The organism is Mycobacterium asiaticum (assembly GCF_001668675.1).
GTDB lineage: Bacteria > Actinomycetota > Actinomycetes > Mycobacteriales > Mycobacteriaceae > Mycobacterium > Mycobacterium asiaticum_D.
This window is the reverse complement of the sequence record NZ_LZKQ01000071.1, coordinates 1-109,761: the sequence shown is the minus strand read 5'-3', so window position 1 is coordinate 109,761 and position 109,761 is coordinate 1. Positions and strand designations below refer to the sequence as shown.

The window sequence follows — 109,761 nt, the reverse complement described above, 5'->3', positions numbered from 1 at the left end:
TTCTCGGTGGCGCAACCCCGGACCGTCGCCGTCGTGGGGGTGCCGAGCAGGTACGCCCCGACGTCGTAGGCGCCGACGCCGAAGAATCCCAGCGACACCAGCACGCCACAGGTTGCGACGAACCGGGCCGCCAGGCTGCGTACCCGGGCCAGCGGTTTACCGCCACGCTCGGGGACGCTCTGACCCATCAGCAAATGTTGTCATTCGCGCGCCACGTCAGCGAATCGACAACGGCGCCCCAGCGTCGCGTCCCGACGATTCCGCCAGCTCAATCGCCGCGGGCAGCAGCTCGCCGAGTTGACGCGGGTACACCTGCTCGCCGGCGGCGATCAGCTCGGCGATGTCGTCCGGAGTACACCAGCGGGCGCCGTGGATGTAGGTGTGCTCCAGCTCGGTGCGACCGGTCGCCGTCGGCTCGAACCGCCGGGTGCGGTGCACCAGGTAGAACTCTTCGCTGTCGATCGTCGACCCGTTGAACTCGAAGACCTCGTCGCGCCGCCAGATCGGCCCCACCAGCTCGGCCGGCGCGACCTGCAGGCCGGTCTCCTCCGCCAGTTCGCGGGCGGCGGCTTCGGCCAATCGCTCCCCCGGCCGCACCTCGCCGCCCACGGTGAACCACCACCGGGGCGCATCGGCGATCGCCGGATCCGAACCGCACAGCAGCAGCACCGCGCCCTGGTCGTCGAGCAGCACCACCCGCGCCGACGTGCGATGGTTGAGCTCGGTGTCGGTGTGGCGCTGGGCGTGCGGCCGCTCGGCGATCTCGAAATACGTCGGCAGCGGCGCCCTTCCGCCCAACCGGAACAACCGCACCATCCGCCGCTCGGCCAATACCAGGGTGTCGCGCACCGCATCGTTGTGGAATCGGCGGGCCAGCAGCACCCGGGCCTCCGCGTCGGCCAACTCCGCTACCAAAGCCGCGGGCACCGACGCCGGGTCGACCCTCGCCAGGGCCGCCGAAAGCTCGTTCTCCGCCGTCTCGCGAGCGTTGCGCGGCGCGCGCTCGGCCGCGTCGGCCAACGCCGCCAGCCGCTTGCCCTCCGGTGAGCCGCCGTAGGCGTCGATTGCCACGGCCCGAGCCACCACCGCTCGCCGGGCCAGCGCTGCGTCCAGCGCCTGCCAGGACAGGTCGTAGCGCACGTTGAGCCGGTCCAGTCGATTGGCCCGCTGATAGCCCCACGCGCCGAAGACCACCAGCAGCACGACCAGCAGGATGGTTGCGGCAACCAGCCACTCCATCAGCTGGCCACCTGCACCTTCACGCCCGATCCGGCGACCGTCTCGTAGACCCGCATGATCTGGCTGGCCACTACCGACCAGTCGTAGCGGCGCACCGCCTCGGTGCCCGCCGCCACGTACCGCTGCCGCAGCGCGTCATCCTGCAGCACCTCGATCAGCGCATCGGCCAACGCAGCACCGTCTTCCACCGGCACCAGCCGCCCCACCTCACCGTCCTGCAGCACCCGCCGGAACGCGTCCAGATCGCTGGCCACCACCGCGGTGCAGGCCGCCATCGCCTCCACCAGGACGATGCCGAAACTCTCACCACCGGTGTTCGGCGCGCAGTAGACGTCGGCGCTGCGCATCGCCGCCGCCTTGCCGGCGTCGTCGACCTGACCCAGAAACCGCAGATTGTCGACAAATCCGCTTGCCTGAGTACGCAATTCGTCCTCGTCGCCGCGGCCGACGATGAGCAGCTGCACCTCGGGGAACCGCTCGACTACCGCAGGCATCGCTTCGAGCAGGGTCGTCATCCCCTTGCGCGGCTCGTCGTAGCGCCCCAGGAACAGCACCGTCTTGCCCGGCCGCGGATATCCGTCCAACGGCGCGGCCGACGCGAAGGAGTCGACGTCGACGCCATTAGGGATCTCCACCGCATCCGAGCCCAGCGACTCCATCTGCCAGCGGCGGGCCAGGTCGGACACGGCGATCCGCCCGACGATCTTTTCGAACCGGGGCCGCAACATGCCGCCCAGCACCGACAGGGCCACCGACTTGGTGGCCGAAGTGTGAAACGTCGCCACGATCGGGCCCTCGGCGATGTTCAGTGCCAGCAGTGACAGACTCGGCGCGCTGGGCTCGTGCACGTGCAGCACATCGAACTCGCCTTCGGCCAGCCACTTCTTGACCGCACGGTACGAAGCAGGGCCGAACCGCACCCGGGCCACCGACCCGTTGTAGGGAATGGGGATGGCCTTCCCCGCCGAGACGACGTAGTCGGGCAGTTCGGTGTCCTCGCCGACCGGCGCCAGGACGCTGACATGATGCCCCCGGTCCCGCATCACCTCGGCCAGTTGCAGGACGTGCGACTGCACCCCGCCCGGCACATCGAACGAGTAGGGGCAGACCATCCCGATCCGCATCAGGCTTCCTTCAACCACGCCTGCCGCTCGTCCGAGAGATCGGCCAGCCACTGCGGCTGCATCATGTGCCAGTCTTCGGGGTTGGCGGCGATGTTGGTCTCGAACTCACGGGCCAGCGCCTGTGTGATCGCCTTGACGTCGCCGCTGCTGCAGTCCAGAGGTTCCTGCATGTTGCACTCCCAGCCGTCACCCTCGAACCAGCAATGCGACGGCAGCAGTTGCGCCCCCGTGGCGATCGCCAGCTTGGCCGGCCCGGCCGGCATCCGGGTGGTTTCGCCGAAGAACTCGACCTCGACGCCGGTGCGGGTGAGGTCGCGCTCGGCCATCAATGCCACGATCTGGTTGGCCCGCAACCGGTCGCACAGCACCTCGAACGGGGATCGGTCGCCGCCGGAATGCGGAATCACCTCGAAACCCAAGCCTTCGCGGTACTCGATGAACCGGCGGTACAACGATTCCGGTTTGAGCCGCTCGGCGACGGTGGCGAAGGTGCCGTAGGTCTGCGAGAGCCAGACCCCGTTCATGTCCCAGTTGCCGCTGTGCGGCAGCGCCAGCACCACGCCGCGGCCCGCGGCAAGCGCAGCGTTCAGGTTGTCCTGTCCCCCGGTGCAGCTGTCCAACCGGCGGGTCAGTTCGGCCAGATCCATGGTCGGCAGCCGGAACGCCTCCCGCCAGTAGCGGGCGTAGGACGCCAGGGACGCGCGCATCAGCGAATCCGGCACCTGCGCGGGCCGCACCCCGATCACCCGCGCGAGATTCTTGCGCAGTTGCTCCGGCCCACCGCGGCGCGCGGCGTAGCGGGCCCCGGCGTCGAAGGCGTTGCGCGCGGCGAACTCCGGCAGCGCCCGCACGGCCATCCAGCCCGCCGCATACGCCCAACCGGTCGCGGTGCCGGTCAGCATTTCGCGGGGGCGTCCGGGCATTTTCAGTCCCACCGACGGAGGTATCACTGCTCGCCCTTTCGTGGCAGCGGGATGCGGTCAACGGCCCCGGGTGAGGTCCGCACCGCGTACAGGCGTTGCGCGCAGGTGATCACGCTGAGTACGGCCAACAACCACATCGCGATCGGCAGTGCCGGTGGCCAGGCGACGAACGGGAAATCCGACACCCCGGCGCCGACAAGCACGATGATCAGCCGCTCGGGACGCTCGATGAAGCCGCCGTCACCGCGCAACCCGCTGGCTTCGGCCCGGGCCTTGATATACGAGATGACCTGCGAGGTCACCAGACAGATCAGGGTGGCCACGGTCAGCAGCCTGTCGTGCAGGTGGAACGCGATCCACCACAACAGCCCGCAGAACACCGCGCCGTCGCTGATCCGGTCACAGGTCGCGTCCAGGACCGCGCCGAACCGGGTACCGCCGCCGCGTTCCCGGGCCATCGCACCGTCGAGCATGTCGAACAACGTGAAGAACCAGACCACGCACCCGCCGGCAAACAGCTTGCCCATCGGGAAGAGGATCAACGCCCCGGCCACCGTCGCGGTGGTGCCGATGAGCGTGGCGGCATCCGGCGTCAACCCGATCCGCAGGGCCGCCCGGGCGACCGGGTCGGTGATCTTGGCGAAGAACGCCCGCGACAGGAACGGCAACTTGCTCATGAACTCATCCGTCTCATGACTGCCTGGCCCATTCGTCCGCAAGCAGGCGGCGGGTCTCGCGCAGCAACTGCGGTATCACCTTGGATCCGCCGACGATGGTGATGAAGTTGGCGTCCCCACCCCATCGGGGCACGACGTGCACGTGCAGGTGCTCGGCCAGCGAACCGCCCGCCGAATGGCCCAGATTGATGCCGACATTGAAGCCGTGCGGACGCGACACCTTCTTGATCACCCGAATCGCCTTCTGGGTGAAGGCCATCACCTCGGCGCTCTCGGCCTCGGTCAGGTCCTCGAGTTCGGACACCCGCCGATAAGGCACCACCATCAGGTGACCCGGGTTGTACGGGTACAGATTCAGCACGGCGTAGACGAGTTCGCCGCGGGCCACCACCAGTCCGTCCTCGTCCGACATCTGCGGGATGTCGGTGAACGGTTCGGCCCGGGCGGCGTCGTTGCGCTTCATCGGCGCCTCAGCCAGGTAGTTCATCCGGTACGGCGTCCACAGCCGCTGCAGGTGGTCGCGCTCGCCGACGCCGCGGTCCAGGATGGTGTCTTCCTGCTCACTCACCGTCCGGTACCTTCACCAATTCGGCTGTGGGCGTAGCATTTTCGCGTCTGGTCAGCCAGTCGACGATGGCCGTCACGGCGGCGTCGCGCGGCACACCGTTGATCTGGGTGCGGTCGCCGAACCGGAAGCTGACGGCGCCGGCCTGCACGTCGCGGTCGCCCGCGAGCAGCATGAACGGCACCCGCTGATTGGTGTGGTTGACGATCTTCTTGGCCATCCGGTCGTCGCTAGTGTCCACCTCCACCCGCACACCATGCGACCTCAATTGTGCGGCAACATCTTCCAGGTAGGGGATGTGCTCGTCGGCAACGGGGATGCCGACCGCCTGCACCGGCGCCAGCCACGCCGGGAACGCCCCCGCGTAGTGCTCGGTGAGAATGCCGAAGAACCGCTCGATCGAGCCGAACAACGCGCGGTGGATCAACACCGGGCGCTGGCGGGTCCCATCGGAGGCAGTGTATTCCAGCTCGAAGCGCTCCGGCATGTTGAAGTCGACCTGCAGCGTGGACATCTGCCAGCTGCGACCCAGCGCGTCCTTCACCTGCACCGAGATCTTCGGGCCATAGAACGCCGCACCGCCCGGGTCCGGCACCAGCTGCAGCCCGGAAGCCTCGCCGACCTCGCGCAGGATCTCGGTGGCCTCCTCCCACACCTCGTCGGAGCCGACGTATTTCTCCGGGTCCTTGGTGGACAGCTCCAGGTAGTAGTCGTCGAGGCCGTAATCAGCGAGCAGGTCGAGCACGAACCGCAGCACCGAGCTGAGCTCGTCGCGCATCTGTTCGCGGGTGCAGTAGATGTGCGCGTCGTCCTGCGTCATGCCCCGCACCCGGGTCAACCCGTGGATCACCCCGGACTTCTCGTAGCGGTAGACGCTGCCGAATTCAAAGAGCCGCAACGGCAGTTCGCGATACGACCGTCCCCGCGCCCGGTAGATAAGGTGGTGCATCGGGCAGTTCATCGGCTTGAGGTAGTAGTCCTGCCCCGGCTTGCGCACCGTGCCGTCCGCGTTGAACTCCGCGTCAAGGTGCATCGGGGGGTACATGCCGTCGGCGTACCACTCGAGGTGCCCCGAGGTGACGTAGAGCTGCTCCTTGGTGATGTGCGGGGTGTTGACGAACTCGTACCCGGCCTGCTCGTGCTTACGCCGGGAGTACTCCTCCAGCTCACGGCGGATGATGCCGCCCTTGGGGTGGAAAACCGCCAGGCCGGAACCAATTTCGTCGGGGAAGCTGAACAGGTCCAGCTCCACGCCGAGCTTGCGGTGGTCGCGGCGTTGCGCCTCGGCGATCAGCTCGAGGTGGCGGTCGAGGGCTTCCTGCGACTCCCACGCGGTGCCATAGATGCGTTGCAGGCTGGCGTTGTTCTGGTCGCCCCGCCAGTAGGCGGCCGAGCTGCGGGTCAGCTTGAACGCCGGAATGTGTTTGGTGGTGGGGATGTGCGGCCCCCGGCACAGGTCGCCCCACACCCGTTCGCGGGTGCGGGGGTTGAGGTTGTCGTAGGCGGTCAGCTCGTCCCCGCCGACCTCCATGACGTCGGGGTCACCAGATTTGTCGTCGACGAGTTCGAGCTTGAACGGCTCGTCGGCGAGCTCTTTGCGCGCCTCGTCCTTGGACTCATAGACCCGCCGGTCGAACAGCTGCCCTTCCTTGACGATCTGGCGCATCCGCTTTTCCAGCGCCTCGAGGTTCTCGGGCGTGAACGGCTCGCTGACGTCGAAGTCGTAGTAGAAGCCGTCGGTGATGGGGGGCCCGATGCCGAGCTTGGCCTCCGGAAACAGATCCTGGACCGCCTGGGCCAGCACGTGCGCCGTCGAGTGCCGGATGACGCTGCGGCCTTCGTCGGTGTTGGCGGCCACCGGGATCACCTCGACGTCGGTGTCGGGCACCCAGCTCAGGTCGCGCAGCTTCCCCTCGGCGTCGCGCACCACCACGATCGCGTCCGGCGACCCGCGCCTCGGCAACCCCGCCTCCCCGACCGCGGCCGCGGCGGTAGTCCCGGCGGGCACCCGAATGGGGGCGGCCGGAACGGGCTGTGCGGGGGCGCTCATCGGGTTGGTCTCCAATACTTTTTGGTGGCGGGGCTTACACACCGATCGGTGGACAATGCTATCGGGGTCGTGCGTCAGGGCTGCCCCGGCTTGAGCCGCACAAACAACGCGTCGGCTTCGGTCAGCACGGTGTCGCCGTCGGTAAGCCGGCCGGACACGAAGATCTTGCGGCCCTCCACGCTGTCGATCCCCGAGGAGAACTGCAACTCCTTTTCGATCGGCACGATGTTGCGGTAGTTGATTTTCAGGTAGGCGGTGCGCTGACGGCGGCTGCCGGTGAGCCAGGCCGCGGTCAGCCCGAGAACCGAGTCGAACAGCAGGCCGAGCGCGCCGCCGTGCACGGCGCCGTTGCGGCCGAGGTGGAATCGCGCGAACCGGGCCCAGCCCTCGATCCGCCCATCCTCGGTTTTCCTGGCATCCATCGGAACGCTCAGGATGTTGCCCCGGACCGGTAGATCCATCCGGCGGCCCGACGGCGAGTGCCATTCGTCGGCGTCGAACGGCGCCAGCAGCGCCGAGAGCTTCTCCAGCCGGTCGGCGGCTTCGCTGATCACCGCGTCCGGCGCATCGATCGCCCGCGCGTGATCCTGCAGCCTGCGCACCGCCTCGATGAAGCGGCCGTAATCCGGCCCGCCCTTACTGGTCGGCTCGGGCGGGTTGAACCCGCCGCCGGGGTGTTGCTGATGGTCGACTGCCACCAGAACACCGTATTGCTAGCCGCTTTGCGCAGCACCGGCAGCCGACAGCGCCTCGAATTCCTCGTCGGTGAGGTCGATGTCGGCAGCGGCCACGTTCTCCTCCAAGTGGGCCACCTGGGACGTGCCAGGAATCGGCAGGACAACCGGCGAGCGCTTCAGCAACCACGCCAGCGCCAGTTGCGACGGCGTCGCGTGGTGGGCCGAGGCGATGTCCTTGAGCGGACCGTCCGGTGCCGCCAGCGGGCCGGACGCCAGCGGGAACCACGGGATGAACCCGATGCCTTGGGCGGTCGCGGCCTCCAGCAGGTCCTCGGCCGTGCGGGTCTGCAGGTTGTACATGTTCTGCACCGACACGATCGGGGCGAGCTTGCGTGCCGCCTCGAGTTGGTCGACGTCGATCTCGGACAGACCGATGTGGCGGATCTTGCCTTCGCCCTGCAGCGCGGTCAGTTCGCCCAGTTGATCCTCCAGCGGGAAGTTCCGGTCGATGCGGTGCAGCTGAAACAGGTCGATGGTCTCGACGCCCAGCCGCCGCAAACTCAGCTCGCATTCCTGGCGCAGGTAGCTCGGATTGCCCAGCGGGATCCAGATGTCGGGGCCGGTGCGCAGCAGCCCGGCCTTGGTGGCGATCACCAGGCCGGTGTACGGGTGCAGCGCCTCGTGGATGATCTCCTCGGAGATGTAGGGACCGTAAGAGTCGGCCGTGTCGATGAAGTTCACGCCGAGTTCCACCGCGCGTCGCAGCACCCGCACACATTCGTCGCGATCGGCCGGTGGGCCCCACACCCCCTTCCCGGTCAGCCGCATCGCACCGAAACCGAGCCGGTTGATGGAGAGGTCGCCACCCAGTGCAAAAGTTCCCGAATTTTCCGCTGCCATGTCCCAAACCGTACGCGTGGCAAGCTGGCTGTGTGGACCTGAATGCGCTCGCCGACCAGCAGCTGACCTATCCGGAAGTGGGCGCCACGGCCGCCGCGCAGTTGCCACCGGGCTACAGCCACCTCAGTGCGTCGGCGCAGATCGGCACCGGCCGGGATCGCTTCGAACAGGCCGCCGACGCCGTGATGCACTGGGGCATGCAGCGCGGAGCCGGCCTGGGCGTGCAGGCCAGCTCCGACACCGTGACGGTTTCTGCGGTGGTGGTCGTCAAGACACTGGGTTTGCTGCGCGCGCCGTGCCGGGTGGTGTACGTGGTCGACGAGCCCGACGCGCGTGGCTTCGCCTACGGGACCCTGCCGGGCCACCCGGCCACCGGCGAGGAGCGGTTCGCCGTGCGGTACGAACCCGCGACCGATGCGGTGTACGCCGACGTGTCGTCGTTCTCGCGGCCGGCGACCTGGTGGAGCAAGCTCGGTGGCCCGTTTGTGGTGGTGGCCCAGCGCCTGATCGCCCGCCGCTACCTGCGTGGGATCTGACTGACGACGGTCCCGGTGTGGACGCCCTGCGCCAGCCTGCCCAGCGCGAGCGCGCCTACCAACAGCCCGAAGTCGCGTAACGCGACGTCGTAGAAGCCCGGCCCGGTGACCAGGTTGACGATGATCCCGGCCAGCCAGGCGGCAACAACCCAGGCGCCCCAGCGCGGCGCGACCGCGACCAGAATGCCGGCGACGATCTCGATCACCCCGACCAGATACATGGCCTGGTCCGCGTTACCGGGGATCAGCCCGTCGATCCAGCCGGCGAGATACATGTTCCAGTGATGCGGATGGGTGAGCACATTGAAGAACTTGTCCAGACCGAAGACGATCGGCGCGACCGTGAACACCGTGCGCAGCAGCAGGAACGCGGAGTACGCGGGATCGTGCAATCGGGTGGCCAGGCCGGAGGCCTGCCGGGTGTCGTGGGTAGCGCTCATGGGACGCCTCCTATTGTTTCTAACGGATAATATTTCTAACGTTAGAACTCCAAGGTTGTAGCGTCAACAATTTTCTCCGTTAGAATTGGACGTCATGGGACTGCAGCGGGACGCCGCCGGGATCGGAGCCCTCGCGGACCCGGTGCGCCATCAGCTCTATCAGTTCGTGTGCGCACAATCGACGCCGGTGAGCCGCGATCAGGCCGCCGACGCGGTCGGCATCGCCCTTCATCAGGCAAAATTCCACCTCGACCGGCTCACCGATGAGGGCCTACTGGACAGCGACTATGCGCGCACCAGCGGACGGTCCGGCCCGGGCGCCGGCCGCACCTCCAAGCTGTATCGACGGGCCGAGCGGGAAATCGCGGTCAGCCTCCCGCAACGGGAGTACGAGCTGGCCGGTCGTCTGATGGCGGCGGCGATCAGCCGCGCGACCCGGTCCGGTGAACCCGTCGTCGAAGTGCTCAACGAACTCGCCCATGCCTGCGGTCGCAGCATCGGTGCCGCCACGGAAGAGCCCGCCACCGCAACCGACGCGTTCGAGGCGGCCTTGCACATGTTGCGCAAGTACGGCTACGAACCCCGGGGAGCCGACGGCGAAGTGGAACTCGCCAACTGCCCGTTCCATGCGCTGGCCCAGGAGCAGACGGAACTGGCCTGCGGCATGAATCTCGCGCTGATCAGCGGGCTGGCCGAGGCGCTGAGCCCGTACGGGCCGGACGTGCGGCTGGATCCGCGGCCGATGCGCTGCTGCGTGGTGCTCAGGTGTGGGCCCACCGGGCCAGCAACCTCTGCGCGCCCGAACACATCTCCTCGATGACCTCGCCGACGGTGGCCGCGTCGCGGACCATGCCGACGCCCTGACCCGCGTCGACCGGCGCGCCGGCCACCTCGCGGGTCAGCACGCGCGACGGGAAGCGTTCCGGCCACGGCAGACCCGCGGCGATGTCGAAATCCCTCGTCACCCGGGTGTCGGTGCCGGCGGCGTCGATCAGGGCCCGACGGTTCGTCTCGCCGCTCAGCGCTTCCGGACATGCGGCCAGACGGGTGCCCACCCAGGCGCCGGCGGCGCCGGCGGCCAGCACCGCGGCCAGGCTCCGGGCGGAGGCGACGCCACCGCCGGCCAGCACCGGCACCGACACCGCGTCCAGCACCGCGTCCAGCAACGGCAGGGTCGCGAGCCGCACCTCGCCGTGGCCGCCCCCTTCGGCACCGCGCGCCACCACGATGTCGATGCCGGCATCGGCCGCCCGTCGCGCCCCGTCGGCGTCGTAAACCTGTGTGACAGTGGTGATTCCGGCCTCGTGCGCGTGCCGTACCCAGGTCCAGTCGGTGCCGAAGCTGACCGACAACAGCGACGGCGCCGCGGCCAGCGCGTCGTCCAGCAGTCCGGCCTGGCGCCGCATCACCCAATCCACCAGGCCGATACCGAACCGGCCGCTCACCTGTTGCAGTTCGGCGGCCAACGACTCCCGGGTGGCGGTGCTGCCCATGCCGATCATGCCCAGCCCGCCGGCGGCGCTGACCGCCGCGGCCAGCCGGCCACCCGCTACCCCGCCCATCGGCGCGTTGACGATCGGCACCCGCAGGCCGAAGTCCCGCGACCAGGGCGTGGAAAGCACGCTAGTGCGAAGCGCCGGGCTGAGATTTCAGCACGGTCAGCATCACCACCGAGTCCTCGACGGCGTGCAGGGCGTGGCGCACCGGCGGGATGGCGACGTAGTCGCCGGTCTTGCCGTCCCAGGCATCGTCACCCGCGGTCAGACGCACATGTCCCTGCAGCACCTGCAGGGTGGCCTCACCAGGGCTTTCGTGTTCGGACAGGTCGTGATCGGCCAGCAGGGCCAGCACGGTCTGGCGCAACTCGTGGGTATGGCCGCCGTGGACGGTGTGGGCGGCCCGGCCGCTGTGGGACTTGCGCGCCTCGGCCAACTTCTCGGATGCCAGCTCGGTCAGCGAAATCGATTCCATCGGTGAATCCTTGTCGTCGTCAGCCCTGGAGTTGTAAGAGCAGTATCCCCGCCACCACGAGCGCAACGACCTTGACCGTCTCCAACGCGACGTAGACGTAGTGGGCATGGGAACGGGGGCCATCCGAGCCCGCCAGCACCTGATCGGATCGCTTGGTCAGGCGCGGGCGCACGGCGACCAGTTGGACCGCCAGCATCGCGACGGCCACCGCCAGCGCGACGATGATCCGCATCGGCGTCGGTCCGGCCAGCGCGATCGCCCCGATGACGAGCGCGAAAACGACTTCCACGGTGTTGAGGGCGCGGAATACCAGGCGGCCGATGCCCAGCCCGATCGGCAGCGTCACGTTGGGCGCGCGGAATTTGAGCGGCGCTTCGAGGAACGAGATGGCCAGCACCATGCCGAGCCAGACGAAGGTGACGGCGACCTCGATGGAGCGCCCGACGCTCACGGCGCGGTTGCCACCGGCGCAATGTGCGCCAGACACAGGTCCGGTTCGACGAACGCTTCCAGCCGTTCGACCGTCACCGGGGCATCCCACTTCTCCAATGCCCCGCGCATGAGGCCCAGGTGGATGGGGCACACCACGCCCGGCTGCTTCTCGGCCATCTCCAGAAATGGGCAGTGCCGCAGACCGAGCTGCCGCCCGCCACCCGATGCCCGCAGCTCGGGTTCGAAGCCAATCTCGTCGAGCACGCCGGCCAGCCGGTCGATGGACTCGTCCACCCCGCTCACCGGGCCCGGAAACTCCAGACGCTCACCCCAGGCCCGCCCGGTTGCGATCGCCCGAGCGGCCGGATCCGGTTCGGCCGCGAGGCCACCGGCGAGGATTTCGGCCAGCAACTGATAGTGGCGGGTGCCGCCGCGGTCCATCTGCGGCACCGCCCGGAACATCAGCGGCGGACGGCCCGGGCCCCGCCGATGCGGCTGCACGCGCTCGACCAGGCCGTCGCCGATGAGGCTTTCGAGGTGGAACCGCACCGTGTTGGGATGCACGTCGAGCTGCTGCGCGATCGCCACGATGCTGAGCGGCACCTGCGATGCCCGTAGTACTCGCAGCACTGCGCGCCGTCGGCCGGGCTGCTCCTGGTCTGACGCCGTCATGTCACCCCTCATTGAACGAGCGGACGGGCCTTATTTTACACAAGCGTCATTGTAACAACTACCGCGGGCCGCGGGGTCGAGGCGGACTCTTGACGACTGCCGGACCGCCTGCACACACTCCTGACGATCAGCGCTAGTCCGGACGATAACCTTACGCGGTGGTCAATAAGTTTGGGAAGGTGCTGTGATGGCCGGCAACGAGCAACCCCTGCCCCTGTCCCATCGTGACGACGAGCATGTTCAGGGCCACTGGCTACTGGCCCGACTGGGCAAACGAGTGCTGCGGCCCGGCGGTGTCGAGCTAACTCGCACCTTGCTGGCTCGCGCCGGCGTCAACGGCGCCGACGTCCTGGAACTCGCTCCCGGCCTGGGCCGCACGGCCGCCGAGATCATCGCGCGCAATCCGCGCTCCTATGTCGGCGCCGAAGCGGACCCTGATGCCGCGAATCTGGTGCGCGGTGTGGTCGCCGGCCAGTCGTCGCCCGCGCACACCGAGGTGAAGGTGGCCGATGCGGCCGACACCGGTCTGCCCGAGGCCAGCGCCGACGTCGTCATCGGCGAGGCGATGTTGACCATGCAGGGCGACACGGCCAAGCATGCGATCGTCGCGGAGGCGGCGCGGGTACTGCGTCCGCAAGGGCGTTACGCCATCCACGAGTTGGCGCTGACGCCTGATGACCTTCCCGAAGAAGTGACCACCGATGTGCGGCAATCCCTGGCCCGCGCCATCAAGGTCAACGCGCGACCACTGACCATCGCGGAGTGGTCACAATTGTTGTCCGGGCACGGACTGGTCGTCGAGCATGTCGCCACCGCGCCGATGGCCCTGCTGCAGCCCCGCCGGATGCTCGCCGACGAAGGACTGGTCGGTGCGCTGCGGTTCGCCAGGAATGTGCTGACGCAGCCCGACGCGCGTAAGCGAGTGTTGATGATGCGCAGCACTTTTCGCCGCCATCGCGACCGGCTCACCGCGGTGGCGATCATCGCTCGCAAGCCCTGATCAGGACGTCAGCAGACCCGACTGCACCACGGACTCGAAGATGAACCGCTGGACCGGCCTGGACCGGATGAAGCCGGCGTGGCCGCCGCGGTACCAGATGATCTGCGGTTTGCCCCAGTGCTCCCAGAGTCGGGTCACCTGTTCGCGCGGGTGCACCACCTGGTCGGCGATCCCGGCATAGACGAACCGGCCCCGCATCGGCACTTGGGGCCGCAGCGACAGGGGCGACAGCATCCGCCCGATGGGCTCGGCCAACGCCACCGTCTCCCGACGGGGGTCGCCGCGGCGCAGGCCGGAATGCCGGCCCAGCAGGTCAACCAGGTTCGCCGCGGGGACGCCGAGAATCGCGCAGGTCAAGCCACTTTCGAGGCTCGCGACCAACGCGGCGATATAGCCGCCCAGCGACATGCCGTTCACCCCGATCGCCGAGTCCGGTTCCTGCGCCCGGATCCAGGACAGCAACCGCCGGATGTCCCACACCGCCTGGGCGGTCGCGTGGACGTCGTCAAGGATGTCCTCGCCGGGGAACACCGCGCCCTTGGGTAGGTCGCGCGCTCGCGGGCCGTGCATGGGCAGCACGGGCAACACCACGTTCAGGCCCAGCTCTTCGTGCAACCTCCAAGCCCGGAAGATCCTGAGATCGATTGCGGCTCTGCCCATTTCGGTGCCGTGCACGCAGATCAGCCAAGGTCTCGGCTCAGCGTGCCGCAGCACCAGGGCGTGCGCCGTGCGCATTGCGGTATACCCGAGCCACCGCTCGGCACCGGGTTCGTCCGGATGCGGGCGGTACCCACTTTCGAAGGTCAGCCGCTGATAGGTCCGGCGCAGTCCGTTGACGTAGCGGATCTTCACCTCCGACAGCGGCGGCGGTGGCGCGAAGAAGGCTTCGGGATCATCCAGCCATCCCTTGTCGCCGTAGAAATTCAGCGCCGCGACCACCTCGTCGTTGATGCGCCCAAACACCTGGGGCTCACTGATCGGCCGGCGCATCAACAGGCCGGCCAGCACGACCTCATCTCGAAAAGCCTGTGCCGCCAACGCCAGTGTGGGCCGCGCGATCGGCAGCTCATCGGTGTGATCGTCGCGGTAGTCGCGCCAGGACCGGGCGAAATAGCGGCCAGTGCGCGCGAATGGCCGCACCGTACTGCTCACCGTGCCGACCACGGGGGCCGGAAGGACCCGGCGAGCCGTCCGCCGCCGTCGCCGCTCGCCGTCTTTGGCGGGTGCTGTCATGTGTTCGACGCTAACACCCTGCAAGACCGGGTTTCGGGTGTGTGCGGGTCGATCCTCATCACTTTCATACGCGCACTATCGCCAGGCTCACACCCCGTCGAGCAACCGCTGCGCATCACGCACGCTGGCGTCGATCAGGTGGTCGACCGCGCCCAAGAAAGTCGGCGACGGTGGGCGACCAGCCAATTCGGCAATCACGCGTTGTTCCCCCAGCACGTCGGCCGCGTCGAGGTTTCGCCGCATGTTCGCCGCGTCCACCTCCAGCCCGGCCAGCAATTCGGTGCACTGCGAGCCCGCCACGACGGCGCGCCGCGCCAGGCTGCGCAAGGTGTCCCATTCGGCATGCCATGCGCCATCGGGTCGTTCGTCGTCAGCCAGCGCGGCGGCGGTGTGGAGCGTGGCCGCCAGCGGAGGTGCCGTGATGGCCGCCCGCCGGATCAGGACCGACAGCACCGGGTTGCGCTTGTGGGGCATCGAGGATGACCCACCACGCTGCCCGCTGACCGGTTCGCGAAGTTCGGCGATCTCCGGGCGGGTCAGGATCAGCACGTCGGCGGCGATGCGGCCCCAGCAATCACTGCATCCGACCAACGCGTCGGCCGCCGCGGTGATCGGTGTCCGGGTGGTGTGCCACGGCCGGCGATGGTCGAGCCCCAAAGTTGTTGCCGCACCTTGGGTCAGCCGTGCGGCCACCGCCGCCGGCTCGGTCCCGTCAGGGCGCAGCGTCGCCAATTCGACGGTGGCCGACCAGGTCCCGACGGCGCCGCCGAACTGGGCGGGGATGCTCAGCGCCGCCAGCCGCCGATAAGCGTCGGCCACACCGTCGAGCCAGCGCGCGGCTTTGGCGCCGAACGTCGTGGGCGCCGCGTGTTGGGTCAGGGTGCGGGCCACCATCGGTGTGCCACGATGCTGGACGGCCAACTGCGAGAGATCCGAGATCTGCTCAGCAAGTTGGGTTTTCAATTGTTTGACGACATCCTGCAATGCCAGCATCAAGCCGGTGTCCACGACGTCCTGGCTGGTCAGTCCCCGATGAATCCAGGGCGCAACGCCCGGCGCCGCACGCTGCCGCAACAACGCGACCAGCGCGATGACGGGATTGCCGCCGTCTTCGGCGGCGGCGGCCAGCATGTCGCAGTCGCGTGCGTCCACGAAGTGGTGCAGCGCGGTGTCGGACTGGTCGACCTGCGCCAGCCCAGCATCGGCCAGAGCCGCGAGCCACGCCGATTCCACCGCCACCATCGAAGTCAGCAGCGCCCGGTCCGTCATCAGCGCGCCGGCTCGCTGGTCGCCCGGCCAGAGCAGATTCGTCATCGGCGACGGTCCCGGTAGTCGAGGAAGACGGTCTCGTTCGGGCCCTGCAGGTGAATGTCGAAGCGGTAACTCGTCCGGCCGGAATCGCTTTCGGCGATGCACAGCAGGGTGTCGCGCCGGCCGGGGTCGAGCCCCGACAGCAACGGATCCGCAGCGATGTCACCGCCCGGTAGGTAGGCGCGGGTGAACAGGCCGTGCAGCAGCCCGCGCGCGAAAATGCTTACCGCGAAATACGGTGGTCGTGCCGGGTTCGTGGCCCCCGGAGGCACCGTGTTGAAGCTGTAATGCCCATCGATGTCCGTCGCCGCCCTCCCCCAGCCGGTGAAGGAATGGCCGTCGCGGCGCAGCGATCCCGGGGCACGTGATAGTCGGCCCGCGGCGTCGGGTTGCCAGATTTCCACCAGCGCATCCGGGACCGTGACACCGGCGCCGTCGTAGACGGCTCCGTGCAACTCGACCGCGCCCGGGACATCGGAGCCGACCAGTGCGCTGTCGCCAGGAAACGGCAAACCCAGGCCGAAGAACGGCCCCACCGTTTGCGCTGGCGTGCAAGCCAATTCAGGACTGGGCATCGCCGGTTTCCGTCCAGGTCCGTGCCGGGCCCGCCAGCACAATGTCCCACCGGTAACCGGTGGCAAACTCCGGCTCGGTGACCTCGTGGTCATAAGTGGCAATAAGTCTTTGGCGCGCAACGGGATCGACGATCGAGTTGAAGATCGGGTCCAAGCCGAACAGCGGGTCGCCGGGAAAGTACATCTGGGTCACCAGCCGTTGGGTGAACGCGGTACCGAACAACGAGAAGTGAATGTGTGCGGGGCGCCAGGCGTTGCGATGATTGCGCCACGGGTAGGAGCCCGGCTTGATGGTGGTGAATCGGTAGCACCCGTCGGGCGCGGTCAGGCACCTGCCCGCGCCGACGAAGTTCGGGTCGAGCGGGGCCGGGTGCTGATCGCGGTGGTGGTGGTAACGGCCGCTGGCGTTGGCCTGCCAGATCTCGACCAATTGACCGGCCACCGGCCGGCCCGATCCGTCGGCGACCCGGCCGGTCACGATGATCCGCTCGCCGATCGGCTCGCCCGGGTGTCCGGCGGTCAGATCGGCGTCCAGCGGGTCGACGTCCTGCTCGCCGAAACAGGGTGCCGAGAGTTCGAGCTCGTCTGGGTCGACGATGATCCGCGGGTTCTTCGGGTGGCGCAACGCACTGCTGCGGTAGGGCGGGTAATCCAGCAGCGGTTGGGTCGGTGCCCCCTGGCCTGAATAGTCCGCGGCAATCGCGTCGATTTCGGCCGTGATCTCGCCTTGCGACGCGATGCGCTGCGGTGCGACCTCCACGAACCGTGAGGCTACTCGTGCCATCGCGAACCCGCGCCTAACCTGGACGGCATGCCCAGCGACTACGTGTACGACCAGGGCTTCGCCGAGGAACGCAGCCGGTTGAGCGCCATGGAAAGTCTGTGGGATCCGGGCACTCAGGCGCTGCTCACCGAACTCGGCCTCGGGCATCCCGCTGACCCGCAAAACGCTTGGCGCTGCATGGAAGTGGGTGCCGGCGGCGGCTCGCTGGTGGAATGGATGGCGGGCAGCGGCGCCTCGGTGGTCGCGGTGGACATCGATACCCGCTTCATCGATTCCCTGGCGAGCGACTCCATCGAGGTCCGCCAGATGGACATCCGGACCGACCAGCTCGGCCAGGGTGAGTTCGACCTGATCCACGCCCGTCTGGTCCTCGAGCACCTAGCCGATCGCCGCGAGATCCTGCAAAGACTGGCCGCGGCCCTTCGTCCCGGCGGCTGGATGGTCATCGAGGACTTCGACTGGACGGCGTTCGGCTTCGAGGGTCTCGACCCGCAGCTGGACCGGGTGACCGGGGCGGTGTTGTCGTTCATGCAGCAGGCGGGTTTCGAACCGCACTATGGCCGCCGGGTCGTCGCCGACATGGCCGCCGCCGGGTTGCGTGACGTGCGCGGTGAGGGTCGCGCTCGCGTGATCGACTCGCACGCGAAGGGATTCGACTTCTTCCGGCTCTCGTTCGAAAGCCTGCGCGGCGCCGTCGTGGACGCCGGGCTGATCTCACGTGCGGAGGCCGACGCGACGGCCGCACGCTTCGGCGAGGACATCCGCGTCTACACGCCGGTCATGATGGCCGGAATCGGCCGCCGCTGACGCGGCTAGATCGCCTTCAGCAGCGACGTCTTGCCCCGGGTGCGCAACCGGTGCAGGCTCGAAGCGCGCAGCTGCTCGATCCGGGCCGCCATCTTTTCGCCAAGCTCTTCCAGTTCGGCGTCGGACAGCTGGACCGGTGGCGGGGCAGGAATCATGTCTCGCTCTTCTTCGTCGGCGTGGGCCTCGAGCACCGTCTTGAAGGTGTTCCACTCGTCCTCGTAGCCGGGGGCGCTTTGCGGCGTGCGCAACAGCACGCCGAGTTGGTCGACCACCTGGCGATGCTCGGCATGCGCGATCGCGATCAATTCGCTCGCGGCCGCGAGCGCCGGGTAATACAGGTCGTCCTCGATGCGGAAGTGGATGTCGAGCTCCAGCAGCATCTCGTCGAAGAGCTCGTGCCGCTCCTGGCTGTTCACCGGCGCCTCGCTGACCTTGCGGCCGAGCCCCTTGAGTACCACGTGATGCTCTTTGAGCACGTCGTAGGCGTTCATCTGACTACTTCCTCTCCACGCACTTCGATCACTCCGTCCACCAACCGGGCCTCATAACGCGGCAGCGGACTCGCCGAGGGACCGCGCAGCACCTCACCGTTCTCCAGCGCGAATCGTGAACCGTGCCAGGGACATACGATTCGGCCGCGATCCACCCAGCCGTCAGCCATCGGCGCCGCCAGGTGCGGACAGAACTCGCCGAACGCCGAAACCTCACCGGGACCGCTCTGGCAGACCACCAGCCCCACGCCGTCCACTTCCACCCGAACCGGCTTGCCGTTCAGCTCGCTCGCGGGCAGCACGGGCGTCCACCCTTGGGTCCTTAACCGTTCGCCGGACCGGTCGACGCCGACAGCGGAGCCGAATACCAGAGCGCCGCCCAGGTAGCTGCCTGCGGCGGTGATGGCATAGCCGATAGCGCTCAGAGCCACTCCCCGACCCCGGCGCCCGCGGCGGCGCTCGCGCCAGGACTGCACGTAGAGCAGCGTGGCGGCGGAATTGACCGCACCATGCACCATTCCGACCCGGCGGTCCTGCCGGTGGGTGTGCTGCCAGTCGGATACTCCGGTGACGGCCGAGCCGAGGCTGGCCGCAATCCCCACGCCCAGGGCGTAAGTGGCGAGCCGAGCGGTGTCCCGAGTGCCAGGTGGCCGCGCCGGCAGCATGTTCAGCGCATCGAGGGCCACCGTCGTGCCGAGCGCTCCGCTGGCCATCGACGCCAGCGGCGGATGCACGGGGTGTCCCAGCCAGACGCCGTTGAGCGCATTCATCACGCGGTCACGTCCCCCGCCCAGCCCGTTGAGCAGCAGTGTAAGGACATGTTCGAGCCGATAGCTGGGCCGATCCAGCCACTCTTGACGTCCGATGGCGGCCACCAATCGCGGCCCTAACCTCTGCATCTCGACCTTCCGTGAGGCGTTATGCGTCTCCAAGACCATGCGTCCCCTCTTTGGATCTACGCGGCGAACGGCCGGCCGGTTCACCACCGCAAAGCCAGAATTCCCGCTCCGTGCCTGGGTTTGAATGCGGACCGCCTGTGAATTGGCTATCGGGCTGCTGTACGGCGCCATGCTGGCTTCTCTGCTGAACAGAGATATCCTCTGTAAAGCAGACATGGCCGAGTTGATTGTGGGGTCGCCGCTTGACCAGCCCGATTTTCGACGATGTCCGTCGCGGCATGATCCCGGCGCACATCTACAACGACAGCGAGTTGTTCGCCCTGGAGAAGGAACGCCTGTTCAGCCGGGCGTGGATGTTCGTGGCGCACGAGTCGGAGATCCCGGAGGAAGGCGACTACGTGGTGCGGCGGGTGCTCGACGACTCGTTCATCGTCACCCGCGGCTCGGATGGCGTGGTGCGGGCCTTATTCAATATGTGCCTGCACCGCGGGATGCAGGTGTGCCGCGCCGAGATGGGCAACGCCTCCAATTTCCGTTGCCCCTACCACGGTTGGACCTATCGCAACGACGGCCGGCTCACCGGTCTGCCGTTCCACCGCGAAGCGTACGGAGGCGACGAGGGCTTCGTGAAAGGCCAGAGTCTGCTGCCCGCACCGAATCTGGCGACCTACAACGGCCTGATCTTTGTCAACCTGGACCCGCACGCACCGCCGCTGCTGGACTTCCTCGGGGACTTCGCCTTTTATCTGGACTTCTACACCAAACAGAGCGCCGCCGGCGTCGAAGTGCGCGGACCTCAACGGTGGCGGATCAAGGCGAACTGGAAGATCGGCGCCGAGAACTTCGCCGGCGACATGTACCACACGCCGCACACTCACGCGTCCATCGTCGAGATCGGTCTGTTCCGGGAACCAAAGGCGCAGAAGCGCAAAGACGGAGCAACCTACTGGGCCCAGCGGGGCGGCGGGACCACCTACAAGCTGCCACCGGGCGATTTCGACGAGCGCATGCGGTATGTGGGATACCCCGACGCGATGATCGGCCGGATCAAAGAGGCGTGGTCGCCCCGTCAGCAGCGGGTGGTCGCCGAGGACGGCTTTATGTTCTCCGCTGCCACCTGCTTTCCCAATCTCAGCTTTGTGCACAACTGGCCCAAACTGCCCGGCGGCGATCAGGTGCTGCCGTTCATCTCGATCCGCCAGTGGCAGCCGATCAGCGAGAACGAAACCGAGGTCTGCTCATGGTTCGCCGTCGACGCAGCCGCCCCCGAGCAGTTCAAGAAGGACTCCTATAAGGCGTATCTCATGTGCTTCGGATCCACCGGCATGTTCGAACAGGACGACGTGGAGAACTGGGTGTCACTGACCACCACCGCCGGAGGGTCGATGGCGCGGCGGCTGCTGCTGAACAGCCGGATGGGACTCCTCGCCGACGACCGCCCGGTGATCGAGGCACTGCCGGCAGAGTCGTTCCACGGTCCAGGGCGCGCCCAGGTGGGCTACAACGAGTACAACCAGCGCGAACTGCTCAAACTGTGGGCCGACCAGCTGGAGTCCGTATGAGAAAGGCATTGCCGTTCAACGACACTCGCCATCTGCAGGCCCACCAGTTCCTGGTGGACGAGGCTTATCTGCTGGACGGGCAGCGGTATGAGGAGTGGCTGGAGACGATGACCGATGACATCCGGTATGTCATGCCGGTGCGGGTGACGACCGCCCGTGGCGCCGGCTTCACCGTGTCCCCCGGGATGGATCACTTCGACGAGGACAAGTACTCGCTGACACAACGGGTGGCGCGGATGGGCACCGAGCACGTCTGGGCCGAGGATCCGCCGTCACGGCTGCGGCACTTCATCACCAATGTGCGGACCTTCGAAGCCGACGACGCGGGGCACCTGCTCGTGGAGTCGGCCGAACTGCTGTTCCGCAGCCGCGGCGACGTCAACGAGAGCGCCTTGCTGTCCTGCGGACGCGAGGATGTGCTGCGCTGGGACGAGCCCGGTCACGCATGGAAGCTGGCCCGCCGCACCATCTTTGCCGACGAGTCGGTGTTACGGATGCAGAACCTGGCGGTGTTCCTGTGAACCCGGTCGGTGAGCCGATCAACCTGGCGAATGAATTCACCGAGGTCGTGGTGCAGCGGGTGGACACCCGCAACGGGTCGCGGCTGCTGATAAGTGCACCGAAGTCCGGGCAGTGGATCAGCTTGGACCCGCTGGAGGTAGAGGCGCTCACCTGGCAGAACGCCCGTACGCTGACGGCCATGGTGGGAAATACCGGAGCCCCGCTGCTGCCCGATGAGGACCGACCGGCGCCATGACCGGTTGGCTGGACGGCAAGCGGGCGCTGGTGGTGGGCGGCGGATCCGGGATCGGCCGGGCCGTTGTGGACGCGTTCGGCGCCGAAGGCGCGACAATCGCTGTCTTGGAACGTGACCGGGCAAAGTGCGAACGGCTGCGTGACGAACTCCCGGCCGTTGCGGTGGTCGAAGGCGACGCCACCACTCGGGCGGCCAACGACCGTGCGGTTGCGGCGGCGGTGGAGTCCTTCGGCGGCCTGGACACCCTGGTGAACTGCGTCGGCGTATTCGACTTCTACAAGGGGATCGACGACATCGGCGCCGACGACCTTTCGGCGGCGTTCGACGAGATGTTCCGCACCAACGTGCTCAGCCACCTGCAGTCGGTGAAGGCTGCGCTAACAGCGCTGCGCGCCGCGTCGGTCTCCTCGATCGTGCTGACCGAGTCCACATCCGCGTACTACCCCGGCCGGGGCGGGGTGCTGTACGTGCCCTCGAAGTTCGCGGTGCGGGGCCTGGTGACGGCACTGGCGCATGACCTCGCCCCGCTGATCCGGGTCAATGGAGTGGCGCCGGGCGGGACGCTGCACACGGATCTACGCGGGCTGGCGAGTCTGGGACTCGACGATGTCCGACTCGACGACTCCCCCGACCGGGCAACCGATTTGGCCGCCCGCACCCCGTTGAACGTCGCGCTCTCCGGCGCCGACCACGCGTGGAGCTATGTGTTCCTGGCTTCTGACCGGTCGCGCGGAATCACCGGCGAGACCATCCATCCGGATGGCGGATTCCGGCTGGGCGCACCGAAATGAGCTTTGACGCGGAGCGCACTCTGGTGGCGCAGGCCTGCCGCGTCGCCGCGGCCCGCGGTCTGGTCGACGGCATCCTCGGCCACCTGAGTCTGCGCGTCGACGACGATCACCTGCTCATCCGCTGCCGCAGCGACACCGACACGGGTGTGGCATACACCCGAGCCAGTGACATCCGGCTGATCGACTTCGACGGAAATGCCGGTGCCGCAGGCGAACTCGACGGTTACCGGGTGCCCAACGAGTTGCCCATCCATGTCGAGACGCTGCGCGCCCAGCCGCGGCATCGTGCCGTCGCCCACCTGCATCCCCCGGACGTCGTCGCAGCCGACCTGGCCGGCATCGTGATCCGGCCCATCTACGGCGCCTACGACATACCCGGCGCGTGGCTGGCCCGCGCCGGTGTGCCGGTATACCCACGCGCCGTGCTGATCCGGAACGCGCAGCTGGGCAGGGAGATGGTGGCGGCGATGGGTAACGCGCAGGTGATCATCTGTCGCGGACACGGGATCACCAGCGCCGCCGCCACGGTCGAGCAGGCGGTGCTACAGGCGATCAGCCTCAACGAGTTGGCCCGGATGTCGTTGCGGGTACGCACGGCCGGCGGCACCTTGCACAATATCGACGACGATGACTGGGCCGAGCTGCCGGACCTGGGAGCTGGGTTCAACGTGGCCGCAGCGTGGCGGCATGAGGTCGCCCGGTTGGGTGATCAGCCCAACTGATCGCCGATCTCCTTGGCCGCCTCGACGAGTGTGGCGGCCACCGACGAATACTTCGAAGTCGGCAATCGGTGCTGCGGCGCAGACGCGTTCAGCGCGAGCCGCAGTCCCGGAGCGCGAGTGGGTATGGCCACCGCGACCGACGCGACGCCCTCTTCGCTCTCTTCGCGGTTGGTGGCGTAGCCGCGCTCGCGGACCCGGATCAGTTCCGAGGAGAGCCGGGCGCGGCTCACGATCGAACGTGCCGTGATGGCTTCCAACTCGTCAGGAATGACTTGGCGCAGTTCGCTTTCCGATAGCTGTGCGAGCAACGCCTTGCCCGTCGACGTGCAGTGTGCCGGCATCGTGCGACCCAACCGGGAACCTACCCGGACGGCCTTCGGCCCTTCGATCGCCGCGACGAAGCGAACGTTGGCTCCATCCAGCATGCCGACATGGATTGTCTCACCGAGGGTTTCGGCGAGCCCACGCATGACCGGCAGCGCCGCGCCCTGGATGTCCAGGCGCCCGAAGATCGCGAACGCCACACTGGTCAGGGCCGGGCCGGGCAGGTACGCCTTGGATTCCGGGTCCTGGCGGACGAAGCCACGGTAGGCCAGCATGGCCAGCAGCCGGTGCGCAGTCGACGACGCCACACCGAGATATCGGGTCGCCTCGCTCAACCGGATCTGCGGCTGCTCACCTAACAGCAGAAGCAGTTTCAGCGCGTTGTCGACCGACTCGATCGGGTACTGCGGCACCTCTTTCGGCACCTGTTGAGCGTATCGCTCGGCCGGCCCGCGTCGGCAATTGTTACGGGCGTCGAACGTTCTCGGCGAAAACGCCGTACGGAGCCGCAAATACCGATACGGTTCGTACGCGTCGCGTTGCTCAGCGGTCGGGGACATTGTGGCTGGTAGGCAGCGCGGCGCGCCATTCTGCCCGGCGTCGGGACGCTAGCAAGCCGCCACTTACGCTCTGGCCCGCCGGTAATCGGCCTTGGCCAACGGCGCGGGCGACCGCCCTGACACCGAGCGTACGAAAGCTGCTCGACAACCGGTCCTACCTAACGGCTGTAGTTGCCGTTGCTGCCGGTCCACGCGCAACCTCGGTCGCGGCCGCTTACCCGTGCCAATCCTCGAACCTTCATCGGCGAGAAATTACTGACGTCGAGGTTAAAATTCCGGACCCCTATGGCCGTCGAACGAATTCTGACGTAACTCACCTGTAGCTGAGCAGCGCATATTTCTTGCAAATATATTGACGCACCAGCAAATTAGTTCTATTGACGCACCAGCAAATTATTTCCGGACTAACGCATTGGAGCTAGTGCTCCATAGGAATGGGGGAACGGGTATGCGCCTATCGGCAGAAATTATCGTTGAAACGCCAATACAACTTTGCGAATACCTATACGGTTTCGTACGCGTCGCGTTGCTCAGCGGTCGGGAACTCGTGGTCGGTAGGCAGCGCGGCGCGCCATTGGCGTTGGGCTGGTGGCTTCTGCGAGAGGAACGACCCAATGAGTTTTTTCACGCTGCCGCCGGAAATCAATTCGCTGCGGATGTTCCTCGGCGCGGGTTCCGCACCGATGTTAGAAGCTGCGGCGGCATGGTCAGGCCTGGCCGATGAGTTGGCTACGGCAGCGGAAGCGTTTGAGTCGGTTACCTCCGGCCTGGCCGGTCAAGCGTGGCAGGGCCAAGCCGCCGCGGCGATGTCGGCCGCGGCAGGTCCGTATGCGGCGTGGCTCAGCGCTGCCTCCACCCGCGCTATTGGGGCAGCCAGTCAAGCTACCGCGGTTGCCAGTGCATTCGACGCGGCACGCGCGGCAACAATCCACCCGCTCGCCGTCGCCGCGAACCGGAACGCGTTCGTGCAATTGGTGATGTCGAACCTGTTTGGGCAGAATGCGCCGGCGATTGCGGCCGCCGAATCTCTCTACGAAGAATTCTGGGCCGCCGATGTCGCGGCACTCGTTGGGTATCACGGCGGAGCGTCCCTGGCCGCTGCGGCGCTGTCTCCGTGGCAAGAAGCGCTCGGAGGACTCAGTAACTTGAACACCAGCATCGGCAATACCGGTGCCTGGAATCTAGGGATCGGCAATACCGGCGATAACAACTTCGGCAGCGGAAACACCGGCAAGGCGAACTTGGGAAGCGGAAACCTCGGTAACGGCAATCTGGGTAGCGGCAATGGCGGCAATGCCAATCTAGGCAGCGGAAATACCGGTAATGCCAATGTGGGCAGCGGAAACTGGGGCAGCACCAATTTCGGCAATGGCAACTTCGGCAATATGAACCTGGGCGGCGGCAACCAGGGCAACGGCAATTTCGGCTCCGGGAACATCGGCGACGGGAACCGAGGCGGCGGGAACGTTGGATCTACCAATTTTGGCAGCGGCAACGTGGGTTCGTTCAACCTGGGCAGCGGCAACATCGGCGATTCGAACGTCGGCTTGGGGAATAGAGGCAGCTACAACTTCGGCTTCGGCAACAACGGAAACAACAACATCGGTTTCGGCCTGACGGGCGACAACCAGGTAGGTATCGGCGTTTTGAACTCCGGCATCGGCAATCTTGGTTTCGGCAATTCCGGCAACAACAACCTCGGCTTCTTCAACTCCGGTGACAACAACATCGGCTTTTTCAACTCGGGCGACGGCAACTGGGGCTTGAGTAACTCGGGTAGCACCAACACCGGGTTCTGGAACGCGGGCGGGGTGAACACAGGATTCGGCAACGGTGGCAATAGCAACTTCGGGTTCGACAACGCCGGCTATGGCAACATGGGTGCCGGCAACGCGTTCTACTACAACGTCGGCTTCGGCAATGCGGGATCTGGGAACACCGGCTTCTTCAACTCTGCGGATTATGGGACCAACACCGGTGCGTTCAACTCAGGCTACTGGAACACGGGCTTGTTCAGCTCCGGCAACACCAATACCGGCCTGTTCGATTCCGGCAGTTTGAACACCGGGTTCGGCAGCTCGGAAACACCGGTGGGCGTGGTGAATTCGGGTTTCGGGAATGTCGGCACCAACCTGTCCGGTTTTTACAATTTGGGCAGTGATTCGTCAGGCTTTGAGAACAGGACTGCCGACGCCTACGGGTACACCTCGGGTTGGCATAACTCCGACGGCAGGGGCAATGTCGGCTTCTATAACTCAGGATTCGGCCTCGCCGGGTTCAACAACACCGGCCTCTACAACACCGGCATCAACAACTCCGGCAGCTACAGCTCGGGCGTGAACAACTCCGGCAGCGGCAGCTCCGGTGGCTCCAACACCGGCGACAACCAGTCCGGGTTCTTCAACTAGCCGGCGTCACTTGGGCTTTGGCCCAACGGTAGTCGGCCTTGCCGGACGGCGACCGCTGCACCTTGGGACAGAAGATCACCTCTTTCGGCAGTTTGTACCGTGCGATGTGACGCGCCGCCTCGGCGATGATGCCGGCGCTGTCGGCCGTCGCACCCTCCGCCAGCTGGACCAGTGCGACCACTTCGTTCCCCCACCGCGCACTCGGCCGGCCGGTCACCACCACGTCGTACACCGCGGGGTGTTCGTGGATGGCGGCCTCCACCTCTTCGGCGAAGATCTTCTCGCCGCCGGAGTTGATGGTCACCGAGTCGCGGCCCAGCAGTTCGATCTGGCCGTCGGCGTGCCAGCGCGCCCGATCACCCGGTACCGAGTGCCGGATCCCGTCGATGACGGGAAAGGTGCGCGCCGTCTTGGCCGCGTCGCCGAGGTACCCCAGCGGGATGTGGCCCTGCTGGGCGAGCCAACCGATCTCGTCGTCCCCGGGGGCCAGGATCCGGGTCAGGTCCTCGCTGACCACCACCGCGCCCGGGTTCGGCGCGAATCGACCCGACGCGTTCTGCAGCCTGCTGGAGACCTGTCCCATCTGGTTTCCCGACTCCGACGAGCCGCCCGCGTCCAGGATCGTCACGTGCGGCAGCAGCTCGACGAAACGCTGCTTGAGCGGCGCACTGAGCGCGGCCCCGCCGGTCACGACGATGAACAGCCCGGACAGGTCGTAGTCCCCGGCTTCGAGTTCTTCGACCAGCGGCCGTCCGAACGCGTCCCCGACAAACGACAGTGAGATGACGCGCTCCCGGCTGGCCAGCGCCCAGGTCTCGGCGGGATCGAAATGGGTGGTGGTCGGCGCCATTACGAACGGCCGCCCGCCGCACAGGTTGATGAAGGCCGCCCACTGCGCCGCGCCGTGCATCAACGGCGCGGCCGTCATCGACCCCGGTCCCTCCGGCCGCGACCGCTCGACGATGTCGTCCAGGCTCGTCACCACGTCACCGCCGAACGGCGGTCGGCCGCCCATCGCGTTCATGTAGATGTCGTGCTGGCGCCACAACACCGCCTTGGGCATGCCGGTGGTGCCGCCCGTGTAGAGCATGTAGAGGTCGTCGGGCGAGGGCACGACGTCCAGCGGTTCAGCGGACGTGGAGGCCAGCAGCTCCTCGTAGCGCACCGCTCCGGGCAGCGGCTCGTTTCCGGACTCGTCGTCGACGTGGATCAACCGGACCTCGCGCGGCACCCTGGCCAGCGCCTCGGCCAGCGTCGGCGCGAACCGCGCCTGATAGACCAAAGCGTCCGCGCTCGCGTTGTCGATCAGATAGACCAGCTCGTCGGCGACGTAGCGGTAGTTGACGTTGAACGGGGCGACCCGGGCTTTGTAGGCACCGATCATCGCCTCGAGGAATTCGTTGCAGTTGGCCAGGTACAAGCCGAGGTGACTCTGGCCGGACTCGTGCGGCGCCAACTCGGCGCGCTCCCGCCGGGCACCGTAGCCCCAGTCGTGCAGCGCCCGGGCAAAGCGGCGGGCTCGTTCGTCGAGCTGGGCGAAGGTGAACCGGCGCTCACCGAAGACGATGGCGTCGCGGTCGGGGTTGGCGGCGGCCACCGCCGAGAAAACCTGGGCAAGGTTGAATTCCACTGGCTCTCCTGTCGCTCGACAGTCTCGACAGTATCGATGACGGTATAGAGCCGGATCCGGACGCATATGTAGGACGCGTCAGGCATCCTTTAACGCATGGATGTGGAGGCCCTGCTGCAGACAATCCCGCCGCTAGCGGTGTATCTGGTGGTTGGCGGCATCGTCGGGCTGGAAAGCCTGGGCATTCCGCTGCCGGGCGAGATCGTGTTGGTCAGCGCGGCGTTGATGTCATCGCACCACGAGCTGGCGGTGAACCCGGTCGGCGTCGGGGCGGCTGCGGTGCTCGGCGCGGTGATAGGCGATTCGATCGGCTACTCGATCGGCCGGCGGTTCGGGATGCCGTTGTTCGATCGGCTCGGCCGGCGGTTCCCGAAGCACTTCGGGCCCGGACACGTCGCGCTCGCCGAACGCACCTTCAACCGGTGGGGTGTGCGGGCGGTGTTCTTCGGACGGTTCATCGCGCTGCTGCGGATCTTCGCCGGGCCGCTGGCCGGCGCGCTGAAGATGCCCTATCCCCGCTTCCTGGTGGCCAACGTGTGCGGCGGCATCTGCTGGGCCGGGGGGACGACGGCACTGGTCTATTTCGCCGGCGTGGCCGCCGAGCGCTGGCTGTCCAGGTTCTCCTGGGTGGCGCTGGTCATCGCGATCATTTGCGGGGTCACCGCCGCGATACTGCTGCGCGAACGCACGTCGCGCGCCATCGCCGAACTCGAGGAAGAGCACGCCCGCAAGTCCGACACCACCGCGGCGTGATCTAGCCAGCCGCCACGCCCAGCTTGTGGGTGTCCTCGGGACGATGCTGCTCGATGAGCCCGCGGGCCATCGCTTGCGCCCGCAGGGCCGCGTCGGTTTCGCCGACCGCCGCCATGATGATGGCCCCCTTCATCAGGATGTGCCAGGACATGGCGAACGCCTCGACGTCGATCAGGCCCGCTGCCACGGCGCGCTCGCGAACGATCTGGCGGACGTTGGCTATGTGCGCGATGCTGGCCCGGCCGACCGGGTGATCGACACCCAGCTCCAGCAGCACATTGATGAACGAGCAGCCTTCATAGCCGTCTCGGTTCTGAAACCACTCGTGCAGGACGTCGAAAATGGCCAGTAACTGTTCCTCGGGGGTCTTGCCGCGTGCCGCGGACTGCTCCTCGATCAACCCGTGCGTCCACAGCTGTTCCCGACGATCCAAAACGGCCAGGACCAGGTCGTTTTTGGTGGCAAAGTGACGGTAGAGCGTGGCCCGGGCCACACCGGCCCGCTCGATCACCTCGTCGGTGCCCACCGCGCGGATACCCCGCCGGCTGAACAACTCGTAGGCGGCACCTAGTATCCGTTCACGGGCCGGCACCTGGGGCCCCGTGACATCACCCACGGACATAACGAGGCTTACCGTACTCTTACGGCGGCCATGTAGACAGACCGCCCTGTCTTGTTATAGAACTGAGACTTACAAGGCGAGTCTGTCTGTCTTCAGATCAGAAGGATGGGCATCCTTCGCGGCGCGTTCTGCGCTTGTCGATTAGGAGTGCACTAATGAGCCTGGTCATTGCAGAAGCTTTTTCCTCCACGCACCTCACCCTGAGCACGCGGCTGGTTTATGAGCTCGGGGACCCGTGCAGCACGCTGCGCGCAATCACCGACCGCCGCGGCGAGGCGGTGATCATCCACGCCGGCGGCGAGATCGACGCGTGCAACGAGCACACCTGGCACCGGCTGGTGACGGAGGCGGCCGCTACCGCTACCCCGGCCGGCCCGTTCGTCATCGACGTGTCCGATGTGGACTTCATGGGTTGCTGCGCGTTCACCGTGTTGGCCGATACGGCCGAACAGTGCCGAGAACGCGGCGTCGAGCTACGGCTGGTGACTCAGACGCCGATCGTGGACCGGATCGTGGAAGCCTGCGGGTTGAGCGTCCTGCTGCCGATATACCCGACGGTGGACCACGCGCTGGCCGTGACTCCCGCCAGGTGAGCCCAGCGGTACTCGATCGGGCCGTTGGCGGTGGTCGCGTGGTTTGCACCCACCGGTGGTGGGCCCACCTCGAGCACGGAGCGCACCGCGGCGTGTAGGTAGTTTCGCAGCGTGGACGGGGTGTACCCGTGCCCGCGCAGTGCGATCCACTTGGGCAGATCGACGATGCAGGTGGCGATCAGGTTGACGGCGGCGGCATCGCTGCGGCGCCACAGACCCTCGGCCAGCTGCGCCATCACCCCGGTGAGTTCGCGTTCCAGCGCGCGTAGCTGGTCGGCGATCTCGCGCGGCATCGGCTGGCTCACCACGTCGTCGCGGCGCACCGTCATCAGGCAGGCCGACGACTCCGGATACATCTCCGGATACAGCAGCGACGTCTCGGCCGCCGCGTAGACGGCGTCCAATGGCTCGCTGCCCGGGCGCGCCTTGGCTTCCTCGATCAGGCTGGTCAGATGGTCCAGGAAACGCCTCTCTGCGCGAATCCACACCCGGCCGAGCAGCCCGCCACGCGACTCGAACGTGCGGTAGATGGCGCCGTTGGAGACCCCGGTGGCTTTGGTCAGCGCACGGATGGTGACGGCTTCGATGCCATCCTGGGCTACCAGGCCTTCGATGGAATCAAGGACGTGGTCGTGCTCTTGCAACCCAACACTTGACACTGCTGATCGCTCCTTCACACCCGACGTGCATCGAGACCATTGTCCCGAACTGGACGGTTTCCCACAGGGAAATGGCAGACATAGCGACATCAAAGGGTTCGGTTGGTATCGGTTCCGCAGGTCAAGCGGGTGTTTGGACGTCAGGTTTTGCTGCCGATGGGAGGGTAGTTTTGCCGATATGAGCCTGGAGCGCTCGGCGGACGATCTCCCGACCTTCGGCGTGGAAGAGGAATTCCTGCTCGTCGATCCGGACTCCGGCGAGCCGGCCCCCCGCAATCGCGCGGTCGCTGCCGAGGCCGAACGGCGGGGCGTGGACCTGCAGGTGGAGCTGAGCAGCTGCCAGGTGGAGACCGCGTCCAGCGTCGTGTCGTCCAGCTTGCGGCTCGGCGAGGAACTCAGGGAGCTGCGCCGCACCGCGGCCGAGGCCGCCGAAGCGGTCGGTGTCCGGCTGTTGGCCCTTGCTCTGCCGCCGGTCGCGCCGACGAAGTTTCCGGTCACCGACACCCCGCGCTACCGCAAGATCGGCGAGCAGTTCGGCATGGTGGCACACGAGCAGGGCATCTGCGGCTGCCATGTGCACGTGCAGGTGCCCGACCGGTCGGCGGCCATCCATGCCAGCAACTGGCTGCGACCGTGGTTGCCGACGCTGTTGGCGCTGTCGGCGAATTCGGCGATCTACCGCAACTCCGAATCGGGATACGCCAGTTGGCGCAGTGTGCTGTGGCGGCGCTGGCCGGTGGCGGGTGCCCCGCCGTACTTCACCTCGGCCGACGAGTACGACCGCACGGTGCGCATGCTGGTCGACACCGGCGTGATCCTGGATGCCGGGATGGTCTATTGGGACGTGCGACCATCGGCCGATTTCCCGACGGTCGAGGTGCGGGTCGCCGACGTGCCGGCCACGGTCGCCGACACCGTGCTGCTGGCCACCCTGATCCGGGCCGCGGTGATGACGGCGGTCGACGAACGCCCCGAGGGCGCCGATCGGCTACCGCCGGCGGCGCTGCGGGCCGCGTATTGGAAAGCCGCGCACGACGGCCTGGCCGGCGACACGCTGGATCTGGTCAACGGCCGCGGCGCGGTGCCCGCCCGCGAGCAATTGAGCGCGCTGGTCCATCGGGTGCGCCCGGCGCTTAACGCTCTAGGCGAGTACCACCACGTCGTCGACGAACTCGAGCGCGTCACCACGCTAGGCAACGGCGCGATGCGGCAACTGCGGGCATTCCGGCAGCGCCGCGACGCGATGGATGTGATCGCGGCGGCCGCAGAGGCGACGCTCAGCTGATGCTGGGCGCTTCGGCGCCGCGGGCGACACCGGTGCGGAGCTTGACCGACTCGGAATAGGTGAGGCTGCGGAACCGCAATACCGGGTCCTCGGAGGGCTCGATGCCGTCGGTGACACGGAGCGGGTCGAACACGACGATGTCACCGTCGTGTTCGCGCTCGGTGTCCAATCCGGTGATCTCGATGGTGCCGACGCTGACTGTGTCGTTGTGCTGCCACGGCGCGGAGGGGTCGACGGTCGAGTCGTTAGGTCCGGCGATCTGGACGCGGTAGTCGAACCGAACGGGTCCCGATTCCAGGCGGGTGTTGAGTTCGTCGGTGAGGAAGTCGGGTGGTTGCTTGCCGGCGGCCCGCTTCGACAGATGCTGGACGCCGGCTGCCGGAATCAGGTGGTAGCGAACGAATCTGCTGCTGCCGTCGGCGCCGGTCCAGCGGAAGGCGTGCAGACCGTGGTATTCGATCGTGGCGTAACTCGCCGGGGTTTTCCCGGCGGCCGCGAGTATCGGCAGGGCCCGCAGCAGCGCCGGCCGGGTGACGAACAGGCGGGCCAGGCGCGCCGGCATGGTCGGGCCGGGTCGCAGCGCCCGCAGCAGCTCGACGAAGCCGTCGGGCGTGCTGGAAGCGAACAGCCGAGCGGTCTGCGTCGAGACATCGGTCGTTTTGCCGTCAGGAAGGGTGAACTTCACCGCCAGCCCGCGCACCCCCGCGGCGCCGTCGGCTTGGGTCGGGTTGCCCGATCCGTTGGAGAACCGCACCAGCGTCGGCACCGGCGAACCGTCGAGATGCGCTGCGCGCGAGAGCGTCGCGGCCTCCGGTGTGGCGGTGAACGTGCCGCGGTACAGCGTGCCCTTGGCGTGCAACGCCCGCTGGCCGGGGCAGGCGCCGCCGGCACCGCGGATCGCTGCTATCGCGTCATCGGGAGTGACCGGCATTGCCGAATCCTAAGCCCCCGCCGACGCTTTTACACGGCGAGCAGCCGGTACAAGCCAACCAGACCGACCACCACGATGGTGGCCCGCAGCGCACCCGGCGACAACCGCCGACCGTAGCGCGCACCCAGCAATCCCCCGATCAACGAGCCGATCGCGATCAACCCGGCCACCGGCCAGCTGATCCGGTCCCAGGCCACCAACGTATAGCCCACCGCGGCAACGATATTCACAATCAGAGTGAGTAAATTCTTGGCGGCGTTCATGCGCTGCACCGATTCGGGCAGCAGGGCGCCCATCACACCGACCAACAGAATGCCTTGGGCAGCGGTGAAATAACCGCCGTAGACGCCAACGGCGAAGGTGCCCAGGACCAGCATTGCCATCCGGGTCGGGGTGAGGTGGTCGGCGGAGCGCCCGGCGTCCTCGGCACGGCGGCGTGCCCACGATTGGATCCAGGGCCCGATCAGCACCAGGATCAGCGCCAGCACCAACAGCACCGGCACGATCATGACGAAGAACTTCTCTGGCAGGTGCAGCAGCAGATAGGCGCCGAGCACGCCTCCGGCCAGCGACGCCGGGATCTGCCAGCGCAGGCGGTCCCACTGCCCGCGCAGTTCCCGGCGATAGCCCCAGGTGCTTGATACACCGCCGGCGACCAGGCCGACCGCATTGGACATGGTCGAGGTGACCGGTGGATAGCCGAGCGCGACCAGCGTCGGGAAGGTGATCAGGGTGCCAGACCCGACCAGCGCATTGATCACACCGGCACCCATACCCGCCAATCCGATCAACAGCATGTGGGAGATGGACACTGATGCACCCTATGCGGAGTTGCGGAGACGGCGCTGTGAGGAAGCTGGCACCATGTTGGCTGTGCTCGAACTGATCGATAAAGGCACCGCTTCACAGACCCACCCCGCGCCGCTGCTGTTCGTGCATGGCGGTTGCCTGTCGGCGTGGTGCTGGGACGAACACTTCCTCGATTTCTTCGCCGAGCGCGGGTATCGGGCGGCGGCCGTGAGCTGGCGCGGTCATGGCGCCAGCAGCTCGCCGAAGCCGGTCAGCAAGTGCTCCATCGCGGACTATCTCCACGACGTGCGTTGGGCGGCCGACCAATTGGGCGGCCGGCCGGTGCTCATCGGTCATTCCACCGGCGGCTTCATCACGCAGAAGTATCTGGAGAAGCGCGATGCACCGGCCGCGGTGCTGCTCGCGTCGACGCCGACGCGCGGCATTTTCCCGTCGGCCATGCGGGTTTGGCGCAAAGAGCCATGGATTTCGGTGCGGGCCAACGGAATCGGACAGGCACACGGTATCTTCAACACCCCGCGGCTGGCACGGCAATTCCTTTTCAGCCCAACGACTCCCGAGCCCCTCGTCGAGCAGGGAGCGCGGCGGGTCGAACCCGACAGCCTGCGCGCCGTCTTCTTCGACCAGGCGGTCCGGCTGCCGCGGCCGAGCCGCGTGACGACACCGATGTTGGTATTGGGTGGCGAGCACGACGGCCTGATCAGCAATGCCGAGGTACGCGCGACGGCGCGCAGGTACCGCACCGAGGCAGAGATCTTCCCGTGCATGGGGCACATGTTGATGCTGGAACCGGGCTGGCCGCGGGTGGCCGAGCGGATCCACTCCTGGCTGGGCGAGAAGGGGATGTAGCGCTCGTGGGATTCGATGCACGGCGGCGCGAGTGCGCCAACTGCGTATTGGGCGGTCCGACAACGGTCGTGGACATCGGTGGACACCGGATCGTGATGGACCCGACGTTCGATCCACCCGGCGAGCACGCCTACCTGACCAAGACTGTCGGCCCGGTGGTGAGCGCCGATGCGCTGGGGCCGGTGGATGCGGTGTTGATCAGCCATGACCAGCATCCGGACAACCTCGACGACGAAGGCCGCCGCTGGGCGCTGACCGCTCCCCTGGTGCTCACCCATCCCGGCGGCGCGTCCCGGCTCGGCCCGCCGGCGGTGGGTTTGGCGCCGTGGGAGTCCTACTCGCTGTCCGATGGTCTTGTCGCACAGGCGGTTCCGGCCGTGCACGGCCCGGCCGACGGGCAACGGGACGCCGGCGGTCACGTCAACTGCGAGGTGACCGGCTTCGTGCTGTCGGGCCCGCAGGTGCCCACCGTTTACCTCAGCGGCGACAACGCATCGATCGCCACGGTCCGGGAAATCTCCGACCGGGTGGGCCATGTTGACATCGCGGTTCTGTTCGCCGGCGCTGCGAGGGTGGCGTCCAAGGAACGCGGGCGGCCGTTGACGCTCACTTCGGCGCGTGCCGCCGCCGCGGCCGAACTACTCGGCGCCACGCTGGTGATACCTGCGCACGTGGACGGTTGGGCTCACTTCAGCGAGGGCGCCGAGGAGTTCGTCGCGGCGTTCGACCAGGCCGGGATCAGCGGTGTGCTCGGGCTTGCTGCCCACGGCGAGTGGATCGACTGGGTCGACCCGAGCACCCGCTGACTTCGGTGATCAGTTTCCGGTGTACGGAATGTTCGGGACGTTGGGCAGGTGCGGGAGGTTGGACAGCGAAGGCATCGGGCCACCCTGCTGGAACAGCTGAACGGCGGCGTCCTGGCCGTTGGCGTTGGCCACCCAGTCACGGATCGTGAAGTACAGGTCGGTGCTTGCACGGGTTGCCAGCTGGGCCGCCAGGTCGTACTTGGTCATGTTCGTGCCGGGGACGAGCTGGCTGCCGCGCGGGGTGTGTGGGCCGTCCTTGTTCAACGTGCTGTGGCATTCCTGGAAACCGGGCGGCGGGCCGCCGGCCGGGCAGCCCTCGAGGGGGAACTGCTGGGCGAAGTCGATGCTGTAGTAGCCGGTGTGCAGGTCGGCCGGGAAATCCGCCGGGTTGCAGTTCGGGAAGATCGGCGGGGCGAGCCGGTCCAGCTGGCCGATGGCGATGTTGTCGTCGACCCAGTTGGAGTGCGCGTAGAAGTCCTGCTGGGTGTGCAGCAACGCTCCGAACGCGGCGCGGGCACCGGGTCCGTCGGCTTCGACGTTGCCGTTGAGTACCGAGCCGCTCAGTACGACGGGCGAAAAGACGTCCCAGGCCTGGCGGGCACGGTTGCAGATGTCGACCGGGTTGATCGAGTTGTCGAGGTGACGGAACTCGTCGGTGGCGAAGACGTCACTGCCCATGGCTCCGCCACCGGGCGGCGGCCCCACCAGAATCTGGTTGACGGCCAGCTGGCTGACCTGATCTGCGGGTAGCGCGTTGCGCGTGATCGTCTCGTGGTACTTGACGTAGAACGCCTGAGCCGGCGGTGCGTACACGACGAGAGATGTGACAGCGGCGAGGCTGGCCACAACCACGGCGAGGACGCCCAGCGGGTGCCTGCGGGATAGCGTCATGAGAGCTCCGTGTTCGTAGGGACGTGGGTAGTGCGCTTTTCCAAACGTTTCCTTATAGCCCTTACGAAATCAATAAAAACTCGCGATATCAGCATGGGTGAATACGGGTGTCGTTTACTGCACAAATGCCGAATAGCGTCTTGCGTGGGCGGCTGTGCCGGATTTGCGGGTGAAAAACGTTGCGGCGTCTGGCTTTAGCAGTAGTACGCGGCTGCTCAGAAGTTGGATTTATTAGGTATTTGATTTGTCTTTTATGTGAATAGCGACTTTTTAGACGTAAGACAAGGTGGTCGTTCGATACGTATCGGCGGTGTGCTCGACCAGATCCGTGAACTGCGCGCGCAGCGTCGCCGTGGCTTCACCTACCGGCTTGTCGCAAAACCGGCAGTTGACGGTGAACTGTGCGTGCTCGTTTTCCGCGGGCCAGAACCGTCGGGGCCCGACCGCGGCACCCGGGTCGTACTGGACCGATTGGTGCGCGGCCTCCCGCAGGATCCTGCCGACGGGGTGGGCCTGCGGACATTCGAGTTTTAGCGTGCCGATGCCTTCGGAAAAGCTCATGCACACTGACGCTAGGCCAATGCGCGGGGATGCGCTCGCGCTAGACGTCGGAGGTGGTGTACCTCGTCTTGACCGGCGGTGCGGCCAGTAGCGGAGGTAGCTGGGTCAGCTTTCCTTCGCCGGCGCGGAAGCGCCGGTACGCCTCGTCGGCGTCCACCGACTCCCACAGTTCGTAGATCAGCCAGTGCGCTTCGTCGTCCTCATCGATGAGCACGTCCGTGCGCAAGTTGCCGTCGAACGCCCGGGTGTCCTGCAGCGCGCGCCCCATCAATTCCCGCCCCGCAGCCACCTCTTCGGGCTTGAATCGGAGCTCGAGAATCACCGTGACCGACATCGTCATCTTCCCTTCTGCGGCGTGAGGACCAGCGCGATACTAGCCCAGACCGCTAGCTAGTTGACGAAACCGCTTGTGCTACGTGGGATCTCCGGCCGCAGGAAGACATCGTTCAGTGTGACGATGCGTGTTTGCGGGATTCAATGATGGCCACCAGCAGCGCGTAGGCCGAATGTACCGACGGGTGGCGACCGCCTCGGTGGTGGCTGCCGCGATCAGGAACCGCCGCCGGTCGGCTTCGTGTCGGAAGCTGGGTATTCAGACGTGATCTTTGGGGTGGTCCCGGCTGGGATCGAACCAGCGACCTTCCGCGTGTGAAGCGGACGCTCTCCCACTGAGCCACGGGACCGGCGCCGAGAGGCGAACGACGTCGAACACTAGCACGATCACCGCTGGCGCCGACGGGGGCCAAGGCAGGCGCGCCCAGTACCAAGGGATTTGTGTGGGCCGGTTCACTGGACTATCGTCTTGCTTCGCACCGGACGACGATCTCGCCCGTTGCGCGCGGATGTAGCGCAGTTGGTAGCGCATCACCTTGCCAAGGTGAGGGTCGCGGGTTCGAATCCCGTCATCCGCTCGAGAGGTGCAAGAGGCATCAATCCCAGCGGTGGAGTGGCCGAGTGGTGAGGCAACGGCCTGCAAAGCCGTGCACACGGGTTCGATTCCCGTCTCCACCTCCAGTTTCGATCTCCAAGCGCGATTAGCTCAGCGGGAGAGCGCTTCCCTGACACGGAAGAGGTCACTGGTTCAATCCCAGTATCGCGCACCAGAGTTTTTGCAGGTCAACGGTGGCAATGATTGACGTGTACGCCTATCAGGCCCACAATGGGCGGTCTGAACGTTTTGCGGTGCGCCTAACCCCTTGGCAGGACGCCCTGATCCGCCATGCCGCCGAGGTCGAAGGGACCGACCTCACCACCTTCTGCGTCAGTGCCACGGTCGCACACGCCCGCGACGTACTCGCCGACCGCCGACATTTCTTGCTCGATGACGCCGCGTGGACCGAGTTCAACGCCATCCTCGACCGACCCGTGCAGACCAAGCCGGCCCTGGCGGAGCTGTTTGCCAAGCCATCGTTGTTTGACTCTGATCCGAACGAGTGAGCGGTTACAGCGCCCCACGACCGATCAGGGAGACGGACGACCCCGCCGGGTTCGACAGTGGTGAACCCGCGCTCGATGATTACCTGCGCAGGCGCGCGCTGGCCAATCACGTCGGCGGTGCATCACGTTGTTACGTCACGTGCCAGGATGCACGCGTGGTCGGTTATTACGCCATGTCAGCCGGGGCGGTTTCACACACTGGCTGCGCCGGCAAGTTCCGACGCAACATGCCCGACCCGATACCGGTGATCCCGTTGTCCCGCCTGGCAATCGATCGCAAGCACCAAGGCGGTGGATTGGGCGAGAGCCTGCTGCGCGACGCCATCGCTCGGGCCGTGCAAGCCGCCGAGCAGATCGGCGTGCGCGCCATCCTCGTGCACGCGATCCACGACAACGCGCGTAACTTCTACACCCGCTTCAACTTCGAGCCGTCCCCCACCGACCCGCTGCACCTGATGCTGCTGATCAAGGACGCCAAGGCGAGCGTTCCAGGCCGGTAGGCAGACGGGAAACGACTGAGCTGCGCAAACCGCGAGTTGCACAACATCACAGCTTCAAAAAGACTGCGATAGAACACCTCTCAACCCTTTCGTATATCTGCGCAGTCGCGTGGAAAGGCACTCCAAGGCCGCTGTGCTACCCTCCGCGCTACCTACCAGCTCCACAGCGAGGTGACGAGATGGGCTTCGGGCAAGCGATCTCAACCGGATTCGCCAAATACTTCAATTTCCGCGATCGCGCCTGCCGGTCCGAATTCTGGTATTGGTCTTTATTCACCTTCGTCGTCGGCATTTTGACGGCAGTCATCGACACGCAGCTGGACCACCAGATCACTAACACCGTCTTCCAGGCGATCACCTTCATTCCGAGCCTGGCCATCTCCGTTCGGCGCCTGCACGACATCGACAACTCTGGTTGGTGGGTGCTGATCGCCTTCGTGCCGATCATCGGCTTCGTCGTGCTTGTCATCTTTTGGGCAATGCGTGGCACCGACGGACCGAACCGGTTCGGCCCGGACCCCTTCGCCGAAGACCCCTCCCCGCATCGAGAATTCGGCGCGCCCGCCTGAGGGCGGGCCACCGGTTCCGCCCGGCTAAATTCGAGAAGTGAGTTGGACACGGTACGAGGGCAGAGCACTCGCAGACCCGGCCCTGCACGGCGACGCGCTCTGGGCCCAGCTTCAGGACCACATTCGCCTGCACAATCCGGACTACACGGACGTCCGCCTCGACAACGCCACAGCGACCGACGAATACGACACTTCGGTTCAGCCTGCCCGGCGGTGGTACCTGGTCACCTATCTGGCGGAGGGCGCCTGAGCGCCGCTCCGCAAATTCGCATCTCACACCTACCTGACTCAAACAAAATTATGGACCGGTAGCGCCCAATGGTCGCCATAGTCATGGGAACAACGACGACGAAGGGACCACCATGAGCGCCAAACGGATCCTTGCCGCGGTACTGTCCGCGACCGCGTTCGCAACGGGCCTGAGCACCCCCACCGCCCACGCCGACCCGAATGACCACTGCTCCACCAGATCCGGCTGCTGCAAAGGGACCGGAATGCGCTGATGCCCATGCGATTACGTGTGGCCGGGATTGGTTGCCACGGGCTGGGACCTGAGCGTGTGTCACGTCTACCACGCGAACAACAACGACCCCATCGGGATCGCCGAGGGGCCCGGTCCGGCCCCGCTGCCCGTACCCTCCGAAGCGCGGCCCCGCCCCCATTTCGTTCCTCTGCCCCTAGAAGATCCCGACCAAATCGAGCTCTGTTCGCTGTCGGTCGACGGAGTTACGATCAGGCCATCGTCTACAGATTCGAGTGAGCCATGAATCGCATCCGACGTATATCGGCCGTAGCCGCCCTCACCCTGGCGATCGGTGCCGGCAGTTTCGCAAACCTGGGCGTCGCTTCAGCGGACCCGAATGTGTGCGGCGGGCCCGGTACACCGCCCTGCGCGGGTCCGGGCCCGTTGACACCGGAACAGCAGTGCGCGCTGATCGCGTGGCAGACCTGGACGCCATGCAACTGGTTGGGTGTGCAAGTCCCGGTGGGCACCCCCGGGACCGCATGACGGTTCAAAACCGTTCGGCCACAACGTAACCGAAGGTCAGTGCTGCTCGCCCTGGCGGGCCTTGGCTTCATCCTCGGCCTGGCGCAGATGGCTGTCATGCGCGGCCTGCCAATGCTCGTCTGCCTTCTGCTGCAACAAGTACCGTGGCCCGTCGTCACCGCGGATCGCAGCGCGCTGGTAGCTGTTCGCCGTCCGCTCGTGTACCCGGGCCAACTCCTCGTGCCGATGAGCCGCGGCCAGGTGAGCATCCCGGGCGCGTTCCAATGCGTCCTCGGCGCGCTGTTGCGCAAAGATTGCCGACTCTAGCGTGGGCCGCCGCCCGGCAGCCAACTCCCTTCTGCGCTGACGCAGTTCCTCTACCCGGCGTCCGACCCGGGCCGTCCGTTCCGCGAAATACCGATCCTCGGCGTGTTCCTCGCCCGTTGACCCCGTCACCGTCCTGCCATCCTCTGCATCCGACTCTGGCGGGATTGACGTTGCCGGCACCTTCAAAACACTATGCCGAACGGCGTCATTCGTCGACGTCGAGCGCCTCGCTGACTCGGCTTCCAGCAGGTCGTCGATCTCGGCGAGTTTGGCCGAGGCCCGCCGCCACGCCGCCCGCCCGGCCGCGAGCCGCGCGTCGATGATTCGCGCCGAAACCTCCGACTGCGCCCGCTCGATGTATCCCTTCTGCTCCAGCGCGGTGATGAGCCCAACCATCGCCTGCGGGGTGACGAACACCGTGCGGGCCAAGCTGTTCAAGCGCGAGCGCCCGGAAACTACCGCCGATGAGATCGTGCGGTGCGGCACGCCGGTCACGTCGTTCCAGCGCACCGCGCTGCAGGACGTCGAATTGTCCGGCGTCACCATCAAGAAGGGCCAGCGAGTGGTGATGCTCTACCGCTCGGCCAACTTCGACGAAGAAGTCTTCGAGGATCCGTTCACGTTCGACATCACCCGGAACCCCAACCCGCACCTGGGATTCGGCGGGCACGGCGCGCACTACTGCATCGGCGCCAATCTCGCCAGAATGACACTGGGACTGATGTTCGGCGCGATCGCCGACCACATGCCCAGTCTGGCGCCGCTGTCCGCGCCGGACCGGTTGCGCTCAGGCTGGCTCAACGGCATCAAGCACTGGCAGGTGGACTACACCGGAAAGTGCCCGGTCGCGCACTGATTACTTGGGATCGGTAGCGATGCGTCCCTCATCTACTTGTCGCAACGACCAGCGGCCGTCGAGAACCGGCGTGCCGAGGCAAGGAGCGGAACGATGAAACGGATCTTCACCGGAGCACTGCTGTCAGGCGCTTTAGGGCTGGCCAGTCTGGGGGCCGGTGCGGGCGCCGCCCAGGCCGACCCCGGCACGGGCATCTGCAACCAGTTGGCGATGTGTAGCTACGTGTGGTGCCCGGGCAGCCCGCTCCCGATGCCGGATGTGGTGTGGGACATGAACGTCTGCCACCACTACTACGGCGGCAGCCTCGGTCACCCGGGAACCGAGGGCGGCATCCCGGTGGGCGCCCACATCCTCGAGGGCGACCCGTCACCGGCCAACACTTGCATGGGCTCCCCTATCTGCCTGCCGGGGCTGTAGAACGCACGGCATGATTGTCAGCAATACGACAGGAGGTATCGGGTGGCTACGCTTCTGGTCTTGCTGGTGTTCGGCGCAGTCGCAATCGCCGTTGTCGCCGCGGTGATCGTGGTGCTGGTACGCCTGGCGGACTCACCCAAGACAGAGTCCTACGTGCCGCACGCCTGGCCGGCTTCCCCGGTGACCGCACCGGGTTGGTATCCCGACCCCAGCGATCCCACACTGCGGCGGTACTTCGATGGCCGGCAGTGGACGTCGGCTACCCAGCCAGCGATTCAATGACTTTGACCAATTCGCCGGGCGCCTCCCAATTCAGCGCGTGCCCCGCGTCAGGCACCGTGACCAGTCGAGCGCCAGGAATGCCGGCCGCCATCCGGCGCGAGTGGCTCGGCGGCGTGGTGCGGTCCGCGGAGCCGACGATTACGACTGTGGGCACGGTGATTTGGCCCAGCCGCGGGTAGCGGTCTTCGCGGGAGAAGGCCCGCACGATCGGCAGTAGCGGCCCGTGCTCGTCGACGTGCTGCCGAAACCACTCGATGAACACTGACGCCATTGCCGGCGAAGGACGCTTCCCGCACTGCGCCGCGCCGAACAACACCGCGGCAGCCTTGTTTCGGATCAATCGCTGCACTACGCCGTACTCCAGCAACGGGATCTGCACCTTGTTCTGCGGCGCGCCGTCCATCACCCGGCCGGCCCAGGTGGCACACAGCACCACCCCGCGCAGCCGCCGCGCGAAATCGGGGTGGTCCAGCAGCGCGCGGATCGTCACGAAGCCACCCATCGAGTGTCCTACCAGCACGACGTCCCGGACGTCGAAATGCTCGAGCACCCCGGCGACGTCTGCGGCCATCTGCTCCGATCCGATCCCGTCCGAACCGAGCGTGGATTGGCCGTGGCCGCGCTGGTCAAAAGCGACAACCCGGAAACCCTTTGCCAGTAGGTCATCCCAAATGACATTCCATTCCGCGAGGCGGACGCCGTAGCCGTGCACAAGCACCACCGTCGGGCCTTCGCCCGCCGTCAGCGCACGAAGGACCGTGCCGTCCGGCCGACCGATGCGGACCTCCTCGCCTTGGGGTTCGGCGAGAAGTTGTTCGCGGGTAAAGGGATCCGGGTTGTTTTCGATCCGGTTGACCAGAGCCCGTACCCCGCCCCAACCCAACAATCCGGCCGTGGCCAACGCCGCGCCCGCGGCCCGTCCTGCTCTCATCGAAACCTCCCGACGCTCGGCGGTGTCGACTTCGAGTTCTACCCGCTGCCTTTCGCGGGCAGTTTCGCGGGGCAGTAGACGTTCGCGGCGATAGCGGTGAACCTCGCGGCGTTCTCCTGCGACAGACCCGGGTTTCCGTTCTGCAGCACCTGGACTACCTCCACCCCGGACTTGCCGCCGTCGGCGAGGGTACAGACCGTCTTGCCGGCGGCGATCGCGCTCCCCGGGTCCTTGTAGGTGATGCCGGCCGCGTTGAGGGATACCAGAAACGCTTGGTCCTGATTCGCGTCAGCCTGCGCCGGCGCGGCCAGTCCGATCGCCCCGACCGCCATAGCCACGCTGGCCGGAATAAGCAGGAGCCTCATAGCTTTCAGATGGTCGCAGAGCACGAGTCGACGCGCATCTCGAATGAGACCGTCAACCCGCGGTTGACATTATCCATTGCGTCAACCTACCGTTGACGGCATGGTTGAGCCGACCCCGATCGCCTATCCCGTCCGCCTCGATGAGTTGATCGACGCCATCAAGCGCGTGCACAGCGACGCGCTCGACCAGCTCGCCGACGCCGTCCTGACGGCCGAAAGCTTGGGTGAGGTCGCCGATCACCTGATCGGGCACTTCGTCGATCAGGCGCGCCGCTCGGGGGCCTCCTGGACGGATATCGGCAGGGCGATGGGAGTCACCAAGCAGGCCGCGCAGAAGCGGTTCGTCCCCAAAGCCGATGCTGCCCCCCTGGACCCGGAGCAAGGGTTCGCGCGTTTCACCCCGCGGGCCCGCAACGCGGTCGTCGCGTCCCAGAACGCGGCCCACGACGCCGGCAACGCCCAGATCACCCCCGACCATCTGCTGCTGGGCGTGCTGAGCGATCCGGCCGCGCTAGCCACCGTGCTGCTACACCAGCAGCAGGTCGACACCGACGCGCTGCGTCAATCCGTCGCGTTGCCGCCGGCGGCATCCGAAGTCCCGGCACTGATCCCGTTCAGCGGGCCGGCCCGCAAGGTGCTGGAACTGACTTTCCGCGAGGCACTTCGCCTGGGTCACAACTACATCGGCACCGAGCACCTGCTGCTCGCCCTGCTTGAACTCGAGGACGGCGCCGGCCCGCTGCACGGCGCCGGTGTGGCCAAGGAACGCGTCGAGGCCGATCTGGTCGCCGCGCTGGAATCGATCGCCGGCGCGGCAAAGGAGACCTGAGACGGCCAACCCCTCCCCTTGGCTTCGCCGGGTGTGTAATCATGCGAAGGTCCGCAGCACCGGCAGCCCAGGAGGCAAAGATGCACCGCTGGCTGATCGTCCTTTGCGCGTTCCTCGTCAGCGCGGCGGGCATGCTGTCGGTCGACGCCGCGATCCCGCGCGCCCGCGCCGGCGACGCACCGATCGGACACCTCGGTGACACGTTGCGGGTCGACACCGGCACGTACGTCGCCGACGTCACCGTGACCAGCGTCGTACCCGTCGACCCGCCACCGGGATTCGGCTACACCCGCAGCGGCGTTCCGGTGAAGAGTTTTCCGGACAGCTCGGTGGCGCGCGCCGACGTCGTGGTTCGCGCCGTGCGGGTGCCGAACTCGTTCATCCTGGCTACCAACTTCGCCTTCGACGGCGTCACGCCGTTCGCGGACGCCTACAAGCCGCGCCCGTGCGACGCACCCGATTGGCTCGACAACGCGCTGACCAACGCGCCACAGGGATCGGTCGTGCGCGGCGGGGTGTACTGGGACGCCTACCGCGATCCGGTGACCGTGGTCGTCCTGCTGGACAAGAAGTCGGGCGAACACCTCGCGCAATGGAATCTTTGATCAACGGGAATCTTTGAGCTGCGCATAGAAGAAGCGAGCGCGGCCGACGCCGCCGGACTCAGTGCCGTTGCCTCGCAGACCTTTCCGCTGGCATGCCCGCCCTACGCGCCCGCCGCGGACATCGCCGCATTCGTCGAGGCCAACCTGTCCACGGCTCGCTTCGCCGAGTACGTGAATGATCCACACCGGCGAATTCTCAAAGCCGACCGACAAGGCCGAATCGTCGGTTACGCCATGCTCATTCGCGAAACCGACCAGACCGGCGTCAGCGTCGAGTTGTCAAAGCTGTACGTCGCGGCCGACTTTCACGGTCACGGCGTGGCCAGGAAACTGATGGATGCCGCGCTCGGTGTGGCCGCCGCCTGGGGCGCCTCGCAGGTGTGGCTGGGGGTCAACCGGCACAATGTCCGGGCGCAACGCTTCTACGCCAAGAGCGGCTTCACCGTCAGCGGCACCAGGACGTTTCGGCTGGGCGAGCACGTCGAGCACGACTACGTCATGACCCGGGCGGCCGGGTAGTCAGCGCGAGCAGTCGCGAGGTGGCGCGCAGGTACTTCTTCCGGTAACCGCCGGCCAGCATCTCCTCGCTGAAGATGGTGTCCAGCTTGGTGCCCGAGGCCACCACCGGGATGCCGGCGTCGTAGAGCCGGTCGGTCAGCGCGACCAGCCGCAGGGCGACGCTCTGGTCCTCGATGCGGTGCACGCCGGTCAGGAAAACGGCGGTAACGCCCTCGATCAGCATCAGGTAGCGCGACGGATGCATGCTGGCCAAATGCGCGCACAGCGCATCGAAGTCGTCCAGGGTCGCGCCGGGCACCGCGGCGGCTCGGGCGACGACCTCGTCATCGGACGGCGGCGGTGGCGCCGGCGGCAGGTCGCGGTGCCGGTAGTCGGGTCCCTCGATCCGGACCGTGGTGAAAATCGCTGCAAGCGTGTTGATTTCGCGCAGAAAGTCTTGCGCGGCGAACCGGCCCTCGCCGAGCTGCTCGGGCAGCGTGTTCGACGTGGCCGCCACCGACACACCGCGCTCGACGAGCGAGGACAACAGGCGGGAGATCAGCGTGGTGTTCCCAGGGTCGTCCAGCTCGAATTCGTCGATGCACACCGCGGTGTAGCCGGCGAGCAACTCGATGCACTCGGCGAACCCGAACACACCGGCCAGCTGCGTCAGCTCACCGAACGTCGCGAACGCCTTCGGATTCTCGGTCACCCCCGGCCCGGCGCCGGGCAACTGGTAGTACGCGGAGGCCAGCAGGTGCGTCTTGCCCACCCCGAAACCACCGTCCAGGTACAGGCCGACGCCGGGCAGCACCTCCCGCCGGCCGAACATCTTCTTCCGGCCGGCCCGGCGCGTCACCGCCTGGCGGATGAACTCCTGACAGGAAGCGACCGCCGCGGCCTGGGACGGCTCTGCCGGGTCGGGCCGGTAGGTCGCAAAGCTCACGTCGGCAAACGTCGGCGGTGGATGCAATTGGGCGATCAGCCGCTCGGGTGACACCGCCGGGCGCCGATCCACCAGCCGGGAAACTGCCGCAGATCCGCCCGAAGAGGTAGACCCGTGCATGCTGGCACTGTAGCGACGTGCTGCAATCGAGCGATGCCCGACTTCGAGGCCGACATGGCGGCCGGCCACCACGCCGAGACCTCGTTGCAGCTGTTGGGTTCCGAACGCGTGCTTGGCCATCAAGAGTTGCACCAGTTCTACGGGTATCCGGCCGAACTGGCCGGCAGCTGGGTGCGGGCCAACTTCATCGCCAGCCTGGACGGCGGCTCCACGGTCAAGGGGCTCAGCGGCGCGCTGGCCGGACCCGGTGACCGGACCGTCTTCGTGGTGTTGCGGGAGCTCGCCGACGTGATCGTCGTCGGCGCCGGAACGGTGCGCTCGGAGGGTTACTCGGGCGTGCAGTTGAGCAGTGCGCAACGCGAAGACCGGCGCTCGCGAGACCAGAGCGAAGTCCCGCCCCTGGCGGTCGTCACCAGGAGTGGTCACCTCGACCGGGATCTGGCCGTGTTCACCCGCACCGAGGTGCCGCCACTGGTGCTCACCTGCGCTGCGGCCGCCGAGGCGGCGCGCCGCGAACTGGACGGGGTCACAGCCGAGGTGATCGACTGCTCGGGCAATGATCCCCACGAAGTCGACGTGTCCGCGGTCGTGACCAAGCTGCAGACGCGCGGGCTGCGCCGGGTGCTGACCGAAGGCGGGCCGACACTGCTCGGCGCCTTCATCGAGGCCGACCTGCTCGACGAGCTGTGCCTGACGATCGCGCCGCTACTTGTCGGCGGATCGGCGCACCGCATCGCCTCGGGAACCGCCCAGCTGCAGACCCGGATGCGTTGCGGCCACGTGATCACCGACGAAGCCGGCTACCTCTACACGCGGTATACACGCGCTACGTAAGGGACCAGTCGGGCGGTCCCGCTACTGTGGTCGGCATGAATCGGCGCATCACGTCCGCCACGATCGTGATGGCGGTCAGCATTGTGGTGGCCGGATGTGTCCCGGTCTTCGGCGCCGACCCGCGGTTCGCCACCAACTCCGGAGCCCGGCCGCAGGGCGTGTCCACGCCGAAACCGCCGCCCTCCGGTCCGCCGCCGATCGCGGCGCCCAAGAACGACCTCTCCTGGCGCGACTGCACCGCCAAGGTCAATTCCGACGCCGGCGTTCCGGGCGCACCCGGTGTCAAGCTGGAATGCGCCACCTTCGACGCCGACCTCGATCCGGTCAACGGCGGTTCGGGCTCGGTGAGCGTGGGCGTCGTGCGGGCCCGCTCCGCCAAGACTCCCAAGGACGCCGGGCCGCTGGTCTTCACCACCGGGTCCGACATCGCGTCCTCGACCCAGCTGCCCGTTTGGTTGTCGCGCGCGGGCGCCGACGTGCTCGACGCGCATCCGATCGTGTCGATCGACCGGCGCGGCATCGGCATGTCCAGCCCGATCGACTGCCGCGACCGGCTGGACCGGGAAGAGATGCGCGACCAGGCGCAATTCCAGACCGGTGACGACCCGGTGGCCAACCTCTCCGAGGTCTCCAACACCGCCACCACCAACTGCACCGACACCATCGCGCCCGGCGATTCCGCCTACGACAACACCCACGCCGCCAACGACATCGAGCGGCTGCGCAACATCTGGGACGTGCCGGCCATCGCCCTGGTCGGGGTCGGAAACGGCGCCCAGGTGGCGTTGACCTACGCCGGGTCGCGTCCGGACAAGGTGGCCAGGCTGATCCTGGACTCGCCGGTCGCCCTGGGAGCCAGCGCCGAGGCCGTCGCGGAACAGCAGGTCAAGGGCCAGCAGGCCGCGCTCGACGCCTTCGCGGCGCAGTGCATCGCCGTGTCGTGTGCGCTCGGCCCCGACCCGAAGGGCGCGGTCAGCGACCTGCTGAACACCGCCCGCAGCGGTCAGGGCCTGGGCCAGGCTTCGGTGGCCTCGGTCGTCGGGGCCATCACCACCGCCCTGGGCTTCCCCGTCGGTGACCGCGTCAGCAACACCACCAGCCTGGCCAATGCGCTGGCCGCAGCCCGCTCCGGTGACATGAACCAGCTGAACAACCTGATCAACCGGGCGCAAGCCACCCAAGACAGCGACGGACAGTTCGTCAACACCTGCAGCGACGCGGTGAACCGGCCCACCCCCGACCGGGTCCGCGAGCTGGTGGTCGCCTGGGCCAAGCTCTACCCCCAGTTCGGCACCGTCGCCGCGCTGAACCTGGTCAAGTGCGTGCACTGGCCCACCGGTTCAACGCCGCAGGCGCCCAAGGAACTCAAGGTCGACGTGCTGCTGATGGGCGTGCAGAACGACCCGATCGTCGGCAACGAAGGCGTCGCCGCAACGGCCGCCACGGTGATCAACGCCAACGCCGCCAGCAAGCGGGTGATGTGGCAGGGCATCGGGCACGGCGCCAGCATCTACTCGGCGTGTGCCGTTCCGCCGCTGGTCGGTTACCTGGACAGCGGCAAGTTGCCGGGCACCGACACGTACTGCCCCGCCTGATCCCTGGCCGAGGGCCCGACCGGTTTGCGGTGTACGGTGCGCTGGTGACGGCAGCTGACTCGACCAGAACCGGCCTGCGCGAATCCGTGCAGGCCGCATTCCGTCCCGGCCCGCACAGCACCGCATCCGTCCTGCGGGCGGTGCTCTGGCCCGCGGCGATCATGTCGGTATTGCACCGCAGCATTGTGCTGACCACCAACGGCAACATCACCGACGACTTCAAGCCGGTGTACCGCGCGGTGCTCAATTTCCGGCACGGCTGGGACATCTACAACGAGCATTTCGACTACGTGGACCCGCACTACCTCTACCCGCCGGGCGGCACGCTGCTGATGGCGCCGTTCGGCTATCTGCCGTTCGCGCCGTCGCGCTACCTGTTCATTTCCATCAACACCATCGCCATCCTGGTCGCCGCATACCTGCTGCTGCGGATGTTCAACTTCACCCTGTCCTCGGTGGCCGCCCCCGCGCTGATCCTGGCGATGTTCTGCACCGAGACGGTGACAAACACGCTGGTCTTCACCAACATCAACGGCTGCATCCTGCTGCTGGAGGTGCTGTTCCTGAGGTGGCTGCTGGACGGCAGGGCCAGCCGCGAGTGGTGGGCCGGACTGGCCATTGGCCTCACGCTGGTACTCAAACCGCTGCTCGGTCCGCTATTGCTGCTGCCGCTGCTCAACCGGCAGTGGCGGGCGCTGGCCACGGCGCTGGTGGTTCCGCTGGTCATCAACGCGGCGGCGCTGCCACTGGTACCGGACCCGATGGACTTCTTCACCCGCACGCTGCCCTACATCCTGGGCACCCGCGACTACTTCAACAGCTCCATCCAGGGCAACGGCGTGTACTTCGGCCTGCCCACCTGGCTGATCGTGGGCCTGCGGCTGCTGTTCACCGTGATCGCCATCGGCGCACTGTGGCTGCTGTACCGCTACTACCGCATCCGCGACCCGCGGTTCTGGTTCACCACGTCCTCGGGGGTGTTGTTGCTGTGGTCGTGGCTGGTGCTGTCGCTGGCGCAGGGCTACTACTCGATGATGTTGTTCCCGTTCCTGATGACCGTCGTGCTGCCGAATTCGGTGATCCGCAATTGGCCGGCCTGGCTGGGAATTTACGGCTTCATGACGCTGGACCGCTGGCTGCTCTTCAACTGGATGCGCTGGGGGCGGGCCCTGGAATACCTGAAGATCACTTACGGTTGGTCCCTTTTGCTGATCGTGACGTTTACCGTGCTGTACTTCCGCTACTCCGATGCCAAGGCGGAGAACCGGCTGAACGGCGGGATTGATCCGGCGTGGCTCACCCACGAGAAGGATCGCGCTAGCTTGGAAGAAGCATCCGTGCCGTCACCAGACCTGGGAAGGAGCGGCGCAACGTGACCGACATCGCGCGTCCCAAATTGCAGCTGTCCGACGACGAGTGGCGCAAGCGGCTCAACCCGCAGGAATTCGACGTGCTGCGGCGCGCGGGCACCGAGCCGCCGTTCACCGGCAGGTACACCAACACCAAGACGCAGGGCGTCTACCAGTGCCGGGCCTGCGGAGCCGAATTGTTCCGCAGCACCGAGAAATTCGAGTCACACTGCGGCTGGCCGTCGTTCTACGACCCGTCGAACTCCGACGCGGTGATCTTGCGTCCCGACCATTCGTTCGGCACGGTCCGCACCGAGGTGCTGTGCGCCAACTGCCACAGTCATCTGGGCCACGTCTTCGCCGGCGAGGGTTACCCGACCCCCACCGACCAGCGCTACTGCATCAACTCGATCTCGCTGCAGCTGGTACCGGACCAGGCCTAATCCACGCGGCGCGCGTGCACTTCCCAGAACGGGGCGTGCACCCGCCCGTCCACCAGCCACGGCTCCATGGCCCGGAACCGGTCCAGCACCACCTGCACCGGCTCGGCCAGGTCAGGATTGCGGGCGGCCATCTCCTCGATGGTCTGGGCGTTCAGATTGACCTGGTAGGTGGTGGGGCCCAGGTAGGTGATCTCCCAGCCTGCGCCGGGTAGTACGTCGCGAAAGTCCTCCTCGGACAACGCCCGCACCATCCGGAAGCCGTTGACATCGTGCTGACCGAACTCGTACATGTACAGCCGAGCGCCGGGTTTCGTGGCCCGGTGCAGCGCCTCCGCGTAGGACTTCTGCATGTCCAGTTCGGTGCTGAAGGTGTGATAGAAGGCGCAATCGACCACGGTGTCGAATCGGCCGTCCAGCCCGTCCAGCTTGGTGGCGTCGGCGACCTGGAAGTCCACCGTCACCCCGGCCTGCCGCGCGTTTTCCCGCGCCCGCTCGATCGCCGCGGCCGAACCATCGATGCCGGTAACCGAAAACCCTTGCGAGGCATAGTAAATCGCATGATGGCCGGGGCCGGTGCCGGGATCGAGCACCTCGCCTTTGACCGCGCCGAGCGCGACGAGCTGCTGGACCACCGGCTGCGGACCGCCGATGTCCCACGGGGTGGCCGCGGGCAGACCGTGCGCCAGGCGCTGGTCGAGATAGTTGTCTTCGAAGCGGGCGGGGTCTCTGGGATCGCGGGGGCCGGGCGTGGTCGCTTGGGTCATGGCAGCGCATTCACCAACTGCTCGACCGCCACCCGCGGCCCGGTGAAGAATGGCGTCTCCTCCCGGGTATGCCGCCTCGCATCGGTGGCGCGCAGTTCCCGCATCAGGTCCACGATGCGGTGCAACTCGGGGGCCTCGAAGGCCAGAATCCATTCGTAGTCACCGAGCGCGAAAGCGGGGACCGTGTTGGCGCGGACGTCCTTGTACTCGCGGGCGGCCATGCCGTGCTCGGCGAGCATTCGGCGGCGTTCCTCGTCGGGCAGCAGGTACCACTCGTAGGAACGCACGAACGGGTAGACGCAGATGTAATTGCCGGCCTCCTCACCGGCCAGGAACGCCGGGATGTGGCTCTTGTTGAACTCAGCCGGCCGGTGCAGCGCCACACTGCTCCACACCGGCGAACTGGCCCGGCCCAACGCGGTGGTGCGCCGGAAGTCGGCGTAGGTGGCCTGCAGCGCTTCGATGTTGTCGGCGTGGGTCCAGATCATGAAGTCGGCGTCGGCGCGCAGCCCCGCGACGTCATACAGGCCGCGCACCACCACGCCGCGCTCTTCCTGCTGCTTGATGAACGTCGCGGTCTCGTCGATCACCTCGGCACGCTGGTCACCGAGCTCGCCGGGCCGCACCGAGAACACCGAGAACATCAGGTAGCGGATCGTTGCGTTGAGGGCGTCGAAGTCGAGGCGTGCCATGGCACCTATCGTGCCACTTGCCCGTGCACCGCCTCGACGACGCTGGTGACGGCCTTGCCGGCGGCCGCCACGCACGCGGGCACCCCGATGCCGTCCAGGTAGCTGCCCGCCACCGCCAGCGTCGGCGGCAACCCGGCCCGAATCTCGGCCACCAGGCCCGCATGACCCGGGCCGTATTGCGGCATCGCGTCGATCCAGCGTTGCACGCGCGCGTCGAGGAGTTCGACGCTCAGGCCGAACACGTCGACCAGGTCGCTCAACGCCCAGCCCAGCAGGTCGTCGTCGGAGGCGCGCACGGCGACGTCGTCACCGAAGCGCCCGAACGACAGGCGCAGCAGCTGGACGTCCCCGCGCATCCCCCACTTGCGGGATGACAGGGTGATCGCCTTGGCGCGCAACGGTTCACCGCTGGCGGCCAGCACGCCCGAGCATTGCGGGAACGCGGTGTCGGCCGGCACGGCCAGCGCCGCCACCGCGGACGAGGCGCTGCTCACCCGGCTCGCAGCCGCCACCGAACGCGGCGCGATGTCGCCGAGCAGGCGTACCAGCCGCGGCGCCGGGACGGCCAGGATGACGGCGTCGGCGGGCCAGCGGTCTCCGTGGTCGTCGTGCAGTTCCCAGCCCGGCTCGAGCCTGGACACCCCGGCCCGCACCCACCGCAGCCCGCTGCGGGCGATCAGTTCGTCGATCAGCACCTGGTAGCCGCCGGCGACGGCGCCGAACACCGGTGCGCCGGTGGCGGGCGGCATGCCTCGCCGCACCGCCTCGGTGAGGGTCTCGGCGCCCCGGTCCAGGGCGGCGGCCACGCTCGGGGCGGCCGCCCGCAGACCGATCGTCGCCGCGGATCCGGCATACACGCCGCTGAGCAGCGGATCGACCGATCGGGTCACCACCTGGTCGCCGAAGCGTTCTGCCACCAGTTCGGCCGTCGCCGGGTCGGCTCCGGGTTGCCAGGTCAGCGGATGATCCGGCTCGGCGCCGATGCGGGCCAGGGTGGCCTCGTCCACCAGGCCCGCCACCGACGACGCCGAGGACGGGATGCCGACCACCGTTTCGGTGGGGAACGGGTGCAGCCGTCCCTGGCTGTAGATCAGCGGCCGCACCCCGGTGGTGGTGCGCTGTCGGTCCGAGAGCCCCAGCTCGGCCAGTAGCGCGGGCACCTCGGGCCGCCGCTGTACGAACGCCTCGGCGCCCAGATCCATCGGCTGGCCGCCCACCAATTCGGTGCGCAAGATCCCACCCAGCCGGTCGGCGGGGTCGAACAGCGTGATGGTCGCCTCTTCACCCACCGCCGCCCGCAGCCGGTACGCGGCCGTCAGCCCCGAAATCCCGCCGCCGACAATGCAGTACGAGCGGGTCATAGCGAGTGGACCAGCGCCACCAGGTCGGTCAGCACGCCGGGGTCGGTTTCGGGCAGCACGCCGTGCCCGAGGTTGAAGACGTGCCCGGCCGCCCCGGCCTGCACGGCGCGGCGTCCGTCGTCGACGACAGCGCGCGCGGCGCGCTCGGCCACCTCCCAGCCGGCCAGCACGACCACGGGATCGAGGTTGCCCTGCAGCGCCGTGCCGGGCTGCACCCGGCCGGCAGCGTCGGTCAGGGAGGTCCGCCAGTCCACGCCGACGACGCGGGCCCGGCCCGGCTGCACCGCCTCGGACATGGCGCCCAGCAGTTCGGCGGTCCCGACGCCGAAGTGTGTCATCGGCACGCCGTACTCGGCCAGTTCGGCGAAGACGCGGGCGCTGTGCGGCAGCACAAAATTGCGGTAATCGGCCAGCGACAGCGTCCCGGCCCACGAGTCGAAGACCTGGATGGCGTCCACCCCGGCGTCGAGTTGCCCGCGCAGGAACTCGATGGTGAGGTCGGCCAGCTTGGCCATCAACGCGTGCCAGGTGGCCGGCTCGGCCAGCATCATCGCCTTGGTTCGGGCGTGGTGGCGGCTCGGACCGCCCTCCACCAGGTAGGAGGCCAGGGTGAACGGGGCGCCGGCGAACCCGATCAGCGGGACATCGCCGAGCGCGGCGACCAGCAGCCCCACCGCGTCCAGCACCGGCTGGATCGCTTGGGCGTCAAGGGGTTTCATGGCGTCGACATCGGCCGTGGTGCGCACCGGGTCGGCGATCACCGGACCCACGTCCGCGACGATGTCCAGGTCCACGCCCGCGGCGCGCAGCGGCACCACGATGTCGGAGAACAGGATCGCCGCGTCGGTGTCGTAGCGGCGGATCGGCTGCAGGGTGATCTCGCAGGCCACCTCCGGTTCGAAGCAGGCGTCCAGCATGCGGTGGTGTTCGCGCAGCGCGCGGTATTCGGGCAGCGAGCGGCCGGCCTGGCGCATGAACCACACCGGAACCCGGCTGGGTTCGCGGCCGGCGACTGCGGCCAGATAGGGCGACTTCGGGAGGTCGCGGCGGGTACGCGCAGAAGTATTCACTGGGCTCAATGCTGCCATGCAGCCATTCCGTACCATCAAGGCCGATGCCTGCAACCTATGACGACTTCCCGAGTCTGCGCTGCGAACCCAACGACAACGGCGTGCTGAATCTCGTTCTCGATGCGCCCGGTCTCAATTCGGTCGGCCCGCAGATGCACCGCGATCTGGCCGACATCTGGCCGGTGATCGACCGCGACCCGCAAGTCCGAGCCGTACTGGTGCGCGGTGAGGGCAAAGCGTTCTCCTCGGGCGGCAGCTTCGACCTGATCGACGAGACGATCGGCGACTACGAAGGCCGCCTGCGGATCATGCGCGAGGCCCGCGATCTGGTGCTCAACCTGGTCAACTTCGGCAAACCGGTGGTGTCGGCGATCAGGGGCCCGGCCGTCGGCGCCGGCCTGGTGGTGGCCCTGCTGGCCGACATCTCGGTGGCCGGCAGGTCGGCGAAGATCATCGACGGGCACACCAAGCTCGGCGTCGCGGCCGGCGACCACGCCGCGATCTGCTGGCCTCTGCTGGTCGGGATGGCCAAGGCGAAGTACTACCTGCTCACCTGCGAGCCACTGTCCGGCGAAGAGGCCGAACGCATCGGCCTGGTCTCGACCTGCGTCGACGACGACGACGTGTTGTCCACCGCGACGCGCCTCGCCGACGATCTGGCCGCCGGCGCCCAGAATGCGATCCGCTGGACCAAGCACAGCCTCAATCACTGGTACCGCATGTTCGCACCCGCTTTCGAGACGTCGCTGGGGCTGGAGTTCATCGGCTTCAGTGGCCCTGACGTGCGCGAAGGGCTCGCGGCGCACCGCGAGAAGCGGCCCGCACGGTTTATTGGCGCCTCCGACAGCTGAGCGCGGTTCGGCGCGCCTTTTAGCGCGTGTCGAGACATAGGTCTACCGTCGAAGCCTGTGACGTCCGCCGTCGAACCTGAGCCATTCCGCGAAGCGGTAGCGGCCATGAACGGTGTCACCGTGCGGCCGGAGATCGAACTGGGCCCCATCCGTCCCCCGCAACGCCTGGCACCGTTCAGCTACGCGCTGGGAGCCGAGGTCAAACACCCCGACCTGGACATCGTCCCGGAGCGGTCCGAGGGGGACGCCTTCGGCAGGCTCATCCTGCTCTATGACCCGGACGGTTCCGACGCCTGGGACGGCACCATCCGCCTGGTGGCCTACATCCAGGCCGACCTCGATTCGCACGAGGCCATCGACCCGCTGCTGCCGGAAGTGGCGTGGAGTTGGCTGGCCGAGGCGCTGGACTCGCACACCGAACAGATGACCGCGCTGGGCGGCACGGTCACCGCCACCACGTCGGTTCGCTACGGCGACATCTCCGGCCCGCCCCGCGCCCACCAACTGGAACTGCGGGCTTCCTGGACGGCCACCACGCCCGACGTGGGCAGCCATGTCCAAGCCTTCTGTGATGTCCTCGAGCACGCCGCCGGTTTGCCACCGGCCGGTGTCACCGACCTGAGCTCACGGTCACGCGCCTGACATGTGCCCCGACCCGTCTCCTGAGGAGACAGATCCGCCGGGCAGCACGGACCCCGAGGCTCCGCTGCTCGCACACCCGGCTGACGGCATGCCCGAACTCTCCGTCACGGTTGACCAAATCGCCTCTGCCGCAGAGCAACTCGATCGCGGTCGGGGTCCGTTCGCGGTGGACGCCGAACGCGCGTCGGGTTTTCGGTATTCCAACCGGGCCTACCTGATCCAGATCCGGCGGTCCGGTGCCGGCACCGTGCTCATCGACCCGGTCAGCCACGGCGGTGACCCGCTGACGGTAGTGCGGCCGGTCGCCGAGGTGCTTGGCCAGGACGAATGGATTCTGCACTCCGCCGACCAGGACCTGCCGTGCCTGGCGGAGGTCGGCATGCGGCCCCCGGCGTTGTACGACACCGAGCTGGCCGGGCGGCTGGCCGGATTCGAGCGGGTGAACCTGGCGGCCATGGTCGAACGGTTGCTGGGTCAGCGGTTGGCCAAGGGCCACGGCGCGGCCGACTGGTCCAAGCGCCCGTTGCCCCCGGCCTGGCTGAACTACGCCGCCCTGGACGTCGAACTGCTGCTCGAACTGCGGGCTGCGGAGGCCGAGATCCTGGCGCAGCAAGGCAAATCCGATTGGGCCGCACAGGAATTCGAATACCTGCGGTTATACGAAGAACGTTCGGCCAGTGCCGTTGGGCGGCGCGACCGGTGGCGACGAACGTCAGGCATTCACCGCGTGCACGACCGCCGCGGGCTGGCCGCGGTCCGCGAACTCTGGACAATGCGCGACCGGATCGCCCAGCGGCGCGACATCGCGCCGCGCCGCATTCTGCCGGACTCCGCGATCATCGAGGCCGCGCTCACCGACCCTAAGTCGGTCGACGACCTGGTGAAGCTGCCGGTGTTCGGTGGGCGCCACCAGCGTCGCAGCGCGCCGATGTGGCTGTCGGCGCTGGAAGCGGCCAGGCAGAACCAGGATCTGCCGCAGGTCGTAGACGTGCCGAACGGACCACCCCCGCCGGCCCGGTGGAGCAGGCGCAAACCGGAGGCCGCCGCGCGACTGGACGCCGTCCGGGCGGCGCTCAGCGAGCTGTCCGAGCAGGTGAAGATCCCGACGGAGAACCTGGTCGCGCCCGACCTGGTTCGCCGATTGTGTTGGGAATGGGATGAATTGAGCGCCGGAGCCGCCGATCCGGCCACCGTCGTGGAGGGGTTCCTAATCGCCGGGCAGGCACGGCCGTGGCAGCGCGAACTGGTGGTGCCCGCCCTGGCGGCGGCGTTGCTACGGGCCGCGCAGACCGGGGGCGATTCCAGCGACCGCTAGTCGAGGCGCTCGCTGATCTCGGTCGGCTCCGCCGCCGAACTGTTCAGCGCCGCAACCCAACCCGTGATGCGGCGGGCCACATCCTGGTCGGTGAGCCCGAGGTCGGCCAGCACCTCCCCGCGGGACGCGTGCTCGTAGAAGTTCTGCGGCAGGCCCACGTCGCGGCACGGGATGTCGATCTCGGCGCTGCGCAGCGCCGCCGACACCGCCGAACCCACCCCGCCGGACATGCCGTTGTCCTCCAGCGTCACCACCAGCTTGTGCTGCTGCGCCAGGTCCCGTACCCCGTCGGGTACCGGCAGCACCCAGCGCGGGTCGATCACAGTCACGCCGATGCCCTGGTTGTGCAGCCGCTTGGCCACCCCGAGCGCCATCGACGCGAACGCACCCACCGCCACCAACAGCACGTCCTTGCTCAGGCCGTTGCCCGGCACCGCGAGCACGTCGATACCCGAGGTACCCGCGCCGCGTCGTTCGATGGCCGGGATGTCCTCACCCACATCGCCTTTGGGGAAACGAATGGCCGTCGGGCCGTCGCCGACCTCGAGCGCCTCGGCGAGTTCCTCCCGCAACCGGGCGGCGTCACGCGGCGCGGCCACCCGCATGCCCGGGACGATGCCCAGGATCGACAGGTCCCACATGCCGTTGTGGCTGGCGCCGTCGTTGCCGGTGATGCCGGCGCGGTCGAGCACCATGGTGACGGGCAGCTTGTGCAACGCCACGTCCATCATGATCTGGTCGAAGGCCCGGTTGAGGAACGTCGAGTAGATCGCCACCACCGGGTGCATCCCGCCCATCGCCAGCCCGGCCGCCGACGTCATCGCATGCTGCTCGGCGATGCCGACATCGAACAATCGGTCCGGAAACGCCTCCCCGAACGCCGACAACCCGGTGGGCCCGGGCATCGCGGCGGTGATCGCCACGATGTCGCGACGCCGGCGACCGTGCGCGATCAACGCGTCGGCGAACGTCGCCGTCCAGCCCGGTCCGGCCACCTTGGTGGCCAGCCCGGTGCGGGGGTCGATCGGCACCGTCGAGTGCATCTGCTCGGCCTCGTCGGCCTCGGCCGGGCCGTAACCCATCCCCTTGCGGGTGGCGACGTGCACGATGACCGGTGCACCGAAGCCGCGGGCGCTGCGCAACGCGACTTCGACCGCCCGCTCGTCGTGCCCGTCGACCGGGCCGACGTACTTGAGCCCGAGGTCGGTGAACAGCAACTGCGGGGACAGCGAGTCCTTGATCCCGGCCTTGACGCTGTGCAAAAAGTGGTAGGCGACCTCGCCGACCACCGGCACCGATCGCATGGCGTTGCGGCCGCGCTCGAGGAACTGTTCGTAGGCCGGCTGCAACCGCAGGGTGGCCAGATGGTCCGCCACGCCACCGATCGTCGGCGCGTAGCTGCGTCCGTTGTCGTTGACGACGACGATCACGGGCCGATTGGAGGCGGCGATGTTGTTGAGTGCCTCCCAGCACATGCCGCCGGTGAGCGCGCCGTCACCGACCACCGCGACCACGTGCCGGTTGCGGTGCCCGCTCAGCTCGAACGCCTTGGCCAGACCGTCGGCGTAGGACAGCGCGGCGCTGGCGTGGCTGGACTCGACCCAGTCGTGCTCGCTTTCCGCGCGGGACGGATAGCCCGACAGACCGCCCTTCTTGCGCAGGCTCTCGAAGTCGTGCGCGCGCCCGGTGAGCATCTTGTGCACGTAGGCCTGGTGACCGGTGTCGAAGATGATCGGGTCGTGCGGCGAATCGAAAACCCGGTGCAATGCCAACGTCAATTCGACGACGCCGAGATTTGGCCCCAGATGCCCTCCGGTTGCAGCCACCTTGTGGATCAGAAACTCGCGGATCTCCTGCGCCAGGTCGCGTAGCTGCTGTTGGGAAAGGTGCTGCAGATCAGCGGGCCCGCGGATCTGTTCCAGCATCTCGCCAGTCTACGCAGCGCCGGCGACAACGCACCGCTACGCGGCGCCGAACAGTTCGGCGAGCGAGTCACGCAATTCGGGATCCGCCAGCACGACGACCTCATCCCCGGCCCGCAACGCGATGTCACCCCGGACCGGCACCAGGCCGGAGTCGCGCACCACCATGCTCACCCAGATGTCGCCGACATGCTCGCCCAGCGCTTCGATCGTGCATCCCTCGGCGGGTGACTCGGCGGCGACGTGGAACCGGTGCACGCCCTCCGGTTCGTCCTGTAACCGGACGCTGACCTCCCACGGATGCGGCTCGACCGTGCGCATCGGCAGGTGCAGCAGCCGCGCGATACCGGGTACCGAACTGCCCTGCACCAGCACCGAGAATGCGACGACGACCACCACGATGCCGTACAGCCGTTCGGCGTCGGCGATGTGCGCGGCCCGCAGGAACTCCCCCAACAGGATCGGCACCGCGCCTTTGAGGCCGGCGGCCAGAATGAAGAGTCGTTCGTTGCGCCGCAGGTCCACCGGGATCAGGCAGGCGCCGACCGCCAGCGGACGGATCACGAGCGTCAGCCCGAGGCCAAGGACAAGCCCGGGGATCCACACATCGGGATGGGTGAGCATGCGCAGGTCGACGGTCAACCCGAGGACGGCAAAGGCGACGATCTCGGCCAGCCCGGCCAGGGCGGCATGAAAGCGCTTGATCTCCGGCTTGTACGGGGCACGAGCGTCGCCGATCATGATGCCGGCCACGAACACCGCCAGGAATCCCGAACCGTGCGCAAGCGTCGCGATGCCGTACAGCATGACGCTGGACGCCATCGTCCGCAGCGGGTAGAGCCCCTCGCTGGGCAGGGCCACGCGACGCATGAATGCCAGCAGGGCACGGCCGCCGATCAGTCCGACGCCCACCCCGATCGCCATCTGCAACACGAATGCGGTTCCCACATTTGCGAAACCGGCTGCGCTGAGGCCGCCGGCGGCAACGAGACCGACCATCAGCGAGATTCCGACCGGGTCGTTGGCGCCGGACTCGCCTTCCAGGATGGTGCCGCTGCGACCCGCGATCTCGCGCTTGCCCAGCACCGCGAAGACGACCGCCGGATCGGTGGGGGCCACCGCGGTGGCCACCAAAACTGCTGCGTACCAATTGATTCCGAACGCGTAGTGCAGCATCAGCGCCGCACCTACGACGGTGAGCCCGGTGCCCAGGACACCGAGCGACAGAATGGGGCCCGCCGCAGCACGGAAACGCCGCAGCCCGATGTGCATGCCGCCGTCGAATAACACGAACACCAGCGCGACGGTCAGCACCCGCTCGACGGTCCGCTCGGCGGGCGCCTGCACCGCGGGCACAAGGTGTACGGTGACGGCCGCGCCGACCAGCACCAGTAGGGCCACCGGAACCTTCACCCGCTCGGTGAGGCGGTTGGCCAGCACGGCAATCAAGCCCAGCGCACTGGCGAACAGCACAATAGACGCGTAATGGGCGGAATCGTTCACAGTTGCTTTCGATCGGTCGACAATGGGATCGCCGACCAGACTTCCCGGCACACCGCGACGGAGTCTAGCGGGTGAGCAGGGCCACGCATTCCACGTGATGGGTCAAGGGGAAGGCATCGAACACCCTGATCTGTTCCACGGCATAGCCGTGACCGCGGTACAGTCCCACGTCGCGAGCGAAAGATGCTGCCTCACAACCGATATGGACTATCCGGGGCACACCCGCGGCGGCCAGCAGATCGATGATCTCGCGGCCGGCGCCCGAGCGGGGCGGATCGAGCACCGCGACGTCGGCGCTGTCCTCTTGGGCCGCCAGCGCCCGTCGCACCGAATCGGTGACGACGTCGACCTGGGGCAGATCGGCCAGGGCGACCCGGGCCGCACCCGAAGCCGCCCGCGAGGTGTCCACGCTGAGCACCCGCCCCGACTCCCCCACGCCGGCCGCTAGCGTCGCGGCGAAAATCCCGGCGCCGCCGTACAGATCCCAGGCCGTGCTGCCCGAAGCCGGCTGCGTCCAGTCCGCGACCAGCTCGCTGTACACCCGAGCGGCATCGCGGTGGGATTGCCAGAACGCCGTCACCGGCAGCCGCCAACTGCGCCCACCCACGCGCTGCACCGCGTGGTAGTCACCCTCGGTCACCGTGGCTGCGGTGCGCTTGCCCTTGCGCACCGTGCGCACCACGTGGCGTTGCCCGTCGTCGTCGAGCACCGCGTGCAGGTGGGCGCCCGGCGGCGACGGCACTTCGTCCAATCCGTCCAGCATGCCGTCGGGCAACTGCCCGCAGCGCAGATCGGTTATTAACTCGTCGCTGTGGTAGCGGTGGAACCCGGGACAACCGTCCGCACCCACCTCGAGCCGGACCCGGGTGCGCCATCCGGTCGGCCCGGTGTCCGAAATCGGTTCGGCCACACCGGACCAACTGTGGCCACCGAGCCGTTCCAGCTGATTGGCCACCACCTGAGCCTTTATCGACCGCGCCGCGGCGGGGTTCACGAACGCCAGATCGCAGCACCCGGCACCGTGCACGCCGGCGATCGGACACAGCGACTCCGTCCGATCGGCCGCGGGTTCGATCACCTCGACGGCCTCTGCGTGCCAATACGAACCGCGGTCCGCGGTCACCCGCACCCGGACCCGCTCCCCCGGCAATGCGTAGCGGACGAACACCACCCGTCCTTCATGGTGCGCGACGCAGCTGCCGCCGTTGGCGGGCGCCCCGGTCACCAGAGTGAGCTCCCCGCTGGCGGTTTCGTCGATCAATCGAAGATACCCCGGCGAGCGTCACCCGGTGCGGCGTGCGGCTGTAGGGCCTTGATCCGCTCCGACGAAGTCAGCTGCCACGGAACCGAAGTCACCATCACACCGGGCATGAACAGCAGCCGACCCTTGAGTCGCAGCGCACTCTGGTTGTGTAGCAACTGTTCCCACCAACGCCCCACCACATACTCCGGGATGAACACCGTCACCACGGTGCGCGGCGACTCCTTGCTGACCCGCTTGACGTAATCGAGTATGGGGCGGGTAATTTCGCGGTACGGGGAGGCGATCACCTTCAGCGGGACGCTGATATCGCTCTCCTCCCACTGCTGTTGCAGCTCACGGGTTTCGCCTTCGTCGACACTGACGGTGACCGCTTCGAGCACGTCGGGCCGGGTGGCTCGCGCGTAGGCCAGCGCGCGCAGTGTCGGCAGATGCAGCTTGGACACCAGTACCAGCGCGTGATTGCGGCTGGGCAACACGATTTCGTCGCCATGCTCGGCGGCCTGCTCGGCAAGTTCGCGGCTGACGCCGTCGTAGTGCCGGCGGATCAGCTTCATCAAGCCGAACAGCAGCGCCATGGTGACCACGGCGATCCACGCACCGGCCAGGAACTTGGTGATCATCACCACCAGCAGCACCGTGCCGGTGGCAATGAATCCGATGGTGTTGACGATCCGGGACCGAATCATCCGTCGCCGCGCGTCCTGATCGGTTTCGGTGCGCAGCAGCCGCGTCCAGTGCCGCACCATGCCGATCTGGCTCAGGGTGAACGAAATGAACACCCCGACGATGTAGAGCTGGATCAGGGCGCTCAACTCGGCGCGGAACGCCACTATTGCCAGCAAGGCCGAGAACGACAGGAACGCGATCCCGTTGGAGAACGCCAGCCGGTCCCCGCGGGTGTGCAACTGCCGCGGCAGGTAACTGTGCTGGGCCAGCACCGAGCCGAGCACCGGGAATCCGTTGAAGGCGGTGTTGGCGGCCAGCACCAAAATCAGCGCGGTGACGGCGGTGATCAGCACGAAACCGATGTGGAAGTTGCCGAACACCGTCTGGGCCAGTTGCGTCACCAATGTCTTTTGGAGTGGGGCGCCGGGCAATTGGGCGGGGTCGCTGACGAGCTGGACCCCCGTCTTCTTGGCCAGCACGATGATGCCCATCAGCAGGGTCACCGCGATCGCGCCCAGCATCAGCAGCGTGGTGGCCGCGTTCTTGGACTTGGGCTTCTCGAAGGCTGGCACGCCGTTGCTGATGGCCTCCACACCGGTCAGCGCCGCACAACCCGACGAAAAGGCCCGGGCCATCAGGAACACCAACGCGAAGCCGACGATCTTGCCGTGCTCGGAATGCATGTGGTACTTGGCCGACTCGGCCTGCAGCGGGTTGCCCAGCACGAAGATCCGGAACAGGCCCCAGCCGAGCATGCCTGCGACGCCGATGATGAACGCGTAGGTCGGAATCGCGAACGCCAGACCCGACTCGCGGACCCCGCGCAGGTTCAAAGCCGTGACCAGCAAGATCGCGGCGACGCAGAACCACACCTTGTGGTGGGCCACGAACGGGATCGCCGAGCCGATGTTCGACATCGCCGAGGCTGTCGAAACCGCAACGGTCAGAACGTAATCCACCATCAAGGCGCTGGCTACCGTCAGGCCGGCGTTGGCGCCGAGGTTGGTGGTGACCACCTCATAGTCGCCGCCACCGGACGGGTAGGCATGCACGTTCTGCCGGTAGCTGGCCACCACCACCAACATGACGGCGGCCACCGCCAGCCCGATCCACGGCGCCAGCGTGTACGCCGCCAATCCGCCCACCGACAGCATCAGGAAGATTTCCTCGGGTGCATATGCCACCGACGAGAGCGCGTCGGAGGCGAACACCGGCAGAGCAATCCGCTTGGGCAGCAGCGTGTGGCTCAACCGGTCGCTGCGAAACGGCCGGCCAATGAGCAATCGGCGCGCAGCGGTTGAAAGTTTGGACACGAGAGCCAAGAGTAAGCCCACGTGGGTTTGGCGGTAGCGTTCCCTACACAAGAATTTTCACGACCGAAATCGGCTCACCAACGTCGCGAAAGGATCAGTAAGTGCGGGTGGTTGTGATGGGGTGCGGCCGGGTCGGGTCGTCGGTGGCAGACGGTCTGTCGCGGATCGGCCATGACGTCGCGGTGATCGACCGCGACAGCGCCGCCTTCAACCGGCTCAGCCCGGAATTCGACGGCGACCGGGTGCTCGGCCAGGGCTTCGACCGCGACGTGCTGCTCAAGGCGGGCATCGAAGAGGCCGATGCGTTCGCCGCGGTGTCCTCGGGCGACAACTCCAACATCATCTCGGCGCGGCTGGCGCGGGAAACGTTCGGTGTGCGCCGGGTGGTCGCCCGGATCTACGACGCGAAACGCGCCGAGGTCTACGAACGCCTCGGCATCCCGACGATCGCCACTGTGCCGTGGACCACCGATCGTCTGCTCAATGCCCTTACGCAGGAGACCGAGACGGCCAAGTGGCGGGATCCCACCGGCACCGTCGCCGTCGCTCAGGTGGTCCTGCACGAGGACTGGGTCGGGCACCGCGCCACCGACCTCGAGCGAGCCACCGGCGCGCGGGTGGCGTTCCTGATCCGCTTCGGCACCGGCGTGCTGCCGGAACCGAAGACCGTTCTGCAGGCCGGTGACCAGGTGTACGTCGCCGCCATCTCCGGTCGCGCCGCCGAAGCCGTGGCCATCGCGGCGCTGCCGCCGAGTGAGGACCTGGATAAATGAAAGTAGCGGTAGCCGGCGCCGGCGCGGTCGGCCGCTCGGTCACGCGGGAACTCGTGGCCAACAACCACGACGTGACGTTGATCGAGCGCAACGCCGAGCACCTGGACACCGACGCCATTCCGGCCGCCCACTGGCTGCTGGGTGACGCCTGCGAGCTCAGCCTGCTCGAGTCGATGCACCTGGAAGATTTCGACGTCGTCGTCGCCGCCACCGGTGACGACAAGGTCAACGTGGTGCTCAGCCTGCTGGCCAAGACCGAGTTCGCGGTGCCGCGGGTGGTGGCGCGTGTCAACGATCCCCGCAACGAATGGCTGTTCACCGACGCGTGGGGCGTGGACGTGGCGGTTTCGACGCCGCGGATGCTGGCTTCGCTGATCGAGGAGGCCGTCGCCGTCGGCGACCTGGTGCGGCTGATGGAGTTCCGCAAGGGTCAGGCCAATCTCGTCGAGATCACCCTGCCGGACGACACACCGTGGGGCGGCAAGCCGGTCCGCAAGCTGCAGTTGCCGCGTGATGTCTCGCTCGTGACCATCCTGCGGGGACCGCGGGTGATCGTGCCACAGGGCGACGAGCCGCTGGAAGGCGGCGACGAGCTGTTGTTCGTGGCGATCACCGAAGCCGAAGAAGACCTGCGCAAGCTCCTGCTGCCGACGACGTAACCGTCAGTCCAGCACCGGGTCCTCGTCGACGGCGCGCTCCTGCTCCGTCGTTACGCGCAGCACGGCCCTGATGGCGCCGTAGGTCACCAGCGCTGCCAGCGCCGTCAGCGGCCAGCCCATGGCGATCCGTGCGACCCCGAGCCAGCCGGTCTTGCCCAGTTCGTAGAGGTGCCCCTGGACCGCGAAACGGGCCAGGAACACCAACGTCCAGGACAGCGTCGCGATGTCAAAGGCGTAGAGCGCCCGCGGCACCCCGCGCCAGCTGTTGTCCCGGCCGCTGGCCCAGGCCCACAGATAGCCCACCACCGGTCGGCGGATCAGGATCGATATCGCGAATACCACGGCCCACACCAGCGACATCCAGATGCCGAGCAGGAAGTAGCCCTTGGATTGCCCCACCAGGTAGGCGATCAGGGCGCACACGGCGACGCCGAAGAATCCGGAGACCGCCGGTTGGACCGAGTCCCGGCGAATCAGCCGCCAGACCAATACCAGTCCCGCGGTGATCAGTGCGCTGACGATGGCGGGCAGCAACCCCGCAACGCTGGACGCGATGACGAACGTCACAACCGGCAGCGACGAATAGATGAGTCCGCTTACGCCGCCGGCCTGGGCCAGCAGGCGCTCAGCGTTGTAGCGGTTATCGCTCACGGGAATGCAAAGAGATCAACGCTGGATTTCGTAGTGCGGGTTGTAGATGGCTTTGGTGCCGTTCTCGAGCTTGCCGAGCCGACCACGCACCCGCAGCATGCGGCCGGAGTCGATGCCGGGGATACGCCGCTGGCCGAGCCACACCAGTGTCACCGTGTCACTGCCGTCGAACAATTCCGCGCGGACGCCGCCCGAGCAGCCCTTGCCGTTGGTTTCCACGCTGCGCAGCGTGCCGATCATCGTGACCTCCTGGCCACGCTGGCAGTCGATGGCTCGCTGCGCGCCGGTATTGAGGACTTCATCGGAGAGTTCTTCGACGTCGCGTTGTTCCGGGTCTTCCGTCAACCGACGGGTGAGCCGGCGTAGATACCCTTGGGCCCCCATGGCCACTCCTGACAATTCGACGTCGTTGAGGTCTGCTAGTTCTTTCGCATTCCAACATGCCAACGGTCACCGTAGACCTGTTGGTTCCCGGATGCCACATAGATGAAACCACTGATCTCAAGGTGACTTTGCCCACCCGGCAGGATGGGGGGGTGGCTGTCGATATGCGCGGTGTCACAACCGTGTTGCTGCCTGGGACGGGCTCCGACGACGACTACGTCCAGCGGGCGTTTTCAGGTCCCCTGCGGGGTGTAGGTGCGGCGTTAATCACACCCGCTCCGCAGCCCGGTCGGCTGATCGAGGGCTACCTGACAGCCCTCGATGATGCGGCGAGTGAGGGGCCGATCGCGGTGGGCGGGGTGTCGATCGGGGCGGCGGTGGCCACCGCGTGGGCGCTGGCCCATCCGAAGCAGACCGTGGCGGTGCTCGCAGCGCTGCCGGCCTGGACGGGCGATTCGAGTTCAGCCCCAGCCGCGCACGCCGCGCGCTACACGGCAGCGCAGTTGCGCCGCGACGGCCTGGACGCCACGACGGCGCAGATGCAAGCGTCCAGCCCGCCCTGGCTGGCCGACGAACTGGCCCGCTCCTGGCGGGCTCAATGGCCGCAGCTGCCCGACGCGATGGAGGAGGCGGCGGCCTACCGTGCCCCCGACGCGACGGAACTGGCGCGGCTGGTGGCGCCGCTGGGCGTCGTCGCGGCGGTCGACGACCCGATACACCCGCTTCAGGTGGGGGTCGACTGGGCGAATGCAGCGCCGCGCGGCGCACTGCGCACGGTGACGCTGGAAGAGTTCGGCGCGGATGCGGCCGCGCTGGGCGCCGCCTGCCTGAGTGCGCTCAGCGAGGCTGACTAGCCGCCGGTGCTGGTGCTGCGCAGCTGCTGCATGGCCGAACCCTCGGCGCCGCGGCGGGCGACCGGCTCGTTGGTCTGCTGCTCCTCTGCCGGCTGTTCACCTTGTTCGGCGGCCTGAGCGGCGGCGGCTTCGCGCAACTGCTGCACCATCGGTTCGGGCAACTGGACCGGCAGCGGCGTCCGCACCGGCAACGGTGTGTCACCGCGCCGAACAACGGTGTCCGCCAACGCTTCCCGCGCTTCATCGGTCAGCGCGTCGATGGTCTCGTGCGGCCCGTTGACCACACACCTGATCATCCAGCGGTAGCCGTCGACCCCGATGAAGCGCACCACGCCCGACGCAGTGCCGACCACCTCACGGCCCCACGGCCCGTCCTTGATGGAGACCTTGGCCGAGTCCTTGCGCAGCGAGTCGGCGAGCTCGCTGGCCACCTCACGCCACAGTCCCGCGGACTTGGGTGCCGCATAGGCGGCGATGGTGAACCGGCCGTTGGGCGTGACCACCCACACCGCGCTGGGAACGCCGGTTTCGGTGAGTTCGACCTGCACCTGGCCCGCCGAGGGCATCGGGATCAGCACCGAGCCGAGGTCCAAACGGGCTACCGCGGCGTCGGCCGGGTCGTCGAAGTCCTCGATGTCGAACGGGCCCTCGATCTCCTCGTCCGCTGCACCCTCGGGTTCGCCGGTCAAGGACTCTTCGCCCACAGTGCTCGGGTCGTCGTCTTTGCGTTTACCAAATGCCACCATCGGCTCCGCTCTGCATCGTCGTCGGCGGCCGCACTGCGCCGCTGCTCCTCATCGCTTCGCTCTGCATCGTCGTCGACGGCCGCACTGCGCCGCTCCTCCTCATCGCTTCGCTCTGCATCGTCGTCGACGGCCGCACTGCGCCGCTCCTCCTCATCGCTTCGCTCTGCATCGTCGTCGACGGCCGCACTGCGCCGCTCCTCCTCATCGCTTCGCTCTGCATCGTCGTCGACGGCCGCACTGCGCCGCTCCTCCTCATCGCTTCGCTCTGCATCGTCGTCGACGCTCACAAACTCGCATGTCCGCCGGAGGAACCGTGACCACCGTCGCCACGGGATGTTTCGGCCAGCCCGGCCTCGTCGAACGACGAGACCTCGACCAGCTCGACCAATTCGACCCGCTGCACCACCAACTGAGCGATGCGGTCACCTCGATGCACCACGATCGGCGTGGCGGGGTCGAGGTTGATCAGCGCGACTTTGATCTCGCCACGATAGCCCGCATCGATGGTGCCGGGACTGTTGACGATCGAAAGCCCCACCCGCGAGGCCAATCCCGAGCGCGGGTGCACCAGGCCGACCATCCCGAACGGGATCGCGACCGCGACGCCGGTGCCCACCAGCGCCCGGTGTCCCGGCGCCAGTTCGACGTCCTCGGCGCTGAACAGATCGACACCTGCGTCGCCGTCGTGGGCACGGCTGGGCATCGGGAGATCCGGATCGAGACGAACTACCGCCAGACTGGTCGACACGGGGCCACAGATTACCCTTGACCGCGTGTCGGATACGCGCGTCGCGCCGCAGAGCGTGCGATACCGCGAGCGGCTGTGGGTGCCCTGGTGGTGGTGGCCGCTGGGTTTCCTGCTGGCGGGGATCGTCGCGTACGAGTTCAACCTGGGGTTGCGATCGCTGCCCGACTGGTTGCCGTTCGTCACCCTGTTCGTTCTGGCGACCGGCGTGCTGCTGTGGCTCGGACGCCTCGAGATCCGGGTGACCGCCGACGACGGGAGTGTCCAACTGTGGGCCGGCCAGGCGCACTTACCCGTCACCGTGATCTCCCGCTACGCCGAAATAGCGCGAACCGCCAAATCGGCCGCTCTGGGCCGTCAACTCGACCCAGCGGCCTTCGTCGTGCATCGCGCATGGGTAGGCCCGATGGTTCTGCTGGTTCTCGACGATCCCGATGATCCGACGCCGTACTGGTTGGTGAGCTGCCGCCACCCCGAGCGGGTGCTGTCGGCCCTGCGAAGCTGACTGCGGCAGCGTCAGGCTGCGCAGTCCGTACAGATCATCACGCCGTTCTTCTCGCTGGCCAACCGGCTGCGGTGCTGAACCAAAAAGCAACTCGAGCAAGTGAACTCGTCGGCCTGCTTGGGAATCACACGTACCGACAACTCTTCACCGGAGAGGTCGGCGCCAGGCAGCTCAAAAGACTCGGCGGACTCGGATTCGTCGACATCGACAACGGCCGACGCCGCTTCGTTCCGTCTCGCTTTCAGCTCCTCCAGCGAGTCTTCCGAGACATCATCAGTCTCGGTACGCCGCGGAGCGTCATAGTCGGTAGGCATCGTCTATCCGTCCTGTCCCCTCTATGCCCTCGTCAATCCAAGGCCCTCGTCAGTCCAAGGAACGCTTTGTACCAGCGTCGAACGCCTGCACCAAACGATTCGTGCCCGTATTGCGGGTCAATCGACTGTGATTTACGTCACACCAGTGGATTGACCCTAGTCCTTGGCCTCAAACGGTGTGAATACCGTGCGATTAGAGTGCATGTGTGGTCGCACAGATTACCGAGGGTACCGCCTTCGACAAGCATGGTCGGCCCTTCCGGCGGCGCAACCCCCGTCCCGCCATCATCGTGGTGATTTTCCTGGCCGTAGTGACGGCCGTGGTGTGGACGGTCGCACTCACCCGGCCGACAGACGTCCACGAGGTCGCGGTGTGCAATCCCCCGCCGGAACCCACCGGCACAGCGACTCCGACCAAGCTCGGTGAACAGGTTTCCCGGACCGAGATGATCGACGTCACACCCGCCAAACTGAGTGACACCAGGGTGCGAGTGCTCAACGCCAGCGGTCGTGGTGGGCAAGCGGGCGACATCGCCGGCGCGCTGAAGGACCTCGGCTTCGCGCAACCGACGTCGGCCAATGACCCCGTCTACGCCGGCACCCGGCTCAACTGTCAGGGGCAGATCCGGTTCGGCACCGCCGGACAAGCCACCGCGGCGGCGCTGTGGCTGGTGGCACCGTGCACCGAGTTGTTCCACGACGGCCGGGGTGACGACTCCGTCGACCTGGCCCTGGGCACCGAGTTCAGCGCCCTGGCGCACAACGACGACATCGACGCGGTGCTCGCCACCCTGCGCCCGGGTGCCACCGAGCCTGCAGATCACGCCCTGTTGGCCAAGATCCACTCCACCAGCTGCTGACGGTTCAATCCAGGATCGGATCGGTACCGCCGAATCGCCGCAGGACGTCCAGCAGCTCGTCGGCGATGCCTGGCGCCGCGGCAAGCACCAACCCGGCGCCGGGCACATCCGGCTCCGGCAGCACCACCCGCGCGCCCGCCTCGGCGGCGATCAACGCACCCGCCGCGCAGTCCCAGGCCTGCAGGCCATGCTCGTAATACGCGTCCAGCCGGCCCTCGGCGACCATGCACAGATCCAATGCCGCCGAACCGATTCGACGCACATCGCGGACCACCGGCAGCATCTGGGCCAGCAAGGCGGCCTGGCGGACCCGGCGCCGCGGCGCGTAGCCGAATCCGGTGCCCAGCAACGCCATCGACAAATCGTCGACCGCGGTGCACCGCAGATCGGTGCTGCCGGACTCGTCCGTGACGCTCGCACCGAGCCCGGCCGCGGCCGAATACACCCGTCCCGCAACCACATCGGCGACGGCTCCGGCCACCGAGACCCCGTCGACCTGCGCGCCGACCGACACCGCGTAGGCGGGGATCCCGTAGACGAAATTCACCGTGCCGTCGATCGGGTCGAGGACCCAGGTGACCGAGCCCGCGGCCGTCGGGTCGGTCGGCCCGCCGCCCTCCTCACCCAGGATCGGGTCACCGGGCCGGAGCTGCGCCAACCGCTGCCGCAGTAGGCGTTCGGCTTCGGTGTCCACCACGGTCACCGGATCGGTGGGGGTGGTTTTGGAGCGCACCGCGGACCCGGTTGCCGATCCGTTCTGCGGGTCGAAGACCTCGGCGCGCCGCCCCCGCACGAACGCGGCCGCCTCGGCGGCCACCGTTTCGGCGATTCGGCGCAGCCGTGCGGGCTGGTTGTCGGGCGCGGTCACTGGCCTATCGCACCACAGCAAGCCAACTCCCCGAACGGCGTAACCCGGCGACCCCGGCAGATCGCTATAAGGTGAGCGGACAACTCAGTCTCGCCGAGGAGATTTCGATGACCGTTTCCGGAAGCGACACCGCCTCAGCACCAGCAGGCGCCGGCCAGCGACGAGGTTTCGGAATCGACGTCGGCGGTAGCGGCATCAAGGGCGCCATCGTCGACCTCGACACCGGGCAGTTGATCGGTGACCGGATCAAACTGCTGACTCCCCAACCCGCTACGCCCGCGGCGGTCGCCAAGACGATCGCAGAAGTCGTCAACGGATTCGGCTGGACCGGTCCGCTTGGAGTGACCTACCCCGGCGTCGTCACCCACGGGATCGTCCAGACCGCGGCCAACGTGGACAAATCGTGGATCGGCACTAACGCCCACGACATCATCAGCGCCGAACTCGATGGTCAGGACGTCACCATCCTCAACGACGCCGACGCCGCGGGGCTGGCCGAGGAGCGCTACGGCGCGGGCAAAGGTCACGAAGGCCTGGTCGTCCTGCTCACCTTCGGGACCGGGATCGGCTCGGCGGTCATTCACAACGGCAAGCTGATTCCGAACACCGAGTTCGGCCACATCGAGGTCGGCGGCAAAGAGGCCGAACACCGGGCGGCGTCGTCGGTGAAAGAAAAGAACGGGTGGAGCTACGAGAAATGGACGAAACAGGTGACCCGGGTGCTCGTGGCCATCGAGAACGCCATCTGGCCGGATTTGTTCATTGCCGGCGGCGGGATCAGCCGCAAGGCCGACAAGTGGGTGCATTTGCTGGAAAACCGCACGCCGGTGGTGCCGGCCACGCTGCAGAACGCTGCCGGAATCGTGGGCGCGGCGATGGCCTCGACGCGCGACGTGACGCACTGATTTCGTCTGCTCGGGCAGTTCAACCCCGTGGTGAAGTTACAATGGTCGTCGGCGGCCGCCCAACCGATAGCGCGCGAGTATTCACGCTGATATCAAACGCCGACATTCGACATAGCAGACACTTTCGGTCAACCATGCCCAGACCCACCGGAAGTGCGTCCAACCGAAGGGGTGTATGTGGCAGCGACGAAGGCTAATCCGATCACCGATGAGCCGGTGAAACGGACCGCCGCAAAGTCTCCCGCCAAGCGAACGGCGGCCAAGGCCGCCAACGGGTCCGCTCCGGCAAAGCGGGCAACCAAGGCCACCAAGGCAGCGCCGGACGGCGCCGGTGACGCTCCCAAGAAGACCCGCGCCAAGGCTGCCAAGGCACCGGCGACGCGCGGCGCGGCAAAGCCGACGGATGCCGACGACACGACCGGAGTCGACGTCGCCCTGGACGGCGGCGACGAGCTGGACACCGACATCGATGTCGAGCCGGGCGAAGACCTGGAGATCGACGCCGCGGACCTGAGCCTCGACGACCTGGAAGAGGAAGTCGCCGTAGACGCCGAGGACACCGAACTCGAAGTCACCGACGGTGAGGCCGAGGACGGCGAGGCCGCTCCGGTGGCCGCAGCCGGTGAAGCCGCCGCCGAGGATGACGAAGAGATCGCCGAGCCGACCGAAAAGGACAAGGCCTCCGGAGATTTCGTCTGGGACGAAGACGAGTCCGAGGCGCTGCGCCAGGCCCGCAAGGACGCTGAACTCACCGCATCCGCCGACTCGGTGCGCGCCTACCTCAAGCAGATCGGCAAAGTGGCGCTGCTGAACGCCGAGGAAGAGGTCGAGCTGGCCAAGCGCATCGAGGCAGGCCTCTATGCGACCCAGCTCATGATGGAGCTCAACGACCGCGGCGAGAAGCTGCCGGCCGCCCAGCGTCGCGACATGATGTGGATCTGCCGCGACGGCGATCGCGCGAAAAACCACCTGCTGGAAGCCAACCTTCGTCTGGTGGTCTCGCTCGCCAAGCGCTACACCGGTCGCGGCATGGCGTTCCTGGACCTCATCCAGGAGGGCAACCTCGGTCTGATCCGCGCGGTGGAGAAGTTCGACTACACCAAGGGCTACAAGTTCTCCACCTATGCGACGTGGTGGATCCGCCAGGCTATCACCCGCGCGATGGCCGACCAGGCCCGCACCATCCGTATCCCGGTGCACATGGTCGAGGTGATCAACAAGCTGGGCCGCATCCAGCGCGAGCTGCTGCAGGACCTGGGCCGCGAGCCCACTCCTGAGGAACTCGCCAAGGAGATGGACATCACCCCGGAGAAGGTGCTGGAGATCCAGCAGTACGCCCGGGAGCCGATCTCTCTGGACCAGACCATCGGCGACGAGGGCGACAGCCAGCTCGGCGACTTCATCGAAGACAGCGAAGCGGTCGTCGCCGTCGACGCGGTTTCGTTCACGCTGCTGCAAGACCAGCTGCAGTCGGTGCTGGACACCCTGTCGGAGCGCGAAGCCGGCGTCGTGCGGCTGCGGTTCGGCCTCACCGACGGCCAGCCGCGCACGCTGGACGAGATCGGGCAGGTCTACGGGGTGACCCGGGAGCGGATCCGCCAGATCGAGTCCAAGACGATGTCCAAGCTGCGCCACCCCAGCCGCTCGCAGGTACTGCGCGACTACCTGGACTAGGCGTTCATCCCCCCGCCATCAGCGCCACGCGCACGCCGTGGGAGAACTGAGACGCCCGCAGGGTGATGCTGGCCGGCAGCATGGCTTTCGGGACGTCGAACGCACATGTCACGAGCACCTGCTTGCCCGCCTCGATGTTGGTCCGATCGTTGGGACTGTCGAGGTTGAACGCGTGCTCGTAGTTTTTGCCGGAGAAGTCGGTGAGCATCTGGTCTTGGCAGTACACCGCCCGGGGGGTGGGGCCGTCGTTCTTGACCATCAGGTTGACGACGACGAAGACACCCTGCGCCGTGCGGTGCCCTGTCTCGGGCACACCGAGGTGAATAGCCGTCACGGTGAAGGCCAAAGTCCCGTCTCGGACCTCGTCGTTCATACCGGGGCCGGAGTGCTGCCGGACACCCAGGCAGCCGGTGATCAGAACGGCCACGGCGACCCAGGCGAATCTGCGCACACAGCACTGCTACCAGCCCGACACGCCGCAGGTAAAGCGACAGCGCCGGTACCGTGACGGCCATGCCAGCCGACCGCCACAACATCTCCTCCGACTCCGAGTTCGAATCGATTGTCGGTTACTCGCGCGCGGTGCGCGTGGGTCCGCACGTGGTGGTGGCCGGCACCACCGGCAGCGGGACCAATGTGACCGATCAGGCACGAAATGCGTTGAGCCGCATCGCGATTGCTTTGGAACAAGCCGGCGCCACACTGGCCGATGTGATCCGGACCCGCACCTACGTCACCGACATCACCAGCTGGCGCGAGGTCGGCGCGGTGCACGCGGAAGTGTTCGGCGAGATCCGCCCGGTGACCACCATGGTCGAGGTCTCGGCGCTGATCGCGCCGGATCTGCTGGTGGAGATCGAAGCCGACGCTTACCTGACGTCTACGTAGTGCCCTGGGCGGGCGGGAAGCTGCCGTCGGGCGCCGGCGGGTACTCGACCGCCCTGATGACCGCCGCCGACGGCAGCGGGCCGTACAGGTGCGGGAAAAGCATGGATTCCGGGTCCGTGGGTACTCCATTCTCCCAGCGCAACGGCGCATCGAGAGCGGAGACGTCGATGTACAACAACAGCAGATCGCGTCGTCCATGGAATAGTCGATTCGCCGGCAGATGGACCTGCTCCGGCGTGGACAGGTGGATGAAACCGTCCGGGGAGTCCGGTTCGATGCCCCCGCGCCGACTCGCCTGGGCCCAGTCCCGAATTCCGCACAAATGGACCAGCACGCGCGGGGCAGTCATCTCACCAAGAATGCCCATTTCGCACGCCGAAAATCCGTGAGAAACGACACACCTCATAACGGTCGGGGAACAAGGCGAAAACTCCGAACGTCTGACAGAGTGAAATTATCGCCAGAACGGAGGAGCCATGAACGCAACTCTGACCAGTCCCGAACTCACCCGGGCAGACCGCTGCGACCGTTGCGGCGCCGCTGCCCGCGTGCGTGCCAAGCTGCCTTCGGGGGCCGAGCTGCTGTTCTGCCAGCACCACGCCAACGAGCACGAAGCGAAATTGGTTGAACTGGCGGCCGTCCTCGAGGTGAGCGGTAGCTAAATCCGTCGAACTCGCCCGCCGCAATGTCGGCGGCGCGAGTAATCTTCGGCAATGCTGGACGGGATGAGCGCCGAAACGCTGAAACCGTCCCGCCACCACTTTTGGCACATTTTCAAAAGGGCGCTGGCCAAGGCCTGGGACGATTCGATTTTCTCCGAGTCCGCGGAAGCGGGATTTTGGACGTGTCTTTCGACGCCGCCGCTGCTGTTGGGAATCCTGGGCACGCTGGCTTGGGTGGCTCCGCTGTTCGGCAAGGACACCCTGTCGGCGATCATCAAAAGCATTCTGGGCACAGCGCGTAGCTTCTTCTCCCCCAGTGTCGTCAACGAGATCATCGAGCCCACGATCCGCGATATCACCACCCACGCCGGCGGTGAGGTCGCCTCTCTGGGTTTCCTGATCTCGTTGTGGGCGGGATCCTCAGCCATCTCGTCCTTCGTCGACGCGATCGTCGAGGCGCACGACCAGACGCCGCTGCGCCACCCGGTGCGGCAGCGCTTCTTCTCGCTGTTCATCTACATCGTGATGCTGGTCTTCGTGGTGGCGACAGCTCCCGTGGCGGTGGTGGGACCGCGCAAGGTGAGCGAGCACATCCCGATAGGACTGCAGAACCTGCTGCACTACGGCTATTACCCGGCGCTGATCCTGGGCCTGATGGCCGGCGTGACCGTCCTGTACCGGGTGGCGCTACCGGTGCCCTTGCCCACCCACCGGCTGATACCCGGCACCGTGCTGGCCACCGTGGTGTTCGCCGTCGCGACCCTGGGCCTGCGCCTTTACCTGCGGTGGATCGGCAGCACCGGCTACACCTACGGCGCGCTGGCCACCCCGATCGCCTTCCTGTTGTTCGCGTTCTTCGGCGGCTTCTCGATCATGATCGGCGCCGAACTCAACGCCGCCATCCAGGAGGAGTTCCCCGCTCCGGCCACCCACGCACACCGGTTGCGGAACTGGCTGACCCGTCGCACCGCAGCGATGACCGGCACGAACGAACCGGAAGTACCTCAGTCGAAGGCGGTCCCGGACGCGGCCAACGTCGAACCTACGGCGTGATCAGCCCTTCTTGAGCCGGTCGTAGATCTGCTTGCAGTCGGGGCAGACGGGTGAGCCCGGCTTGGCGGCCCGGGTGACCGGAAAAACCTCGCCACACAACGCCACAACGTGATTGCCCATGACCGCGCTCTCGGCGATCTTGTCCTTCTTGACGTAGTGGAAGAACTTGGGAGTATCGCTGCCGGTCCCGTCATCGACGCGTTCTTCGGCATCGGTGCGTTCGATCGTCTGGGTGTCCATGCCACACATTGTGCCTCCTGACCTGCCGACTGACACCGGAGAACCCAAAAGCGTTTTCGTGTGGAACAGTGGAAGGATGAAGCGCGGCACCGAGCTCGGCGGTTTCGACGAGGAGGGCCGACCGGTACTCATCACCGCTGCCGCACCTTCCTACGAGGTGCAGCATCGCGCGCGGGTGCGTAAATACCTCACTCTCATGGCGTTCCGCATCCCTGCGTTGCTGTTGGCGGCCATCGCTTACGGCGCTTGGCACAACGGCTTGATATCTCTGTTGATCGTCGCTGCCTCAATACCGTTGCCGTGGATGGCTGTTCTGATCGCCAACGACCGTCCCCCGCGTGACGCCGGCGAACCCCGACGCTTCGACCATTCCCGCAAGCGCACCCCGTTGTTCCCGACCGCCGAACGGCTGGCACTGGAGCCGCGTCGTGATCCGCTGACGCAACCCGATGCGCAGGTCATCGACCCCGACGGTTCCCGCTAGCCGTCCACTCGCGCCACTTCTCAGGACATTCTCAGGTCATCGCCGTATTTCTGCACGTCACAGCGTGTGAGATGGCGGAGCGGTGGGAACTCTGCGACCGGGCTTCTCGTTAACCACATGACAAAGACAAGCCAATCGGGAGGGCGCAATGGCTAATGCCACCACAAGCCGGGTCGACGACAACTTGGATGCTCAGAGCCCGGCGGCAGACCTGGTGCGCGTGTATCTGAACGGCATTGGTAAGACGGCGTTGCTGAACGCCGCTGACGAAGTCGAACTTGCGAAGCGCATCGAGGCGGGCCTGTACGCCGAGCACCTGCTGGAGACTCGGAAGCGCCTCGGCGAGAACCGGAAACGCGATCTGGCGCTTGTCGTCAAGGATGGCGAGGCCGCCCGTCGTCACCTGCTGGAAGCCAACCTGCGACTGGTCGTTTCGCTGGCCAAGCGCTACACCGGCCGGGGGATGCCGCTGCTGGACCTTATCCAGGAGGGCAACCTGGGTCTGATCCGCGCGATGGAAAAGTTCGACTACGCAAAGGGTTTCAAGTTCTCCACCTACGCCACCTGGTGGATTCGTCAGGCGATCACCCGGGGTATGGCTGACCAGAGCCGCACCATCCGGCTGCCCGTCCACCTTGTCGAGCAGGTCAACAAGCTGGCCCGGATCAAGCGGGAGATGCACCAGAATCTGGGTCGGGAAGCCACCGACGAGGAACTGGCCGCCGAGTCCGGCATCCCGGTCGAGAAGATCAACGACCTGCTCGAGCACAGCCGCGACCCGGTGAGCCTGGACATGCCGGTCGGCTCCGAGGAAGAGGCCCCGCTGGGCGACTTCATCGAGGACGCGGAAGCCATGTCCGCCGAGAACGCGGTGATCGCCGAGCTGCTGCACACCGACATTCGCAGCGTGCTGGCCACGCTCGACGAGCGGGAGCACCAGGTGATCCGGCTGCGGTTCGGCCTCGACGACGGCCAGCCGCGCACCCTGGACCAGATCGGCAAGCTGTTCGGTCTGTCCCGGGAGCGGGTCCGCCAGATAGAGCGCGACGTGATGTGCAAGCTGCGCCACGGCGAGCGAGCCGACCGCCTGCGGTCCTACGCCAGCTGAGGCAGCGCCGAGCTGGATTTCGAGCCCGATAGGAGACGGTGTGCCCGCCGCGCTTGCGCGGCGGGCATACTGCTGCGGTGGAGCGTTTTGGACGAACCATCCGCACGGCTGGCGAAGTAGACTCGGCGGCAACGGAGGATGCTGAATGAACGACTTGGTTGACACCACCGAGATGTACTTGCGCACCATCTACGACCTCGAAGAAGAGGGTGTAACGCCGCTGCGTGCGCGGATTGCCGAACGGCTGGAGCAGAGCGGGCCGACGGTGAGCCAGACCGTCTCCCGGATGGAGCGCGACGGATTGCTCCGCGTGGCCGGCGACCGCCACCTTGAGCTCACCGACAAGGGCCGCGCGCTGGCGATATCCGTGATGCGCAAGCACCGCCTCGCCGAGCGCCTCCTGGTCGACGTCATCGGATTGCCATGGGAAGAGGTGCACGCCGAGGCATGCCGGTGGGAGCACGTGATGAGTGAGGACGTCGAGCGCCGGTTGGTCAAGGTGCTCAACAACCCCACGACCTCTCCGTTCGGCAACCCCATCCCGGGCCTGCTGGACCTGGGTGTGGGTTCGGAGTTCGACGCCGACGACGCGATCCTGGTCCGGCTGACCGAGCTGCCGCCGGGATCCCCGGTCGCCGTCGTCGTCCGCCAGCTGACCGAGCACGTCCAGGGCGACATCGACCTGATCACCCGGCTCAAGGACGCCGGCGTGGTGCCCAACGCGCGGGTGACCGTCGAGACCGGTGTCGGCGGCGTGACCATCGTCATCCCGGGCCACGAGAACGTCACCCTGCCGCACGAGATGGCGCACGCCGTCAAGGTCGAGAAGGTTTGAGCCACTAGCCGGCGCGCCGGCCGAAGTCCTGCCGCGGCGGCAACCGCACCCCCAGTTGGGCGGCCAGCCGATAGCCGGTACCGGCCAGCTTGCGAATGTCGTTGGGGCGCAAGCCCGACTGCAACGCCTGATCCAGCATGCCAGCCATCCGATGCTGTGGGTCGCAACGCAGCGCGGCTTCCAGTGACACCCCCGCCAGCGGTCCGTCACCGCGCACGTAGGCGCTGAACGCCAACAGCACCACCGCTTCCACCCGCCACGGTGGCGGCAACAGGCGCGACAGCAGCGACCACAGCGCCTCGGCGGCGTCCGCCGTCTCGCCCACCGCGAGGGCATACAGCGTGTCGCGCACCCGCACGTCGATCAGCGCACACCCCAGCTGGGCCAACTCCGCATCGCTGAGGCCCTGCCCGTCGATCACCCGGGCGGCGGCGTCGATGGCCAGCTCGACGTCGCGCCGGCCGCAGCCGGCCGGATCGGCTTCGCACGCGGCCGCACGTGCGATCGCCGCCTTCTCGACCGCGGCCGCCAGCGCTTCGCTGCGCCCAGGGTCGGTCGCGATCACCGCCTGCAGGTCGGCGCGCCGGGCATACAGTCGCCGCCCCTCCAGCACCGCCGCCGCGGCCAGCGGTGACGCCGCCGGATCGTCGATCGGCCCGCCCGCGCCGCAGCCGTCGACGCAATGCCAACGCCCGCCCGCGGCGACCCGGTCCACCACGTGCGCCGCATAGCGCTGGATGCCGTACCGCGCCAGCGCATCGGTGAGCGCGTCGCAAAGCTCGCGGTACTCGTCGTTGCACACCGGACACTGGGCACCCTCGTCGTCCACCAGCACCAGGATCGCGGCGTCCGGACGTGCTGCCGCGGCCACCTCGGCGAGCTGCTCGACACGGCCGGGAAGGTCCTCGGACAGGTCGGCGCGCAGCACCGAGCCCATCCCACCGCCCTCCAGCGAAACCAGCACCAGCGATTTCTCCGGCACGAAACCGAGGATCGCCGGCAGTGCGGCGATCAGAGCGCCGGGGCGATTGAGTTCGAAGTCAGCTCGTTGCGTCGTCATGGCGTCCACGCTGACGACACCGACCGTCAGTTCGTGCTCGCACAACGTGATTCAGCCGCCCGCTTGTGGAGAAAGTCGCGACTGTGGGCTCTATCGTCTAACCATGACTTCCATGCGCGAATACGACCTGGTCGTTCTCGGATCCGGGCCCGGCGGCCAGAAGGCCGCGATCGCCGCGGCAAAGCTGGGCAAGTCGGTCGCGATCGTCGAGCGGGGCCGGATGGTCGGCGGCGTCTGCGTGAACACCGGCACCATCCCGTCGAAGACGCTACGGGAAGCGGTCGTCTACCTGACCGGCATGAGCCAGCGCGAGCTGTACGGCGCCAGCTACCGGGTCAAGGACAAGATCACCCCGGCCGACCTGCTCGCCCGGACCCAGCATGTGATCGGCAAACAGGTCGACGTGGTGCGGTCGCAGCTGATGCGCAACCGGATCGACCTGGTGCTCGGTCATGGCCGCTTCGTCGACCCGCACACCATCCTCGTGGAGGAAGACGCCCAGGGTGAGCGGGTGACGGTCAGCGGCGACTACATCGTCATCGCCACCGGCACCAAGCCGGTGCGGCCATCGGGGGTGGAGTTCGACGAGAAGCGGGTGCTGGATTCCGACGGCATCCTGGACCTGCGGTCGTTGCCGTCGTCGATGGTGGTGGTCGGCGCTGGGGTGATCGGGATCGAGTACGCGTCGATGTTCGCCGCGCTGGGCACGAAGGTCACCGTCGTCGAGAAGCGCGACACGATGCTGGACTTCTGTGACCCCGAGATCGTCGAGGCGCTCAAGTTCCACCTGCGCGACCTGGCGGTGACGTTCCGTTTCGGCGAGGAGGTCACCGCGGTCGACGTCGGCGCCTCGGGCACGGTCACCACCCTGGCCAGCGGCAAGCAGATCCCCGCCGAGACGGTGATGTACTCCGCGGGCCGGGAAGGGCAGACCGAGCACCTCGGCCTGGAGAACGCCGGGCTCGAAACCGACCATCGCGGAAGGATTTTCGTCGACGACCAGTTCCAGACCAAGGTCGAGCACATCTACGCCGTCGGCGATGTCATCGGGTTTCCCGCGCTGGCCGCGACCTCGATGGATCAGGGAAGACTGGCGGCCTACCACGCGTTCGGGGAACCCACCGAAGGCATCACCGCCCTGCAGCCGATCGGGATCTACTCGATTCCGGAGGTGTCCTACGTCGGCGCCACGGAAGTGGAACTGACCAAGCAGTCGATCCCCTACGAGGTCGGCGTGTGCCGGTACCGCGAACTGGCCCGCGGCCAGATCGCCGGCGACTCCTACGGCATGCTCAAGTTGCTCGTGTCCACCACCGACCGCAAGTTGCTGGGCGCGCATCTCTTCGGCACCAGCGCCACCGAAATGGTCCACATCGGGCAGGCCGTGATGGGTTGCGGTGGCACCGTCGACTATCTGGTCGACGCGGTGTTCAACTACCCGACGTTCTCCGAGGCTTACAAGGTCGCGGCGCTGGACGTGACGAACAAGATGCGCGCCCTCAACCAGTTCCGCCGCTGAACCACCTCGCGTCCCACCGTGGGCGAATCGCTGGGTACCAGCAAGCGAATAGAATTCCCGCCGTATGCGTTGATCGTGTTGCCAGCAAATCTCGTGCGGTGCCGGCTTGGGACCCCCTCGATTGAGAGACACTGGTTGGGGGAACCTAGAGGGACCCGTGTGACCCCGAGAGGAGGAGCACCATGACCCACCCTGATGAGGCGCATGACTACCAGCCGGGCCAATCCGGCATGTACGAGCTCGAATTCCCGGCGCCGGTGCTGTCGACGTCCGACGGGCGCGGTCCGGTGTTGGTGCACGCCCTGGAGGGCTTCTCGGACGCCGGTCACGCCATCCGGCTCGCGTCCCGCCACCTCAAGGCGGCGCTGGACACCGAGCTCGTCGCCTCGTTCGCCATCGACGAGCTGCTGGACTACCGGTCCCGGCGGCCACTGATGACCTTCAAGACCGACCACTTCACCCACTACGACGACCCCGAGCTCAGCCTCTATGCGCTGCGCGACAGCGTCGGCACGCCGTTCCTGCTGCTCTCCGGCCTGGAACCGGACCTGAAGTGGGAACGGTTCATCACCGCGGTGCGGTTGCTGGCCGAACGGCTCGGAGTGCGCCAGACCATCGGCCTGGGCACCGTGCCGATGGCGGTCCCGCACACCCGCCCGGTCACCATGACCGCGCACTCCAACCACCCGGAGCTGATCGCTGATTTCACGCCGTGGATTTCCGAGATCCAGGTGCCGGGCAGCGCCTCCAACCTGTTGGAGTACCGGATGGCCCAGCACGGCCACGAAGTCGTCGGGTTCACCGTGCACGTTCCGCACTACCTGACGCAGACCGACTATCCCGCCGCCGCGCAGGCATTGCTCGAGCAGGTCGCCAAGGCCGGAGCGCTTGAGCTCCCGTTGAGCGCCCTGACCGACGCCGCCGCCGAGATCCGGACAAAGATCGACGAGCAGGTGCAGGCGAGCGCGGAAGTCGCTCAAGTGGTGGCCGCACTGGAGCGACAGTACGATGCCTTCATTGACGCTCAGGAAAACAGGTCTTTGCTCGCCCATGACGAGGAGCTGCCGAGCGGCGACGAGTTGGGTGCCGAGTTCGAGCGGTTCCTGGCGCAGCAGGCTGAGAAGAAGTACGACGACGACGACAAGAAATAACGCCCCATCGACCCGACAAGGCTGGCGACATGACCGAGCGGAAGCGCAATCTTCGCCCGGTGCGGGAAGTGACCTCCCCGTCGCTGCAGTACCGCACCATTCACGGCTACAAGCGGGCGTTCCGGATCGCCGGATCCGGTCCGGCAATCCTGTTGATCCACGGCATCGGTGACAACTCCACCACCTGGACCGGTATCCACGCCAAGCTCGCGCAGCGGTTCACCGTCATCGCGCCTGATCTGCTCGGTCACGGCAAGTCCGACAAACCGCGCGCGGACTATTCGGCCGCGGCGTACGCCAACGGCATGCGCGACCTGCTCAGCGTCCTGGACATCGAGCGGGTGACCATCATCGGTCATTCGCTCGGCGGTGGGGTGGCGATGCAATTCGCCTATCAGTTCCCCCATCTCGTGGACCGCTTGATCCTGGTGGGCGCCGGCGGCGTCACCAAGGACGTCAACATCGCGCTGAGGTTCGCCTCGTTGCCGATGGGCTCCGAGGCATTGGCGCTGCTGCGCCTGCCCATGGTGTTGCCGGCGGTTCAGTTGCTGGGCCAGCTGGCGGGGCTCGCGCTCGGTTCGACTGCCCTTGGTCGCGATCTGCCGAACATGCTGCGGATCCTCAACGACCTCCCCGAACCGACCGCCTCATCGGCGTTCACCCGTACCCTGCGGGCCGTCGTCGATTGGCGAGGACAGATCGTCACCATGCTGGACAGGTGTTATCTGACCGAAGCCATCCCAGTTCAGATCATCTGGGGCGCAAAGGATTCGGTGATCCCGGTTCAGCATGCCCACATGGCGCACGCCGCGATGCCGGGCTCGCGACTGGAAATCTTCGAGGATTCCGCGCATTTCCCCTTCCACGACGACCCGGCCCGGTTCCTCGACGTCGTGCAGAACTTCATCGACACCACCGTCCCGCCCGAGTACGACCAGGCCGCACTGCGTGAGTTGCTGCGCAGCGGCGGCGGGGCGCGGACCGTGTCCGGGCCGACCGACACCCGGGTCGCCGTGCTGAACGCGATGGGGGCCGACGAACGCAGCGCCACCTGACGTTGCGCGAGCAGACGTGAAAGCCCCTTCGCGCTCGGCGCGTCGGGGGCTTTCACGTCTGCTCGCCGGTTATAGCGGCATTCAGCTTTGCCGGCGCAGCACGGCGGAAAGGTGGTGCTGCACGGGCTGACCGACCGCCCCCATCCGCAGCGAATAGGAAAGCTCGTCACCGTCGATGCGGAAGGAGCGGCCGAGCGCGCTGACCTCCTTGGCCGTCGGGGTCAGCCCGACCGATGTGGTGACCAACTCGAGTTCGATGACGTCGTCGCTCAACGAGTATGTGCCGACCTCGATTTCGGTGATACCGCTCGGGTGGGCCAGCACCAGCTCGACCTGACCGGGCTGCGGCACTCGCAGATAGCCGGCCTCGGCATGCAGCGGCTTGCCGTCGGCGGCGGACTTCGTCTTCTGCCCGTAGCTCAGGAATGGCTTGCCGACGTGGGAGAAAACGACCTCTTCGAGGTATTCGAACGGCTCGATCGTCGGATACTCCCCCGCACCCCGTCCCGTCCACACGCCCAGTAGCGGTGCCAACGGCTCGAGGTTGGGATGCAGGTCTGGCGGCATGGGGCCAGACTAGACGCCACGGTTCAGCCCGAGGTGGACACCTTGCGGTGGGACCGCAGCGCCTCGATCTCGCGCTCGAAGTCCTCGGCGGAGGAAAAGGACCGGTAGACCGAGGCGAACCGTAGATAAGCGACCTCGTCCAGTTCGCGCAACGGACCCAGGATGGCCAGACCCACCTCGTGGCTGGGCACTTCGGGTCCGGCCGCGCGCACCGAATCCTCCACCTGCTGCGCCAGCAGGTTCAGCGCGTCGTCGTCGACCTGGCGGCCCTGGCACGCCCGGCGCACCCCGCTGATCACCTTCTCCCTGCTGAAGGGCTCGATGACGCCGCTGCGCTTGACGACGGCGAGCACCGCGGTTTCCACGGTGGTGAACCGGCGCCCGCACTCGGGGCAGGACCGGCGGCGGCGGATCGCCTGCCCCTCATCGGTTTCCCGAGAATCGATCACGCGGGAGTCCGGATGCCGGCAGAACGGGCAGTGCATGGCCGCTCCTTAGTGCTGACAACCCGGTGTGCAGAACACCCCGAGAGTACGCGGTATCCGCGCTGCGCACCCGATGGCCCTCAGCCGACGGGCGCGATCAGGGTCTGGCCCGCGGCGACGGCGTTGGAGTCCAGCGCATTGAGATCACGGATCCGTTCGACCACGTCGCGAACCGGAGCGCCGGGGGCCACCCGGGCGGCCAACTGCTGCAGCGACTCGCCCGGTTCCACCCGCACCACCGCCAGCGCAGCGGGTACGCGGCTCGAGGCGTCGGTCGATTCACCGTTGGCCATGGTGCCGAAATTCGCCATCAGACCCAGCCACAGGGTGACGATGCCGGCCAGTAAGGCGAGCCCGACCGTCGTGGCGACCGAAACCGCGCGCCGACGGTGCGGGGCAGTGGAGACGGCCACCCCGGTGCCGTAGTAGCGCAACGGCGTGCCGCCGGGACGCGCCGGCCCTGGCCGGTGGGTCCGGGGTGGTGTGGTCCGGTAAGCGGGCGACTCGCTGATCGGCCTGTTCACGGGCCTGTTCACCACCCGTTGCGCGTTCCAGGTGCGCTGCGGGGCCGCGTAGATGAGTGCCATGCCGTTCCCTCCGGTCGACTACTTATCGCTCGTTTGTTCGACCGTAGTCGCTCAGGTGTTCGATATCGAACATCTGAGCGACCCGTGTCGCACGAGCAAAACGGTAGACCTCCCCACCGACAAGGTCTTGACGGTGGAACCAGCTGGGTGACTTTCGAATACCCGAACGCGCGGAAAGTTACACACTTGTGATTCGGCAGATCGGAGTGTTTTTTTCGGCTGCTGACACGCCGGTCGAACACATGTTTGATTCTGGACGCGCTGGGCGCTACATTCAGAGCCATGAGCGACAGCAACGACCCTGCAGCAGCAAACCCGGACAGCCGCCTGCACGCTGTCGACGCAACGCTGACCGAGCGGCAACGCACCATTCTGGAGGTCATCCGCGCGTCGGTCACCACCCGCGGCTATCCGCCCAGCATTCGCGAGATCGGCGACGCGGTGGGCCTGACGTCCACCTCCTCGGTGGCGCACCAGCTGCGCACCTTGGAGCGTAAGGGCTACCTGCGGCGGGACCCGAACCGTCCCCGCGCCGTCGATGTGCGCGGCGCCGACGATGCCATCACCCCGCCGGTCACCGATGTCGCCGGCTCGGACGCGTTGCCCGAGCCCACTTTCGTCCCAGTGCTTGGCCGCATCGCCGCCGGTGGCCCGATTTTGGCCGAGGAGGCCGTCGAGGACGTGTTCCCGCTACCGCGGGAGCTGGTCGGTGAGGGGACGCTGTTCCTGTTGAAAGTGGTCGGCGATTCGATGGTCGAGGCTGCCATCTGCGACGGCGACTGGGTGGTGGTGCGACAGCAGAACGTCGCCGACAACGGCGACATCGTGGCGGCCATGATCGACGGCGAGGCCACCGTCAAAACGTTCAAGCGGGCGGGCGGTCAAGTGTGGCTGATGCCGCACAACCCGGCATTCGACCCGATCCCGGGCAATGACGCGACCGTGCTGGGCAAAGTCGTCACGGTGATCCGCAAGGTATAGGTGTCAGTCCGCCCGGACGAAGCCGTTCGCCTGAGCTACTTCCTCGTTGGCGAACCAGATCTCGGCCAGCGTGTCGTGGTAGAGCGCGCTGTCGGGCGTGTAGTACAGGCCGAACCGGGCGCTGGCTTTGATGGGATAGCCGTCCGGGGCCCGGTAAGGGTCGTCGACGAGCGGCAGATGGATGGTCGGGCGCCCGGCTGCCTGCGGTGCGGCTGCCTGCGGCGCGGCGGCGAGTGCTGTCTCAACCGTCGGCGTCGCGGTCCCGTCCGGGTCCGCTGCCGCGTGTCGGCCCTGCCTCGACTCGATCAGCGGCTCCGCTTCGGGGATCTCCTCCTCGTCCGCCGTGGCGCCGGTCGGATAGAAGACGTCCGGGAACGCCCCGTCGTCGAGGGTCTGTCCGGTGTTGAAGTCGGGCACCGGCGCGACCGGCTCGTATGTTTCCGGTACGTCCTCTTCGGACACGAAGTCCTCGGGCGACACCGTCTCGGCAACTTCGGGTTCGATATCGACGGGCTCCCCGACGGGCTCCTGAGCTGGAATCGGAGTGGTGGGCGTGGCGTCCGCCGCGTCGAGGTCGTCGTCGTAACCGCGGTGCTCGTCGCGCTCGTCGTATTCGTCGTGCGCCTCGTATCCGGCATGCGCCTCGTACTCGTCGTGCGCTTCGTACTCGTCATGGGCTTCGTACTCGTCGTGGCCGGCGAGCCCCGGCTTCCCCAGCGGCGCCGCGACGCCGCCTCGAGACCAGCTGACCCGTCCGCTCGAGCCCGGGTCGGACGCCGGCTCGGGACGGTGGTCGGCGGGCGGGAATTGCTCCGAGCCGTAACCGACGTCGTCATGCGGCGGCCAGTGCTCGTCGGGATGGGCGTCGAAGTCACCCGCGTCGTAGCCGTGGTCGGGGTAGCCAGCGCTGTCCCGCCCTCCACGACGGCGGCGCAACCCCGCGACCACCAGCACACACATCACAATCAGCAGCAGCACCGGGACTGCCGCCACCAGCCACCACCATTGGAAGGTGAACTTCTTCCCGGGCGGCGGCGCGGCGGAGTTCGCGGGCTGATTCTGGCCGGAGACCTGCAGCCCGGACAGCAGCGGCGCCAGGTTCGAGGGGTCGGTCGCGAAGGTGTTCTTCGCGCGATTCCACGAGATCTTGCCGCCGGTGAACTTCTGCGACACCACGTCGCCATCGACGGTCTGATCGGCCACCGGCGCGCCGAGTTTCCCGGTGGCACCCTTGAGCTTGTCCCAGGCGGCCTTCATCGCCCCGCGCACGACGAACGCGCCGTGGTCGGGCGTCCAGAAGATCACCGGCTTGTCGGCGGCGGAGAACGTGGCGACGCGACTGGCCGGCGTGATGCCGCCGTCGGCCTCATTGGTGATCGGGAAGCCCAACTCGCTGCCGACGGGACCGCCGAGTGCCTCGTACTTCTGCAGGATCGGGCCCTCGACGGCGTTGGCGCCGGTGGCCGGGCTGAAGAAGATCTTGCCGCCGTTGAAGTCCTGGGCGATCCCGTCGCCACCGATGGGGTACTGGTCGCCCTTCTTGGCGCCCAACGGGCCGCTGGCACCGCCGGCGGCGCGCCAGGCCATGTTGATGGCCGCGGTGGGGTCAATCGCCACCTGCAGGCCTTTGAGCGCATCGGCCAGGTTCGGCGGGTTGGTGGTGAACTCCTTGGTCTGACGGTTCCAGGACACCTGCCCGCCGGTGAACTTCTGGGTGGTGACCTCACCGTCATAGGTTTCGTCCCCGATCGGAGCGCCGAGCACCCCGCCGGAGCTGCCCAGCTTGTCCCAGGCGGCGTTGAGCGCGCCGCGCACGACGAACGCGCCATGGTCGGGCGTCCAGAAGATCACCGGGTTGTCGCTGGCCGCGAAGGTGCTCACCCGGCTGTCCGGCCCGGCCAGCCCGGGCACTTCGTTGATGGTCGGGAAACCCAGATCGCTGCCCGCCGGGCCGCCGAGCGACTCGTATTTGTCCAGGATGGGGCCGAACATGTATTTCGCGCCGGTGGCGGGCGTGAAGAACATCTTGCCGCCGTCGAAGTCCAGCGCGAAGCCGTCACCGATCGGGTAGACGTCACCCTTCCTGGCGCCGAGCGTCGAGGTGTCGCCGCCGGCTTTCTCCCATGCGGCCATCATGGCGGCCTCGGCATCGCCGATCGGAGAAGCGGACGCGGTCGGCGCCGGCAACACCGTGGTCAACCCGAGCGTCAACCCCGTAAGCAGCGCGGAAACCGCCAAGCCAATAAACGCACGCCCGACCAGCTTGCTCAATTGACCCCTCTGCCCGTTCACCAAGCCTCCCAGCCGATGCCCTGCTCGCCCAGCGAGCCGGCGGATTCACCGCCATGGGCCGTTCCCCAGCTCCGATCCACATCGACACCGGGCTCGCATAACTTTGCTTTAGCGAACGAGAAATGCGAAGTCAAATCATAAATGTTACGGAAACGGATATCGACCTGATGTCGAAATGATGCCGTGCCGCGGTCATGTCGCGAGAATGCGCGCTGCGCGCGACACACTCGTTGGGTTACCGTGCCGGAGACACCATCCCGCCCGGGATGGCGCTTGTTCACGTGAGAGGAAACCCAGCGTTCATGGGTGTTTCCGGACCTGTCTGGGCCCTCACGATCGCTGTGATCGCGGCATTGATGCTGTTCGACTACGCCTTCCAGATCCGCAAAACGCACGTACCGACGCTACGTGAGGCCGCCGTCTGGTCAACCTTCTATATCGGGATTGCGTTCGTTTTCGGCCTTGGCATAGCCTTTTTCGGCGGTACCCGGATGGCGATCGAATACTTCGCCGGCTATCTGAGCAACGAAGCGCTGTCCGTGGACAATCTGTTCGTATTCCTGGTCATCATGGGCGGTTTCGCCGTGCCGCGGGTCGCGCAGCAGAAGGTCCTGTTGTTCGGTATCGCTTTCGCGTTGGTCGCGCGAACGGTCTTCATCGTCCTGGGCGCCGCGTTGTTGAGCACTTACAACTCGGCTTTCTACCTGTTCGGCCTTTTGCTGTTGTTCATGGCCGGCAAACTCGCCAAACCCGCAGAGCCGGAAGCAGATACCGCCGACAACGTCGTCATCCGGCTGGCCAACCGCTTCCTGCACACCGCCAAGCACTACGAGGGCGACCGACTCTTCACCGTGGAGGACGGCAAGCGGGTGATGACGCCGCTGCTGTTGGTGATGATCGCCGTCGGTGGCACCGACCTGTTGTTCGCCTTCGACTCGGTGCCGGCGATGTTCGGTCTGACGCAGAACGTCTACCTGGTTTTCGCAGCAACGGCGTTCTCGCTGTTGGGTCTTCGCCAGTTGTACTTCCTGATCGACAATCTGCTGGATCGGCTGATCTATCTGTCCTACGGTCTGGCCGTGATTCTCGGGTTCATCGGGATCAAACTGATCCTGGAAGCGCTGCACGACAACAACCTTCCGTTCATCAACCACGGCCAGCCGGTCCCGGTTGTAGAACTCAGCATCACGACGTCGCTGCTGGTGATCGTCGCCGTCCTGGCGGTCACCACGCTCGTCTCGCTGCTCTCCGCCCGAGGACGCACGCTGAACCTGGCCGCGCGAGCCCGCCGGCACGCAGAGGAATACCTAGACCTGTTCGGCGGACTGCAGCCGCGGGACAACCCCGACCAGCGGCACAGCACCTACGCCGCACTTCTCCGGGTGGAGCGCCAAATCGATTCGCTCCCAGACAAATACAGCGCAGAGATCAGGCAGGACGAGGAGCTCGCGATGCTACTGCGCAGCGTGCACGACGCCCACGAGGCGCACGGTTGAGCTGGATACCCGCTAGATACCCAGGGTGCGGCCGATGATCTCCTTCATGATCTCGGTCGTGCCGCCGTAGATGGTCTGTACGCGGGCGTCCAGATAGGCACGGGCGACATTGTATTCGCGCATATAGCCGTAACCGCCGTGCAGCTGCAGGCAGCGGTCGATCAGGTGCACCTGCTTCTCGGTGGAGTACCACTTGGCCATGGCGGCCTGTTCGGCCGTCAGCTTGCCTTCCAGGTGCAGGGCCAGGAAGTTGTCCACCATGATGCGCACCACGGTGGCCTCGGTCGCCAGCTCCGCCAGCAGGAACCGGCTGTTCTGGAAACTACCGATCGGCTTGCCGAAAGCCTTACGCTCCTTGGTGTATTGGATCGTTTCTTCCAGCACGGTTTCCATGGCCGTGGCGGCCATCACCGCGATGTTGATCCGTTCCTGCGGCAGGTTCTGCATCAGGTAGATGAAGCCCATGCCCTCCTCGCCGAGGAGGTTCTCGACGGGCACCTTCACATCCGTGAACGAGAGTTCCGCGGTGTCCTGGGCGTCCAGGCCGATCTTGTCCAGGTGCCGGCCGCGCTCGAAGCCCTCCATGCCGCGCTCGACGACCAGCAGGCTGAACCCCTGCGCGCCCTTCTCGGGATCGGTTTGGGCCACGACGATCACCAGGTCGGAGTTGATTCCGTTGGTGATGAACGTCTTTGAGCCGTTCAGGACGTAATGGTCGCCCTGTTTGACGGCGCGCGTCTTGATGCCCTGCAGGTCGCTACCGGTGCCCGGTTCGGTCATCGCGATCGCGGTGATCAACTCACCGGAGCAGAACTTGGGCAGCCAGCGCTGCTTCTGCTCGTCGTTGGCCAGGTGCAGCAGGTAGGGCGCGATGATGTCGTTGTGCAGGCCGAACCCGATGCCGCTGTAGCGGCCCCGGGTGGTCTCCTCGGTGACGATCGTGTTGTAGCGGAAGTCGGGATTGCCGCCGCCGCCGTACTCCTCGGGGACGGCCATGCCCAGGAAGCCCTGCTTGCCGGCCTCCAGCCACACTCCCCGGTCGACGATCTTGGCCTTCTCCCACTCCTCGTGGTACGGCGCGACGTGCCGGTCGAGGAAGGCGCGATAGGACTCGCGGAACAGATCGTGCTCGGGTTCGAAGAGAGTGCGCTGGTATTTGACGGCACTGCCCATGCGGACGACCTCCGTTGGTCTGAAATAGGTGCGGGACTCCTGCCCAAGATATACCAACCGGGTGGTTGGTAGGCATCGGGCGTGGCCAGGGCCGCGCGGGTCAGTCCTGCGGGCCGTATTCGCGCAGCGCAGCGGCCAGCGCCACCGGGACCCTGGCGCGCAGCCGGGTGCCGTCGGCCTGGTGATCCTCCTGCTGGACGCGACCGTCGGAGTGCACGCGGGCAACCAGATCCCCGCGGTCATAGGGAATGACCACATCCACCGCGGTGTCGGTGGGCACCGCGAGCTCCGCCATGCGCCGTCGCACCGCGTCGATGCCCGCACCGGTACGCGCGGAGACGAAGACGGCCCCGGGCAGTTCGTGGCGCAGCCTGGCCAGCATCAGGTCCCCGGCCGCGTCGACCTTGTTGACCACCAGCAACTCCGGCGGAGAGTCGGCTCCGTACTCGGCGACCACCTCCGAGATCACCTCGCGCACCGCACTGATCTGCGCGAGCGGGTTGACATCGGAGCCGTCCACCACGTGCACCAGCAGGTCCGCGTCGACCACTTCCTCCAGCGTGGACCGGAATGCCTCGACCAGCTGGGTCGGCAGGTGGCGCACGAAGCCGACGGTGTCGGTGAGCACGTAGGGCCTGCCGTCGTCGAACACCGCCCGCCGGGTGGTGGGCTCCAGCGTCGCGAACAGTGCGTCCTGTACCAGCACACCCGCGCCGGTCAGCGCATTGAGCACGCTGGACTTGCCCGCATTGGTGTACCCGACGATGGCGATCGAGGGCATCTCGGCGTGCAGCCGGCGGCTGCGTTGGGTGTCCCGGACCTGCTTCATCGCCTTGATCTCGCGCCGCAGCTTCGACATCCGTTCCCGGATGCGCCGCCGGTCGGTCTCGATCTTGGTTTCACCGGGGCCGCGCAGACCCACGCCGCCGCCGCTCCCGCCAGCGCGACCACCGGCCTGCCGGGACATCGACTCACCCCAACCGCGCAGCCGCGGCAGCATGTATTCCATCTGCGCCAGCGATACCTGCGCCTTTCCTTCCCGGCTGGTGGCGTGCTGAGCGAAGATGTCCAGGATCAGCGCCGTGCGGTCGATCACCTTGACCTTGACCGCCTTTTCCAGCGCGGTGAGCTGGGCCGGGGACAGTTCGCCGTCGCAGATGACGGTGTCGGCGCCGGTGGCCAGCACCACCTCGCGCAGTTCCTGCGCCTTGCCAGACCCGATGTAGGTCGAGGGGTCGGGCTTGTCGCGGCGCTGGATCAGGCCCTCGAGGACCTGGGAGCCGGCCGTCTCGGCGAGCGCGGCCAACTCGGCCAGGCTCGCCTGGTTGTCGGCCGCGGTGCCCTCGGTCCACACACCGACCAGCACGACCCGTTCCAGCCGCAGCTGCCGGTATTCGACCTCGGAGACGTCGGCGAGTTCGGTCGACAGCCCGGCGACGCGGCGCAGCGCCGAACGGTCTTCAAGGGCGAGCTCACCAAGGCTCGGGGCGGTTTCGGGGATGCCCGTCTCGGGCGAATCTGGATATGTCATAGCTGATTTCGATGGTGGCACGTCGAGCAGATCCGTGCACTCGAATAAATCACGCCGGCGCGTCCCACCAGCGGTCGTCCAGCTCGCCACGCGCCACCAGCACGGACGGTCCGCGCAGGAAGCTGGTCGCGTCGGTGACGGTGACAGTGACGTCCCCGCCGGGCACGCGCACGGTGAGGGTGCCGGTATCGGCGCCGGTGCTGGCCAGCGCCGCGACGGCGGCCGCCACCGTTCCGGTGCCGCAGGAGCGGGTCTCGCCGACGCCGCGTTCGTGCACCCGCATGGTGACGGCGCCGTCGAGTGGGACGGTGAGGATCTCGACGTTGACCCCCTCAGGGAATTGGGTGGTGTCGAACTCGACCGGGCCCCCGACGTCCAGGGCGGCCAGGTCGTCAACGGTGAGGTGCGGGTCCGCGCAGGCCAGGTGCGGGTTGCCGACGTCGATGGCGATTCCCTCGAACCGCCGGCCCCCGACGACCGCCCGTCCGGCGCCCAGCCTGCTGGCCTTGCCCATGTCCACGGTGACGTCGGCCGTCGTCTGATCACTGTGGTGCAGCGTGACCGGCCGCGGTCCGGCCAGCGACCCGACGACGAACTCGTCGCGCGGCTCGCAGCCGCTGGCACGCAGGTAATGCGCGAAGACCCGGACACCGTTGCCGCACATCTGGGCCCGGGATCCGTCAGCGTTGCGGTAGTCCATGTACCAGTCGTCGCTACCGACGCCGTCGGGCAGCCGGTCGAGCACGCCGGCTTTGACGGCCGCACCGGCGGTGGTAACCCGCAGGACGCCGTCAGCGCCGAGGCCCCGGCGCCGGTCGCACAGCGCGACCACCCGGTCAGCCGTCAGGGCCAACCGGGCATCGAGGTCGGGCAACACGACGAAGTCGTTCTGGGTGCCGTGGCCCTTGGCGAATTGCACCTGATCAGGATACGTGCCGCCAGGCCTGCAGCGCGTCCTCGACGGCGCCGGCCGCCGCCGCGTCCAGCCAGTGCACCCGGTGGTCGCGGCGAAACCAGGACCGCTGGCGCCGGACATAGCGGCGGGTGCCGATGAAGGTCAGTTCGCGCGCCTCGCGCAGCAGTTCCTCGGTCCCGCCGGCATCGAGGGCCGCGATCACCTGGGCATACCCGAGCGCCCGGGATGCGGTGACGCCGTCCCGCAACCCCTGCTCGAGCAGCGCCCGAACCTCTCCGACCAGCCCGTCGGCGAACATCGTGTCGGTGCGCCGGGTCAATCGCTCGTCGAGAAGTGTTGTCTCGCAGTCCAACCCGACAATGACAGTGTCCCAGCGGGCGGCGCCGATGCGCGGCGCGGACGCGGCGAACGGCTGCCCGGTGAGCTCGATGACCTCCAGCGCGCGAACGGTGCGGCGGCCGTCGGTGGGCAGGATGGTGGCCGCTGCCGCCGGGTCGCGCCGCGCCAGCTCGGCATGCAACCGGCCCACCCCGATGTCGGCGAGGCGCTGCTCCCAGCGGGCCCGCACCGTCGGGTCGGTGGCCGGGAACGACCAGTTGTCGAGCAGCGACTGGATGTAGAGCATCGACCCGCCGACGATCACCGGCGCCGCTCCCCTGACCATGATCGCTTCGATGTCGGCCGCTGCCGCCTGCTGATAGTGCGCGACGGTCGCGGTTTGCGTGACGTCGAGGACGTCGAGCTGGTGATGAGGGATGCCGCGGCGCTGGTCGACGGGCAGCTTGGCGGTACCGATGTCCATCCCGCGGTAGAGCTGCATCGCGTCGGCGTTGACGATCTCGACCGCGACCTCGCGGCCCACCGCCTCGGCGACGTCGAGGGCCAGTTGGGACTTGCCGGTACCCGTCGGACCGATGATCGCGAGCGGTCTCACGGCTGCCAGACGCCGGTGAAGTAGCCCACGCCGTAGGGCGCGCCGCGGTAGAGCTCCTTGGCCGAGCGCGGGCCGGGTTCGCTCAGCCCGGCCAGCACCCCGAACGCGACCCGTCCGAGCACCCGCGGCGGCAGCCGGACCAGCGTGTCGGCATCGCCTGCGGCCAGCGCGTCGTCGAGCAGCCGCTGAGGGTCGGCGCCGCTCGGGTCGTAGCCGCCGGGGGCCGCCGGTGTCAGCGTGTTGACGCCGTCGGCGACCACCAAGACGCCGATCGGTTCCGGCTGCTCGTCGATCTCGCCACGCAACCGACGGCCCCGGTCCCGCGCGGCGGTCGGTTCGAGGTCCTCGGCGTAGACCCGGACCTGCACGCTGGCAGCGGGCCGGACCTGACCGCGCACCCAGGCGGCGATCAGCGCGCACAACGGCATTTCGACCTCAGCGCGGGACTGCGGTGCGAGCCGCACCGGAACGTCGACGCCGAATCCGGCGAAGCTGCCGGCGCTCTCGGGGTTCACCACGTCGTCCGCGCGGCCGACTCCGATCGCGATCCAGCTGTCCGGCAATACGGCGACCGCCGCCCCTACCGCCGCGGTCAGGTCGGACAGTTCACCGGCTGCGGCGCCGGATAGTTCGGGCACGAGCACCGGCGCGGAGGGAACGATGGCGATGGCGCTCAGCACGCCACCCAAACTAACGCCGCGGCCGCGTCAGGCGGAGGTGGAGCCCCAGGCCGGGCCTTCGGCGGCGGATACCGGGGCGGCGTCGGCGTCCTGCTCGGCCAGCTGATCCGGACGGTCGCCACCGGATTCGGCCACGATGGTGGCGGCCTCGCCGCGGGCCAGTCCGACGGTGGCGATGATCACCACGGCGACGGCTGCGATCAGCAGGATCCACTCTGGGCCATCGGCCACCAGCGTCTCGCCCAGCACCGTGATGCCCAGGATCGTGGCCACCGTGGGCTTGGCCACCGTCATGGTCGGCAAGGACGCCGTCAGCGCGCCGGCGCGGAACGCCGACTGCTGGAAGATCATCCCGCACAGCATCATGATCAGCCAGGGAACGAACTCGGGTGCGGTCACCGCGGCACCCAGTCCCTGCAGGTGCAGGACGTCGACGACGCCCTTGGTGAGCACCGCGAACAAGGCCAGCGAGGAACCCGCGGTCAGCGCGAGCAGCACGGCGGCGGCGGGGCGGCCGTGCAGCACCTTGGCCGCGACCACACATGACACCAGCAGCGGGCCCATCACCGCGGCCACGATGATCCAGGTGCTCAGCGGCGCCCGGTCGTGACCGGCCGTCGGGTCACCAACGATGATGACCACGGCCAGGGAGGCCGCCAGCGTGACGGCCCACAGCCACTCCGAGCGCGTGGTCTTGTGATGGGTCAGACGCGAATAGATCGGCAACGCGAACAACAACGCCGTAACCTGCAGCGCGGTCACCAACATGACCGAAGCCCAGACCAGCGCCACCGCTTGCAGGCTGTAGTTGAGGATCGCGCACAGGCCGCCCAGCCACCACCGGGTGTCCCGCAGGGACATGCCGAACAGCTTGAGGTGCCCGACATGCTGGTCGGTGATCTCGTGCGCCGAGCGCTGCCGGATCACATCGCCGGTCGCCGACGCGAGCGCTGCAAACAGCGCGATTATTCCGGCGATACCAACCATCGACATGGGCGACCCTCAATTCCCGACTTCGCTACCAGCGTTCCCCCGGCCGTTCGCTGGTAGTTCAACGAATACTCTATGGCCCTATATACGCTCTGGACAGTGATTTAGCCTCTCGTCGCATCCCCACACTCGCCCATCGACCTAAGCGGCGCCCAGAGCCAGCTATGTGGCACCTGTGAAAACCCGGTTCGATGTGGCGGCCCAGGCCACCGACGTCCTTTGGTAACGGTACCCGCGCTCACGAAGTCCCTATCGTGCGCAACCCAACGGGAATGCTTTCGTTACCGCGTTTCCGAAGGCATCGGACGAAGGTGGCAGCGGAGGACTGCACGAACTGCTTCAATATCTGTGGAACCGGTCGGGGACCTGACTACGGGCTCAGGCAACACCAGAATTACCGACCGGACAGGTGCCGCTTCGCGCGGCAGCTGCGCGGGAAGTGGACCGCGCGACCGGCTAAAGGGTAGGTGACGAGCACGATGACGGGTGGCAACGACTTCGCAGGTCCGACGGCTGAACCAGTGTCGAGACCGGTTCCCGGACCGCGACCGGGACCACGACCCGGTCCCCGGCCGACGCCGCGGCCCGGCGCTGCAGTAACGCACCCGGTGCCCGGCCCCCCGCGCAACGATCCGCACCGGTTCGGCCGGGTCGACGACGATGGCACCGTGTGGCTGATCAGCTCGTCCGGCGAGCGCGTCATCGGTTCCTGGCAGGCTGGTGACCCCGAAGCCGCATTCGCGCACTTCGGCCGGCGCTTCGAGGACCTGAGCACCGAGGTCGCCCTGATGGAGGAGCGGCTGGTGTCGGGGACCGGGGATCCCCGCAAGATCCGGGCGAACGCCGCCGCGCTGGCCGAAACGCTGCCCACGGCGGCGGTGCTGGGCGATGTCGACGCGATCGGCAACCGGCTCGCCGACATCCAGGCGCGCATCGACGTCTACGTCGTCGCCAACCGCTCCCGCCGCGAAGAGCACCGGGCCGCCCAGACCGCCCGGAAGGAAGCGCTGGCCGTCGAGGCCGAGGACCTGGCCGCGAATTCGACGCAATGGAAGATCGCCGGCGACCGGCTGCGGGCGATCCTCGACGAGTGGAAGACGATCACCGGGCTGGACCGCAAGGTCGACGACGCGTTGTGGAAGCGCTATTCGGCGGCGCGGGAGACCTTCAACCGGCGCCGCGGATCGCATTTCGCCGAACTGGACCGGGAGCGGTCGGGGGTTCGCCAGGCCAAGGAACGGTTGTGTGAGCGGGCCGAGTCGCTGTCCGACTCGACGGACTGGGCAGCCACCAGCGCGGAATTCCGCCGGCTGCTCACCGAATGGAAGGCGGCCGGACGCGCCAGCAAGGACGTCGACGACGCGTTGTGGCGCCGGTTCAAGGCCGCGCAGGACTCGTTCTTCACGGCCCGCAACGCCGCCACCGCGGAGAAGGACGCCGAGCTGCGCGCCAATGCGGCCGCGAAGGAGGCGTTGCTGTCCGAGGCGGAGAAGCTGGACATCAGCAATCACGACGCCGCCCGGGCGGCGCTGCGCTCGATCGCCGACCGATGGGATGCCATCGGCAAGGTCCCGCGGGAGCGGTCCGCAGACCTGGAGCGGCGGCTGCGTGCGGTCGAGAAGAAGGTGCGCGAGGCCGGCGAGTCGGACTGGGCGGACCCGCAGGCGCAGGCCCGCGCCGAGCAGTTCCGCGCCCGCGCCGAGCAGTTCGAACAGCAGGCCGCGAAGGCCGCCGCGGCTGGCAAGACCAAGGAAGCCGACGAGGCCAGGGCCAACGCCGAGCAGTGGCGTCAGTGGGCCGACGCAGCCGCCCAGGCTCTGACCCGCCGCTCCTAGCGGTCGGGTGGCGTTTCGCCGCGGCCGGGTTCTGTGTCGTCGGGCAGGTTGTCCAGCAGGGTCCTGGCCTGGTCCTGGGCCACGACGCGACGGCGCTCCTCCTCGGCGGCGAGCTGCACGATCGTGCGCTGCCACACCACCCGCGCCCAGTGGAACGTCAGCAGGATGACGGTTATCCAGGTGACGATCAGGCCGACGCCCGGGCCGGGATGTCCCGCCGGCGCCGTCTGACGCGACCACACCGCCAGCATTCCGGTGCCGCTGGCCAGCATGCAGCCGGCCAACGCCACCCAGGCCACCGCCCAGCGCCGGGTCAGTAGCGCCAGGATCGAGAAGCCGACGCCGAACACCAGCGTCAGCCAGGCGAAGACCCGCGACGGCAGCGCCACCCCGGCCGTATCGGCACCCCGGCCGGCGAACAGCACGTCCCACCCCCGCACGCTGCCGGTGTGCGGCAGGATGAACGCCCCGAGTAGCACGAACACCAGCACCGCGACCACCAGTGCCCTGGCGCCGGGCTCGATCTCACGCGCGACGCGGCGTTCGGCCGCCTCGATCTCCGACCGGTAGGCGTCGAAATCCCCCACGTCTACTTCTCCAATCCCACCCATCTATTGGGCTGCTCCGGTCGATGCGCCGCATCCCGCCGGTTCGGCCGGCGCAGCGGGCCGCCCGACGCCAGGCATGCCTAGGCCGACACCGCTCGGGCGCCGGCCCGCCGCGTGGGCGTCACCGGCGCGGGTACGGCGATGGCTGAGGATGCCCGCGTCGGCGATCAGGTGGTGCGGCGCGGCCTCGGTGATTCGGGCGGTGACGATGTCACCCGGACGTATTTCCTGGTCACCGGCGGCGAAGTGGACCAACCGGCCGTCGCGGGCCCGCCCGGTCATCCGTGCGGTGCGGGTGTCCTTGCGGCCTTCCCCGGTGGCGACGAGCAGTTCGACAGTCTGGCCCAGGAGCGCGCGGTTGTGCTCGAGCGAGATCCGCTCCTGCAGTTCGATCAGTCGCTCGTAGCGTTCCTGGACGACGGCCTTGGGCAACTGATCGGGGAGGTCGGCGGCGGGGGTACCGGGCCGCTGGGAGTACTGGAAGGTGAACGCGGCCGCGAACCGTGCCTGCTCAACCACGTCGAGGGTGGCCGCGAAGTCTTCCTCGGTCTCGCCGGGGAAGCCCACGATCAGGTCGGTGGTTATCGCGGCGTGCGGCATGGCCGCCCGGACCCGCTCGATGATGCCCAGGTAGCGCTCGGCGCGGTAGGAGCGGCGCATCGCCCGCAGAATCCGGTCGGACCCGGACTGCAGCGGCATGTGCAGCGCGGGGCAGACATTGGGTGTCTCGGCCATTGCCTCGATGACGTCGTCGGTGAATTCGGCCGGGTGCGGTGAGGTGAACCGGACCCGCTCCAGCCCTTCGATGCCGCCGCAGGCGCGCAGCAGTTCGGCGAAGGCACCGCGGTTGCGCGGAATCGCCGGGTCGGCGAAGGAGACGCCGTAGGCGTTGACGTTCTGGCCCAGCAGGGTTATCTCGAGCACACCGGATTCCACCAGCGACCGCACCTCGGCCAGCACGTCGTCCGGGCTGCGGTCCACTTCCTTACCCCGCAGCGACGGGACGATGCAGAACGTGCAGCTGTTGTTGCAGCCGACGGAGATGGAAACCCAAGCCGCATAAGCGGATTCGCGTGCACTGGGCAGCGAGGAGGGGAATTCCTGCAGCGCCTCGGCGATCTCGATCTGCGCGGCGTTGTTGTGCCGGGCGCGTTCGAGCAACGTGGGAAGCGACCCGATGTTGTGGGTGCCGAACACCACGTCGACCCACGGCGCCTTGCGCAGCACGGTGTCGCGGTCCTTCTGCGCCAGGCAGCCGCCGACCGCGATCTGCATGTCGGGATTGCTACGTTTGCGCGGCGCCAGGTGGCTGAGGTTGCCGTAAAGCTTGTTGTCGGCGTTCTCCCGCACGGCACAGGTGTTGAAGACGACGATGTCGGCGTCGGCTCCCTCGGTGGCGCGCTGGTAGCCGGCAGCTTCGAGCAGCCCGGCCAGCCGTTCGGAGTCGTGCACGTTCATCTGGCAGCCATAGGTACGGACCTGATAGGTGCGCGCCGAAACCACGGTCGGGGCATCCCCCGGCACGTCCCGCGCCACCGTCGAAGTCACCCGGATATGGTACGGCGAGGTCGCCCTGGCCGATGAACCCGCAGGCCGGGGCGATCGCGAGCGCGGCGAAGCCGGGCGACGCGGGTCGCCCCGTCAAGGCGCCCGGCGATCGCGAGCGCGGCGAAGCCGGGCGACGCGGGTCGCCCCGTCAAGCCGCCCGGCGATCGCGAGCGCGGCGAAACCGGGCGACGCGGGTCGCCCCGTCAAGCCGCTCGGCCATCGCGGGCGCGGCGAAGCGGCGCAGATCAAGCGGCCCCAGTGGCGCGCTTGACGGCGTACATGTTCCGGTCGGCGGCCCGAAGCGGGTCGGGCTCCCCCGCGGCGATTCCGGCACTGAAGCCGACCTGGCCACCCACCTCGGTCCAGCGCTGACGCAGCCGGGCCACGACCTGCTCCGCGGCGCTGTGGTCGGCGCCGAGCAGCATCAGCAGGAACTCGTCACCCCCGATCCTGAAGACAACGTCGTCCTGGCGCACCGACCAGCGCAGCGCGTCGGCAAAGGTGACGAGGAGTTCGTCGCCGGCGGCGTGCCCGTGCGTGTCGTTGTACTGCTTGAAGTTGTCGAGGTCGATCAGCACGATCGTCGACGCGCCGGTGTGCAATGACAGGTGGTGGCCGAGCGTGCTGCGGTCGAGCAGCTGGGTGAGGGCATCGGTCTGGGCGATCTGGTGCGCCAGCTCGGTCTGCCGTGTCAGCTGGGCGATCAGCCAGGCCGGCACCTCGGCCACGATCACCCACATCAGTGCGGCGGTCACCGCGGTCGGCGGCAGCCCGCCGGGATGCGGGCCGGCGCCCACGACGAACGCGACGACACCGAGCGGCGCGAGGACCAGCGAGCGCCAACGCGGACACGTCAGCCCGATGTAGACGAACGTGATCGTGATCGTGCCCGGCAGTTGCCGAGTGGCGTCCGAGTCAACGGACCCGACCACGATCGTGAGGACAAGCGAGGCAATGGGCCAGCCCAGGAGCAAAACGCGCTTGTTCTGCCAGCCGATCGTCCGGCCCACCACCGCGACAACCCCGGCCAAAAGCGTTGCCCCGCCCAGGATCCAGTACATCCGGACGTCGACGCCGCTGCCGGCGACGGACGCGGCGTGCACACCGGCGGCACCGTAGAGCACCACCAGGATGAGCAACCCGATCAGGCCGATCGCATGCCAACGACCGGTCGACGGCTGAGGGTCGACGGGCCGGGGCACGAGCCCAGGATAAAACTAGACTCGCCGCCGTTCGCGCTCTGCGGCCAACTCGGCGAAGACCACCTCACACGCCACGTTCTGGCTGTAGCCGCGGCGGGCCAACATCCCGATCAGTCGCCGGCTCACCTTGGCGTCGTCGTCGCCCAACACCTCACGCCGTAGCTTGGCCCGCACCAGCTGCTCGGCCCGCGCCCGCTCAGCACCGCCGTCGATGTCGGCGAGCACCGCGGTGATGACCTCGTCGTCCACACCCTTGGTGTGCAACTCGGCGGCCAGCGCGCGCCGGCTCTTTCCGGTGTTCGCCCGCCGGGACCGCACCCACTGCTCCGCGAAGTCGGTGTCGTCGACCAGCCCCACGGCGGCAAGCCGGTCGAGCACCCGGTTGCTGACGTCGTCGGGATAGCCCCGCTTGGCCAGCCGCCCGGCCAACTCGGCCCTGGTGCGCGCTCGCGCGGTGAGCAGGCGCAGACACAACGCCCGCGCCTGCTCGTCGCGACGCGAGGACTCAGAAGTCGACGGGGGCGGGCAGGACGCTGTCATCGGTCACCACTGCACCAATGCCGAGCTTTTCCTTGATCTTCTTCTCGATCTCGTTCGCGATGTCGGCGTTCTCCATCAAGAAGTTGCGGGCATTCTCCTTGCCCTGGCCGAGCTGCTCGCCCTCGTAGGTGAACCAGGAGCCGGACTTGCGGATGAAGCCCTGGTCGACGCCCATGTCGATCAGCGAGCCTTCCCGACTGATGCCCTTGCCGTAGAGGATGTCGAACTCGGCCTGCTTGAACGGCGGCGACACCTTGTTCTTGACGACCTTGACCCGGGTGCGGTTGCCGACCGCATTGGTGCCGTCCTTGAGGGTCTCGATCCGGCGCACGTCCATGCGCACCGACGCGTAGAACTTCAATGCCTTTCCGCCCGTAGTTGTTTCGGGTGAGTTGTGCACCATCACACCGTCGACGAAGTAGTTGTGGTTGCCCTCGACCTCGATGTCGAAGCGATTCATTGAGCGGGTGTGCGGCTTGACATGGACGTCGAGAATCCGGGCCGGGACCAGCGCTTGAGTCGGTTCAACGAACTCCGGCACCACCTTGCTTTGGCCTCGGAACCGGGGCAGCAATTTGTACTCCATGGATGACGCCATGTACGGCGCCACCAACTCCTGGAACTTGGACGAGGACGCCGTTGAAAACGTCAATACCGCCTTGCCGGCCGAACCCGCGGCACGCAGACGCACATCCATGCCGTATGTGTCGCGCAGGTAGTCACACAACCGCAACCGCGTGCCTTCGGTCATGGCCTCAACACAGATCTCAATGCGTCCGGTGCCGCCATCAGTGCGCTGCTGCAATCCTTTGGAGCGCAAGCTAAATGAACCGTCATCCATGTACCAAATGGCCAGAGCCAATGGGGTCAGCGCCTTGAGGTACTCCTCGGAGAAGAACTTCTTCCCGTCCCCCAGGTACACCGCCCGCCGCAACTCAGCGAGCTCCGGCAACGGGGTGAAGTCGACGAAGCTCGCACCCTGGGCGTTCTCCCGCACCGTGTGCTGGATATTGCCCAACAATGCGGTCTTCCAGCGCAGGTACTCCAACTGCTTAGAACCATGCCCCAGTCGGAACCGGACGCCGTTGCGACCCCGCGGGTTGGGCGACAGGTTCCCGTCACCCATTAGCGAACCCAGCACCACCTGGAACTGCTGGTCACTGAGCAGACGGGGTTCGGCGGCCAACACCCTGTCGCCGGTGTTGAGGTCTCCAGCTTCGGTCCAGCCTCCGGGCGTGCGGATGAGGTGATTAGGCGTGGCGGCAAACTGCGACTTGCCGTTGCCAGCGGACTTCTCCACGGTGAACTGCAGAAACTGTTCGGCTGGCCCGTTGTTGAACCAATTGATTACCTTGCGCGGGACGATCTTGTCTGCCACCGGGTCGTAGGACAGCACCTCGACGTCCATTTTGTTGTTGACGATCTTGCCGATCTTTTCGGTGCTACCGTCTGCCAGGGTCACGCGGGTGGAGTAACTCATGCACCCGAACATCACCCCGATCTTCTCCCGCAGCTGGTTGATGAAGATCGCCGTTGTACCCGAATTGTTCAGCGCGCCAGTCATTTTCCGCAGCGCCTGACTCATCAGCCGGGCCTGCAGACCGACGTGGCTGTCGCCCATCTCGCCTTCGAGTTCCGCGCGCGGCACCAGCGCCGCCACCGAGTCGATGACCACGATGTCCAGCGCGCCCGAGCGGATCAGCATGTCGGCGATCTCGAGCGCCTGTTCACCGGTGTCCGGCTGGCTGACCAGCAGCGAATCGGTGTCGACACCGAGTTTCTTGGCGTATTCCGGATCCAGCGCGTGCTCGGCGTCGATGAACGCCGCGACACCGCCGGCGGCCTGGGCGTTGGCCACCGCGTGCAGCGCCACGGTGGTCTTACCCGAGGACTCCGGACCGTAGATCTCGATGACCCGGCCACGCGGCAGGCCGCCGATACCCAGGGCGACATCCAACGCGATGGACCCGGTCGGGATGACTGAAATCGGCTGGCGCACCTCGTCTCCGAGGCGCATCACCGAGCCTTTGCCGTAACTCTTCTCGATCTGGGCCATCGCCAGTTCGAGAGCCTTCTCGCGGTCGGGGGCTTGAGCCATGATGCCTCTCCTGTAGTCGGTGTTCGGTGACCGGTGTTGGTCGGTTGGCCGTGACACTAGGCGCGGGGTCTGACAAGTCGAGGTCGCCGAATGATCACCACAGTAGCCGAACACTTGTTCGACTCAAGTTCGACACGCCGCGTGTGGCAACATGTCCGGGCAATATGTCCGGGATCGACATCTCCACCGAGCTCGCCGAAGTGGCCTCCTACGGCGGCTTTTTCGCGCTGACCGTGGGCGGCGAACCGACCGGGTGGCATCCGGTCGCCAAGTCCTATGCCGACGGGTTCGCCGAGCTCGTCGGTGCGACCACCGCCCGCTACCGCAGCACCGAACTGCGGGTGGGCGCCTCGCTGGTCCACCTCGGTCACGCCGCCCGGCTCTGGTCGCCGGTGCTGGCCTGCGTGCTGGCTCACGGCGTGCTCCCGGACCTCACCGGGCTGCAACGCGCCGACGACGACGCCCGGCTGCGGCTGCCTGAACCCACCGGCGAACGCGTCGCACCCTCCCCCGAGCTGCTATATCGGGTCGTCGTGCGCGAGCACATGGAACGGTTGGCCGCCGGCCTGCGGGTTGACCTGGCGCTCGGGCTGCTCTACGGCAATATCGCGTCCGCTTTGGTGGGCACGTCCCGGATGCTGCTGGCGGCGCGGCCGGACCTGCGCGAACCGACCACCCGGCTCACTCGTGAGCTGCTCGACACCGGCCGCCTCGCCGGCACCGGCGTCGTCACCAGTCCCGGCCTCGGCTTCCGGCGCAACAGCTGCTGCCTCTTCTACCGCATTCCCGGTGGTGGAAAGTGCGGCGACTGCCCGCTCTAGCCCGCGTTGATTCTGCGCTGGCCGCGGCGTGTTCCCGCAAAACCACGCCCTCAGCGCAGAGTCAACGCCACCCGGGAGGTCACCACTGCTCGCGCGGCACGTCGAAGTCAGCACACAGCGCACGCCATACGTCGCGAGGCTCGACGCCGTCTTCGATCGCCTGGGCGGCAGTGCGACCGTCGAAGCCCGTCAACACGTGATCAACCAGCACCGATGCACCGTAGGCGGCGCCGAACCGCAACGTCACCCGCTCGTGGAACTCCGTCAGCCGCACGCACAGCAACATACCCAGCGCGCCGCCCCGCTCAATCAATCGCTTCGCGGCACACCCGCACCGGGTCGGCCACTCCCGCGACGCTGGCGGCGGCCCGCTGGGCGGCCGCCCGGTAGTCCGGCGAGGCCAACACCTCCTCCACCGCGGCCACAAGAGCGTCGGCGGTCAAAGGCCGGATCAGCTGCCCGCTGCCCTGCCGGACCACTCGATTCGCCATCTCCCACTGATCGCCGCCGCCGGGCACCACGACCATGGGGACGCCCGCCAGCAGCGTCTTGGCGACCATGCCGTGGCCGCCGCCGGCGATCACCAGGTCGGCGTGGCGCAGCAGCTCGTCCTGACGGCCCAGGCCCACCACCGCCCAGGGCGGCGCCGCCAGCTCCTCACCGCCCAGCCAAGACACCACCAGCCGCGAACCGGCCGGCAGCGTCTCTCCCGGCCGCAAGGATTCGAGGGCGAGCTGCGCCAGCCCGGTGGTGCCGGTGTAGGCCGTCGACGGCGCGATCACCACCACTGGACCCGAGCCGGGCGGGATCGCCAGCACCCGTTCGGTCGGCTCGAAGTGCAGGGGGCCGACGACCACCGCCTCGGCCGGCCAGTCCGGACGCGGCACTTCCAGGGCGGGCAACGTGGCGATCAGCCGCCGCGTCGGCCCCGGATCCCGCGCCGGCAGGCCGATCTCGACCCGCACAGTCGCGCGCTGGCGCTGACCCGCCCGCACCGAGCGGGCCGTCAGCGCCCGCATCACCGAGTCCCGCAGGCGGCCCCGCAACCCCGTACCGGGCGCCAGGCCGCTGCCGATCGGCGGCAGCCCCTTCGACGGCAGGTACAGCGGGTGCGGGCAGAGCTCGACCCACGGGATACCGAGCAGCTCGGCGGCCATGCCCCCGCCGGAGGTGATCACGTCGGACACCACCAAATCCGGGCCTAGATCGCGCAAGGTCGGCGCGATCAACACCGCCATCCGGGCAGCCCGCCGGTGAATCCTGGCCCCGGCGTCGAGGTCCTCGTCGGTGGCTTTGAGCCCGTCGAGCTCCACGGCGTCGATCCCGACTGCGCGGGCGGCGTTCAGCCACTCCACGCCGGTGAACAGGGTGGGTTGGTCACCCGCGGCGAGAAAGCGTTGGCAAAGCGCTATCGCCGGAAACGAGTGCCCGGGGTCCGGCCCGGCAACCACGGCGACGCGCATCGGCCCTACCCTGCCACAGCGGCGCTCGCCTACGCTGGCAACCATGACTGAGCTGACTCAGACGACAACCAGTGACAACATCCGCACGGTCGAGGGCTTCCTGTATGCCCTGCAGGACCAGGACTTCGAGACCGCGGATGCCGCGTTGCACGACGACCTGGTCTACGAGAACTACGGGTACTCGCGGATCCGCGGCGGACGCAAGGTGGCCAAGCTCTTTCGCAAGATGGAGGGGCGGATCGGCTTCGAGGTGAAGTTCCACCGGGTGGCCGCCGACGGCAGCGCGGTGCTCACCGAGCGCACCGACGCGCTGATCTTCGGCCCGCTGCGCCTGCAGTTCTGGGTGTGCGGGATCTTCGAGGTGCAGGACGGGCGAATCATCCTGTGGCGGGACTACTTCGACTCGTACGACTTCCTCAAGGCGACCGTGCGCGGGCTGGTCGGGGTGGTCATCCCGTCACTGCGCGCGACGCTCTAGGCCTATTGGGCGCGGCGCAGGCCGCCAAGCTCGTCGAACGCCTGCGCCCAGCCCAGCAGCCGATCCGTCGCGCCGGTGAGCTCGTCGCGGTAACGCTGCTGAGCGAGCATGGTCACGCCGCCCGCATTCTCGCCGTTGACCGACGAGACCAAATGGGCCGCGGCGGTGACCATCTCGTTGTACTGACGGACCCCGGCCCCCAGCTGCGCGGTGTACGCATTGATGGTCGGGACCAGATATTCGCGCGACGACTGCGAGTTCTGCGCGGCCCGTTCCATCGACACCACCTCGGCCGCGGTAGCCGCCATCGCCGCCGAGGTCCGCTTGGCCGCTTCGGTCAGCTCGCTGATCTCGTCGGCCGGCAGGATTGCGCTGCGCTCGATCACACCCAGCAACGAGAAGAATCCGCGCTCGGAGGCGCCCAGCGCGTACATCGCCGGCCGCGCGGCCGAACCGGGCGGCGGCAATCGCCGGCTAACCGCGGGCCGCTGCGAGGGCAGCGGTTCGGACTTGAGCCAGTAATAGCGGAAGAACAGCAGCGTCGCCGGGATCACCATCACCACCGCCACGGCACCGGTGATCTGCAGCAGCAGGGTGAACCAGCCCCAGGCCGCCAGGATCGCGGTCACCAGCGCCCAGAAGATCACCCCGGTGGTGAAGATCCAGGCCCAGCGCAGGGCACGGCGGCGCCGTCGAAGTTGCCGTGCCCGCGGATCGGTGGCGGCGTTGATCTTGGCGAGCAGGAATCCGGACAGGTCGACGACGGTGTCGAAGCCGCGCTGCCACAGGGCCCGTAGAGGCCCGCGCCGATTGGATCGCACCGCCATCGTGTTGCTCTGCTACTGACCGAACGGTTTCTCGGGTACCGCTCCGCCGGGTTCGGTGGCCGGGGTCCCCGGGGTCGCGCCGGGCGCGGCGGCACCGCCGGCGGGCAGGGCGTCACCGCGCATTGAGGCGCGGATCTGCTCGAGCCGCGAGTGTCCGGCCATCTGAACGCCGGCCTGCTCGACCTCGAGCATGCGGCCCTGCACCGAACTCTGGGCGAGCTCGGCGGAGCCGATCGCGTTGGCGTAGCGGCGTTCGATCTTGTCGCGTACCTCGTCGAGGCTGGGGGTGTTGCCCGGGGCGGCGAGCTCGCTCATTGACCGCAGCGACGCGCTGACCTGCTCCTGCATCTTGGCCTGCTCGAGCTGGCTGAGCAGCTTGGTGCGCTCGGCGATCTTTTGCTGCAGCACCATCGCGTTGCGCTCGACGGCCTTCTTGGCCTGCGAGGCCGCCTGCAGGGCCTGGTCGTGCAGGCTCTTGAGGTCTTCCACGCTCTGCTCGGCGGTGACCAGCTGAGCCGCGAACGCTTCGGCGGCGTTGTTGTATTCGGTCGCCTTGGCGGCGTCACCGCTGGCGACGGCCTGATCGGCGAGCGTGAGCGCCTGCCGCACGTTGACCTGCAACTTCTCGATGTCGGCCAGTTGCCGGTTCAGGCGCATCTCCAGCTGACGCTGATTGCCGATCACCTGGGCGGCCTGCTGGGTGAGCGCCTGGTGGGTACGCTGCGCTTCCTCGATGGCCTGCTGAATCTGCACCTTCGGGTCGGCGTGTTCGTCGATTTTGGAGTTGAACAGCGCCATGAGGTACTTCCACGCTTTGACGAACGGATTGGCCATCAGTTAGCTCCGCCTTCGCTTCTTGTGTGCAGGATGGGCGCGAACACTACCCTGCAGCTCAATTTAGTGGGTCAGCCCCGATCGCCCCACCCACGGTGCATATCTAGTGAACGCCGAAGCTTACGCAACCGCCAGGGACGCCACGGGAGGAATGACGACCTTCGTGCTGGCATCGATGGAGGCGCCCACGGTGTAGCCGGCGCGCTCCTCGCGGGCCATCCGCTCACCGGCATCGATGAGCACCTGCGACAGCGGCACCTGCAGGGCGTCACAGATCGCGTTCAGCAACTCGCTCGAGGGTTCCTTGCGGCCGCGCTCGACCTCCGACAAATACCCGAGACTCACCCGCGCCGAATCGGACACCTCACGCAGTGTCCGGCCCTGCGATGTCCGGGTCCCCCGCAGCACGTCGCCAACGACCTCGCGCACTAATGACGCCATCGTGCTCTCCTCTTATCCGGTCATCATTGGAAAAAGCATCAGACGTTAGGTCAACGCCATCAGTGGCCGCGATGGTTCCCCGAGCGCTCAGGCCGTGCGTCTGGCGCGGCGTCATCCCGGCCAGCTGGGGCGGCAAGCTCAAAACCCTGACCCAGGCGGTGGCGATCGGGTTGTTCGTGCTGCCGCTGTCCGGCTTACTGCACACCGCGGCCCAGGTGGTGATGATGCTGGCGATCGTGCTCACGGTCATCACCGGAATCGACTATGTCGCCTCGACGGCCCGCGAGATTCGCCGCGCCAGACGCACGGCCTGAGCGCTCGGGGAACCATCGCGGCCACTGATGGCGTTGACCTAACGTCTGATGCT

General features: G+C 67.3%; 124 protein-coding genes, 4 tRNA genes and 2 pseudogenes (1 of these 130 only partly in view). 58 read left to right on the top strand and 72 right to left on the bottom strand.

The genetic code is table 11. The features are described 5' to 3' along the window. The 9 genes from A9X01_RS07245 to A9X01_RS07205 form a co-directional block, all read right to left on the bottom strand. Positions 1-188, bottom strand: the 5' end (the start) of a protein-coding gene (locus tag A9X01_RS07245) for a hypothetical protein (RefSeq protein WP_065120079.1). 325 nt of this gene lie to the left of the window's left edge; 188 of the gene's 513 nt are visible here — the first part of the coding sequence; the start codon lies at positions 186-188; its stop codon lies off the left edge, out of view. Between the two features lie 28 nt (positions 189-216). Beyond that, positions 217-1,239 carry an NUDIX hydrolase gene (locus A9X01_RS07240; RefSeq protein WP_065120078.1) on the bottom strand — a complete coding sequence of 341 codons (1,023 nt, stop codon included), beginning with the start codon at positions 1,237-1,239 and terminating at the stop codon, positions 217-219. Further along, positions 1,239-2,363 (bottom strand): glycosyltransferase family 4 protein, encoded by a 1,125-nt coding sequence (locus A9X01_RS07235; protein WP_065120077.1) that lies wholly within the window; start codon positions 2,361-2,363, stop codon positions 1,239-1,241. Before A9X01_RS07235 ends, A9X01_RS07240 begins: the two co-directional genes overlap by 1 nt. Further along, positions 2,363-3,286 carry a phosphatidylinositol mannoside acyltransferase gene (locus A9X01_RS07230; RefSeq protein WP_065120106.1) on the bottom strand — a complete coding sequence of 308 codons (924 nt, stop codon included), beginning with the start codon at positions 3,284-3,286 and terminating at the stop codon, positions 2,363-2,365. The genes A9X01_RS07235 and A9X01_RS07230 overlap by 1 nt, the downstream gene beginning before the upstream one ends. Positions 3,287-3,309: 23 nt before the next feature. Beyond that, positions 3,310-3,963 carry a phosphatidylinositol phosphate synthase gene (gene pgsA, locus A9X01_RS07225; protein ID WP_065120076.1) on the bottom strand — a complete coding sequence of 218 codons (654 nt, stop codon included), beginning with the start codon at positions 3,961-3,963 and terminating at the stop codon, positions 3,310-3,312. 13 nt (positions 3,964-3,976) lie between these two features. Beyond that, positions 3,977-4,531, bottom strand: a complete 555-nt coding sequence (locus A9X01_RS07220) for an ATP adenylyltransferase (protein ID WP_065120075.1) — start codon at positions 4,529-4,531, stop codon at positions 3,977-3,979. After that, positions 4,524-6,578 carry a threonine--tRNA ligase gene (thrS, locus tag A9X01_RS07215; RefSeq protein WP_065120105.1) on the bottom strand — a complete coding sequence of 685 codons (2,055 nt, stop codon included), beginning with the start codon at positions 6,576-6,578 and terminating at the stop codon, positions 4,524-4,526. Before thrS ends, A9X01_RS07220 begins: the two co-directional genes overlap by 8 nt. 74 nt (positions 6,579-6,652) lie before the next feature. Further along, positions 6,653-7,279 carry a PaaI family thioesterase gene (locus A9X01_RS07210; RefSeq protein ID WP_065120074.1) on the bottom strand — a complete coding sequence of 209 codons (627 nt, stop codon included), beginning with the start codon at positions 7,277-7,279 and terminating at the stop codon, positions 6,653-6,655. Between the two features lie 12 nt (positions 7,280-7,291). Further along, the gene (locus tag A9X01_RS07205; RefSeq protein ID WP_065120073.1) at positions 7,292-8,155 is read right to left on the bottom strand and encodes an aldo/keto reductase; all 864 of its coding nucleotides are present in this window, start codon (positions 8,153-8,155) and stop codon (positions 7,292-7,294) included. Positions 8,156-8,187: 32 nt separating this feature from the next. Between A9X01_RS07205 and A9X01_RS07200 the strand changes: the two genes are divergently transcribed. Further along, positions 8,188-8,691, top strand: coding sequence for a DUF1990 domain-containing protein (locus A9X01_RS07200; RefSeq protein WP_065120072.1), 504 nt, complete (start codon positions 8,188-8,190; stop codon positions 8,689-8,691). Here A9X01_RS07200 and A9X01_RS07195 read toward each other — a convergent pair. Continuing rightward, a complete protein-coding gene (locus A9X01_RS07195; RefSeq protein WP_065120071.1) occupies positions 8,673-9,131 on the bottom strand; it encodes a DoxX family membrane protein in 459 nt (152 codons plus the stop codon). The two genes, A9X01_RS07200 and A9X01_RS07195, sit on opposite strands and share 19 nt — an antisense overlap. Positions 9,132-9,225: 94 nt before the next feature. Between A9X01_RS07195 and A9X01_RS07190 the strand changes: the two genes are divergently transcribed. Beyond that, on the top strand, positions 9,226-9,951 hold the full coding sequence (locus tag A9X01_RS07190) for a helix-turn-helix transcriptional regulator (protein WP_065120070.1): 726 nt from the start codon (positions 9,226-9,228) through the stop codon (positions 9,949-9,951). Here the strand turns inward: A9X01_RS07190 and A9X01_RS07185 are convergent. From A9X01_RS07185 to A9X01_RS07170, 4 genes are read right to left on the bottom strand one after another with little or no spacing between them, the layout of a single operon-like run. Then, positions 9,893-10,753: an NAD(P)H-dependent flavin oxidoreductase gene (locus A9X01_RS07185; protein ID WP_065120069.1), complete on the bottom strand. Its 861-nt coding sequence runs from the start codon at positions 10,751-10,753 to the stop codon at positions 9,893-9,895. The genes A9X01_RS07190 and A9X01_RS07185 overlap by 59 nt on opposite strands. Before the next feature lies 1 nt (position 10,754). Next, positions 10,755-11,102: a cupin domain-containing protein gene (locus A9X01_RS07180; protein WP_065120068.1), complete on the bottom strand. Its 348-nt coding sequence runs from the start codon at positions 11,100-11,102 to the stop codon at positions 10,755-10,757. Between the two features lie 19 nt (positions 11,103-11,121). Then, positions 11,122-11,553: a hypothetical protein gene (locus A9X01_RS07175; protein ID WP_065120067.1), complete on the bottom strand. Its 432-nt coding sequence runs from the start codon at positions 11,551-11,553 to the stop codon at positions 11,122-11,124. Further along, a complete protein-coding gene (locus tag A9X01_RS07170) occupies positions 11,550-12,206 on the bottom strand; it encodes a helix-turn-helix transcriptional regulator (RefSeq protein WP_253848988.1) in 657 nt (218 codons plus the stop codon). Before A9X01_RS07170 ends, A9X01_RS07175 begins: the two co-directional genes overlap by 4 nt. 187 nt (positions 12,207-12,393) lie before the next feature. On the opposite strand from A9X01_RS07170, the gene A9X01_RS07165 reads away from it, so the two are divergent. Continuing rightward, entirely contained in the window at positions 12,394-13,206 is an 813-nt protein-coding gene (locus tag A9X01_RS07165) for a class I SAM-dependent methyltransferase (RefSeq protein ID WP_065120065.1), read from the top strand. Here A9X01_RS07165 and A9X01_RS07160 read toward each other — a convergent pair whose 3' ends face one another. The 4 genes from A9X01_RS07160 to pcaH form a co-directional block, all read right to left on the bottom strand. Continuing rightward, entirely contained in the window at positions 13,207-14,439 is a 1,233-nt protein-coding gene (locus tag A9X01_RS07160; RefSeq protein WP_065120064.1) for an alpha/beta hydrolase family protein, read from the bottom strand. A gap of 87 nt (positions 14,440-14,526) precedes the next feature. Next, the gene (locus tag A9X01_RS07155) at positions 14,527-15,753 is read right to left on the bottom strand and encodes a lyase family protein (RefSeq protein ID WP_065120063.1); all 1,227 of its coding nucleotides are present in this window, start codon (positions 15,751-15,753) and stop codon (positions 14,527-14,529) included. After that, positions 15,750-16,325, bottom strand: a complete 576-nt coding sequence (gene pcaG / locus A9X01_RS07150) for a protocatechuate 3,4-dioxygenase subunit alpha (RefSeq protein WP_065120062.1) — start codon at positions 16,323-16,325, stop codon at positions 15,750-15,752. Before pcaG ends, A9X01_RS07155 begins: the two co-directional genes overlap by 4 nt. Beyond that, a complete protein-coding gene (pcaH, locus tag A9X01_RS07145; protein ID WP_253848987.1) occupies positions 16,312-17,085 on the bottom strand; it encodes a protocatechuate 3,4-dioxygenase subunit beta in 774 nt (257 codons plus the stop codon). The genes pcaG and pcaH overlap by 14 nt, the downstream gene beginning before the upstream one ends. A 51-nt stretch (positions 17,086-17,136) precedes the next feature. Between pcaH and A9X01_RS07140 the strand changes: the two genes are divergently transcribed. Next, the gene (locus A9X01_RS07140; protein ID WP_065120060.1) at positions 17,137-17,916 is read left to right on the top strand and encodes a class I SAM-dependent methyltransferase; all 780 of its coding nucleotides are present in this window, start codon (positions 17,137-17,139) and stop codon (positions 17,914-17,916) included. Positions 17,917-17,921: 5 nt separating this feature from the next. Here the strand turns inward: A9X01_RS07140 and A9X01_RS07135 are convergent, their stop codons facing one another. Together A9X01_RS07135 and A9X01_RS07130 are read right to left on the bottom strand one after the other, a co-directional pair. Continuing rightward, on the bottom strand, positions 17,922-18,407 hold the full coding sequence (locus A9X01_RS07135; RefSeq protein WP_065038605.1) for a hemerythrin domain-containing protein: 486 nt from the start codon (positions 18,405-18,407) through the stop codon (positions 17,922-17,924). Beyond that, a complete protein-coding gene (locus tag A9X01_RS07130) occupies positions 18,404-19,306 on the bottom strand; it encodes a Rieske (2Fe-2S) protein (RefSeq protein WP_065120104.1) in 903 nt (300 codons plus the stop codon). The genes A9X01_RS07135 and A9X01_RS07130 overlap by 4 nt, the downstream gene beginning before the upstream one ends. A gap of 278 nt (positions 19,307-19,584) precedes the next feature. Between A9X01_RS07130 and A9X01_RS07125 the strand changes: the two genes are divergently transcribed. Genes A9X01_RS07125 through phtC form a run of 5 tightly spaced genes read left to right on the top strand, consistent with a single transcriptional unit; the run spans position 19,585 to position 23,138 of the window. Continuing rightward, positions 19,585-20,868, top strand: coding sequence for a Rieske 2Fe-2S domain-containing protein (locus tag A9X01_RS07125; protein ID WP_065120103.1), 1,284 nt, complete (start codon positions 19,585-19,587; stop codon positions 20,866-20,868). Next, entirely contained in the window at positions 20,865-21,389 is a 525-nt protein-coding gene (locus tag A9X01_RS07120; protein WP_065120059.1) for a 3-phenylpropionate/cinnamic acid dioxygenase subunit beta, read from the top strand. The genes A9X01_RS07125 and A9X01_RS07120 overlap by 4 nt, the downstream gene beginning before the upstream one ends. Continuing rightward, complete coding sequence (locus A9X01_RS07115; protein WP_065120058.1) at positions 21,386-21,625, top strand: dihydrodiol dehydrogenase; 240 nt, start codon at positions 21,386-21,388, stop codon at positions 21,623-21,625. The genes A9X01_RS07120 and A9X01_RS07115 overlap by 4 nt, the downstream gene beginning before the upstream one ends. Then, positions 21,622-22,416, top strand: coding sequence for a 3-(cis-5,6-dihydroxycyclohexa-1,3-dien-1-yl)propanoate dehydrogenase (gene hcaB / locus A9X01_RS07110; RefSeq protein ID WP_065120057.1), 795 nt, complete (start codon positions 21,622-21,624; stop codon positions 22,414-22,416). Before A9X01_RS07115 ends, hcaB begins: the two co-directional genes overlap by 4 nt. Beyond that, positions 22,413-23,138, top strand: coding sequence for a 3,4-dihydroxyphthalate decarboxylase (gene phtC, locus A9X01_RS07105; RefSeq protein WP_065120056.1), 726 nt, complete (start codon positions 22,413-22,415; stop codon positions 23,136-23,138). Before hcaB ends, phtC begins: the two co-directional genes overlap by 4 nt. Here the strand turns inward: phtC and A9X01_RS07100 are convergent. Next, on the bottom strand, positions 23,126-23,887 hold the full coding sequence (locus A9X01_RS07100; protein WP_065120055.1) for an IclR family transcriptional regulator: 762 nt from the start codon (positions 23,885-23,887) through the stop codon (positions 23,126-23,128). The genes phtC and A9X01_RS07100 overlap by 13 nt on opposite strands. A 749-nt stretch (positions 23,888-24,636) precedes the next feature. Between A9X01_RS07100 and A9X01_RS07095 the strand changes: the two genes are divergently transcribed. Beyond that, complete coding sequence (locus A9X01_RS07095) at positions 24,637-26,430, top strand: PPE family protein (RefSeq protein ID WP_065120054.1); 1,794 nt, start codon at positions 24,637-24,639, stop codon at positions 26,428-26,430. On the opposite strand, the gene A9X01_RS07090 is transcribed toward A9X01_RS07095, so the two are convergent. Beyond that, on the bottom strand, positions 26,423-28,060 hold the full coding sequence (locus tag A9X01_RS07090) for an acyl-CoA synthetase (RefSeq protein WP_065120053.1): 1,638 nt from the start codon (positions 28,058-28,060) through the stop codon (positions 26,423-26,425). The genes A9X01_RS07095 and A9X01_RS07090 overlap by 8 nt on opposite strands. 96 nt (positions 28,061-28,156) lie before the next feature. Between A9X01_RS07090 and A9X01_RS07085 the strand changes: the two genes are divergently transcribed. After that, positions 28,157-28,813 (top strand): DedA family protein, encoded by a 657-nt coding sequence (locus A9X01_RS07085; protein ID WP_065120052.1) that lies wholly within the window; start codon positions 28,157-28,159, stop codon positions 28,811-28,813. A 1-nt stretch (position 28,814) separates the two neighbouring features. On the opposite strand, the gene A9X01_RS07080 is transcribed toward A9X01_RS07085, so the two are convergent. Further along, positions 28,815-29,435: a TetR/AcrR family transcriptional regulator gene (locus tag A9X01_RS07080; protein ID WP_065120051.1), complete on the bottom strand. Its 621-nt coding sequence runs from the start codon at positions 29,433-29,435 to the stop codon at positions 28,815-28,817. A gap of 155 nt (positions 29,436-29,590) precedes the next feature. On the opposite strand from A9X01_RS07080, the gene A9X01_RS28840 reads away from it, so the two are divergent. Next, a complete protein-coding gene (locus A9X01_RS28840; protein ID WP_081282245.1) occupies positions 29,591-30,028 on the top strand; it encodes an anti-sigma factor antagonist in 438 nt (145 codons plus the stop codon). Here the strand turns inward: A9X01_RS28840 and A9X01_RS07070 are convergent. Next, complete coding sequence (locus A9X01_RS07070; protein ID WP_253848985.1) at positions 29,923-30,687, bottom strand: TetR/AcrR family transcriptional regulator; 765 nt, start codon at positions 30,685-30,687, stop codon at positions 29,923-29,925. The genes A9X01_RS28840 and A9X01_RS07070 overlap by 106 nt on opposite strands. 178 nt (positions 30,688-30,865) lie before the next feature. Here A9X01_RS07070 and A9X01_RS07065 point away from each other — a divergent pair, with 178 nt between their 5' ends. Continuing rightward, positions 30,866-31,972: a glutamate--cysteine ligase gene (locus A9X01_RS07065; protein ID WP_065120048.1), complete on the top strand. Its 1,107-nt coding sequence runs from the start codon at positions 30,866-30,868 to the stop codon at positions 31,970-31,972. On the opposite strand, the gene A9X01_RS07060 is transcribed toward A9X01_RS07065, so the two are convergent. After that, the gene (locus A9X01_RS07060) at positions 31,965-32,903 is read right to left on the bottom strand and encodes a catalase family peroxidase (protein WP_065120047.1); all 939 of its coding nucleotides are present in this window, start codon (positions 32,901-32,903) and stop codon (positions 31,965-31,967) included. The genes A9X01_RS07065 and A9X01_RS07060 overlap by 8 nt on opposite strands. 29 nt (positions 32,904-32,932) lie before the next feature. Next, positions 32,933-33,715, bottom strand: a complete 783-nt coding sequence (locus A9X01_RS07055; RefSeq protein WP_065120046.1) for a sulfite exporter TauE/SafE family protein — start codon at positions 33,713-33,715, stop codon at positions 32,933-32,935. Between the two features lie 52 nt (positions 33,716-33,767). Between A9X01_RS07055 and A9X01_RS07050 the strand changes: the two genes are divergently transcribed. Both A9X01_RS07050 and A9X01_RS07045 read left to right on the top strand, forming a co-directional pair. After that, on the top strand, positions 33,768-34,562 hold the full coding sequence (locus tag A9X01_RS07050; RefSeq protein ID WP_436405239.1) for an alpha/beta hydrolase: 795 nt from the start codon (positions 33,768-33,770) through the stop codon (positions 34,560-34,562). Between the two features lie 5 nt (positions 34,563-34,567). Continuing rightward, the gene (locus A9X01_RS07045; protein ID WP_065120045.1) at positions 34,568-35,368 is read left to right on the top strand and encodes an MBL fold metallo-hydrolase; all 801 of its coding nucleotides are present in this window, start codon (positions 34,568-34,570) and stop codon (positions 35,366-35,368) included. Positions 35,369-35,377: 9 nt separating this feature from the next. On the opposite strand, the gene A9X01_RS07040 is transcribed toward A9X01_RS07045, so the two are convergent. From A9X01_RS07040 to A9X01_RS07025, 4 genes are all read right to left on the bottom strand, one after another. Beyond that, positions 35,378-36,259, bottom strand: coding sequence for a hypothetical protein (locus tag A9X01_RS07040; protein ID WP_065120044.1), 882 nt, complete (start codon positions 36,257-36,259; stop codon positions 35,378-35,380). Positions 36,260-36,529: 270 nt separating this feature from the next. Then, complete coding sequence (locus A9X01_RS07035; protein WP_065120043.1) at positions 36,530-36,820, bottom strand: hypothetical protein; 291 nt, start codon at positions 36,818-36,820, stop codon at positions 36,530-36,532. A 40-nt stretch (positions 36,821-36,860) separates the two neighbouring features. Continuing rightward, the gene (locus A9X01_RS07030; protein ID WP_065120101.1) at positions 36,861-37,154 is read right to left on the bottom strand and encodes a putative quinol monooxygenase; all 294 of its coding nucleotides are present in this window, start codon (positions 37,152-37,154) and stop codon (positions 36,861-36,863) included. Positions 37,155-37,431: 277 nt separating this feature from the next. Further along, a tRNA-Val gene (locus A9X01_RS07025) sits at positions 37,432-37,503 on the bottom strand. A gap of 155 nt (positions 37,504-37,658) precedes the next feature. Between A9X01_RS07025 and A9X01_RS07020 the strand changes: the two genes are divergently transcribed. The 7 genes from A9X01_RS07020 to A9X01_RS06990 all read left to right on the top strand — a co-directional run bounded on the left by A9X01_RS07020 (position 37,659) and on the right by A9X01_RS06990 (position 39,576). Then, positions 37,659-37,731 (top strand) — tRNA-Gly (locus A9X01_RS07020). A 29-nt stretch (positions 37,732-37,760) separates the two neighbouring features. Beyond that, a tRNA-Cys gene (locus tag A9X01_RS07015) sits at positions 37,761-37,834 on the top strand. Between the two features lie 14 nt (positions 37,835-37,848). Then, positions 37,849-37,923: transfer RNA gene (locus A9X01_RS07010), tRNA-Val, on the top strand. Positions 37,924-37,948: 25 nt separating this feature from the next. Continuing rightward, entirely contained in the window at positions 37,949-38,257 is a 309-nt protein-coding gene (locus A9X01_RS07005) for a type II toxin-antitoxin system TacA family antitoxin (RefSeq protein ID WP_065120042.1), read from the top strand. After that, complete coding sequence (locus tag A9X01_RS07000) at positions 38,254-38,757, top strand: GNAT family N-acetyltransferase (RefSeq protein ID WP_065120041.1); 504 nt, start codon at positions 38,254-38,256, stop codon at positions 38,755-38,757. Before A9X01_RS07005 ends, A9X01_RS07000 begins: the two co-directional genes overlap by 4 nt. Before the next feature lie 179 nt (positions 38,758-38,936). Next, positions 38,937-39,326 carry a DUF805 domain-containing protein gene (locus A9X01_RS06995; protein ID WP_065120040.1) on the top strand — a complete coding sequence of 130 codons (390 nt, stop codon included), beginning with the start codon at positions 38,937-38,939 and terminating at the stop codon, positions 39,324-39,326. A gap of 37 nt (positions 39,327-39,363) precedes the next feature. Beyond that, positions 39,364-39,576: a hypothetical protein gene (locus A9X01_RS06990; protein WP_065120039.1), complete on the top strand. Its 213-nt coding sequence runs from the start codon at positions 39,364-39,366 to the stop codon at positions 39,574-39,576. A 795-nt stretch (positions 39,577-40,371) separates the two neighbouring features. Here the strand turns inward: A9X01_RS06990 and A9X01_RS28835 are convergent. Beyond that, entirely contained in the window at positions 40,372-41,037 is a 666-nt protein-coding gene (locus A9X01_RS28835; RefSeq protein ID WP_081282243.1) for a hypothetical protein, read from the bottom strand. A 31-nt stretch (positions 41,038-41,068) separates the two neighbouring features. On the opposite strand from A9X01_RS28835, the pseudogene A9X01_RS06975 reads away from it, so the two are divergent. The 3 genes and pseudogenes from A9X01_RS06975 to A9X01_RS31145 form a co-directional block, all read left to right on the top strand. Beyond that, a pseudogene (locus A9X01_RS06975) lies at positions 41,069-41,497 on the top strand (cytochrome P450); the annotation flags it as partial. A gap of 93 nt (positions 41,498-41,590) precedes the next feature. Further along, on the top strand, positions 41,591-41,914 hold the full coding sequence (locus A9X01_RS06970) for a hypothetical protein (protein ID WP_065120037.1): 324 nt from the start codon (positions 41,591-41,593) through the stop codon (positions 41,912-41,914). A gap of 42 nt (positions 41,915-41,956) precedes the next feature. After that, entirely contained in the window at positions 41,957-42,196 is a 240-nt protein-coding gene (locus A9X01_RS31145) for a DUF2510 domain-containing protein (protein ID WP_065120036.1), read from the top strand. On the opposite strand, the gene A9X01_RS06960 is transcribed toward A9X01_RS31145, so the two are convergent. Beyond that, complete coding sequence (locus A9X01_RS06960) at positions 42,174-43,127, bottom strand: alpha/beta fold hydrolase (protein ID WP_065120035.1); 954 nt, start codon at positions 43,125-43,127, stop codon at positions 42,174-42,176. The genes A9X01_RS31145 and A9X01_RS06960 overlap by 23 nt on opposite strands. Positions 43,128-43,165: 38 nt before the next feature. After that, positions 43,166-43,492, bottom strand: coding sequence for a DUF732 domain-containing protein (locus A9X01_RS06955; protein WP_065120034.1), 327 nt, complete (start codon positions 43,490-43,492; stop codon positions 43,166-43,168). A gap of 100 nt (positions 43,493-43,592) precedes the next feature. On the opposite strand from A9X01_RS06955, the gene A9X01_RS06950 reads away from it, so the two are divergent. From A9X01_RS06950 to A9X01_RS06940, 3 genes are all read left to right on the top strand, one after another. Next, the gene (locus A9X01_RS06950) at positions 43,593-44,321 is read left to right on the top strand and encodes a Clp protease N-terminal domain-containing protein (RefSeq protein ID WP_065120033.1); all 729 of its coding nucleotides are present in this window, start codon (positions 43,593-43,595) and stop codon (positions 44,319-44,321) included. Positions 44,322-44,401: 80 nt separating this feature from the next. Further along, a complete protein-coding gene (locus A9X01_RS06945; protein WP_065120032.1) occupies positions 44,402-44,926 on the top strand; it encodes a hypothetical protein in 525 nt (174 codons plus the stop codon). Between the two features lie 18 nt (positions 44,927-44,944). Beyond that, positions 44,945-45,445 (top strand): GNAT family N-acetyltransferase, encoded by a 501-nt coding sequence (locus A9X01_RS06940; protein ID WP_155771971.1) that lies wholly within the window; start codon positions 44,945-44,947, stop codon positions 45,443-45,445. Here A9X01_RS06940 and zapE read toward each other — a convergent pair. Continuing rightward, complete coding sequence (zapE, locus tag A9X01_RS06935; RefSeq protein WP_065120099.1) at positions 45,423-46,490, bottom strand: cell division protein ZapE; 1,068 nt, start codon at positions 46,488-46,490, stop codon at positions 45,423-45,425. The two genes, A9X01_RS06940 and zapE, sit on opposite strands and share 23 nt — an antisense overlap. Positions 46,491-46,523: 33 nt before the next feature. Here zapE and A9X01_RS06930 point away from each other — a divergent pair, with 33 nt between their 5' ends. Genes A9X01_RS06930 through msrB form a run of 4 tightly spaced genes read left to right on the top strand, consistent with a single transcriptional unit; the run spans position 46,524 to position 50,711 of the window. Beyond that, the gene (locus A9X01_RS06930; protein ID WP_065120030.1) at positions 46,524-47,324 is read left to right on the top strand and encodes a pyrimidine reductase family protein; all 801 of its coding nucleotides are present in this window, start codon (positions 46,524-46,526) and stop codon (positions 47,322-47,324) included. Positions 47,325-47,359: 35 nt separating this feature from the next. Continuing rightward, on the top strand, positions 47,360-48,919 hold the full coding sequence (locus A9X01_RS06925; protein ID WP_065120029.1) for an alpha/beta fold hydrolase: 1,560 nt from the start codon (positions 47,360-47,362) through the stop codon (positions 48,917-48,919). A 29-nt stretch (positions 48,920-48,948) separates the two neighbouring features. Further along, positions 48,949-50,295, top strand: a complete 1,347-nt coding sequence (gene aftC, locus A9X01_RS06920) for an arabinofuranan 3-O-arabinosyltransferase (protein WP_065120028.1) — start codon at positions 48,949-48,951, stop codon at positions 50,293-50,295. A 5-nt stretch (positions 50,296-50,300) separates the two neighbouring features. Further along, a complete protein-coding gene (gene msrB, locus A9X01_RS06915) occupies positions 50,301-50,711 on the top strand; it encodes a peptide-methionine (R)-S-oxide reductase MsrB (protein ID WP_065120098.1) in 411 nt (136 codons plus the stop codon). On the opposite strand, the gene A9X01_RS06910 is transcribed toward msrB, so the two are convergent. The 4 genes from A9X01_RS06910 to hemE are packed head-to-tail and all read right to left on the bottom strand — an operon-like array spanning position 50,708 to position 54,616. Next, positions 50,708-51,475, bottom strand: a complete 768-nt coding sequence (locus A9X01_RS06910; protein ID WP_065120027.1) for a class I SAM-dependent methyltransferase — start codon at positions 51,473-51,475, stop codon at positions 50,708-50,710. The two genes, msrB and A9X01_RS06910, sit on opposite strands and share 4 nt — an antisense overlap. Beyond that, on the bottom strand, positions 51,472-52,167 hold the full coding sequence (gene hemQ, locus A9X01_RS06905) for a hydrogen peroxide-dependent heme synthase (RefSeq protein ID WP_065120026.1): 696 nt from the start codon (positions 52,165-52,167) through the stop codon (positions 51,472-51,474). The genes A9X01_RS06910 and hemQ overlap by 4 nt, the downstream gene beginning before the upstream one ends. Positions 52,168-52,172: 5 nt before the next feature. Next, positions 52,173-53,528 carry a protoporphyrinogen oxidase gene (locus A9X01_RS06900; RefSeq protein ID WP_065120025.1) on the bottom strand — a complete coding sequence of 452 codons (1,356 nt, stop codon included), beginning with the start codon at positions 53,526-53,528 and terminating at the stop codon, positions 52,173-52,175. Then, entirely contained in the window at positions 53,525-54,616 is a 1,092-nt protein-coding gene (gene hemE, locus A9X01_RS06895) for a uroporphyrinogen decarboxylase (RefSeq protein ID WP_065120024.1), read from the bottom strand. The genes A9X01_RS06900 and hemE overlap by 4 nt, the downstream gene beginning before the upstream one ends. Positions 54,617-54,642: 26 nt before the next feature. Here hemE and A9X01_RS06890 point away from each other — a divergent pair, with 26 nt between their 5' ends. From A9X01_RS06890 to A9X01_RS06880, 3 genes are all read left to right on the top strand, one after another. Then, on the top strand, positions 54,643-55,449 hold the full coding sequence (locus A9X01_RS06890) for an enoyl-CoA hydratase/isomerase family protein (protein WP_065120023.1): 807 nt from the start codon (positions 54,643-54,645) through the stop codon (positions 55,447-55,449). A 105-nt stretch (positions 55,450-55,554) separates the two neighbouring features. After that, positions 55,555-56,091, top strand: a complete 537-nt coding sequence (locus A9X01_RS06885) for a DUF3000 domain-containing protein (RefSeq protein WP_253848992.1) — start codon at positions 55,555-55,557, stop codon at positions 56,089-56,091. Between the two features lies 1 nt (position 56,092). Then, positions 56,093-57,406 carry an HRDC domain-containing protein gene (locus tag A9X01_RS06880; protein WP_065120021.1) on the top strand — a complete coding sequence of 438 codons (1,314 nt, stop codon included), beginning with the start codon at positions 56,093-56,095 and terminating at the stop codon, positions 57,404-57,406. Here A9X01_RS06880 and dxs read toward each other — a convergent pair. From dxs to A9X01_RS06860, 4 genes are all read right to left on the bottom strand, one after another. Beyond that, entirely contained in the window at positions 57,403-59,331 is a 1,929-nt protein-coding gene (dxs, locus tag A9X01_RS06875) for a 1-deoxy-D-xylulose-5-phosphate synthase (protein ID WP_065120020.1), read from the bottom strand. The genes A9X01_RS06880 and dxs overlap by 4 nt on opposite strands. A gap of 36 nt (positions 59,332-59,367) precedes the next feature. Beyond that, positions 59,368-60,831: a cation:proton antiporter domain-containing protein gene (locus tag A9X01_RS06870; RefSeq protein WP_065120019.1), complete on the bottom strand. Its 1,464-nt coding sequence runs from the start codon at positions 60,829-60,831 to the stop codon at positions 59,368-59,370. Positions 60,832-60,895: 64 nt separating this feature from the next. Further along, positions 60,896-62,092, bottom strand: coding sequence for a class I SAM-dependent RNA methyltransferase (locus A9X01_RS06865; RefSeq protein ID WP_436405237.1), 1,197 nt, complete (start codon positions 62,090-62,092; stop codon positions 60,896-60,898). Then, positions 62,089-64,074 (bottom strand): APC family permease, encoded by a 1,986-nt coding sequence (locus tag A9X01_RS06860; protein WP_065120018.1) that lies wholly within the window; start codon positions 64,072-64,074, stop codon positions 62,089-62,091. Before A9X01_RS06860 ends, A9X01_RS06865 begins: the two co-directional genes overlap by 4 nt. A 101-nt stretch (positions 64,075-64,175) precedes the next feature. Between A9X01_RS06860 and A9X01_RS06855 the strand changes: the two genes are divergently transcribed. Further along, positions 64,176-64,847, top strand: coding sequence for a potassium channel family protein (locus A9X01_RS06855; protein WP_155771970.1), 672 nt, complete (start codon positions 64,176-64,178; stop codon positions 64,845-64,847). Then, positions 64,844-65,506: a potassium channel family protein gene (locus tag A9X01_RS06850; RefSeq protein WP_065120017.1), complete on the top strand. Its 663-nt coding sequence runs from the start codon at positions 64,844-64,846 to the stop codon at positions 65,504-65,506. The genes A9X01_RS06855 and A9X01_RS06850 overlap by 4 nt, the downstream gene beginning before the upstream one ends. Positions 65,507-65,509: 3 nt before the next feature. Here the strand turns inward: A9X01_RS06850 and A9X01_RS06845 are convergent, their stop codons facing one another. Together A9X01_RS06845 and A9X01_RS06840 are read right to left on the bottom strand one after the other, a co-directional pair. Further along, positions 65,510-66,157 carry a DUF3159 domain-containing protein gene (locus A9X01_RS06845; protein ID WP_065120016.1) on the bottom strand — a complete coding sequence of 216 codons (648 nt, stop codon included), beginning with the start codon at positions 66,155-66,157 and terminating at the stop codon, positions 65,510-65,512. A 15-nt stretch (positions 66,158-66,172) separates the two neighbouring features. Further along, complete coding sequence (locus tag A9X01_RS06840) at positions 66,173-66,541, bottom strand: OB-fold nucleic acid binding domain-containing protein (RefSeq protein ID WP_036354998.1); 369 nt, start codon at positions 66,539-66,541, stop codon at positions 66,173-66,175. A gap of 152 nt (positions 66,542-66,693) precedes the next feature. Here A9X01_RS06840 and A9X01_RS06835 point away from each other — a divergent pair, with 152 nt between their 5' ends. Then, complete coding sequence (locus A9X01_RS06835) at positions 66,694-67,395, top strand: hypothetical protein (protein WP_065120015.1); 702 nt, start codon at positions 66,694-66,696, stop codon at positions 67,393-67,395. Here A9X01_RS06835 and A9X01_RS06830 read toward each other — a convergent pair. Further along, complete coding sequence (locus A9X01_RS06830; protein WP_065120014.1) at positions 67,392-68,141, bottom strand: DUF3710 domain-containing protein; 750 nt, start codon at positions 68,139-68,141, stop codon at positions 67,392-67,394. The genes A9X01_RS06835 and A9X01_RS06830 overlap by 4 nt on opposite strands. On the opposite strand from A9X01_RS06830, the gene A9X01_RS29720 reads away from it, so the two are divergent. Next, positions 68,132-68,458, top strand: a complete 327-nt coding sequence (locus tag A9X01_RS29720) for a hypothetical protein (protein WP_155771969.1) — start codon at positions 68,132-68,134, stop codon at positions 68,456-68,458. The two genes, A9X01_RS06830 and A9X01_RS29720, sit on opposite strands and share 10 nt — an antisense overlap. On the opposite strand, the gene dut is transcribed toward A9X01_RS29720, so the two are convergent. Then, positions 68,425-68,889: a dUTP diphosphatase gene (dut, locus tag A9X01_RS06820; RefSeq protein WP_065037530.1), complete on the bottom strand. Its 465-nt coding sequence runs from the start codon at positions 68,887-68,889 to the stop codon at positions 68,425-68,427. The two genes, A9X01_RS29720 and dut, sit on opposite strands and share 34 nt — an antisense overlap. Positions 68,890-68,914: 25 nt before the next feature. Here dut and A9X01_RS06815 point away from each other — a divergent pair, with 25 nt between their 5' ends. After that, complete coding sequence (locus A9X01_RS06815; protein ID WP_065120012.1) at positions 68,915-69,391, top strand: DUF3093 domain-containing protein; 477 nt, start codon at positions 68,915-68,917, stop codon at positions 69,389-69,391. Positions 69,392-69,402: 11 nt separating this feature from the next. Here the strand turns inward: A9X01_RS06815 and A9X01_RS06810 are convergent, their stop codons facing one another. Then, on the bottom strand, positions 69,403-69,705 hold the full coding sequence (locus tag A9X01_RS06810; RefSeq protein WP_003919098.1) for a DUF4193 domain-containing protein: 303 nt from the start codon (positions 69,703-69,705) through the stop codon (positions 69,403-69,405). Positions 69,706-69,911: 206 nt separating this feature from the next. Between A9X01_RS06810 and cei the strand changes: the two genes are divergently transcribed. Then, positions 69,912-70,565: an envelope integrity protein Cei gene (gene cei, locus A9X01_RS06805; RefSeq protein WP_065120011.1), complete on the top strand. Its 654-nt coding sequence runs from the start codon at positions 69,912-69,914 to the stop codon at positions 70,563-70,565. A 4-nt stretch (positions 70,566-70,569) separates the two neighbouring features. Here cei and A9X01_RS06800 read toward each other — a convergent pair whose 3' ends face one another. Further along, positions 70,570-71,433: an inositol monophosphatase family protein gene (locus A9X01_RS06800; RefSeq protein ID WP_065120010.1), complete on the bottom strand. Its 864-nt coding sequence runs from the start codon at positions 71,431-71,433 to the stop codon at positions 70,570-70,572. 107 nt (positions 71,434-71,540) lie between these two features. Here A9X01_RS06800 and ppgK point away from each other — a divergent pair, with 107 nt between their 5' ends. Continuing rightward, entirely contained in the window at positions 71,541-72,338 is a 798-nt protein-coding gene (gene ppgK / locus A9X01_RS06795; RefSeq protein ID WP_155771968.1) for a polyphosphate--glucose phosphotransferase, read from the top strand. 177 nt (positions 72,339-72,515) lie between these two features. Continuing rightward, positions 72,516-74,012, top strand: coding sequence for an RNA polymerase sigma factor (locus A9X01_RS06790; RefSeq protein WP_065120094.1), 1,497 nt, complete (start codon positions 72,516-72,518; stop codon positions 74,010-74,012). Positions 74,013-74,016: 4 nt separating this feature from the next. Here A9X01_RS06790 and A9X01_RS06785 read toward each other — a convergent pair whose 3' ends face one another. After that, positions 74,017-74,463: a DUF4352 domain-containing protein gene (locus tag A9X01_RS06785; RefSeq protein WP_065120009.1), complete on the bottom strand. Its 447-nt coding sequence runs from the start codon at positions 74,461-74,463 to the stop codon at positions 74,017-74,019. 62 nt (positions 74,464-74,525) lie between these two features. Here A9X01_RS06785 and A9X01_RS06780 point away from each other — a divergent pair, with 62 nt between their 5' ends. Next, positions 74,526-74,900 (top strand): RidA family protein, encoded by a 375-nt coding sequence (locus A9X01_RS06780; protein WP_065120008.1) that lies wholly within the window; start codon positions 74,526-74,528, stop codon positions 74,898-74,900. Here A9X01_RS06780 and A9X01_RS06775 read toward each other — a convergent pair. Further along, positions 74,893-75,249 carry a DUF952 domain-containing protein gene (locus A9X01_RS06775; protein ID WP_065120093.1) on the bottom strand — a complete coding sequence of 119 codons (357 nt, stop codon included), beginning with the start codon at positions 75,247-75,249 and terminating at the stop codon, positions 74,893-74,895. The genes A9X01_RS06780 and A9X01_RS06775 overlap by 8 nt on opposite strands. A gap of 127 nt (positions 75,250-75,376) precedes the next feature. On the opposite strand from A9X01_RS06775, the gene A9X01_RS06770 reads away from it, so the two are divergent. Continuing rightward, positions 75,377-75,562: a DUF7455 domain-containing protein gene (locus A9X01_RS06770; protein ID WP_036354972.1), complete on the top strand. Its 186-nt coding sequence runs from the start codon at positions 75,377-75,379 to the stop codon at positions 75,560-75,562. A 63-nt stretch (positions 75,563-75,625) separates the two neighbouring features. After that, positions 75,626-76,615 (top strand): YihY/virulence factor BrkB family protein, encoded by a 990-nt coding sequence (locus A9X01_RS06765; RefSeq protein WP_065120092.1) that lies wholly within the window; start codon positions 75,626-75,628, stop codon positions 76,613-76,615. Here the strand turns inward: A9X01_RS06765 and A9X01_RS06760 are convergent, their stop codons facing one another. Then, positions 76,616-76,855 carry a DUF3039 domain-containing protein gene (locus A9X01_RS06760; protein WP_036354970.1) on the bottom strand — a complete coding sequence of 80 codons (240 nt, stop codon included), beginning with the start codon at positions 76,853-76,855 and terminating at the stop codon, positions 76,616-76,618. It lies immediately after the preceding gene. 58 nt (positions 76,856-76,913) lie between these two features. Here A9X01_RS06760 and A9X01_RS06755 point away from each other — a divergent pair, with 58 nt between their 5' ends. The 3 genes and pseudogenes from A9X01_RS06755 to A9X01_RS06745 all read left to right on the top strand — a co-directional run bounded on the left by A9X01_RS06755 (position 76,914) and on the right by A9X01_RS06745 (position 79,282). Beyond that, entirely contained in the window at positions 76,914-77,339 is a 426-nt protein-coding gene (locus tag A9X01_RS06755) for a DUF3099 domain-containing protein (RefSeq protein WP_081282247.1), read from the top strand. Positions 77,340-77,484: 145 nt separating this feature from the next. After that, a pseudogene (locus A9X01_RS06750) lies at positions 77,485-78,447 on the top strand (sigma-70 family RNA polymerase sigma factor); the annotation flags it as partial. 145 nt (positions 78,448-78,592) lie between these two features. Further along, on the top strand, positions 78,593-79,282 hold the full coding sequence (locus tag A9X01_RS06745; protein ID WP_065120006.1) for an iron-dependent transcriptional repressor DtxR: 690 nt from the start codon (positions 78,593-78,595) through the stop codon (positions 79,280-79,282). A 4-nt stretch (positions 79,283-79,286) separates the two neighbouring features. On the opposite strand, the gene A9X01_RS06740 is transcribed toward A9X01_RS06745, so the two are convergent. Next, complete coding sequence (locus tag A9X01_RS06740; protein ID WP_065120091.1) at positions 79,287-80,342, bottom strand: DUF4192 domain-containing protein; 1,056 nt, start codon at positions 80,340-80,342, stop codon at positions 79,287-79,289. 112 nt (positions 80,343-80,454) lie between these two features. Here A9X01_RS06740 and sthA point away from each other — a divergent pair, with 112 nt between their 5' ends. The 3 genes from sthA (at position 80,455) to A9X01_RS06725 (ending at position 84,067) form a co-directional block, all read left to right on the top strand. Further along, positions 80,455-81,861 carry a Si-specific NAD(P)(+) transhydrogenase gene (gene sthA, locus A9X01_RS06735; RefSeq protein ID WP_099051012.1) on the top strand — a complete coding sequence of 469 codons (1,407 nt, stop codon included), beginning with the start codon at positions 80,455-80,457 and terminating at the stop codon, positions 81,859-81,861. A gap of 182 nt (positions 81,862-82,043) precedes the next feature. Further along, a complete protein-coding gene (locus A9X01_RS06730; protein WP_065120005.1) occupies positions 82,044-83,012 on the top strand; it encodes a proteasome assembly chaperone family protein in 969 nt (322 codons plus the stop codon). A 29-nt stretch (positions 83,013-83,041) separates the two neighbouring features. Beyond that, positions 83,042-84,067: an alpha/beta fold hydrolase gene (locus A9X01_RS06725; protein ID WP_036354962.1), complete on the top strand. Its 1,026-nt coding sequence runs from the start codon at positions 83,042-83,044 to the stop codon at positions 84,065-84,067. Positions 84,068-84,148: 81 nt separating this feature from the next. Here the strand turns inward: A9X01_RS06725 and A9X01_RS06720 are convergent, their stop codons facing one another. From A9X01_RS06720 to A9X01_RS06710, 3 genes are all read right to left on the bottom strand, one after another. Further along, a complete protein-coding gene (locus A9X01_RS06720) occupies positions 84,149-84,634 on the bottom strand; it encodes a peroxynitrite isomerase (protein ID WP_065120004.1) in 486 nt (161 codons plus the stop codon). A gap of 23 nt (positions 84,635-84,657) precedes the next feature. Continuing rightward, positions 84,658-85,119, bottom strand: coding sequence for a transcriptional regulator NrdR (gene nrdR, locus A9X01_RS06715; protein ID WP_036354954.1), 462 nt, complete (start codon positions 85,117-85,119; stop codon positions 84,658-84,660). Between the two features lie 80 nt (positions 85,120-85,199). After that, positions 85,200-85,706, bottom strand: a complete 507-nt coding sequence (locus A9X01_RS06710) for a LysM peptidoglycan-binding domain-containing protein (protein WP_065120003.1) — start codon at positions 85,704-85,706, stop codon at positions 85,200-85,202. Positions 85,707-85,988: 282 nt separating this feature from the next. On the opposite strand from A9X01_RS06710, the gene lexA reads away from it, so the two are divergent. Beyond that, entirely contained in the window at positions 85,989-86,687 is a 699-nt protein-coding gene (gene lexA / locus A9X01_RS06705; RefSeq protein ID WP_065120002.1) for a transcriptional repressor LexA, read from the top strand. Between the two features lie 3 nt (positions 86,688-86,690). Here the strand turns inward: lexA and A9X01_RS06700 are convergent, their stop codons facing one another. Then, positions 86,691-88,979: an LGFP repeat-containing protein gene (locus tag A9X01_RS06700; RefSeq protein WP_172832458.1), complete on the bottom strand. Its 2,289-nt coding sequence runs from the start codon at positions 88,977-88,979 to the stop codon at positions 86,691-86,693. A gap of 302 nt (positions 88,980-89,281) precedes the next feature. Between A9X01_RS06700 and A9X01_RS06695 the strand changes: the two genes are divergently transcribed. Next, positions 89,282-90,475 carry a TerC/Alx family metal homeostasis membrane protein gene (locus A9X01_RS06695; RefSeq protein ID WP_065120001.1) on the top strand — a complete coding sequence of 398 codons (1,194 nt, stop codon included), beginning with the start codon at positions 89,282-89,284 and terminating at the stop codon, positions 90,473-90,475. Between the two features lie 12 nt (positions 90,476-90,487). Here the strand turns inward: A9X01_RS06695 and A9X01_RS06690 are convergent, their stop codons facing one another. From A9X01_RS06690 to A9X01_RS06665, 6 genes are all read right to left on the bottom strand, one after another. Further along, positions 90,488-91,648: an acyl-CoA dehydrogenase family protein gene (locus tag A9X01_RS06690; RefSeq protein ID WP_065120000.1), complete on the bottom strand. Its 1,161-nt coding sequence runs from the start codon at positions 91,646-91,648 to the stop codon at positions 90,488-90,490. Positions 91,649-91,748: 100 nt separating this feature from the next. Then, entirely contained in the window at positions 91,749-93,179 is a 1,431-nt protein-coding gene (gene hflX / locus A9X01_RS06685; protein WP_065119999.1) for a GTPase HflX, read from the bottom strand. A gap of 49 nt (positions 93,180-93,228) precedes the next feature. Next, entirely contained in the window at positions 93,229-94,098 is an 870-nt protein-coding gene (gene dapF, locus A9X01_RS06680) for a diaminopimelate epimerase (protein WP_065119998.1), read from the bottom strand. A 4-nt stretch (positions 94,099-94,102) separates the two neighbouring features. Beyond that, positions 94,103-95,029, bottom strand: a complete 927-nt coding sequence (gene miaA, locus A9X01_RS06675; RefSeq protein ID WP_065119997.1) for a tRNA (adenosine(37)-N6)-dimethylallyltransferase MiaA — start codon at positions 95,027-95,029, stop codon at positions 94,103-94,105. After that, the gene (locus A9X01_RS06670) at positions 95,026-95,709 is read right to left on the bottom strand and encodes a class III extradiol ring-cleavage dioxygenase family protein (RefSeq protein ID WP_065119996.1); all 684 of its coding nucleotides are present in this window, start codon (positions 95,707-95,709) and stop codon (positions 95,026-95,028) included. The genes miaA and A9X01_RS06670 overlap by 4 nt, the downstream gene beginning before the upstream one ends. Before the next feature lie 27 nt (positions 95,710-95,736). Next, positions 95,737-96,702 (bottom strand): DMT family transporter, encoded by a 966-nt coding sequence (locus A9X01_RS06665; RefSeq protein ID WP_065119995.1) that lies wholly within the window; start codon positions 96,700-96,702, stop codon positions 95,737-95,739. 476 nt (positions 96,703-97,178) lie between these two features. Between A9X01_RS06665 and A9X01_RS06660 the strand changes: the two genes are divergently transcribed. After that, positions 97,179-98,534, top strand: a complete 1,356-nt coding sequence (locus A9X01_RS06660) for a DUF349 domain-containing protein (RefSeq protein WP_065119994.1) — start codon at positions 97,179-97,181, stop codon at positions 98,532-98,534. On the opposite strand, the gene A9X01_RS06655 is transcribed toward A9X01_RS06660, so the two are convergent. The 5 genes from A9X01_RS06655 to recA all read right to left on the bottom strand — a co-directional run bounded on the left by A9X01_RS06655 (position 98,531) and on the right by recA (position 104,530). After that, positions 98,531-99,145, bottom strand: a complete 615-nt coding sequence (locus tag A9X01_RS06655; RefSeq protein ID WP_065119993.1) for an Rv2732c family membrane protein — start codon at positions 99,143-99,145, stop codon at positions 98,531-98,533. The two genes, A9X01_RS06660 and A9X01_RS06655, sit on opposite strands and share 4 nt — an antisense overlap. Next, entirely contained in the window at positions 99,146-100,690 is a 1,545-nt protein-coding gene (gene miaB, locus A9X01_RS06650) for a tRNA (N6-isopentenyl adenosine(37)-C2)-methylthiotransferase MiaB (RefSeq protein WP_065119992.1), read from the bottom strand. It abuts the gene before it with no gap. A gap of 245 nt (positions 100,691-100,935) precedes the next feature. After that, positions 100,936-101,892 (bottom strand): GGDEF domain-containing protein, encoded by a 957-nt coding sequence (locus A9X01_RS06645; protein ID WP_065119991.1) that lies wholly within the window; start codon positions 101,890-101,892, stop codon positions 100,936-100,938. A 15-nt stretch (positions 101,893-101,907) separates the two neighbouring features. Next, positions 101,908-102,432, bottom strand: a complete 525-nt coding sequence (gene recX / locus A9X01_RS06640) for a recombination regulator RecX (RefSeq protein WP_065119990.1) — start codon at positions 102,430-102,432, stop codon at positions 101,908-101,910. Beyond that, a complete protein-coding gene (gene recA / locus A9X01_RS06635) occupies positions 102,398-104,530 on the bottom strand; it encodes an intein-containing recombinase RecA (RefSeq protein ID WP_065119989.1) in 2,133 nt (710 codons plus the stop codon). Before recA ends, recX begins: the two co-directional genes overlap by 35 nt. 173 nt (positions 104,531-104,703) lie before the next feature. Between recA and A9X01_RS06630 the strand changes: the two genes are divergently transcribed. Continuing rightward, positions 104,704-105,351 (top strand): (2Fe-2S)-binding protein, encoded by a 648-nt coding sequence (locus tag A9X01_RS06630; RefSeq protein ID WP_065120089.1) that lies wholly within the window; start codon positions 104,704-104,706, stop codon positions 105,349-105,351. A gap of 79 nt (positions 105,352-105,430) precedes the next feature. Here the strand turns inward: A9X01_RS06630 and A9X01_RS06625 are convergent, their stop codons facing one another. Next, positions 105,431-105,625, bottom strand: coding sequence for a DUF3046 domain-containing protein (locus tag A9X01_RS06625; protein ID WP_436405236.1), 195 nt, complete (start codon positions 105,623-105,625; stop codon positions 105,431-105,433). A 31-nt stretch (positions 105,626-105,656) separates the two neighbouring features. Further along, positions 105,657-106,814 (bottom strand): glycosyltransferase, encoded by a 1,158-nt coding sequence (locus tag A9X01_RS06620; RefSeq protein WP_065119987.1) that lies wholly within the window; start codon positions 106,812-106,814, stop codon positions 105,657-105,659. Between the two features lie 43 nt (positions 106,815-106,857). Here A9X01_RS06620 and A9X01_RS06615 point away from each other — a divergent pair, with 43 nt between their 5' ends. Beyond that, positions 106,858-107,292 (top strand): limonene-1,2-epoxide hydrolase family protein, encoded by a 435-nt coding sequence (locus tag A9X01_RS06615; protein WP_065037559.1) that lies wholly within the window; start codon positions 106,858-106,860, stop codon positions 107,290-107,292. A 2-nt stretch (positions 107,293-107,294) separates the two neighbouring features. Here the strand turns inward: A9X01_RS06615 and pspM are convergent, their stop codons facing one another. The 3 genes from pspM to clgR form a co-directional block, all read right to left on the bottom strand. Then, positions 107,295-108,119 (bottom strand): phage shock envelope stress response protein PspM, encoded by an 825-nt coding sequence (pspM, locus tag A9X01_RS06610; protein WP_065119986.1) that lies wholly within the window; start codon positions 108,117-108,119, stop codon positions 107,295-107,297. Positions 108,120-108,131: 12 nt separating this feature from the next. Then, positions 108,132-108,953 (bottom strand): phage shock protein PspA, encoded by an 822-nt coding sequence (gene pspA / locus A9X01_RS06605; RefSeq protein WP_065119985.1) that lies wholly within the window; start codon positions 108,951-108,953, stop codon positions 108,132-108,134. A 120-nt stretch (positions 108,954-109,073) separates the two neighbouring features. Then, a complete protein-coding gene (clgR, locus tag A9X01_RS06600) occupies positions 109,074-109,394 on the bottom strand; it encodes a transcriptional regulator ClgR (protein WP_065119984.1) in 321 nt (106 codons plus the stop codon). Positions 109,395-109,465: 71 nt separating this feature from the next. Between clgR and A9X01_RS06595 the strand changes: the two genes are divergently transcribed. Next, positions 109,466-109,708, top strand: coding sequence for a CDP-alcohol phosphatidyltransferase family protein (locus tag A9X01_RS06595; RefSeq protein WP_436405238.1), 243 nt, complete (start codon positions 109,466-109,468; stop codon positions 109,706-109,708). Positions 109,709-109,761: the final 53 nt, after the last annotated feature.

Coding starts and splice junctions, on each gene's coding strand:
- A9X01_RS07240 (WP_065120078.1), bottom strand. CDS start 1,239: ATGGAGTGGCTGGTTGCCGCAACCATCCTGCTGGTCGTGCTGCTGGTG.
- A9X01_RS07235 (WP_065120077.1), bottom strand. CDS start 2,363: ATGCGGATCGGGATGGTCTGCCCCTACTCGTTCGATGTGCCGGGCGGG.
- A9X01_RS07230 (WP_065120106.1), bottom strand. CDS start 3,286: ATGCCCGGACGCCCCCGCGAAATGCTGACCGGCACCGCGACCGGTTGG.
- pgsA (WP_065120076.1), bottom strand. CDS start 3,963: ATGAGCAAGTTGCCGTTCCTGTCGCGGGCGTTCTTCGCCAAGATCACC.
- thrS (WP_065120105.1), bottom strand. CDS start 6,578: ATGAGCGCCCCCGCACAGCCCGTTCCGGCCGCCCCCATTCGGGTGCCC.
- A9X01_RS07205 (WP_065120073.1), bottom strand. CDS start 8,155: ATGGCAGCGGAAAATTCGGGAACTTTTGCACTGGGTGGCGACCTCTCC.
- A9X01_RS07195 (WP_065120071.1), bottom strand. CDS start 9,131: ATGAGCGCTACCCACGACACCCGGCAGGCCTCCGGCCTGGCCACCCGA.
- A9X01_RS07190 (WP_065120070.1), top strand. CDS start 9,226: ATGGGACTGCAGCGGGACGCCGCCGGGATCGGAGCCCTCGCGGACCCG.
- A9X01_RS07180 (WP_065120068.1), bottom strand. CDS start 11,102: ATGGAATCGATTTCGCTGACCGAGCTGGCATCCGAGAAGTTGGCCGAG.
- A9X01_RS07170 (WP_253848988.1), bottom strand. CDS start 12,206: ATGACGGCGTCAGACCAGGAGCAGCCCGGCCGACGGCGCGCAGTGCTG.
- A9X01_RS07165 (WP_065120065.1), top strand. CDS start 12,394: ATGGCCGGCAACGAGCAACCCCTGCCCCTGTCCCATCGTGACGACGAG.
- A9X01_RS07160 (WP_065120064.1), bottom strand. CDS start 14,439: ATGACAGCACCCGCCAAAGACGGCGAGCGGCGACGGCGGCGGACGGCT.
- A9X01_RS07155 (WP_065120063.1), bottom strand. CDS start 15,753: ATGACGAATCTGCTCTGGCCGGGCGACCAGCGAGCCGGCGCGCTGATG.
- pcaG (WP_065120062.1), bottom strand. CDS start 16,325: ATGCCCAGTCCTGAATTGGCTTGCACGCCAGCGCAAACGGTGGGGCCG.
- A9X01_RS07140 (WP_065120060.1), top strand. CDS start 17,137: ATGCCCAGCGACTACGTGTACGACCAGGGCTTCGCCGAGGAACGCAGC.
- A9X01_RS07135 (WP_065038605.1), bottom strand. CDS start 18,407: ATGAACGCCTACGACGTGCTCAAAGAGCATCACGTGGTACTCAAGGGG.
- A9X01_RS07130 (WP_065120104.1), bottom strand. CDS start 19,306: ATGCAGAGGTTAGGGCCGCGATTGGTGGCCGCCATCGGACGTCAAGAG.
- A9X01_RS07125 (WP_065120103.1), top strand. CDS start 19,585: ATGATCCCGGCGCACATCTACAACGACAGCGAGTTGTTCGCCCTGGAG.
- A9X01_RS07120 (WP_065120059.1), top strand. CDS start 20,865: ATGAGAAAGGCATTGCCGTTCAACGACACTCGCCATCTGCAGGCCCAC.
- hcaB (WP_065120057.1), top strand. CDS start 21,622: ATGACCGGTTGGCTGGACGGCAAGCGGGCGCTGGTGGTGGGCGGCGGA.
- phtC (WP_065120056.1), top strand. CDS start 22,413: ATGAGCTTTGACGCGGAGCGCACTCTGGTGGCGCAGGCCTGCCGCGTC.
- A9X01_RS07095 (WP_065120054.1), top strand. CDS start 24,637: ATGAGTTTTTTCACGCTGCCGCCGGAAATCAATTCGCTGCGGATGTTC.
- A9X01_RS07085 (WP_065120052.1), top strand. CDS start 28,157: ATGGATGTGGAGGCCCTGCTGCAGACAATCCCGCCGCTAGCGGTGTAT.
- A9X01_RS07080 (WP_065120051.1), bottom strand. CDS start 29,435: ATGTCCGTGGGTGATGTCACGGGGCCCCAGGTGCCGGCCCGTGAACGG.
- A9X01_RS28840 (WP_081282245.1), top strand. CDS start 29,591: ATGAGCCTGGTCATTGCAGAAGCTTTTTCCTCCACGCACCTCACCCTG.
- A9X01_RS07065 (WP_065120048.1), top strand. CDS start 30,866: ATGAGCCTGGAGCGCTCGGCGGACGATCTCCCGACCTTCGGCGTGGAA.
- A9X01_RS07060 (WP_065120047.1), bottom strand. CDS start 32,903: ATGCCGGTCACTCCCGATGACGCGATAGCAGCGATCCGCGGTGCCGGC.
- A9X01_RS07050 (WP_436405239.1), top strand. CDS start 33,768: ATGTTGGCTGTGCTCGAACTGATCGATAAAGGCACCGCTTCACAGACC.
- A9X01_RS07040 (WP_065120044.1), bottom strand. CDS start 36,259: ATGACGCTATCCCGCAGGCACCCGCTGGGCGTCCTCGCCGTGGTTGTG.
- A9X01_RS07035 (WP_065120043.1), bottom strand. CDS start 36,820: ATGAGCTTTTCCGAAGGCATCGGCACGCTAAAACTCGAATGTCCGCAG.
- A9X01_RS07030 (WP_065120101.1), bottom strand. CDS start 37,154: ATGTCGGTCACGGTGATTCTCGAGCTCCGATTCAAGCCCGAAGAGGTG.
- A9X01_RS07005 (WP_065120042.1), top strand. CDS start 37,949: ATGATTGACGTGTACGCCTATCAGGCCCACAATGGGCGGTCTGAACGT.
- A9X01_RS06995 (WP_065120040.1), top strand. CDS start 38,937: ATGGGCTTCGGGCAAGCGATCTCAACCGGATTCGCCAAATACTTCAAT.
- A9X01_RS28835 (WP_081282243.1), bottom strand. CDS start 41,037: ATGGTTGGGCTCATCACCGCGCTGGAGCAGAAGGGATACATCGAGCGG.
- A9X01_RS06970 (WP_065120037.1), top strand. CDS start 41,591: ATGAAACGGATCTTCACCGGAGCACTGCTGTCAGGCGCTTTAGGGCTG.
- A9X01_RS06960 (WP_065120035.1), bottom strand. CDS start 43,127: ATGAGAGCAGGACGGGCCGCGGGCGCGGCGTTGGCCACGGCCGGATTG.
- A9X01_RS06955 (WP_065120034.1), bottom strand. CDS start 43,492: ATGAGGCTCCTGCTTATTCCGGCCAGCGTGGCTATGGCGGTCGGGGCG.
- A9X01_RS06950 (WP_065120033.1), top strand. CDS start 43,593: ATGGTTGAGCCGACCCCGATCGCCTATCCCGTCCGCCTCGATGAGTTG.
- A9X01_RS06945 (WP_065120032.1), top strand. CDS start 44,402: ATGCACCGCTGGCTGATCGTCCTTTGCGCGTTCCTCGTCAGCGCGGCG.
- zapE (WP_065120099.1), bottom strand. CDS start 46,490: ATGCACGGGTCTACCTCTTCGGGCGGATCTGCGGCAGTTTCCCGGCTG.
- A9X01_RS06930 (WP_065120030.1), top strand. CDS start 46,524: ATGCCCGACTTCGAGGCCGACATGGCGGCCGGCCACCACGCCGAGACC.
- A9X01_RS06925 (WP_065120029.1), top strand. CDS start 47,360: ATGAATCGGCGCATCACGTCCGCCACGATCGTGATGGCGGTCAGCATT.
- A9X01_RS06910 (WP_065120027.1), bottom strand. CDS start 51,475: ATGACCCAAGCGACCACGCCCGGCCCCCGCGATCCCAGAGACCCCGCC.
- hemQ (WP_065120026.1), bottom strand. CDS start 52,167: ATGGCACGCCTCGACTTCGACGCCCTCAACGCAACGATCCGCTACCTG.
- A9X01_RS06900 (WP_065120025.1), bottom strand. CDS start 53,528: ATGACCCGCTCGTACTGCATTGTCGGCGGCGGGATTTCGGGGCTGACG.
- hemE (WP_065120024.1), bottom strand. CDS start 54,616: ATGGCAGCATTGAGCCCAGTGAATACTTCTGCGCGTACCCGCCGCGAC.
- A9X01_RS06890 (WP_065120023.1), top strand. CDS start 54,643: ATGCCTGCAACCTATGACGACTTCCCGAGTCTGCGCTGCGAACCCAAC.
- A9X01_RS06885 (WP_253848992.1), top strand. CDS start 55,555: ATGAACGGTGTCACCGTGCGGCCGGAGATCGAACTGGGCCCCATCCGT.
- A9X01_RS06880 (WP_065120021.1), top strand. CDS start 56,093: ATGTGCCCCGACCCGTCTCCTGAGGAGACAGATCCGCCGGGCAGCACG.
- dxs (WP_065120020.1), bottom strand. CDS start 59,331: ATGCTGGAACAGATCCGCGGGCCCGCTGATCTGCAGCACCTTTCCCAA.
- A9X01_RS06850 (WP_065120017.1), top strand. CDS start 64,844: ATGAAAGTAGCGGTAGCCGGCGCCGGCGCGGTCGGCCGCTCGGTCACG.
- A9X01_RS06840 (WP_036354998.1), bottom strand. CDS start 66,541: ATGGGGGCCCAAGGGTATCTACGCCGGCTCACCCGTCGGTTGACGGAA.
- A9X01_RS29720 (WP_155771969.1), top strand. CDS start 68,132: ATGCCACCATCGGCTCCGCTCTGCATCGTCGTCGGCGGCCGCACTGCG.
- A9X01_RS06830 (WP_065120014.1), bottom strand. CDS start 68,141: ATGGTGGCATTTGGTAAACGCAAAGACGACGACCCGAGCACTGTGGGC.
- A9X01_RS06810 (WP_003919098.1), bottom strand. CDS start 69,705: ATGCCTACCGACTATGACGCTCCGCGGCGTACCGAGACTGATGATGTC.
- ppgK (WP_155771968.1), top strand. CDS start 71,541: ATGACCGTTTCCGGAAGCGACACCGCCTCAGCACCAGCAGGCGCCGGC.
- A9X01_RS06780 (WP_065120008.1), top strand. CDS start 74,526: ATGCCAGCCGACCGCCACAACATCTCCTCCGACTCCGAGTTCGAATCG.
- A9X01_RS06775 (WP_065120093.1), bottom strand. CDS start 75,249: ATGACTGCCCCGCGCGTGCTGGTCCATTTGTGCGGAATTCGGGACTGG.
- A9X01_RS06770 (WP_036354972.1), top strand. CDS start 75,377: ATGAACGCAACTCTGACCAGTCCCGAACTCACCCGGGCAGACCGCTGC.
- A9X01_RS06765 (WP_065120092.1), top strand. CDS start 75,626: ATGAGCGCCGAAACGCTGAAACCGTCCCGCCACCACTTTTGGCACATT.
- A9X01_RS06760 (WP_036354970.1), bottom strand. CDS start 76,855: ATGGACACCCAGACGATCGAACGCACCGATGCCGAAGAACGCGTCGAT.
- A9X01_RS06745 (WP_065120006.1), top strand. CDS start 78,593: ATGAACGACTTGGTTGACACCACCGAGATGTACTTGCGCACCATCTAC.
- A9X01_RS06740 (WP_065120091.1), bottom strand. CDS start 80,342: ATGACGACGCAACGAGCTGACTTCGAACTCAATCGCCCCGGCGCTCTG.
- sthA (WP_099051012.1), top strand. CDS start 80,455: ATGCGCGAATACGACCTGGTCGTTCTCGGATCCGGGCCCGGCGGCCAG.
- A9X01_RS06730 (WP_065120005.1), top strand. CDS start 82,044: ATGACCCACCCTGATGAGGCGCATGACTACCAGCCGGGCCAATCCGGC.
- A9X01_RS06725 (WP_036354962.1), top strand. CDS start 83,042: ATGACCGAGCGGAAGCGCAATCTTCGCCCGGTGCGGGAAGTGACCTCC.
- A9X01_RS06720 (WP_065120004.1), bottom strand. CDS start 84,634: ATGCCGCCAGACCTGCATCCCAACCTCGAGCCGTTGGCACCGCTACTG.
- nrdR (WP_036354954.1), bottom strand. CDS start 85,119: ATGCACTGCCCGTTCTGCCGGCATCCGGACTCCCGCGTGATCGATTCT.
- A9X01_RS06710 (WP_065120003.1), bottom strand. CDS start 85,706: ATGGCACTCATCTACGCGGCCCCGCAGCGCACCTGGAACGCGCAACGG.
- lexA (WP_065120002.1), top strand. CDS start 85,989: ATGAGCGACAGCAACGACCCTGCAGCAGCAAACCCGGACAGCCGCCTG.
- A9X01_RS06695 (WP_065120001.1), top strand. CDS start 89,282: ATGGGTGTTTCCGGACCTGTCTGGGCCCTCACGATCGCTGTGATCGCG.
- A9X01_RS06690 (WP_065120000.1), bottom strand. CDS start 91,648: ATGGGCAGTGCCGTCAAATACCAGCGCACTCTCTTCGAACCCGAGCAC.
- hflX (WP_065119999.1), bottom strand. CDS start 93,179: ATGACATATCCAGATTCGCCCGAGACGGGCATCCCCGAAACCGCCCCG.
- A9X01_RS06665 (WP_065119995.1), bottom strand. CDS start 96,702: ATGTCGATGGTTGGTATCGCCGGAATAATCGCGCTGTTTGCAGCGCTC.
- A9X01_RS06660 (WP_065119994.1), top strand. CDS start 97,179: ATGACGGGTGGCAACGACTTCGCAGGTCCGACGGCTGAACCAGTGTCG.
- A9X01_RS06655 (WP_065119993.1), bottom strand. CDS start 99,145: ATGGGTGGGATTGGAGAAGTAGACGTGGGGGATTTCGACGCCTACCGG.
- recX (WP_065119990.1), bottom strand. CDS start 102,432: ATGACAGCGTCCTGCCCGCCCCCGTCGACTTCTGAGTCCTCGCGTCGC.
- recA (WP_065119989.1), bottom strand. CDS start 104,530: ATGGCTCAAGCCCCCGACCGCGAGAAGGCTCTCGAACTGGCGATGGCC.
- A9X01_RS06620 (WP_065119987.1), bottom strand. CDS start 106,814: ATGCGCGTCGCCGTGGTTGCCGGGCCGGACCCCGGGCACTCGTTTCCG.
- A9X01_RS06615 (WP_065037559.1), top strand. CDS start 106,858: ATGACTGAGCTGACTCAGACGACAACCAGTGACAACATCCGCACGGTC.
- pspM (WP_065119986.1), bottom strand. CDS start 108,119: ATGGCGGTGCGATCCAATCGGCGCGGGCCTCTACGGGCCCTGTGGCAG.
- pspA (WP_065119985.1), bottom strand. CDS start 108,953: ATGGCCAATCCGTTCGTCAAAGCGTGGAAGTACCTCATGGCGCTGTTC.
- clgR (WP_065119984.1), bottom strand. CDS start 109,394: ATGGCGTCATTAGTGCGCGAGGTCGTTGGCGACGTGCTGCGGGGGACC.
- A9X01_RS06595 (WP_436405238.1), top strand. CDS start 109,466: ATGGTTCCCCGAGCGCTCAGGCCGTGCGTCTGGCGCGGCGTCATCCCG.